Source organism: Microbacterium sp. LMI1-1-1.1, assembly GCF_040815675.1.
In the GTDB taxonomy this organism is placed as follows: Bacteria; Actinomycetota; Actinomycetes; order Actinomycetales; family Microbacteriaceae; genus Microbacterium.
This window is the reverse complement of record NZ_JBFPNN010000008.1, coordinates 1-113,013: the sequence shown is the minus strand read 5'-3', so window position 1 is coordinate 113,013 and position 113,013 is coordinate 1. Positions and strand designations below refer to the sequence as shown.

The following is a 113,013-nucleotide window of genomic DNA, read 5'->3' as shown; positions in this document are numbered from 1 at the left end:
CCCGCCAGGCTCGCCGCCCCCGATCCGCGGGCGAGACCGAGCAGGACCGTCTCGGCCTGGTCGTCGAGCGTGTGCCCGAGCAGCACCGCCTCGGCGCCGACGTCGCGCGCCGCGCGGGCGAGCCCCGAGTAGCGCGCGTCCCGGGCGGCGGCCTCCGGCCCGTCTCCGCGGCCGACGTCGACCCTCACCACGCGCGCGGTCAGCCCCAGGGCGCGCGCGGCCTCGGCGGCCCGGGCGGCGACGGCATCCGAGCCCTCCTGCAGACCGTGATCGATCACGACGGCCTCGACCGGGATGCCACGGCGAGACGCCTCGAACGCCGTCGCGGCCGCGAGGGCCAGGGAGTCGGGGCCACCCGACAGGGCCACGACGAGCGGGCCGTCCGCCTCGGCGATCGCCGCGCGCACCGCCCGTCGGACCTCGGCGACGGCAGGGTCCAGTCCAGGGCGACGCTCCACCGTTCCACGGTAGCGGGGAGGGCGGGACGCCCCGGCTAGGCTGGGCGGCGGTTATCCCTGATTGAAGGAGCAGACGTATGGGCGCCTACGACGCCGTTATCGAGATCCCGCGCGGCAGCCGCGTGAAGTACGAGGTCGACCACGGCACCGGCCGCGTCTACCTCGACCGCATCCTCTACACGGTGTTCGGCTACCCGGCGAACTACGGCTTCTTCGAGAACACCCTCGGCGAGGACGGCGACCCGCTCGACGTGCTCGTCCTCCTCAACCGCGAGATCCACCCCGGCGTGCTCGCCAAGGTGCGCCCCGTGGGCGTCCTGAAGATGAGCGACGAGGCCGGCGGCGACGACAAGGTCGTGGCCGTGCTGGCGAAGGACCCCCGCTGGGACCACATCCAGGACGTGAACGACATCGACGAGTGGACGAAGAAGGAGATCACCCACTTCTTCGAGCACTACAAGGACCTGGAGCCCAACAAGTGGGTCAAGGTCGACGACTGGGCGGATGCCGCCGAGGCCGAGCGTCTCGTCTCCGAGGCCTTCACCCGTTTCGAGGAGCACGACGAGCAGACCAAGACGCAGGGCTCCGGCGAGGCGCCGAACACGCTCTGACCTCTCCTCCCTCGACGAAAGCCCCCGGTCCGCGGACCGGGGGCTTTCGCGTGGACGAGCGTCAGACGGAGACGCCGCGGCTGCGCAGGAACGCCGCGGGGTCGGTGGTGCCGCCTCCGGCGGGGTAGACCTCGAAGTGGAGGTGGCATCCGAACGAGTTGCCGGTCTGGCCGGTCGCCGCGATCTGCTGGCCCGAGCTGACCCGCTGGCCGCTGGAGACGTAGATGCCGCCGCCGACGATGTGCGCGTAGCCGGTGGACGTGCCGTCGTCGTGCTGGATGCGGATGTAGTTGCCGTACCCGCCGTTGTAGCCGGCGTAGGTGACCCGGCCGTTGGCCGCGGCGTAGATGGGCGAGTAGCAGCCGGCGCCGAAGTCGAGGCCGAGATGCCACGAGCTGGCGCAGTAGCTGGGGGTGCACTGGCTCGACCGCGGGCCGTAGCCGGAGGTCGTGCCCGCCGACGAGGGGCGCGCCCAGCCGGAGCCGACCACGGCACCGCCGTTGCCACCGCCGCCGCCGCCGGAGCTGCTGCCCCCGCCGCCACCGCCGCCGGAGCTGCTTCCGCCGCCACCGCCGCCGCCGTTGCTGGGGGCCGGACGGCTGGCCGCCGCCTGCGCGGCCGCACGGGCCGCCGCCTCGCGCTCGGCGCGGGCGCGGGCCTCGGCCTCTTCGCGCGCGCGGCGCTCGCGCTCCTCGCGGGCCTTGCGCTCGGCCTCGACACCGGCCTGGTACTCCGCGACCGTCTTGGCCGTGGTGTCCTGCAAGGCGGCCAGCTGGGCCTCGAGGGTCACCTGGTTCGCCTGCTGCGCGGCCAGAGCGGCCTGCGCGGCGTCCGCGGCCTGCTGGGCCGCGACCATCTTCTCCTCGGCGAGGGCCTTCAGCCGGTCGCGCTCGGTGCGCGCGTCGACGGCCTGGTCGCTCAGCAGCCGCGCGGAGTCGCGCGCGGTCACGGCCTGGGCGTAGACCGACTGGTTGCGCTCGAGGAGCTTGTCCATCGTGCCGAGTCGGGCGAGCAGGTCGTCGGCGGTCGCGGCGGAGTCGGAGAAGAAGAGTTCGAGGGAGGTGTCGTCGCCGCCGGAGCGGTAGAGCTGGGCGGCGACCTTGCCGGCCTTCTGCGCCGCGTCCGTGGCCTTCGCGGCCTCCGCGTCGGCCTGGCTCTGCAGCTGCTGCGCCCGGTAGTCGGCCTCGAGGTAGGCCTGCTGCGCGGCGTAGTACTCGTCGGAGCGCGCGATGACCTCGGCCTGCGTGCGTTGGACGTCGGACTGCAGCCCGGCGATGAGGCCTTGGATGCGCGTGATCTCGCCGGCCTTCGCGGCCTCGTTCGCACGGGCGGCCTCGACGTCCGCCCACGACGGGTAGTCCGCCGCGAACGCCGCGGGGATGAGCGTCGTCGAGGTCGTCGCGAGGGCGCCGAAGGCGACGGCACCGATGGCGCCGTAGGTCAGCGCGGTGCGACGGTCGACGGACGGCCACAGGAGCTTCCGCTCCCGCGGGGTGGGGGCGCAGCCGCAATCGTCTGCATCATCGAGGCGCTCGAGCGTCACGGGAATACCTCATCTCACCGGATCGCAACTCGGAACACAGTAGCAACACGAGTCCCACGAACAACAGGGCGAGTTGGCGTATCGACGCTCATCCTGCCCCCTCGACACGCCCGTGATGCAGAGGACGCGCCCTGGATTCGCAATCCCGCAGATCTTGAAGTAGGCTCGGCTGTCGGCAAGTGAGGGAGAAACCGCAAGGTTTTGATCTCGATCCGGCCCCATCGTTTAGCGGCCTAGGACGCCGCCCTTTCACGGCGGTAGCACGGGTTCGAATCCCGTTGGGGTCACTCACCGGCCGAAAATTAAACAAGCATGGCCCTGTAGCGCAGTTGGTTAGCGTGCCGCCCTGTCACGGCGGAGGTCGCGGGTTCAAGTCCCGTCAGGGTCGCTCCATAGCGACGGGCCTTCTTTCGAGGAGGCCTTTCGTCTAGGAAGCGGCAGACATGCCGCTCGGCTCTGTAGCTCAGTTGGTAGAGCGCACGACTGAAAATCGTGAGGTCACGGGATCGACGCCCGTCGGAGCCACACGGATCATCATTACAGTGATCCCAGAAACCCTCGCCTAGCTTCTACATGGCGGGGGTTTTGCTTTTCCCGGCCCCGCGTATCCCCAGCGATGCAGCCGAATTCGGGGCGGATTTCGTGCAGCGGGGCGCACGATGACCGCCCCACTGCACGAACCGCGCCCCGAACCCGCGAAGCCCCGAGCCCGCCGACGCGGCCCGCGACTCACACCTTCTCGCGCGCCCGCAGGTCCTTCCGGAGGATCTTGCCCGACGCCGACTTCGGCACCGCGTCGATGAACTCCACCCGCCGCACCTTCTTGTGCGGGGCGACCTCCGCGGCGACGAACGCCATGACCTCGTCCTCGTCCAGCTCGGACCCGGGCTGTCGCACGACGAACGCCTTGGGGATCTCCTGCTTGTCCTCGTCCTGGACGCCGATCACGGCGGCATCCATGATCCGGGGGTGCGAGAGCAGCAGGGCCTCGAGCTCGGCCGGGGCGATCTGGTAGCCCTTGTACTTGATCAGCTCCTTCAGCCGGTCGACGATCGTGAAATACCCGTCGACGTGGTGCACGGCGATGTCGCCGGTGTGCAGGAAGCCGTCGTCGTCGAGCGTCTCCGCGGTGGCGTCCGGTCGGTTGAGGTATCCGAGCATGACGTTCGGGCCGCGCACCCAGATCTCGCCCGGCGCGGTCAGGCCGTCGTCGCCGTGCTCCTCCAGCTCGGCACCTGTCTCGGGGTCGACGAGCTTCGCCTCGCAGTTGGCGACGAGGACGCCGACCGCGCTGACGGGCATGTCGGGACGCTCCGGCGGGATCGTGTGCGACACCGGGCTGAGCTCGCTCATGCCGTAGCCCTGGAAGATCCGGGCGTTCAGGCGCCGTCCGGCGGCCTCGGCCGTCTCGCCGTCCAGCGGGGCGGCCCCCGAGAAGACCGTGTGCACGCTGGAGATGTCGAACTCGTCGACCACCGGGTGCTTCGCCAGCGCGACGGCGATCGGCGGCGCGATGAAGAGGAACGTGCACTGGAACGACTGGATGCTTCGCAGGAACTCCACCAGATCGAAGCGCGGCATCGTGACGAGGCTCGCGCGCTGCCGCAGGGCGAGGTTCAGCAGCACCGTCATGCCGTAGATGTGGAAGAACGGCAGGACCGCGAGGACGCGGTCGGTGTGGTCGAGCTTGATGCTGACGCGGCACTGCGCCACATTCGCGACGAGGTTGCGGTGCGAGAGCATCACGCCCTTGGGGGTGCCGGTGGTCCCCGACGAGTACGGCAGCACGGCGACGTGCGTCGCCGGGTCGAACGTCACCTCGGGCGGCGTGCGCCCCTCGCCGAGCAGCGAGCGGAGGTCGGGGTGGCCGTCGGCGCCGTCCAGCACGATCACGTGGTCGTCGTCGATCCCGACGGCCTGCGCCGCGGCGGCGGCCTGTGGGAGCAGCGGCGACACGGTCACGAGCCACGTCGCCTCGGCGTCGCGCAGCTGCTTCTCGATCTCGTTGGCCGTGTAGAGCGAGTTCACCGTCGTCACCGCCGCTCCGAGCCGCAGGGCGCCGTGGAACACCGTGGCGAAGGCGGGGACGTTCGGACACAGCAGCGCGATGACCGTGCCCACCTCCACGCCGCGGGCGGCGAGCGCACCGGCGAAGGCATCTACCTGCGCCTTCAGTCCGCGGTACGTCGTCTCGTTCGAGGTCGCGGGGTCGATCAGGGCGACGCGATCCAGGTCGGCGTCGTCGAGCGAGCCGAACAGGTAGTCGTAGACGCTCTCGTCCGGGATCTCGATGTCGGGATAGGGGCTCTGGAACACGGTGCTCTCCTTCGAAACCGGTGCACACATCCTGGCACGCGTCCCGGCGGGGAGGGTCGCCGGCGTCGGGAGGAGATGTCGGCACGGGAGGGCCGACCCGGGGCGTTCGCTCCTCCGCTCCCGACATCTCCTCCCGCCACGGCGTCGCGCTCACACGAGTGCCAGCACGACTCCCCCCGCGGCGCCTGCGAGCACGACCGCCCAGGCCGGCGCCCGGAACGCCGTCAGCAGCACGAACCCCAGCAGGGCCAGCACGAACGGGCCGGGGCCGGTCACCGCGGTCGTGAACACCGGCGTGTAGAGGGCGGCCCCCAGGATGCCGACCACGGCGGCGTTCGCGCCGCGCATCGCCGCGCGCACGCGGGGCCGGGTGCGCAGCGCGTCCCAGAACGGCAGCACCCCGACCAGCACGAGGAAGCCGGGCAGGAAGATCGTCGCGAGCGCCACCGCGGCGCCGAGCATCCCGCCCGGGCCGACGCCGGAGACCGCGCCGAGATACGCGGCGAAGGTGAACAGCGGCCCGGGCACGGCCTGCGCGGCGCCGTAGCCCGCGAGGAACGCCTCGGGCGAGACCCATCCCGTCTGCACGACCTCGGCCTGCAGCAGCGGCAGGACCACGTGGCCGCCGCCGAAGACGAGCGCCCCGGACCGGAAGAACGCGTCAGCGAGGGTGAGCGCGCCGGAGCCGGTCACCGCCGCGAGCACCGGGAGGGCGACCAGTCCCGCGGCCAGGAGGGCGAGGCATCCGATCCCCACTCCTCGGGGCACGCCGAACCCCGTCCGGGGCGGCGCGTCCACCGGAACCGCCTCGCGCGACAGCACCAGACCCGCGACGACACCCAGCACGATCGCGGCGATCTGCCCCACCGCGGACGGGGCGAGCAGCGCCACGGCCGCCGCGACGACGGCGATCCCCGCGCGGGCCGGGTCGGGCGTGAGGGTGCGGGCCATGCCCCACACCGCGTGCGCGACGATCGCGACGGCGACGATCTTGAGCCCGTCGATCACCCCCTGACCCAACGGACCGCCGAGGGCCACCGCGCCCGCGGCGAACGCCACCAGGAGCACCGCCGACGGCAGCGTGAAGGCGAGGAAGGCCGCGAGCGCTCCGACAGGTCCGGCCCGGCGCAGCCCGATCGCGAACCCCACCTGGCTCGAGGCCGGCCCCGGCAGGAACTGGCAGAGGGCGACGAGATCGGCGTACTCCCGGTCGTCCAGCCACCTCCGGCGCGCGACGAGGTCGTCGCGGAAATACCCGAGATGGGCGACCGGTCCGCCGAACGAGGTGAGACCGAGGCGCAGGAACGCGACGAACACCTCGACCGCCCCCGTCATGCGCACCACCGTCCCGTTGTGTCAGCCCGGGTGAAACAGCAGGTGAATTCGTCAGTTCGCGGGCTCGGCGGCCACGGCATCCACGAGTCGGAGGGTCGCGGCGGTCCGATCCTGATCCGCGGAGACGTCGGCACCCCGGACGGCGTCGCGGAACCGCTCGACCTCGCCCACCATCGTGTTCTCGGGCGCCTCCACCTCGATCACTTCGGCGGACCCGCCGTGCGGGGTGAGCACGAGACGGCGCGGCGCGTCGATCGCGTCGATGCGGAGCGAGGCCTCCTCGCCCTGGATCTCGCTGGGGAGCGCGGTGTCCGTGATCTTCGACCAGGCCACGTCGGCGACGAACCCGTCGTACCGGGCGAGGGCGCTGCCCAGTCCGTCGGCCCCGGAGGCGATCCCGACACGGGCCCCCTGGATGCCGTTGGGCTCCCCGAAGAGCAGGACGAGCGCGTGCAGCGGGTAGACGCCGAGATCGCGCAGCGCCCCGCCGCCCATCGCCGGGTCGAAGATGTTCGTCTGCTCGCCCGCCAGGACCAGGTCGTACCGGGCCGAGCGCTTCTCGTACCGCACCGAGACGCGCCGGATCCGCCCGAGCCGCGGCAGCAGCGCCTGCACCCGCGCGATCCCCGGGTCGTAGGCGGTGCGCATCGCCTCGATCAGCACGACGTCGCGGGTCCGTGCGCGCGCGACGAGGGCGTCCCAGTCGGCGGCGGTGAGGGTCGCCAGGCTTCTCCACGAGCACGGGGATCGAGGCGTCCAGCGCCCGCTCCACCTGGTCGACGTGCACGCTGTTCGGGCTGGCGAGGTAGACGGCGTCCACGTCGTCCGCCGCGAGGAGCTCGTCGAGGCCGACGGCCGTGCCGGGAGCACCGATCGTGTCGGCGAAGGCGCGGGCACGGTCGGCGTCGCGGGAGGCGACACGCGAGACGGCGACGCCGTCGACCTGCCGGACCGCGTCCGCCAGACGTTCCGAGATGCTGCTGGTTCCGACGATGCCGATGCGGATCATGTCCCCATCCTCCCGCGCCGGGAGGGGTGGATGTGCGGCGGATGTCGTCGGCGGGGGCGGGAGATCCGTTCCGGCCGCACGCGGCGGACGCCCGGTCTCACCCCGGGCGGAGGCGGGCCGCCGCGACGGACGGTCCGACGCCGGGCTGTCTACGGTGCGGGCACCCGACCCGGAGGAGCACTCGCATGAGCCGCCCTGTTCCCACGCGCCGCGACCGCCGCACCCGCCGGCGGATCCGGCGGAAGCGGGTCCTCGTCGCGCTCGGCGTGGTCGTGGCCGTCGTCGTCTCGGTCGCCGCGGCCTCCGTCCTCGCATCGACCCCCGCCCGGGAGGAGGCCGTCGCGCGCCCCGCGACGTCGTCCCCCGATCCCGTCGTCCCCGCGTCGGCGGCCGACCGGCTGCTCGCGACGACGACGGACCCGGACGCGTGCGCGGTCGAGTTCGCGGGCGACGGGGTCGCACTGGACCCGCAGCTGCAGGTCCGCGACGTCCTCTACCGCGGTCTGCCGATCCCCCGCGCCGCGGATCGCGTCTTCGCCGGCTGGTACCCGACCGCGGTCGACGCCGCGGCCGGCACGACGTCCGCGCGCATCAACGGCGCCGACCTCGTCGCCTGCACGGACCGCCGGGCGACGTTGCACGCCGCGTGGACGACGCCCGAGGAGAACCGGGCCGCGGCGACCCGGCTGCCGATCCTCATGTACCACCAGTTCACGACGCGTCCGGAGGGCGAGGACGGCTGGCTGCGACTCAACTACGCCTTCCTCGGGGACTTCGACGCGCAGATGGCCCACATCGAGCAGGCCGGATTTTACCTGCCGACGTGGGACGAGGTGGACGCCTTCATCGACGGCGCCCTGTTCCTGCCCGCGCGGTCGGTGGTCATCACCGACGACGACGCCGATCCCACCTGGCTGCAGCTCGCCGCGCCCGTCGTCGACCGCCGCCACCTGTTGACCACCTCGTTCGTGATCACGTCCGCCCGCACCGAGCCGTCGCCGAACCCCTTCGTGCTGCAGCGCTCGCACACGCACGACATGCACCGGGCAGGGCCGAACGGCAAGGGCCGGCTCGTCAACGACGACGTCGCCACCATCGTCGCCGACCTCGAGGAGTCCGCCCGGATCCTCGGCGCGAAGGACGTCGTCGCCTACCCCTTCGGCCACTACGACGACCGGACGAAGGAGGCGGTGCGGGCGGCGGGCTTCGCGCTCGGGCGCACGATCGAGCCCGGGTACGTCCGCATCGGGACGGACAAGCTCGCTCTCCCGGTCGTCCGGGTGAACTACGGGGTGACCGTCGACGAGCTCGCCGCGGCCATCGGATGAGAGGCCAACCCCCGCCGAACGGCGGGGGTCTATGGGGTGTTTCCCTGGGAACCGACCGGTGAACGACCGATATCTCTCACAGAACTCATCCACAATCCCAGAAGACGCAGGGGGTGGCCCGTCTACGCTGGGAAGTCCGGCACCACCGAGAACGCGAGCACCCATGGATCTTTCCGTCATCGTTCCCACCTTCAACGAAGGTCCGAACGTCGCCGAGCTCGTGCGTCGCACCACCGCCGCGCTCCCGGGCCGTGCCGTCGAGATCGTCTTCGTCGACGACTCGACCGACGACACCCCCGACATCATCCGCACCGTCGCCGCGACGGCGGACGTCCCCGTCCGCCTGATCCATCGCGACGACCCCGTCGGCGGACTGGGCGGCGCCGTCGTCGAGGGCTTCCGGGCAGCGGCCTCCGACCGCTGCGTCGTCATGGACGGCGACCTGCAGCACCCGCCGGAGATCATCGCCGACCTCCTCGAGCGCGCCGAGATGGGCGACGCCGATGTGGTCGTGGCATCCCGCTACATCGCCGGTGGCACGTCGGACGGTCTCGCGAACGCCGTGCGCACCACGGTCTCGCGCGCGTCGACGCTGCTGACCAAGGCGATGTTCCCGAAGAAGCTGCACAACTGCTCCGACCCCATGACCGGGTTCTTCCTCGTCGACCTCCGCTCGCTCGACCTCGAGAGCCTGCGTCCCCGCGGCTTCAAGATCCTGCTGGAGATCCTCGCCCGCAAGCAGCTCCGCGTCGCCGAGGTGCCCTTCGCCTTCGCTCCCCGGTTCGCCGGCGAGTCGAAGGCGTCCCTCAGCCAGGGGATGCGCTTCCTCACCCAGCTGACGATGCTGCGCTTCGGCCGCATGTCGGCGTTCGCCGTCGTCGGCGGCATCGGCGCGCTGGCGAACCTGGCCATCATGTGGGCTCTCACCGAGTTCGGCATGGAGTACCTCTGGGCCGCCGTCGTCGCGAGCGTCATCACGATCATCGGCAACTTCCTGCTGCTCGAGTACCTGGTGTTCGCCGACATGCGCGCGGAGTCCGGCCAGATGTGGCACCGCTTCGCCAAGTCGTTCGCCTTCAACGGCATCGAGGCGATCGTGCGCATCCCCGTCATCGGCATCCTCGTCGAGCGCGCCCATCTGCCGAGCGTCCTCGCCGCCGCCCTGACGCTGGTCGCGGCGTTCGTCGTCCGCTTCGTCTTCCACGCCCTCGTGGTCTACGCCCCGAAGAAGAGCCGCGCCGCGCGCATCGCCGCGGTGGTCGAGCCCCTCGAGGACGAGCTCGCCGCCTGACGCTCGTCGCCCGGCCCGTCGCCGCAGAGCCGACGCCCAGGCCCGGGCTCGGCTGTGCGGCGTACGCTGGAGGCATGTCCTCTGACGCATCGATCCGCATGTTCGGCGCCGACTGGTGCCGCGACTGCATCCGTACCAAGAAGCAGCTCGACGACCTCGGCGTCGCCTACGAATACGTCGACCTCGTGGCCGACCCGTCGGCCGCCGACGTGGCCAAGGAGATCTCGGGCCGCACGAACATCCCCGTCGTGGTCTACCCCGACGCCTCGCACCACGTCGAACCGTCGAACGCCGACGTCGAGTCGAAGCTGCGCGAGCTCTCCCTCATCTGATCGCGGTCCCGCGATGCTCGCCGACGCCTGGGCCGTCCGTCGTACGTCGACGTCCGAGCGCGGCACCGCGCTGCCCCCGGCGGTCGATCATCACGTGCACCTGCACCTGATCGACGCGTCGGGGCTGCCGCGGCGCGGCATCGCGGGGGTCCTCGATCTGGGCGGCGACCCCGTCGCCCTCGCCCGACGCTCCGCCGGCCTCCCGCGCACGACGTTCGCCGGCGCGTTCCTCACGGTCCCCGGCGGCTATCCCGAGGGGCGCTCCTGGGCACCGCCCGAGATCGTCCGGACGGTCACCGACGCCTCGCGGCATCCCGGGGTCCCGGGCGGAGCCCGCACCGCCGTCGACACACAGGCCGACGCCGGCGCGCGCGTCATCAAGGTCGCCCTGCACGCGGACGCCGGTCCCGTCCTCTCGGACGGCGCCCTGAAGTCGGTGGTGGCCGCGGCCGGCGAGCGCGGCCTGCCCGTCGTCGCGCACGCCCAGGGACCGGGCCAGGTCGAGCGGGCCCTCGCCGCCGGCGTCGCGGCCCTCGCCCACACCCCCTTCGACGCGCCCCTCCCGCGGAGACTGGTGCGTCGCGCCGTCGACGCGGGGCAGATCTGGATCTCGACTCTCGACATCCACCGCGGCGACGCGCGGGCGACGGCGATCGGGAATCTGCGGTCCTTCGCGGCCCACGGCGGCCGGGTCCTCTACGGCACCGATCTCGGCAACGGAGAGCTCCCGGTGGGGTTGAACCGTCGCGAACTGCTCGCCCTGCAGGAGGCCGGTCTGCGGGGCGACGATCTGCTGGCATCCCTCACCGACCCCTGGCCGTCGGCGCACCGCGCGGACGGCGTCGCGACCTTCGTCGCCGGTCCCCCACCCACCGACCCCGACGACATCGCGACGTGGCTCAGCCGCGGCACCGTCGTCACCGCCGAGGAGCTCACCCGTGTCGACTGACCTCACCCTGGACCTGGATGCCGAGGCGATCGCCCTCGACGAGTCCGACCCGCTCCGGTCCCTGCGCGACGCGTTCGTCGGCAGCAAGACGCCGTTGGTGTACTTCGACGGCAACTCGCTCGGACGGCCGCCCCGGGCGACGGCGGACCGCCTGTCGTCTTTCGTGACGGACCAGTGGGGCGGGCGCCTCATCCGGGGCTGGGACGAGGCGTGGATGGACCTCCCGTTCGTCATCGGCGACCGCATCGGCGCCCTGGCGCTCGGAGCGGCGGCCGGGCAGACCGTCATCGGCGACTCCACCACCGTGCTCCTGTACAAGCTCCTGCGCGCCGCCCTCGATGCGCAGACCGCGGCCGATCCCGCCCGCGTCGAGATCGTCGTGGGCCGCGACGACTTCCCGACCGACCGGTACCTCGTCGAGGGGATCGCCGCCGAACGGGGCGCCCGGGTCGTGTGGGTCGACGTCGATCCGACCCGCGGTGTCGACGCGGACCTCCTTCGCGCCGCGGTCGGTCCGCGGACCGCGGTCGTCCTCCTCAGCCACGTGTCCTACCGCTCCGGCTTCCTGGCGGACGGCGCGACCCTCACCGCGGTCGCGCACGACGCGGGCGCGCTGGTGCTGTGGGACCTGTGCCACTCCGCCGGCTCGGTCCCCGTGGCTCTGGACGCCTGGGGCGCGGACCTGGCCGTGGGCTGCACCTACAAGTACCTCAACGGCGGCCCCGGCTCCCCCGCTTTCGCGTACGTCGCCGCGCGGCACCAGGCGACGCTGGTCCAGCCGGTCCAGGGCTGGATGGGCACCGCCGACGTCTTCGCGATGGGTCCCGAGTATCACCCCGCGGAGGGCATGCGCCGATTCCTCTCGGGGACCCCGCCGGTGCTGGGCATGATCGCGATGCAGGACACCCTCGACCTGATCGCGCGGACCGGCATCGGGGCGATCCGGGAGAAGTCGCTGCAGCTCACGGGCTTCGCGCTCCGAGTGGCCGACGGCATCCTGGATCCGCTCGGCGTGCGCGTCGCCTCGCCGCGCGCGGAGGCGGAGCGCGGCGGGCACATCCTGCTCTCGCACCCCGCCATGCGCGCCGTGACCGCGCGGCTGTGGCGCGAGGACGTCATCCCCGACTACCGCGACCCCGCCGGGCTGCGTATCGGGCTGTCCCCGCTGTCGACGAGCTTCGCCGAGACCCTCGCCGGCATGCGGGCGATCGCCGAGGCCGTGCGGGCGGGGGCGTAACAGCCCGCCGCCCGCCCACGGCCCCGCTCAGGCGTCGGCGAAGCGGTCCGTCGCCGCCCGCAGCGCGCGGGCGATGCCGACCTCGCCGGCGGAGTGCGAGGCGTCGTCGACGACGACGAGCTCGGCCTCGGGCCAGGCGCGGTGCAGGTCCCACGCCGTCATCATCGGAGTGCAGACGTCGTACCGGCCCTGGACGATGACGCCCGGGATGTCCTTGAGCACCGGCGCGTCCTCGATCAGCTGGTTCGGCCGGAACCAGCCGTCGTTGACGAAGTAGTGGTTCTCGATGCGGGCGAAGGCCGTCGCCGCCACCGGGTCCGCCATCGACGACACGAGCGCCGGGTCCGGCAGGAGCGTGAGGGTGGAGGCCTCCCACGTCGTCCAGGCCACACCGGCGGGCACATGCACGGCCGGGTCGGGATCGGTGAGCCGGCGGTGGTACGCCTCGATGAGACGCGAGCGCTCGAGCACCGGGATCGGCTCCACGAACCCCTCCCACAGATCGGGGAACAGCGCCGCCGCCCCGCCCTCGTAGAACCACTCCAGCTCGTGACGCCGGAGGGTGAAGATCCCGCGCAGGACGAGCTCGCTCACCACGTCGCGGTGCGTCTCGGCGTAGGCGAGGGCCAGGGCGCTCCCCCAGGAGCCGCCGAAGACCATCCACCGCGAGATCCCCAGGTTGCGCCGGAGCATCTCGATGTCGCCGACGAGGTGCCATGTCGTGTTGAAGCGCAGATCGGCGTCGGGCGCGCTCGCGTGCGGCGTCGACCGGCCGCAGCCGCGCTGATCGAAGAGCACGATCCGGTACTTCTCGGGGTCGAAGAACCGGCGGTGCCAGTCGGAGCATCCGGATCCGGGCCCGCCGTGCAGGAAGACCACCGGCTTGCCGTCGGGGTTGCCGCTCTGCTCCCAGTACACGCGCTGACCGTCGCCGACGAGCAGCATCCCGGTCTCGTACGGCTCGATCGGGGGATACAGGATGCCGTCGAGGTGGGCGGGTCCGCTCATCATCGGACGGCGGCCGTCTCGGCGCGCTCGACGGGCTCGGTTCGCTGGGGGGTCATGGGTTCACGGTAGCGTCCCCGCGGCCACCGCCGCGGCGGGACTAGCCTCGGAGGGTGATCGATCCGCTCATCGTCGTCGTGGCCGGCGTCGTGGTGGTCGCCCTCGTCACCGTCATCGCCCCCCGCTTCAACGTGGCCGGCCCCCTGGTGCTGCTGGCCATCGGTCTCGGCGTCAGCCTGCTGCCCTTCGTCCCGGCGATCGCCGTCGAGCCGGACGTCATCCTGGTGGGCGTCCTGCCCCCGCTGCTCTACTCGGCGGCGGTGCAGCTGCCCGCCATCGAGTTCCGACGGGACTTCCTGCCCATCGCGGGTCTGTCGGTCCTGCTCGTCGTGCTGAGCTCGCTCGTGCTCGGCCTGTTCTTCTGGGCCGTGATCCCGGGGCTCGGCATCGCCCTCGGCATCGCGCTCGGCGCGATCCTCAGCCCCACCGACGCGGTCGCGACGTCCATCGCGAAGCGCCTCGGGATCGCGCCGCGGGTGGTCACCCTGCTCGAGGGTGAGAGCCTGCTGAACGACGCCACCGCGCTCGTGCTGCTGCGGACGGCCGTCGCCGCCGTGGCATCCGGGTTCGCCTTCGGAGCGGGCATCGGCGCCTTCGCCTGGGGCGTCGGGGTCGCCCTCGTGCTCGGCGCGGTCGTCGGCTGGGTCAACCTGCGGGTGCGGGAGCGCGTGCCGAACCCCGCCGCCAACACCGCACTCAGCTTCACCGTGCCGTTCATCGCCTACCTGCCCACGGAACACCTCGGCGGTTCGGGCCTGGTCGCGGCGGTGGTCGCGGGCATCGTCACGGGCCAGGGCGCGGCGCGACGCTTCACGCCCGAGCAGCGGATGAGCGACCAGCTGAACTGGCGCACGATCGAGCTCCTCCTCGAGGGCGGCGTGTTCCTCGTCTTCGGCCTCGAGCTGCAGGACATCGTCGACAACAACCTGCGTGAGCATGAGGGTCTCTGGCACGGCACGTGGCTCGCGCTCTCGGCGCTCGGCATCGCACTCGTCGTGCGGGCGCTGTACGTCTCGGGGCTGATCTGGCTGCAGAGCCGGCGCAGTCGCCGCTTCGCTCGCGGACGGGAACGCCTCGAGCAGGTGCGGGACCGCGTCGACCGCTTCGAGGAGGTCCTGCGCACCGACCCGGACAGCCTGTCGCGGCCCGTGACCGATCCCGAACGCACGGCACGACGCGTCGGCCGCATGCGCGGTCGCGTGACGCGGACGCTCGCCGACCTGGACTACTACCGGGACTCCCCGCTCGGCTGGCGGCACGGCACGGTGATCGTGTGGGCCGGCATGCGCGGCGTCGTCACCCTGGCCGCGGCGCAGACGCTGCCGCGCGACGACAGCGTGACCGACCGGCCGCTGCTCATCTTCGTCGCGTTCCTCGTGGCCCTCTTCAGCCTGGTGTTCCAGGGCCTGACCCTGTCGACGGTCGTGCGCGTCCTCGGCCTGCAAGGACAGGGCGGCGAGGGACCGACCCGCGACGAGCAGCGGAGCCTGGATGCCGAGCTGCGCGAGGCCGCGGTCGCCGCAGTGCGCGGCGGGGAGCTGCGCCGCCGCGACGGCGAACCGTTCGACAGCTCCGCGCTCGCCCGCGTCGGCGAGCGCTTCACACGTCCGCCGGACGAGGAGGCGACCGCGTCTCTCCACGGCGCGCTCGAGCTGCGGCTCGCCCTCATCGAGGTGATGCGGCGGCGGCTCGAGGACCTCTCCCGCGACGGCCGGTTCAGCACGGCGGCGCTGCGGCACGCCCTCGCCGAGCTGGACGCCGACCAGCTCAGCCTGGAGCTGCGCATCGACGAGGGCTGAGGGCGGACGTCGCGCTAGCCTGACGACATGCCCCTGGCCCTCGTGACCGGCGCTGCCCGCGCCGGTGGGTGAGTGGTCAGCTGCTGTCGGCGGACGGCGGCTTCTCGATCCGCATCTGACGGAATAGCCGGGCCGGCCGACCGGTTGTTCCATTCGCGCGCATGCATGTCGCCGCGAGAGCCGTGGGGACGAGGCTGCGGGAGAGAAGTAACGTCATGGCCAGGTTCGACAACAAGACAGCCCTCGTCACCGGAGGCGGCAGCGGCATCGGCGCGGCGATCGCCCGGGAGCTCGCCGCGGAGGGGGCGTCGGTCGTCGTCACGGACATCAACCTGGAGGCCGCCACGGCGGTGGTCGAGCAGATCACGAGCGCCGGCGGGACCGCCGCGCCCTTCGCCCAGAACACGGCGAAGTGGGAGGACTCCGAGGCGGCCGTCCGCTTCGCGCAGGAGACGTACGGCGCCCTGCACCTCGCCGTCAACAACGCCGGCATCGGTGCCGCCCCCCAGAACATCGGCGACTACGACATCGCCGCCTGGGACCGCGTGCGCTCCGTCGACCTCGACGGCGTCTTCTACGGGCTGCGCTTCCAGCTCCCCGCGATCGTCGAGGCCGGCGGCGGGGCTGTGGTCAACATGGCATCCGTCCTCGGATCCGTCGGCATCGCGCAGAACGCCGCCTACGTCGCCAGCAAGCACGCGCTCGTGGGGCTGACCAAGGTCGCGGCCCTCGAATACACCGCGAAGGGCGTCCGCACGAACGCGGTCGGCCCCGGCTTCATCGACACCCCGCTCGTCCGCTCGAGCCTTTCGCCCGAGGCCCTCACGCACCTCGAGAACGAGCACGCCGCCGGACGCCTCGGCACCGACGCGGAGGTCGCGGCGCTGACGCTGTTCCTGCTGAGCGACGCGGCGTCGTTCATCTCGGGCAGCTACCACCTCGTCGACGGTGGCTACTCCGCCCACTGAGGAAGGGACGGGGAGGGATGCCACCCCCTGGCATCCCTCCCCCTCGTCTGCCGCGGTGGCCGTTCCGCGGTGCCGGGGGCAGGCGACGCGTCGGGTACAGGCCTCTTCTGCGGGAATCGGCCTGTCGTCGTGCCATCTCCTGTGCGGGTCTCCCCGGACGGGTCCCCGAGGGGGGGCGCGCTCAGGAACCGTGCGGCAGAATGGGACGCGGAGGTTTCCATGAGCGAATCGATCCCGACGATGCCGTCCCGCGCGGGCGACGCCGGGACCAGTCCGGTGCCTCTCCCCCATGCGGCGGCCGAGTGCCCGGAGTGCTTCACCGAGCTGCTGAGCGACCGCGATTTCTGGCGGGCGCGCCCCTCCGGTTCCCGTCTCGTCGGCCTGGTCGTCTCGCGGCCCGGCATGCCGTCCGTCGTGCAGCAGCGCGACGACCTGACGCGGTTCGGCGTGCCGATCGAGGGGTTCCGGCATCCCGCCCCCGAGACGCTCGAGGGATGGGCTGCACGACTGGCCCGCTTCTTCGGCACGCTCACCCGCGGCGACGTGCTCGTCGTGTCGAGCGTGCACGCGCTCGGGCTCACCCGTGAGGACGAGACGCGCGCCGTGGCCGAGCTGCGTCAGCGCGGGGTGATGGTGAAGGTGCTCTCGCACGGCGACCGCCACCTGCACGACGCGACGCTCCCCCACTGAGACGGGGTCGCGCCGGTTCGCGGACCGCCGGCCCGTCCACCGGGCCCGCGGTCAGGCGCCGACGTAGCGGGCCAGGTGCTCCCCCGTCAGCGTCGAGCGCCCGGCCACGAGGTCGGCGGGCGTCCCCTCGAACACCACGGTGCCGCCGTCGTGCCCCGCACCCGGGCCGAGGTCGATGATCCAGTCCGCGTGCGCCATGACCGCCTGGTGGTGCTCGATGACGACCACCGTGTTGCCCGCGTCGACGAGGCGATCGAGCAGACCGAGCAGGTTGTCGACGTCCGCCAGGTGCAGCCCGGTGGTCGGCTCGTCCAGGACGTAGACCGCGCCGCTCTTGGCCATCGAGATCGCGAGCTTGAGCCGCTGTCGCTCGCCGCCGGACAGCGTGTTCAGCGACTGCCCGAGCGTGATGTACCCGAGGCCGACGTCCCTCAGGCGGCCGAGCACCGCGACGGCAGGACCGGTGGTCAGGAAATCCGCCGCCTCGGCCACCGACATCGCTAGCACCTCGGAGATGTTCTTCCCGTTCAGCGTGTACTCCAGCACGTCGTCGTTGAAGCCCGTCCCCCCGCACAGCTCGCACACCGTCTCGACGGTCGACTGGAAGCCGAGCTCCGTCACGATGACGCCGAGGCCCTTGCAGGCGACGCACGCGCCCTCGGAGTTCGCGCTGAAGAGTGCCGGCTTGACGCCGTTCGCCTTGGCGAAGGCGGAGCGGACCGCGTCGAGGATGCCCGTGTAGGTCGCCGGGCTGCTGCGCCGGGACCCCTTGATGACCGACTGGTCGACCACGACGACGTCGTCGAACGCGGGGAGGTTGCTGTGGATGAGCGACGACTTGCCCGAGCCGGCGACCCCCGTGACGACGGTGAGCACCCCGCGCGGGACATCGACGTCGACCCCGCGCAGGTTGTGCTGTCGCGCGTCGCGGATGGGCATGGCGCCGGAGGCCGCGCGGACCGCCGGCTTGAGCTGCGCCCGGTGGTCGAGGAAGCGTCCCGTGAGCGTGTCGGACGCGCGGAGACCCGCGACGTCGCCCTCGTACTGCACGGTGCCGCCGTCCCGGCCCGCGCGCGGGCCGAGATCCACGACGTGATCGGCGATGTCGATCACCTCGGGCTTGTGCTCGACGACGAGGACGGTGTTCCCCTTGTCGCGCAGCTGCTCCAGCGTCGCGTTCATCCGCTGGATGTCGTGCGGGTGCAGCCCCGCCGTCGGCTCGTCGAAGACGTACGTGATGTCGCTGAGGCTCGATCCGAGGTGGCGGATCATCTTGGTCCGCTGAGCCTCGCCGCCCGACAGTGTGCCGCTCGCCCGGTCGAGGGAGAGGTATCCGAGGCCGATGTGGACGAAGGCATCCAGGGTCTGGCTCAGCCCCTGCACGAGGGGGGCGACGGACGGGTCATCGACGGTGCGCACCCATGCCGCGAGGTCGGTGATCTGCATGGCGGCCGCGTCGGCGATGTTGACGCCGTCGATGCGCGACGAGCGCGCGCCCTCGTTCAGGCGGGTGCCCCCGCACGCGGGACACGCGACGAACGTCACCGCCCGGTCGACGAACGCGCGGACGTGCGGCTGCAGGGCGTCGCGGTCCTTCTGCAGCATGCTCTTGGTGATCTTGGGGACGAGACCCTCGTAGGTCATGTTGGTGCTGGCGATCCGCACCTTCGTCTGCTCCTTGTAGAGGAAGTCGTGGCGTTCCTGGTCTGTGAAGTCCTGGATGGGCTTGTCGCCGTCGAAGAATCCGGACTCGCTGAAGACGCGCACCATCCACCCGTCGGCGGTGTACCCCGGCACCGAGATCGCGCCGGCGTTCAGCGACAGCGTCTTGTCGAACAGCTGGTCGAGGTCGATGTCGCTGACCTGGCCGAGCCCCTCGCAGTCGGGGCACATTCCACCGGTGATCTCGAACGACCGCCGCTCCTTCTGCCCCTTGCGCGCGCCGGTCTTGATCACGACGGCGCCCGCGCCGGAGATGGACGGGACGTTGAACGAGAACGCCTGGGACGAGCCGACGTGCGGCTGGCCGATGCGGCTGAAGAGCACCCGCAGCATCGCGTGGACGTCGGTGGCCGTCCCGACCGTCGATCGGGCGTTGGCGGCCATCCGCTCCTGGTCGACGCGGATGGTCGCGCTGAGGTTCTCGAGCGCATCCACGTCCGGCCGGGACAGCTGGCCCATGAACTGCTGCACGAACGTCGGGTACGTCTCGTTGATGAGGCGCTGGGACTCCGCGGCGATGGTGCCGAAGACGAGCGACGACTTGCCCGAGCCCGAGACGCCCGTGAAGACCGTCAGCCGCCGTTTCGGCACGTCGAGGTCGACGTCCTTCAGGTTGTTCTCGCGGGCGCCGCGGACGCGGATGACGTCGTGCGCGTCGGCAGCGGAATTCTCATCGACCATGGGGGCTCCTCGGGTGGACCGCCCCCAGTGTGGCCCAGACCCCCGACATCCGCGATGCCCGTTCGCGCAGCGACCGGCCGCTTCGCGACGCGGCCCGGCAGTCGCGAGGGCTGTTTCGCGACGCGGCCCGGCGGTCGCGCGGGCCGGCGGAGCACCGTCCGACCAGCCGCGGCCGCGACCGTCGTGCGCAGATGGCAGGCGACACGCCGCGTCGGGACGTCGCGGAACCGGCGTGTCGCCCTGGTCTCCGCAGGACGGCCCCGCGGCCGGAGACGACGATGCCCCGCACCGGAGGGTGCGGGGCATCGAGGAGAGGAAGGGTCAGCCCTGGGCGCGACGGTTCGTGCGCGCGCTCCGCGCGGCGCCGACGACCATCCCGGTGGTGGGGGTCCCGGATGCCGTGCGGCCCGAGCCCTGCGACCGCGTCGAGCCGGCGCCGGCGCGCTGCGCGCCACCCGCGCCCTGTCCGCGACCGGCACCCGACCGCTGGCCGCTGCGACCGCCGGCCGCCGTGGCGGCGGGACGCTGACCGGCCGTCTCGCCCGCGGCACCGCCGCCGCGACCACCGCGACGGCGACGGCCGCCGCCCTCGGTCGCGGTTCCGCGCGCGGACGCGTCCGAGGCGCCCTCGCCGCGGGCGGCGCGCTTGCGCTGGGCGTTGGCGCCCTGCGAACGGCCGCCGCCCTGCTGCACGGCGACGACGGGCTCCGGCTTGACGTAGGGGGCGACCTCGCCGACGAGCGCGACGACCTCGGGCGAGGTCGGGGTCACGGGGGTCGGCGTCGCCGAGATCTTGGCCTTGCGCAGGATGTCGAGGGTGTCACGGCGCTGCTCGGGCAGCATGATCGTCACCACGTCGCCGGCCGAGCCCGCGCGGGCGGTGCGGCCGGAGCGGTGCAGGTACGCCTTGTGCTCGACGGGCGGGTCGACGTGGACGACCAGCTCGACGCCGTCGACGTGCACGCCGCGGGCGGCCACGTCGGTCGCGACGAGCACCTTGGCACGGCCGTCGCCGAAGGCGGCGAGGTTGCGGTCGCGCTGCGGCTGCGACAGGTTGCCGTGCAGATCCACGGACGGGATGCCGGCGGCGGTGAGCGACTTGGCCAGCTTCTTCGCCTGGTGCTTGGTGCGCATGAAGAGGATGCGACGGGCGGTGCCCGACGCCAGGGTCTGGACGAGCTCCTTCTTGGCATCCGCGTCGACGGGAACGAAGACGTGGTGCGTCATCGCCGCGACGTGGGAGTGCGCCTCGTCGACCGAGTGGAGCACCTCGTTGCGCAGGAAGCGCTTGACGAGCTTGTCCACACCGTTGTCGAGCGTCGCCGAGAAGAGCAGGCGCTGACCGTCGGCGGGCGTGCGGGCCAGCAGGCGGGTGACGCCGGGCAGGAAGCCCAGGTCCGCCATGTGGTCGGCCTCGTCCAGCACGGTGATCTCGACGTCGTCGAGGCTCGCGAAGCCCTGGCCGATGAGGTCCTCCAGGCGGCCGGGGCACGCGACGAGGATGTCGACGCCGGCGTTCAGCGCATCGACCTGGCGCTTCTGGTTGACGCCGCCGTAGACGGTCGTGGTCGTCAGCGAGAAGGCGTCGGCGAGCGGCTGGATGACCGCGTCGATCTGGTTCGCCAGCTCGCGGGTCGGGGCCAGCACGAGGGCGCGGGGACGACGACCGCGACGACGGTCGGTCTTCGCCGCGAGGCGCGCGACGAGGGGGAGCGAGAACGCGAGGGTCTTGCCGGAGCCGGTCTTGCCACGGCCGAGCACATCGCGCCCGGCGAGCGTGTCGGGAAGGGTGTCGGCCTGGATCGGGAACGGCGCGGGCTTGCCCTGCGCGGTGAGCACGTCGACCAGGGGCGCGGGCACGCCGAGGTCGGTGAAGGTCTGGGACGTCATGAAGTCTCCTGCCGCGCGCGAGGACGCGGCGGTTCGGGATGCCGCGATGCTGCGGCTGCAAGGGCGAAGGCGCCGGGCGGCGCATCCGTTCGCCGTGAAGGTCAAAGGCCCACGCAGAGGGGGCCGGTGCGTTCGACGACGCGAGGAGCGAAAGCTCCGTAGATCAGTCTAACGGGTGGGCGCGGGATTCATTCCCCCGGGGGAGGCGCGGGGAATCCTCCCTCTCGTAGCGTCGGGGCATGGATGCCGCGTCGATGATCATGGGGGCCTCGATCGCCTCCGTCGCCTGGATCGGGTTCTGGCCGTGGGCGAAGCTGCAGCGTCTGCGGCAGCTCGAGGCGCAGGAGGCGACCCCGCCCGAGTGAGCCGGCCCGCGCGCGGCGGCTCAGGCGGCGGCGCGCCAGCATCCGGCGACGTGGTCGTCGACCATCCCCGAGGACTGCATCAGCGCGTACATGGTGGTCGGACCGACGAAGCGGAAGCCGCGGCGCCGCAGCTCTGTGCTCATCGCCGTGGACTCGGGGGTGACGGCCGGCACCTCGGCGAAGGTCGACGGCGACCGGTGCGCCGCGGGCGCGAAGGACCACAGCAGCGCGTCGAGCTCCCCGTCGGCCATGCCCGCGACGATGGCGGCATTGGCGATCACGGCCTCGATCTTTCCGCGGTGGCGGATGATGCCGGCATCCTGGAGCATCCGCTCCACGTCGTCGGGACCGAAGGCGGCCACCGTCGCCGGCTCGAAGCCGCCGAAGACCTCGCGGAACCGTGGCCGCTTCCGCAGGATGGTGATCCAGGAGAGCCCGGCCTGGAAGCCCTCGAGGCTCATCTTCTCGAACAGCGGGCGGTCGCCGCGCAGCGTCGTGCCCCACTCCTCGTCGTGGTAGCGCTGATACTCGGCGTCGTCGCCGGCCCAGGCGCAGCGGGCGGTGCCGTCGGGACCGATGCGGACGTCGCTCATCCGCCCAGGCTACGGCCCCCCTTCTCCTCCGACGACGGAACAGGCGGTGCACCGACAACAGGCCGATGCGCGGGGCATCGGCCTGTTCCGGAGGCACCGCCTGTCCTCGCGGCGTGGGCGCGCTTACTTCGCGGGCTTCTTCTCCGGGACGGGGGCGGTTCCGGATGCCGCCAGCTCCGCGTAGTAGGAGGCGGCCTCGTTCTGCCGGTCGTCCTCGACCCCGGAGGCGATCGACGCACGGATGTGCTCGGGGCCGTAGCCGAAGGCATCCACGAGGTCCTGCGCGTGCGGACGCAGCCGCGTGCAGAGACGGTCGATGTAGCTGGAGACCGCCGCCGCGCGCTGCGTCGACAGGCGTCCGTGGATGAGGTACCAGGCGAGGTGCTTCTCGATGAGCTGCAGGCCGAAGAGGTCGCGGACCCACGTCAGCACCCGCAGGGTGTCGCGGTCGGTGACGCGGTTGACGGCGTCGGTGAAGGCCTCCCACTGCAGCAGCTCGCCGTGCGCGCGGGCCGCCTCGATGAGCTCGGCCTGGTTCTCGTTGAACAGCGCGGCGGCGTCCTCGCGGGACAGCTTGGCGGCGGGGCGGAGGCGACCGGCGATGTCGGCGATCATCTGCTGGACGCGGCCGGCGAGGAGCTCGTGCTGCTGCTCGGCGCGGAGTCCGCGCTCGACGGAACGGGCGGTCGAGCCGAAGTCGGAGACCGCCTGGCCCAGCTGGCGCATGCCGGCACCGTGGAAGAGCTTGCCCGCGGTCTGACCGACGGCGAACGCGGCGAGCGCCTTCGCATCCTTGCCCTTGAACTGACGGGCGTAGTCGGCGAGCAGGCGCTTGCCGACGAGCTGCAGCAGCACGTTGTTGTCGCCCTCGAAGGTCACGAAGATGTCGAGGTCGGCGCGCAGGCCGACCAGGCGGTTCTCGAACAGGAAGCCCTGACCGCCGCAGGCCTCGCGGGCCTCCTGCAGGGTGTCGAGCGCGTGCCAGGTCGACAGCGGCTTGAGCGCCGCCGCGAGGGTCTCGAGGTCCTCGCGGTCCTCGTCGGTGTCGGCCGCGCCGCTGAAGACGCCGTCGAACTTCTGCAGGAACTCGTCGTGCGCGAAGATCTCCGCGTACGTCGTGGCCAGGCGGGGCAGGAGCCGGCGCTGGTGCTTGCCGTAGTCGAGGAGGGTGACCTCGGGCGTGCCGCTGCCGGAGTCGAACTGGCGGCGCTGGTTGCCGTAGGTGACGGCGATCGTGAGGCCGATGGCCGAGGCCCAGGCCGCGGCTCCGTCGAGCGAGACGCGACCCTGCACGAGCGTGCCGAGCATCGTGAAGAAGCGGCGGCCCGGGCTGGCGATCTCGCTCGAGTAGGTGCCGTCCGCGGCGACGTCGCCGTAGCGGTTCAGCAGGTTGGTGCGGGGGACGCGGACGTGGTCGAAGTGGAGCCGGCCGTTGTCGATGCCGTTCAGGCCGCCCTTGAGGCCGTCGTCCTCGCCGCCGATCCCGGGGAGGAAGTTCCCCTCGTCGTCGCGCAGCGGCACGTAGAAGCAGTGCACGCCGTGGTTCACTCCGTTGGTGATGAGCTGCGCGAAGACGGTGGCCGCCTTGCCGTGCAGTGCGGCGTTGCCGAGGTAGTCCTTCCAGGCCCCGCGGAACGGGGTGTGGATGACGAACTCCTCGGTCTCGGCGTCGTAGGTGGCGGTGGTGCCGATCGCGGCGACGTCGGAGCCGTGACCGGTCTCGGTCATGGCGAAGGCGCCCGGGATCTCGAGGCTCATGATGCCCGGGAGCCACTTGTCGTGGTGCTCCGCGGTGCCGAGCTGCAGGACGGCGGAGCCGAAGAGCCCCCACTGCACGCCGGACTTGATCTGCAGGCTGGGGTCGGCCGCGACGAGCTCCTCGAACCCGGCGATGTTCGCGCCGTTGTTCTCCTCGCCGCCGAACCGCTTCGGGAACGCCCGGTGCACCGCCTTCTTCTGCACGAGCAGGTGGAGCTGGCTGAGGGTGCGCTCGCGGTGGTCGTCCATGCCGAGGCGGTCGTCACGCCAGAACGCCGGGTCCTTCAGCATGGCGCGCGCCTCGCGGCGCGTGTCGGCCCACGTGCCGAGCAGCAGATCGGTGACGCGGTCCACGTCGATGCGGGACTCGTGCGCCTCGGCCGCGGAGTGGGCGGCGGTCGGCGCTCCCCCGACGGGGGTACGCGTGCTGGTGGCGGGCGTGGTGGGACGGACGGCGGCGTCGGTCATGAGAACACCTCTCGACGATGCAAAGGGATGCCACCACGGTAGGACTCCCACAACGTGGTGGGGACATTGTGCACGTTGCCCACAAAGAGGTCGGGGGACGTCATCCGGGGCCGTTGTGGGCTGTCGACATCGCCCACCGGCCACGACGGGTCGGCGCCGACCGCTGAGTCGGCGCCGGCCGTGGTCAGTGCTGGCCGACCACCGTCAGGATGCCGTCGCCGTACGCCTCGCGCTTCTTCGCGCCGATGCCCGTGATGCCGTCGAGATCGCCCATCGCCGACGGCCGCGCCGCGGCGATGGCCCGCAGGGTCGCGTCGCCGAAGACGATGTACGCCGGAACACCCTGCTCGCGGGCCTGCTCCGCGCGCCACGCACGCAGCGCCTCGAACAGGTCGCGGTCGCCCGGGGCGACGTCGTCGGCACTGGACTTGCGCGCTCGGCCGGCGCCCCCTCCGCCGCCGGTGCGGCCGAGCGCATCGCGGCGCAACGGCACGGGCGTCTCGCCGCGCAGGACCCCGCCGGACGCCTCGCTCAGCGCGAGGGTGCCGTACTCGCCGCGCGCGACGAGGATGCCGCGGGCGAGGAGCTGACGGATGACGCTCCGCCAGTCCTGGTCCGACAGGTCGGCGCCGAGTCCGTAGGTCGTCAGACGGTCGTGGCCCTGCTGCGAGATCCGCTCGGTCTTCGCCCCGCGCAGGATGTCGATGAGGTGGCCCGCGCCGAAGGCCTGGTTGCGCTCGCGCTGCAGGCGAACGATCGTCGACAGCAGCTTCTGCGCGGCGACGAGACCGTCCCACGTGTCGGGCGGGGTGAGGCACGTGTCGCAGTTGCCGCACGGCTCGGAGGGCTGCCCGAAGTACGCGAGAAGGTTCTGCCGGCGGCATCCCACCGTCTCGCAGAGGGCCAGCATGGCGTCGAGGTGCTGGCCGAGGCGCATCTTGTAGGAACGGTCGCCGGGCGACTGGTCGATCATGCGGCGCTGCTGCACCACGTCGCCGAGCCCGTAGGCCATCCACACCGTCGACGGGTCGCCGTCGCGGCCGGCGCGGCCGGTCTCCTGGTAGTAGCCCTCGACGGACTTGGGCAGGTCGATGTGGGCGACGAAGCGGACGTCCGGCTTGTCGATGCCCATGCCGAACGCGATCGTGGCGACCATGACCACGCCGTCGTCGCGGAGGAACCGCGACTGGTTGGCCGCGCGGACGGAGGCGTCCAGCCCGGCGTGGTAGGGCAGGGCGTCGAGCCCCTGGGCGCAGAGGTAGGCGGCGGTCTGCTCGACGCTCCTGCGGCTGAGCGCGTAGACGATGCCCGCGGAGCCCTCGGGCTGCGACCTGATGAACGACACCAGCTGACGCCGCGGGTCGACCTTGGCGTCGATGCGGTACTGGATGTTGGGGCGGTCGAAGCTCGCGACGAAGCCGCGGGCGTCACGCAGACGCAGGCGCTCGACGATCTCCTGCGCGGTGGCCGGCGTCGCCGTGGCGGTGAGGGCCATGCGGGGCACGTCGGGGAAGCGGTCGGCGAGGTCGCCCAGGGCGAGGTAGTCGGGTCGGAAGTCGTGCCCCCACTGCGACACGCAGTGCGCCTCGTCGATCGCGATGACGCTCAGGCGTCCGCGCGAGAGCAGGCCGAGGGTCTGCGCGCCGTTGAGACGCTCGGGAGCGACGTAGAGCAGGTCGAGGTCGCCGGACAGGAACGCCTGCTCCACCGCCTGACGCTCGGCCGGTGCCTGCGTCGAGTTCAGGTACGCGGCGCGGACGCCGTTCGCGACGAGCGCGTCGACCTGGTCGTGCATGAGCGCGATGAGCGGGCTGACGACCAGCCCCGTGCCGGGACGGACGAGGGCGGGCACCTGATAGGTGACGCTCTTGCCGCCGCCGGTGGGCATCAGCACGACCGCGTCGCCGCCGTCGACGACGTGCTGGACGATGTCGGCCTGGTCGCCGCGGAAGGCGTCGTACCCGTAGACCTCCTGCAGGACGTCCCGCGGGTCGCGCCCGGTGAAGTCGCGCGCCGACGGCAGGGTCTTCGCCGTGCCGGTCGCGACCGCGGCGCGGGCGAAGGGGGAGGCCGTGGCATCCATCGGGGGAGGCGGCGCGTCGGGGTCCTCGGGCGGGGCGAACAGGTCGGGGTCCCAGTCGGCACCCGCGTAGGGATCGTCGTAGACGCCGTACGGCTCGGGGTGCGCGTCGGCGTACGGCTCGGGTGCGGCGCCGGGGAATGTCACCTGTCCACGGTAACCCGGGCCGCCGACACGGATGCGGCCCCGTGTCCCCCGGGCGCACAGCTCGGGCCTGGGGAGGAGAGGTCGTCGCGGGACGCCCCGTGCACGACAGCGGTGCCCGACACGGTGTAACGGCCGCGAAACACCCGAGCCAGTGTTCGTGTAATCAACATCTCGTATGTTTCGAACCAGCGCGCATCGATCTCCTGGTGCCGCCCCCCCCACCCGATGAAGCACCACCGGCTCTCTGGAGACACAGCGATGACGTTCCTCACCTCCCGACGCGCACAGCGCGTCGTCGCGGCCCTCGCCGGGGTCGCGCTCTCCGCTCTGACCCTCACCGCCTGCGGCGGCGGCGCCGCCTCGACCGGCGACTCCGCCGAATCGTCGGCGGACGGCTACGGCGAGCTCACCCTCCAGCTCAGCTGGATCCTCAACGAGGAGTTCGCGGGCGAGTACTTCGCCGACACCAAGGGCTACTTCACCGACGCCGGCTTCTCGGGCGTCAACCTGGTGCCCGGCCCGTCGACCGGTGTCGCCGAGCTGCTCTCGGGGAGCGCCGACGCGGCTCTCACCGACGCCGTCTCCACCGGAGCGGCCATCGCGTCCGAGGGTGCGCCGATCAAGATCATCGGCACGACCTTCCAGCGCAACCCGTTCACCATCCTCTCGCTCGAGGACGGCGGCAACATCGCGACGGTCGACGACCTCAAGGGCAAGCGCATCGGCATCCAGGACTCGAACACCTCGCTGTTCAACGCGTTCCTGGCCGCCAACGACATCGACCCGAGCGAGATGACGATCGTGCCGGTGCAGTACGACCCGGCGCCGCTGGTCAACGGCGAGGTCGACGGCTTCATGGCGTTCCTGACGAACGAGGCCGTCACCGTCGCCGCGCAGGGCCTGGCGACCACCAACCTGCCCTTCGCCGACAACGGTCTGCCGTTCATGGCCGAGGCCGTCGTCGTGACGGACGAGTCCATCGCCAACGACCGCGAGAAGCTCAAGGCGCTGCTGACGGCGGAGATCCGGGGCTGGACCGACGCGCTGAACGACCCCGAGGAGGGCTCGCGCCTGGCCGTCGAGGAGTACGGCGCCGACCTCGACCTGAACCCCGAGAACTCGCTCGCCGGCGCCATCGCCCAGAACGAGCTCGTCGTCTCCGACGAGACCGAGGAGAACGGCCTGTTCACCATCAGCGACGACCTGCAGCAGGCGACGCTGGAGAGCCTCGCCGACGCCGGCATCACGCTCGAGGCGTCGCAGCTGTTCGACCTCAGCCTCCTGCAGGAGGTCTACGAGGAGAACCCCGACCTGAAGAACTACGCGGGCTGACACTCCGCGGGAAGAAGCCATCGTGACCGATACGGCTCTCCAGACCGGTGCCCAGGGCAACACCCTGGGCACCGGCCTCCAGATCACCGACCTGAACAAGGTCTTCAGCGTGGGACGCAAGAGCGTCGTGGCGCTGCAAGACGCGAACCTCCACACCGAGCAGGGCACGTTCCTCGCTCTGCTCGGCCCGTCCGGATGCGGCAAGTCCACGATCCTGCGCATCCTGGCCGGACTCGAGGACCCGACGAGCGGGACGACCCGTGTCGACGGGAAGAGCCCGAAGGAGCTGCGTCGCGGCAACGAGCTGGGCATCGCGTTCCAGGACTCCGCGCTGCTGCCGTGGCGCAGCGTGCAGTCGAACATCCAGCTGCCGTTCGAGGTCGCCGGCACTCCCGTCGACAAGGCCTACGTCGCCGAGATGATCGACCTCGTGGGGCTGAGGGGCTTCGAGAAGGCGAAGCCCGCCCAGCTGTCCGGCGGCATGCGTCAGCGCGTGTCGATCGCGCGCTCGCTCATCATGAAGCCGTCCGTCCTGTTGTTCGACGAGCCGTTCGGCGCCCTCGACGACATGACGCGGCAGAAGCTCAACCTGGAGCTCCTGCGCATCTGGACGGAGAAGCCGGCGACGACCCTGCTGGTCACGCACGGCATCTCGGAGGCCATCTTCCTCTCCGACCAGGTCGCGGTCATGAGCCCCCGTCCCGGACGGATCAAGGAGGTCATGCACATCGACCTCCCCCGTCCGCGGACGCCCGAGATGATGCGGACACCCGAGTTCCACGCCTACGTCGACCAGGCCTCCGAACTGCTCTTCGGCGTCGGAGGCGCCGCGGCCGATGACCACTGACGCCGCCAAGAGCCGCACCATCCAGTGGGAGGACGTGCGCCTGCCGGCGTGGGCCACGGGCCTGATCGGCGGGCTCGCGATCCTCCTGCTGTGGTGGATCCTCGCCGCGACGGTGTTCTCCAGCGTCGGTCCCGGCGGCGTGCAGGCCATCCCGACCCCGCTGCAGGTCGTCCTCGAGTTCGGCGCGACGGGGTGGGACTTCTACGTCCGCAACTTCAGCGTGACGCTCGCCGAGGCCGGCACCGGCTATCTCTGGGGCAACGGCCTCGCCCTCCTGCTGTCCGCGCTCGTCCTCATCGTGCCGCGCCTCGAGGGCGTCGTCATGCAGATCGCGATCATCACGTACTGCATCCCGATCGTCGCGCTGGGGCTGCTCCTGATCGTCATCGCGCCGCTCCCCCAGCCCGGCCAGCCGTCGACGACGGCGATCTTCTTGGCCGCCCTCAGCTGCTTCTTCACGACCGTCGTCGGTGCCCTCCTGGGCCTGAAGGCGGCGGATCGGGCGAGCCTGGACGTCATCACCGTCTACGGCGGCTCGCGGCTGACCCAGCTGCGGAAGGTCCGTCTGATCGCCGCACTGCCCGCGATCCTCAACGCGCTGCAGGTCGCCGTGCCCGCCGCCTTCCTCGGCGCCGTGCTCGGCGAGTTCTTCGGCAAGATCTCCGTCGGCGTGGGTCCCGCGATGATCGCCGCGCAGCAGGCGCTCAACGCGCCCCGCGTGTGGGACATCGCCCTCGTGTCCGGCGCCGTCGCCCTGGCCGGTTACGGCCTGCTGGGCCTGGTCTCGCGGGCCGTCGCGCCCTGGGCGAAGGGAACGAACCGATGACCGGTGTGCTGCAGGGCAAGACGGCCGGCACGGCGCGGACGGCGGAGGCCCCGCGATCCGACCTGTCCGCCGACATCCGTCGCGAGTCTCGACGGGCGACGCTGCGGGCGCTGGGTCGCAGCCTCCTCACCTTCGTCCTGACGATCGTGGCCGTCCTGATCCTCTGGGTGGGCGCCCTCACGATCTTCGGCATCTCGCCGTACGTCGGCAAGGGACCGCTCGACGTGTGGAACTTCCTGTTCACCGTGCCTGCCGCCGCGACCAACCGGTCGCAGCTCTTCGGCCTGCTCGGGACCACGATCGGCCATTCCGTCGTCGGCTTCGGCGCGGGGCTGTTCGTCGCGCTCGTCGTCGCGCTCGTGTTCCAGCTCAGCAAGGGTGTCGAGCACGCCCTCATGCCGCTCGCGATGCTGCTGCGCTCGGTGCCGCTGGTCGCGATGGCACCCGTGATCATCCTCATCTTCGGCCGCGACTTCGCGTCGGTCGCCGTCATCGGCGGCATCGTCGTCCTCTTCCCGGCGCTGGTCAACATCGTGTTCGGCCTCAAGGCCGCCTCGCCGCAGATGAACGACCTCGTCACCGTCTACGGCGGCGGTGCCTGGACGCGTCTGCGCAAGGTCGCCCTGCCGAACTCCCTGCCGGAGTTCTTCGCGGCGGTCCGCATCTCGGTGCCCGGCGCCATCACCGGAGCCCTGCTGGCCGAGTGGCTCGCGGTCGGCGGCGGGATCGGCGGATCGGTCGGCGGCTTCATCGCCGGTGCGCAGTTCTCGGCCGTCTGGACGGCGGTCGTCCTCGTCACGGGCACGGCGCTGCTGTTCTACAACGTCGTCCAGATCCTCGAGTCCGTCGTGCTGACGCGCATGGGGATGGCCTCGCGCACCTGACGCGCCTCTCGCACTGCTCTGCCACCCCGCTCGGCGCGGTGGCACCCGCCCTCGCCCGGAAGAAGCCCCATGACCGACATCACCGCTTTCGCCTTCGGCCTGCCCAAGGCCGAGCTGCACCTGCACCTCGAAGGGACGCTCGAGCCCGAGCTCAAGTTCGCGCTCGCCGCTCGCAACGGCATCGAGCTCGCGGAGAAGACGGTGGAGGAGGTCAAGGCGACTTATGACTTCACCGACCTGACGAGCTTCCTCGCGGTGTACTACCCGGCGATGCAGGTGCTGCAGACGGCGGAGGACTTCCACGACCTCGCATGGGCGTACATGCAGAAGGCGCGGGAGCAGGGCGTGGTCCACGTCGAGATGTTCTTCGATCCGCAGGCCCACACCAGCCGGGGCGTGCCATTCGAGGCCGTCATCACCGGATACCGCCGCGCGGCGGTCCGCGCCTCGTCGGAGCTGGGCGTCTCTGCCGAGCTCATCCTCTGCTTCCTCCGCGACTTCCCAGCCGAGGACGCCATGGCCACGCTCGAGGCGGCGCTGCCCTACAAGGAGTGGATCATCGGCGTCGGGCTGGACTCGGACGAGCGGGACAACCCGCCGGCCAAGTTCGCAGACGTCTTCGCCCGGGCGAAGTCCGAGGGCTTCCTGCTGACGATGCACTGCGACATCGACCAGACCGGGTCGATCGACAACATCCGCGCCGTCATCGAGGACATCGGCGTGGACCGCATCGACCACGGGACCAACATCGTCGAGGACCCGGCGCTGATCGCCCTCGCCAAGGAGCGCGGGCTCGGCTTCACGACCTGTCCGGTGTCCAACTCCTTCGTCACCAGCCAGATGAAGTCCGACGAGATCGTCCGGCTGCTGCGCGACGGCGTCCGGGTGATGGTGAACTCCGACGACCCGGCCTACTTCGGCGCGTACGTGGCGGACAACTACGTGGCCCTCGCCGAGAAGGCGGGCCTGGATGCCGCGGACCTGGCCCGGCTCGCGATCAACTCGTTCACCGCGTCCTGGCTCCCCCACGCCCGCCGGGACGAGCACATCGCCGCCGTCCGCGCGTACGCGACGTCCCACGACGTCGCCCTCGCCGACTGAGCGGACCGCGGTGATCTCGCTCGCCGACTACCTGCAGCTCCTCCCGAAGACCGAGCTGCACTGCCACCTGACCTCCACCATGCGGGCGACGACGCTGCAGGAGCTCGCCGCCCGTGACGGCGTCGCGCTGTGGACTGGGGACGCCGAGCACCTGTTCGACTTCGCCGACCTGGTCGACTTCCTGCACGGGTGGCGGATCGCCCACGAGGTCCTGCGCACCGGCGACGACATCGCCCGCGTGGCGTGGGAAGGCGTCGAGGACGCGGTGCGCGCGGGGAACCTGCGCTACCGGGAGTACTACGTCAACCCGCAGTACTTCGCCCGGCGATCGTCGCCGCTGTCGTACGCCGAGGTCGTCGACGCCGTGATCGCCGGGCTGCGGCGCGCCGAGCGGGACTTCGGCGTCGGCTTCCGCGTGGTCGTGGCCATCAACCGCCGCGAGTCGGGAGAGGCCGCCGTCGATCTCGTCCGCGAGATGATCGCGCACCCTCGGCCGGAGGTGGTCGGCATCGGGCAGGACGACCTGACCCCCGAGAACACCGAAGACCCGCTGCGCTTCGCGGAGGCGTACGCGCTCGCCGGCGCCCACGGGCTGCGCCGGACGGCGCACGTCGGCGAGACGCCGTCAGCGGACCCGGAGAACGTCCGTGCCGCGATCGAGGTGCTCGGCTGCGACCGCATCGATCACGGCTATCGCGTCGTCGACGACCCGGCCGTCCTCGCCCTGGCCCGCCAGCGCGGCATCGGCTTCGCCACGACGCCGTGGTCGACCACGATCTGCTCGGGGTGGACGCTGGACGAGACCCATCGCATCCGGAGGATGGTGGACGCCGGACTCCCGGTCTCGGTCTCGACGGACGACGCGCTCTTCTTCCGGACGGACGTCGGACGCGAGTACCGCGAAGGGCTCACCGCGCTGGGCCTGGACGCCGCGGCCGCTCAGCGCATCGCGCTCGCCGGGATCGACATGGCGTTCTGCTCCGACGCCGAGAAGCAGCGCCTCCGGGCCGAGTTCCGCGCCGCCTTCCTCGCCCTGGACGCGCTGCTCGCCCCCTGACCCCGGCGAGGGTCATGGCATCCATGTCCCACTTCGTGCGAGAACAGGGCCTTGAACCTGCACAAAGGGGGACATGCCGGACCGGCCACCGGCCGGGCGCCGAGGGTCATGGCATCCATGTCCCACTTCGTGCGAGAACAGGACTCAGAACCTGCACAAAGGGGGACATGCCGGACCGGCCACCGAGCGGGGAGCGGCTCACCCGCCCGCGGCGCGCAGCAGGTCGGCCGCCCGTTCGGCGATCGCCACCGTGGGGGCCTGCGTGTTGCTCGCGGGGATGGCGGGCATGACCGACGCGTCGGCGACCCAGAGACCCTCGAGGCCGCGCACCCGCAGACCCGGGTCGACGACCGCGAGATCGTCGGTGCCGATGCGGGCCGTGCCCGAGCAGTGGAAGAACGTCCCGACGTTCTCGCGCACGAAACGCTCCTGCGCGGCGCGCGACAGGCCGGCGGCGGGCGTGATCGGCCCCTCCGCGAGATCGGCGTACGCGGGGGTGGCGACGAAGTCCTGCACGGCGTCGACGGCGTCGACCATCGCCGCCAGGTCGGCCGGGTCGGCGAGGTAGTTCGGCTGGATCTCCGGCGCGGCGTCCGGGTCGGCCGACCGCGCCCGCACCCACCCGACGCTGCGCGAGTGGTACAGGCCGGGCACGACGGCGAAGACGCGCCCTCCGGACAGGTCGTTCGTCGCGTGCAGCGTCTCGTCGCCGCGGGATCCGTGCGCGATCACCGCGTGCAGGTCGGGACGCCCGCGGTCCTGGGAGCTCCGCCAGTTGAGCATGGTGCCGCCGCCGTTGCCGATCACCGGGCCGAGGTCGTCGCGGGCGCGGAAGTTCATCCCCAGGATGAGCGGGTGATCCTGGAGGTTCTCACCGACCCCGGGCAGATCGTGGCGCGGCCGGATGCCGACGGCGGCCAGTCGCGCGGGATCGCCGATGCCCGACAGCTGCAGCAGCCGGGGGGTGTCGATGGCCCCGGCGGCGAGCACCGTCTGATCCGCGAGGGTCGTCACGACGGCTCCGTCCACGACGTGCCGGATGCCGCGGACCACGCTCCCCGCCGAGGTCGGGCCGTCGAGGACGACACCGTGCACGCGGCTGCCGACCAGGACGTCGAGGTTCGGGCGGGCGAGCGCCGGCTCGAGATAGGCGCGCACGACGGACCACCGCTCGAATGCGCCGTCGTCCCCCACGACCGCGTTGTAGTCGGCGTGAACGGCCCCCTCGGTGACGCCGGCGTTCGCGTCCTCCAGCGCGGGCAGGCCCCGCTCGACCGCGGCGCCGAGGAGGGCGTGCGCGATGGGGTGCACCGCGGCGAGCGGTCCCACGCGCATGGGACCGTCGGTGCCGCGGTGGACGGGATCCCCGCCCGCGCGGGCCTCCGAGCGGCGGAAGAACGGGAGCAGGTCGCCGTACGACCAGCCGGTCGCCCCGGCCGCCGCCCAGGCGTCGTAGTCGTCGGGATGACCGCGGTACCAGAGCATCGCGTTCGTCGACGACGACCCTCCCAGCACCCGGCCCCGCGGCATGGCGAGCGACCGGCCGAGGACGGCCCGCGCGGGCGTTGAGCGGTAGCCGTAGTCGTACCTTCCGCCGAGGAGGGCGTCCCAGTGCGCGGCGTCGTCGATCGCGGCATCCATTCGCCCGTCGGGACCGGCCTCGACGAGGAGGACCCGCCTGTCCGGGTCCTCCGTCAGGCGCGCCGCGAGGACGCAGCCGGCGGCCCCCGCCCCGACGACGATCACGTCGTAGCGGGGCGCGCGGCCGTCCGGCCGGCGAGAAGGCCCGCGCAGCAACCGGGACGCGGGCATCAGTTGTGCTCGCTGGGTCCCATGATGGTGATGCCCTCGGACGCCTCGACATGGCGGACGAAGATGTACTTGTCCTCCCGGCCGTCGGAGTGCTTGCGGCGGATCCCCGGCTCCAGGATGCCATCGGTCTTGGCGACGACGAGGTAGGGCTCCGTGGCGGCCAGACCGGTCGCGCAGTGCCGGTCGAACTCCTCCAGCGTCTCGGCGGTGAACGCGTTGGCGACGCCGGCGCCGCGCGCGATCGCCGCCAGGTCGACGCGCCCCGCGGCGGTGTGCGTGCGGGGTCCGCCGATGGACTGGTACTGCTCGTTGTCCCACACGACGATGAAGAGGTTGTGGGGGCGTTCGTTGCCCAGGGTGGCCAGGATGCCGAGGTTGAAGAGCAGTCCGCCGTCGGTGTCGAGCGAGACGATCCGACGGTGCGGGAGGCCGACGGCCAGGCCGAAGGCCTCGGGGGTGACGCAGCCGAGCTGCTGCTGGAAGAGCGACGCGTCGCGCATGTGCGGAGCGGCGTTGTACCACTCGTCGACGGCACCGCCGAGGGAGAGGATGACGAGCTCGTCCGTGAGACGGTCGCCCAGCAGGCGCATGGCGTGGAAGCGGGAGTAGCTCATCGGACCAGGTCTCCTCCGAGGACGATGGCGGCGTGATAGTACGACGCGTAGGCGGTGTCGTAGGCGCGGACGATGGCCGTCTCGATCTCCTCGACGGTGCGCACGATCGTGTACGGGGTGCGCAGCGCCTGCAGGAGAGGCTCCATCGTGATGCCGTGCGGGATGGCCCACCAGTTGTTCTCGCCCATCTCGCCGCGATAGCTCATGATCATCACGACGGGGATGCCGGCACCGAGGCCCATCCGCGCGAGGTGCTCGGTCGCGGCGCGCAGCCCGGAGTTCTCCATCACGAGCACGGCGCGCTTGCCGGAGAGGAACACCCCTCCGGCGATCGCGGCCCCTTCTCCTTCGTTGGTGACCGGGATCGTGCGGATGTCGGCATCCGCATCCAGGGCCGGGTAGAGCTCCTTCAGCAGCGAGTCCGGCAGGTATGTCGCCACACTCACTCCCGCGCGTTTCAGGCCGCGCAGCACCGCCTCGACGGCATCCGTTCTCATCCGTGCTCTCCTTTCGATGTGCACCCGCCGGGACCGGGCTCGCGAACCTCGGGGGTCGCGCGCCCGTCGAGACGGGATGGACCGCTGCGCCGGGGCTCAGCGGACGGGCTCTGCGGCGCGCAGGGTGTGCGCGCGGTGTGTGGGGGCCAGGCGGGCCGCCCCCGAGAGGTGCTCGCGCAGGGTCGTGCCGGACGGCGGGAAGACCCTCCCCCGCGCGGCGAGGATCGGCAGCACGAGCTCGATGAACGCGCGGTAGGCGTCGGGTCCGCCGAACGTGGGCTCGAGCATGACGCCGTCGATCCCGGACCCGTCGACGATCGCCTCGATCTCGTCGGCGACCTCCTCGGGCGATCCCGTGACCTGGAAGCCGCGGATCGCCTTCGTCCGGAACGCGTCGATGATCTCGCCGACCCTCATGTCGGGGTTCTGCCGGGCGTACCGCTGGACGAGCGTCTGGCCGAGATCGGTCCGCAGGTCGACGACGCGGGTGTCGGGATCGAGGCCCGTCAGATCCAGCCCCGTGATGCCCGCGAACATCACCGCGGCGTCGGCCCGCGTCAGCAGGGCCTCGTACTCGGCCCGCAGCGCGAGAGCCTCGGCACGGGTCGGCGCGACCGTCACGGTCATGCCCGTGACGACCTTGACGTCGTCGGGCCGTCGCCCCTGCCGGACGGCCTGCGCGCGGATGTCGGCCACGTGGGCCGCGGCGGATGCGATCGACTGCCCCTGGATGAAGACGGCCTCGGCGTTGCGCGCGGCGTACGCGCGGCCACGATCCGACGTACCCGCCTGGAACAGCATGGGGGTGCGCTGCGGCGTGGGCGGGACGGCGAACACCCCGCGTGAGCGCTGATAGGCGCCGTCGACCTCGACGCGGTGCAGTCCCGCCGGGTCCGCGTACACGCCCCTCGCGCGATCGCGCACCTCGGCCTCGTCGTCCCAGCTGTGCTCCCAGTGACGCAGGCACGTGTCCAGGAACTCGTCGGCTGCGTCGTAGCGTTCGTCGTGCGTGAGCTGGGCGGTGATCCCGAACAGCTCGTCGGTCGTGGCCTGCGAGCTCCCCGTCACGACGTTCCAGCCGATGCGGCCGCCGGTCAGACGGTCGAGCGTCGCGAACCGCCGCGCGGTGCCGTACGGCTTCTCCACGGTCGTGGGCGAGGTCACGACGAAGCCGAGCGTCTCGGTCTCGCGGGCCAGCGCGGCGATCGCCAGCATGGGGTCCAACGCGGGGAACTGGATGCCGTGAGCGGCCACCTCCTCCGGCATGGCCCCGTCGAGGGTCGCGTACCCGTAGGTGTCGGCGAAGAAGAGGAAGTCGAAGCCGGCGGCATCCAGCATCCGTGCCAGGTCGACCCAGTACTCGAGCCGGTCCCAGTCGTCGCCCCGGCCGCGAGGGTCCGTCCAGGTCGGCATCCCGTTGCTGGGGTTCATCATCTCGAAGACGCCCAGGGCGATGCGCGTGCGCTCGCTCATCAGATCACCATCACCACCGTCTTGGTCTCCAGGTAGTTTTCCAGGCCCTGCGGGCCGTTCTCGTATCCCCAGCCCGACTCCTTATGGCCGCCCTTGGGCAGCTCGGGGCCGAGGAACGAATGGCAGTTGACCCACACCGTCCCCGCCTGCAGGCGGGCGGCGGTGCGGTGCGCGTCGCTCAGGCCCCGCGTCCAGACGCTCGCCGCCAGCCCGTAGGGCGAGTCGTTCGCCCAGCCGACGACCTCGTCGACGTCGTCGTACGGCGTCACGACGGCGACCGGCCCGAAGATCTCCTCGCGCATGAGGCGCATGTCGGGACGGACGCCCGTGACCACGGTCGGGCTGTAGAACGTGCCCGCCGGGCCGCTGCGCTCGCCGCCGGTGACCACCTCGGCACCCTCGGCGCGCCCCTCGTCGATGTAGGCGGCGACGCGGGCGGCCTGCGTCTCGCTGACGAGCGGGCCGAGGTCTGCGGCGGCGTCGAGGCCGTGCCCGAGCCGGAGCCCGGACCCGAACGCCGCCATGCCGTCGACGACGTCGCGGTACACGTCGCGGTGCGCGTACACGCGCGCGCTCGCGACGCACACCTGACCCCCGTTGTCGAAGATGCCGCGGGAGATCCCTTCGACGGCGACGTCCAGGTCGGCGTCGGGCAGCACGATCGCCGGCGACTTCCCCCCGAGCTCGAGCGTCAGGCGCGCGAGTCGACCGGATGCCGCGGCCACGAGCCGCTTGCCGACGGCGGTCGACCCGGTGAAGGCGATCTTGTCGACGCCGGGGCAGTCCGCGAGCGCCTGGCCGGCCTCGGCGCCGTATCCCGTGACGACGTTGACGACGCCGTCGGGGAGACCGGCCGACGTCAGGAGCCGCGCCAGGTACAGAGCACTGAGAGGGGTGTTCTCGGCCGGCTTCAGCACGACCGTGCAGCCGGCTGCCAACGCGGGCGCGAGCTTCATCGCGGTCATGATCAGCGGCGAGTTCCACGGGACGATGGCCGCCACGACCCCGACCGGCTCCCGCCGCGTGTAGGCGAAGACCTCCTTGCCGGGAGGCGTCCGGCTCAGCGAGGTCGGGATCGTCTCGCCCAGGATCTTGGTCGGCCAGCCCGCGTAGTAGCGGAACTGGTTGATGGCCGCGGGGACCTCCCCGAATCGCGAGGTGCGCAGGTTCTTGCCCTGGTCGAGGGTCTCGAGCTCGGCGAGGTCGTCGAGGTGCTCCTGCATGAGGTCGGCGATCCGCCACAGCAACGCCCCGCGGTCGGCGGGACGCATCCGCCCCCATTCGCCCTCGAGCGCCGCGCGGGCGGCGGCGACGGCGGCGGAGACGTCGGCCTCGCGGCCGCGCGCGACGTCGGCGGTCTTCGTCCCGGTTGCCGGGTCGAGCGTCGCGAAGGTCTCGCCGCCCGCCGCGTCCGTCCACCGCCCCCCGATGAGGAGCCGCCCGGGGTGGTCGCCGAGGAACGCCGTGACCCGTGCGCCGAGCGGCGCCGGGGCGAGCTGCATGGTCATGAGGGTCCTCTCACCCGTGGAACAGTCCGGCGGGATCGTCCTGCGCGTCGAGCCAGGCCGAGCGACGGGCGAAGAGATCCGGCACGAGCGCCCGGACGCGGTCGATGATCTCGGCGAGGTCCGCGTGGACGAGTCGCCCGTCCCGCACGACGATGTCGCCGTCGACCATCGTCAGGTCGACGTCGGAGCCGCGGACGGCGTGGACGAGGTTGTGATGGATGTTGGCGTAGCCGCCCGCCGGCAGCAGGGGGGTCATGCGCGGGGTGTCGGTGCGGACTGCGACGAGGTCCGCCTTCCGCCCGACCGTGATGGCCCCGAGCTCCGCGCCCCGGCCGATCGCCGCCGCCCCGCCGCGCGTCGCCATGCGCAGCACGTCCCAGGAGTCCATCGCGGCGGCATCCATCGTCCGGAGCTTGCCGAGCAGCGACGCGACCTTCATCTCCTCGAACATGTCGAGGTTGTTGTTCTCCTTCTCGCCGTCCGTGCCGAGACCGACGTTCACCCCGGCCGCCAGCATCTCGGCGACGGGCGCCATGCCGCTGGCGAGCTTCATGTTGGAGACGGGGTTGTGCGAGACGCCGACGCCCCGCGCGGCGATGAGGTCGACCTCGGCCTGGTCGAGCCACACGGCGTGGGCGATCATGGCGCGCGGCGCCTCGAAGAACCCGAGCTGCTCGAGGGCGAACATGGGGCGCGCCCCGTGCCGTTCCGCGAAGTCCGCCACCTCGAGCTCGGACTCGCTGCAGTGGGTGTAGAGCCCGGTGTCGTACTCGCGGGCGAGGGCGATCGCGCGCCGCTGCCCGGCGGCGTCGGCGTAGAACGGGTGCTCCAGCCCCACCCAGGGCATGACGCGTCCGTTCGCCGCCCCGGTGTGCTCTCGCAGCATCCGCTCGTTGTCGTCCAGGGTGTCGAAGTAGTCGAAGTCGGGGTGGGCGCCGACGTAGTTGACGGTGACGACCCGGTTGCCGAGCGCGGTCGCGGCGCGGACGGCGCCGTCCATGTACCGCCACATGTCGACCACCGTCGTGGTGCCCGACAGCAGCCCCTCGGCGTAGCAGAGCCACGCGGCCGCCTCGGCCTCCTCGGGACGGAGGACGCGGTGCATCGGGTCGATGTGCAGGCGCAGCCACTCCCACACCGGCAGGTGCTCGGCCGTGCCGCGCAGCATGCCCGAGTGGTGGTGGGAGTTCACCAGGCCCGGCATGAGGAGGCGTCCGGGGAGCTCGACCCGCGCGGCGTCCGGGGCGGCGGCGGAGAGTTCGGCGGCGGGACCGACGGCGGCGATCGCGTCACCGGTGACGAGCACCGCCGCATCCGTGAGGACGTCGAGGGCGTCGTTCATCGTCACGACGAGGTCGGGGACGAGCAGAGTGGAGCGGGGCACGCTCCGATCGTATGGAGCTAACTTCGATAACCTGTGGCTATCGCGTGACGATCATGTTTCGGTCCGCGCGGACGCGTAGACGAGCAGCACGGTCGCCGTCCCGTCGCCGCGGATCTCCCAGCGGTTGCGCAAGGCTCCGGGATGCCACAGCGCGTCGCCCGGTCCGAGGTCCCACTCCCCGCGGCCCTCGATCGTCGCGGTGACGGCGCCGTCGACGACGTAGGACGTGATCTCGCCGTCGGACTCGAACCAGTCCCCGAGGTAGGGGCCGACGAGGTGGTACTCCTGCACGTTCGCTCCGCGCGCACTGCCGGAGGACAGGACGCGACTGGTCGCACGCTCGTCCGACTCCATGACCCGCACCCGCACCGCATCGGCACCGCGGGTGAGGTAGATCGGCTCGGGGTCCGCCACGGAGGGGAGCAGCTCGGACGGGGAGATCCCGAGGCCCTTGGCGAGGCGGAACAGCGTGACCACGGAGGGCATCGTCTGACCGCTCTCGATCTGGCTCAGGAACGGCTGGCTGATCTCGGCCGCCGCGGCGAGCGCGCGCATCGACAGCCCGCGCTCGGTGCGCGCGGCGCGCACGACCCGCCCCAGCGCGGCGCCGATCGCGGACTCGGCCGGGGACGGGGTGGACACGTCCCCCACCCTAGGCCGTCGCGCGGTCCGGCATTCTCCCCCGGGAGCCGTCACGTCGCGCGGTCCGGCACCCCCGTCACGTCGTGCGGTCCGGCACCCGTCCCCCGGGAGCCGTCACGTCGCGCGGTCCGGCACCCCACGGCCGGGCCGGGTGTCCGGCGTGTGCAGGCGCGCCAGGTACCGATCGGCGCGGAACGGGATGCCACCGCGGTCGGCGAGCGAGACGACCACGACGACCGCCGTGGTGAGCGGGATGGTCCAGGCCGCCGGCTGAGCGAACAGCACGGCGACGGGACCGGCGTCCGCGACGAGCCGGGCGCCCAGCAGCGCGGCGCCGCACGCGACCGCACCGACGGTCATCCCCGCCACCGCCCCGCGGGCCGTCAGCCGGCGCCACCACACCCCCAGGAGGAGGACGGGCGACAGGGTGGACGCGGCGAACACGAACACGAGACCGACGCTCGACACGAGACCGGCCGGCTGCGTCAGCAGAGCCATCGCCAGGGGGACCGCCGTGCACAGGACGGCGGAGAGACGGAACGAGCGGACGCTGCCGCCGAAGACGTCCTGGCTGACGACGCCGGCGAGCGAGACGACGAGCCCGGAGGAGGTCGCGAGGAACGCGGCGAAGGCGCCGGCCACGATGAGCGCCGTCAGGAGCTCGCCGACGACACCGGGCAGGACGCGCGAGGGCAGGGCCAGCACGACGGTGTCCGCGAGTCCCGGCACTGCGAGGTCGGGCGCGACGACGCGGGCGATCAGCGCCATGGTCGAGGACACCGCATAGAACGCCCCGACGAGCACGATGACGATGACGGTCGTCCGACGGGCGGACGCGCCGTCGGGGCTCGTGTAGAAGCGCACGAGGACGTGCGGCAGACCGATCGTCCCGAGCAGGAGCGCGAGAAGGAGGGAGCCGGTGAGGTAGGCGTCCGCCCCGGCGGGGCCGCGTTCGGCGGGGAACACCGCGGCCGGGTCCACGTCGGCACCTCCGCCCGAGAGCGCCACGAGCAGGAACACCGCGGGGACGAGGAGCGCCGTCAGCTTCAGCCAGTACTGGAACGCCTGCACCGCCGTGATGGCCCGCATCCCTCCCGCCGCGACGATCCCGGCCACGAGCACCGCGACGAGCACCGCACCGACCCACGGCCGCACCGGGGCGACGACGCCGAGCGCGAGGGCGGCGCCGTGCAGCTGCGGCACGATGTAGAGCCAGCCGATCACGAGCACGACGACGCTGGTCACACGGCGGGCCGCCCGGGACTCCAGGCGCGCCTCGACGAAGTCCGGGATCGTGTACGCCCCGCTGCGGCGGAGCGGCGCCGCGACGAAGAGCAGCACGAGCAGGTACCCGGCCGCGTAGCCGATGGGGAACCAGAACCCCTCGGCACCCGACAGCAGGACGAGGCCGGCCAGGCCGAGGAAGGTTCCGGCGGAGAGGTACTCCCCGCTGATCGCGGAGGCGTTCCAGACGCTGCGGACGCTGCGCGACGCGACGAAGAAGTCGCTCGTCGTCCGCGACAGGCGCACCCCGGCGAAACCCAGCACCGCGGTGACGACCACGAGCAGCCCGACGGCCGCGAGATCGAACACCGGGTTCACGCGCCCTCCTCGGGATCGGCGAGCGCCCGATAGCGACGCTCGTTGCGCGCGGCCGCACGGACGTAGACGAGCGCGAAGACGAGGATCAGCGGGTAGAAGCCGTAGGCGTGCAGCAGCCACGACGCGGGGACGCCGAAGACGACAGGATCGCCCAGGACGGGGAGCGCGAAGACGACCCCGGCGAGAGTCGCGGCCACGGCCAGGAACGCGGCCACGCACCCGAGGGCGAGCCGGAGCTGCGTGCGGACGAGACCGCGCGAGAAGACGGTCTCGGCGTCGTCGGGCGTCTGCCCGGGGAGCGCGAAGCCCCGGGTCGCCGCCCGCGGGCCGCGCCGCGCGTCGGACGCCGTCACGCGCACGCGCGGCATCGGACGGCGCTCCTCGCTCATGGCATCCCATCGTGGCATCCGGATGCCGCCCCGTCGACGCCCCGGCACCGGGCGCCCCGGCGCTCAGCCGAGCGGTCGTGTGAGAGCCTCGGGCACGACGACGGCGCGGGGCTCGAGGTCCACCCGGTGGGCGCCGCAGTCGACGCACCTCACGTAGCGGATCCGGCCCTCGCTGGTGGCGTGCGACGACGACGTCACCCAGGCGTGCTCGTGCCGGGATGCCGGGGCGACGACGGGATGCGACAGGGTCTCGGGCGCGGTCATGAGCCCATCGTGTTGTAATGCTCTTATGCATCTCAACCCTTACGGCGAGTACGCGGTGCTGCTGGCCGCGTCGCTCGCGAACGACTGGCCGGCGGACCGCGCGGGCATCGAGGCGCGGACGCTCGCCGAGGGCATGACGATGACGTTCCCCGAACTCCCCGACGACCATGCGCGGACCCGCGCGGTCATCGACGACTGGCTCCGCGTCGTCGACGAGCCCGATCCCGACGCCCGGTCCGCACTGCTGAACGCGCAGATGGCGGCCGTCACGGCCTACCCGCGGCTGACCAACCACGACGGGGAGGGCTGGCATCTGCACTACCGCGACCGCGACGAGGCGCTCCCCCAGGTGCTCGCGGCCGTCATCTCGGTGGGCACGTCCCTCCACCTGGTGACGCGCGGCATGAACCGGCTCGGGCGCTGCGCCGCGGACCCGTGCACGCAGGTGGTCGTGGACGTGACCCGCAACGGCCGCCAGCGCTACTGCTCCGTGCGTTGCGCCAACCGCGCCGCCGTGCGTCGGCACCGGGCTCGCGGCATCCCCTCCCCCGTCTCCCCGCGCTGACCTCCGCCCCCGCGCTACCGTGCGGTCCTCCCGGCGCTGACTTGGCGCAGATGTACGCGAGAAGCGCCCCGCGGCGTACATCTGCGGCAACTCAACGCACACCCAAGGCCGCGGTACCCCCGGCGCTGACTTGGCGCAGATGTACGCAGAAGCGCCCCGCGGCGTACATCTGCGGCAACTCAGCGCGGGGGTGGGGCAGGTCGACGCGGAAGGTGCGGGGTCAGCGGAGGAAGGCATCGCGGACCGCGGCGACCAGGCGACGGCTGACGGGCAGCTCGATCTCGGGCAGCACCACGGTCGGCGTCGCTCCCGACAGGCGCACCTCGGCGACGGCGTCGCGGTGCACGAGATATGACCGGTGCACCCGGACGAAACCGGCGTCCGCCCAGCGGTCGGCCAGCTCCGACAACGGCGTGCGGATCAGATGATCGGATGCCGCGGTGTAAAGGCGGGAGTAGTCCCCCTGCGCTTGCACCCACCGCACGTCGCTGCGGCGGAGCAGCCGCGTGGCCGTCCCCGTCGTCACGGGGATGGTCTCGTCCGCGGCCGTCGCCCCCGGCGCGGAGCCCGCCTCGATCGCCCGTCCGAGCGCGCGACGCAGACGTTCCACCCGCACCGGCTTCAAGACGTAGTCCACCGCCTCGAGGTCGAAGGCCCGGACCGCGCCCGCCTCGTCCGCGGTGACGAACACCACGGCCGGGCGCCGACGGAACCCCGCCAGCGCGCGGGCCAGGTCGAACCCGCCGAGCCCGGGCATGTGCACGTCGAGGAAGGCGACGGCCACCTCGCCGCGCTCGAGGATCCGCAGCGCCTCCGCGCCGCTGCCCGCCGCATGGACGACGCCCACCCGGGGATCGGCGGAGAGGAGTGACACGAGCTCCGCCAGCGCCGGCGCCTCGTCGTCGGCGACGAGCACGTCCACGCCCCCGCGCTCCGGCGTCGACCCTCCGCCGTGTCCGCGCGCCCCGGCCGCCGCGCCCGCGGTCATCCGCGCGCCCCGGCCGCCGCGCCCGCGGTCATCCGAGCGCCGTCTCGTGCCGCGGCTGCGACTTCGGGACGCGCAGCCGCACGGACGTCCCCGCGCCGACGTTCGTCTCGACGACGAGACCGCCGCCCGGCCCGTACAGCTGCCGCAGACGCGTGTCGACGTTGCGCAGACCCACGTGCGTCGACGGGGCGTCCAGGTCGAGCAGCGCCGCCAGCTCGACGGGGTCCATGCCGACGCCGTCGTCGTCCACCACGACCTCGGTGTGCGTGCCGTCGTCGATCGAGGTGACGGTCAGGACGCCCCCGCGCTCGCCCGGTTCCAGTCCGTGCCGCACCGCGTTCTCCACCAGCGGCTGCACCGAGAGGAAGGGGATCACCGTCGCCAGCGTCTCCGGTGCGATGCGCAGCCGCACGGACAGCCGGTCGCCGAAGCGCGCGCGCTCGAGCTCGAGGTAGGAGTGCACGCTCCGGAGCTCCTCGGCCAGGGTCGTGAACTCGCCCTGGCGGCGGAAGGAGTAGCGCGTGAAGTCGGCGAACTCGAGCACGAGGTCGCGGGCGCGGGGCGGGTCCGTCGAGATGAACGACGCGATGGCCGTGAGCGCGTTGTAGATGAAGTGCGGGCTGATCTGGGCGCGGAGCGCGCGCAGCTCCGCCTCCGCCAGCGCGGCCCGCGACGCGTCGAGGTCCGCCAGCTCGAGCTGCGCGGCGCACCACTGCGCGACGTCGCCCGTCGCCCGCACGAGCGGTCCGCGGGCGGCGCCGGCGAAGGCGACGACCGCGCCCCACACCTGGCCGTCCACGACGATCGGCGCTCCCACGGCATCCCCCTCCGGCATCGAGAACACCTGCCGTCGGCCCGACTCGCGCACCCGCGCGGCGATGCGGCGTGCCGACGACGCCAGCTCCTCCGGCCCGTCGAGCGACACCCGGTCGGCGCCGGCGTCGACGATGGCCACCGCGTCGGCCGACAGCAGCGCGCGCAGGTGCCGGGCCGCGCGCGCCGGGTCCGGCTCGTCCCGCCCCCCGCGGAGCGCCGCAGCCGCCGCCGCTGCGAGGTGCAGCGTCCGGTGCGTCGCGCGCTCGGCGTCGCTGCCGAGGTCGCGCGAGGCGAGCGCGAAGCGGCGGGCGACGACGAGCGCGACGGTCAGGAGCGCGCCGACGACGACACCGAGGGCCGCCGCGAGGAGCGGTGCGTCGGGCATGGTCGCAGCCTAGTCAGCAGCAGCGCGCGCCGGGATTGCGCTCCTGCTCGTCCGTCCTCTGCCGCCAGAACTGCCGCTCGGTGAGCGGGGGCTCGTCCGGGTGGTGCGCGCGGTGGTGGGCGACGTAGACGTCGTAGGCGCGGTCGCCCATGAGCGTCGTCACGTACCACCGGAGACCCCGGCCCGCGGCCGCCGCACCCGCCGCGAGGCGGGCGAGAGGGCCGGGGGCCGTGGCATCCAGGTCGGTCATCCGTCCCGCCTCAGTGGTGCGCCGCCGTCGAGGGACGGTCGGGGTGATCGGCGGGGAGGGCCTGCCACTGCTTCTCGATCTCGCGCTCCGGGGCGCTGGCGAGCATGCCTGCGGGAGCGAAGCGACGGGATGCCACGGCAGGATCCTCCAGGTTGTCGCCGCCCCCGTTGCGCACGGCGCGCACCGTGACGACGAGCGCCATGGCAATCACGACGATCGCGAGGGTCACGAAGATGACCGACAGCACGCCCTGGACGAACGTGTTCCGGACGACCGCCTCCATCGCCGTCACCGACCGCGCCGTGCCGAACTCGGTCAGCCCCTCGGCGAGCGCGTTGCGGAAAGCGAAGTGGTTGGCCCAATATCCGACCGCCGGGACCGGCGAGAAGATCTTGTACATGGATGCCGTGATCGTCACGACCGCCGCGAAGGCCAGCGGCAGCGCGACGATCCACAGCCAGCGGAAGTACGCGCGGCCGCGCTTGGCGACGATCGCCAGGACCACCGCGAGCGCGATCGCCGCGAGCAGCTGGTTGGCGATGCCGAACAGCGGGAAGAAGGTGTTGATCCCACCGAGGGGGTCGGTCACGCCGAGGATGAGGATGGAGCCCCAGCCTGCGACCATGATCGCCGTGCAGATCCACACCCCGGGCCGCCACGACAGGTCGCGGAACTTGGGGATCACCGTGCCGAGGGAGTCCTGCAGCATGAACCGGGCGACGCGCGTGCCGGCGTCGACGGCGGTGAGGATGAACAGCGCCTCGAACATGATCGCGAAGTGGTACCAGAAGGCCATGAGCGCCTGACCGCCGAGCGCCGCCTGCATGATGTTGGCGAGCCCCAGGGCGAGGGTCGGTGCGCCGCCGGTACGGGAGACGATCGAGCTCTCGCCGACGGCCGCGGCGGTCGAGGTCAGCATCTCGGGCGTGAGGTTCACCCCCGCCAGACCCAACCCGTTCACGAACGCGACCGCCCCCTCGACGGTGCCGAGCGTGGCCGCCGGCGACGAGTTCATGGCGAAGTAGATGCCGCGGTCGATGGACAGGGCCGCCACGAGCGCCATGATGGCGACGAACGACTCCATGAGCATGCCGCCGTAGCCGATGAAGCGCGTCTGGCGCTCCTTCTCGACGAGCTTCGGCGTCGTCCCCGACGCGATGAGCGCGTGGAACCCGCTCAGGGCTCCGCAGGCGATCGTGACGAAGAGGAACGGGAAGATCGGTCCGGTGAAGACGGGACCGAGCTGGCCGCCGGCGAACTCGCTGAAGGCGGGGACGCTGATCTCGGGCCGGACGAGGACGATCGCCCCGGCGAGCATGACGATGACGCCGATCTTCATGAACGTCGAGAGGTAGTCGCGCGGCGCGAGCAGCAGCCACACCGGCAGGACCGCGGCGACGAAGCCGTAGACGATGATGCCCCAGGCGATGACGGTGCGGTCGAGGTGGAACAGGTCGTAGCCCCAGGCCGTCGACGACACCCAGCCGCCCGCGATGATCGCGCCGATGAGCAGCACGAAGCCGATGATCGAGATCTCGGTGATGCGACCCGGGCGGATGTACCGCAGGTAGAGGCCCATGAAGATCGCGATGGGGATCGTCATGGAGACGCTGAAGACGCCCCACGGGCTCTCGCCGAGGGCGTTGACCACGACGAGCGCGAGGATCGCGACGATGATGAGCATGATGAGCAGGCTCGCGAGGATCGCCGCGGTGCCGCCGACCTTGCCGAGCTCGTCCCGGGCCATCTGGCCGATGGTGCGGCCGCCGCGCCGCATGGAGAAGAAGAGGACGAGGTAGTCCTGCACGGCGCCGGCGAGGATGACGCCGACGATGATCCAGATCGTGCCCGGCAGGTATCCCATCTGCGCGGCCAGGACGGGGCCGACCAACGGACCGGCGCCCGCGATGGCGGCGAAGTGGTGCCCGTACAGCACGCGGCGGTCGGTGGGGACGAAGTCCTTGCCGTCCTGCTTGCGCTCGGCGGGCGTGGCCCGGCGGTCGTCGGGCCGGGCGATGTAGCGCTCGATGACCTTCGAGTAGAAGCGGTACCCGATCAGGTACGTGCACACCGCCGCGAAGACGAACCAGATCGCGTTGACGGTCTCGCCGCGGACGATGGCCAGCATCGTCCACCCCAGCCCGCCGAGCAGGGCGATCGCGACCCAGAGCGCGATCTTCGCCGGGGTCCAGCGGGTCTCGGTCCTCTCGGGCGGGACCGCCACCGGCGGGAGGTTCGGGTCGGTGACGATGTCGTCGTCGACGGAAGCGCTCATGTCTCTCCTCGTTCGCGGCTCTGCGGACTTTCGGAAGGCTAGAGGGATGCCGCGGCCTCCCACGGCCGTCGACGGAGACGGTGCGATGAGCGGCACGATCCGTGCGACGAACGGTGGGCACCGGCCGGCCGGGTCGCGGAGGGAGGGGATGCCGAGAAGGGAGGACTTCCACGAGGCAGGGGATCCTCCCGCCGCCACATCCCCTCCCCCGCTTGCAACCCGCACCCGGCAGGGAAGGGAGGGGATGCCGGGTAGGGAGGACCTCCACGAGGCAGGGGATCCTCCCGCCGCCACATCCCCTCCCCCTGCTTGCAAAAAGACGTCGCCGACGCCAGGGAGGGCGGAACAGGACCGGCGCCTCGTACGTTGTGGTGAGACGAGCTGGAGGCGACATGAGCGACGACGTGACCGTGACCCGGAACGAGGAGACGCGGCGGTACGAGGTGCACCTGGGCGACGAGCTCGGCGGGTTCCTGAAGTTCCGCCCGGCGGGCGACGGCCGGGTCGAGCTGCCGCACACCGAGGTGGATCCCGCGTTCGAGGGGCACGGACTCGGTTCCGCGCTCGCCCGGGAGGCTCTCGCCGACCTGGCCCGCCGCGGCGACACGATCGTCCCCAGCTGCCCGTTCGTCGCGAGCTGGCTGAAGGGGCACGACGTCCCCGGTCTGAAGGTCGACTGGCCCGACGGCGCGTCGTCATGACCCGCCTCGACGTCGCTCCGCCCGCGTCCGAAGGACCGGTGGACTGCGACGGCCCCCGCGCGCTCGTGGTGGAGGCGCGCGAAGTCCCCCTCGGCGGCGTGCGCGGCATGAAGGTGCACCGTACCCTGCCGCACCGCGCGTTGCCCATGGTGGGCGCGTGGTGCTTCCTCGACCGCTTCGGCCCGCAGGAGACGCGGATGCGGGTGGAACCCCACCCGCACATCGGCCTGCAGACCGTCACCTGGCCCATCGTGGGCGAGGTGCGGCACCGCGACGCCGTCGGCAGCGACGTGATCGTGCGCCCCGGTGCGCTCAACCTCATGACGAGCGGTGCCGGCATCGCGCACTCGGAGTACTCGCTCGGCGACGGGCCCGTCGCCCTCGACGCCCTGCAGCTGTGGGTCGCCCTGCCCGAGCACCGCCGTCACGGCGCGCCCGCGTTCGAGCGGCACGAGGACCTGCCCGTTCTTCCGCTGGGGCACGGCGCGGACGCCGTCGTCGTCATGGGCGAGCTCGGCGACGTCGTCTCCCCGGCGACCGTGCACACGCCGATCGTCGGGGCGGAGCTGCGGCTGGCCGCCGGCACCCGCACGCGCGTGCCGCTGCGACCGGACTGGGAGTACGCGCTCGTCGGGATGGTCGGCGAGGTCGAGCTGGACACCGGCGTCCCCGTGGTCGACGCCGACGCCGCGCGGCGCGACGCCCCGCCGTCGTCCGACGGGGCGGCATCCGTGTCCGTCGACGCCACGCGCCTGGTCTACCTGGGCACGCGACGCGACCACGTGGAGATCTCGGCCGCGGCGGACGCCCGGGTGTTCCTGCTCGGGGGCGAGCCCTTCGAGGCCGACATCGTCATGTGGTGGAACTTCGTCGGGCGCTCGCACGACGAGATCGTCGACGCCCGCGAGGCGTGGGAGGCGCAGGCCCCGCGCTTCGGCGCCGTGGTCGATCACGGTCCGGAGCGGATCCCCGCTCCCCCGCTGCCGGGCGTCCGGCTCACCCCGCGCCGCCGCCGCGTCTGATCCCGGGACCCGGGAGCGGTACTCCGCGTCGGGACCCTCGGGCACCCCGGCGGAACGCGGACGCCGGCGCCACGGCACCCGCGGGCCTCGGCGGAACGCGGACGCGGCGCCATGCCACCCGCGGGCCCCGGCGGAATGCGGACGCGGCGCCATGCCACCCGCGGGCCTCGGTGGAACGCGGACGCGGCGCCCGAGCCGGAGCCCGGACGCCGCGTCGGCGGGTGGATCAGCGGCGCACGGTGAAGCTCGTGCGACCCTCCGAGTCCTCGATGGTCTCGGAGCCCGGGTAGGTCGCCGTCACGCGCTTGGTCCCGCGGGTCTGCGGGTCCGTCGTGATGGTCGCCGTGCCGTTCTCCAGAGTGGCCGTGTACTGCTTGCCGTCGACCGTGACCGTCACGTCGCCGGTGGCCGCAGGACCGCCCGTCGGGCGCACCTGCACGGTCACGGCGAACGTGTCGCCGGCCGAGCCCGAGCGGGGCGTGACCGAGACGGTCGTCCGCGAGGCGACGACGACGGGCGTGCCCGCGCTGTCGGCCGTGCCGGTGAGCGCGTTGCCCTCGGCGGTGGCGGTGACGCGGACCGAGAGCACCGTCCCGAGGTCCGCGCGCTGGACGCGGTACGTCTTCGACGTCGCTCCGGCGATCGGCTCCCCGTTCCGCAGCCACTGGTAGGCGACGGTCACGTCGGCCGGGTCCCAGGTGCCGGGGGTGGCGGTGAGCGTCCGACCGAGCTTGGCCGTGCCCGAGACCGTCGGCGCCTCCACGATGGTCGGCGGGGCCTGGCCCGAGTCGACCGTCAGCACCGTCTGCACGCTCGAGGCGCCGTACTGCACCACGCCGAGGTAGCGCGTCTCTGGCGTGAGGCCCTGCCACGACAGCTCGTACGACACCGGAGTGCCCTGCGTGGCCGGCAGCGGGTTCGGCGTCGCGGTCAGCTGGCCCTCCCCACCGGGGGTGACGCTCGCGTAGGTCATGTCCCACGTGAACGGGTTCGTGAACGAGTAGATGTTCGCCTCGATCAGATACGTCCCGGGCGTCGGGTTCGCCAGCGAGACCCGCTCGTCCGCCGAGCCGGACGCCGAGGTCCACTGCTCGTAGTACCGCAGGTCGTCGGCGCTCACGACGCGCGACACGAACAGGTCGAGGTCGCTGCCGGTGTCGTCGGACGAGTCGAGGTCGAAGCGCGAGAGCGTGGCGCCCTCGGGGACCTCGACGATCCAGCGGACGTAGCCGTCCGCGTCGCCCGACTGCTCGTCGCCCGAGTGCCCCTCGACGGGGTTGTCGGCGTCGGTGAGCAGCTCGACGGCGGCCAGGCCGGAAACGGTCAGGGGCAGGTCGCCGCTCACCCCGGGCAGGACCTCGACGCTCGTCGTGCCGGAGAGACCCTCGCCGGACACCTCGGCCGGGGCCTCGGCGGTCACGGGCTGGATGGCGATCGGCGAACGCACCTGCGTGTCTCCGCCGGTCCAGGTGAGGAAGCCGGTGGTCCACTGCTCGGCCGGGGCCGTCGTGCGCGTGAAGGTGACCTCGAAGGTCTTCGTCTCACCCGCGGCGCCGAACGTCAGCGATGCCGGCTCCACGGTGGCATCCACGCCGGGGACGTCGATGGATGCCGTGAAGGTCCCGGCCTGCGTCGAGGTCACCGACCGCGTGACGGTCTGGGGCTTCGCGAGCGATCCGATGGAGATGGACGCGAGGTTGAGGTCGCTGCCGTCGATCGGCTCGACGCCGAAGTCGTACAGGCCCTTGCCCTGCAGGAAGGCGGCCCAGTCGCTCGGGCCGTTCAGGTACAGCAGTCCCGGCTCGAAGAAGCGCGTGGGGTCGACGTGGCCGGCTCCCTGCGCGAACGGGTCGGTGACGTCGTTGCCGTCCGCGTCGACGGTGTCGTACGCGGTGGTCATCATCGCGGACTTCACCTCGGCGGGCGTCGCGGTCGGCCGCTCGCCCAGGTAGAGCGCGGCGAGACCCGCGATGTGCGGCGACGACATGGACGTGCCGGAGAGGAACTCCCAGGTGGGAGCCGCACCCTCGGCGTTCGCGGCGGCGGCGAGGATCGCCACGCCCGGTGCCGAGATGTCCGGCTTGAGCACGTCGCTGCCGTCGGCGAGCATCGGTCCGCGGCTGGAGAAGCCGGCGACCTGCGGGGTCGGGGTCTCCGCGCCCGTGGTGTTCTCGCCGACGAGGGTCGCCGTCGGGTCGGATGCCTCGCGCACGAAGGTCAGCAGGGCGTCGCGGTAGCGCGCGTCGATGTGGACGGTCGGCACGCTGTGGAAGTCGTTGTCGACCGAGGCGGGGGTGACGTTGACGAGGACCATGCCCACGCCTCCGGCCTCGTCCACGGCCTGCGACTTCTCGACGCGGGCGTTCTGGCCGCGGTCGCAGACGACGATCTTGCCCGCGGCGGCCGCGGCGTCGATCGTGTCGAGCAGGCACAGCGCGGCGTTCGCCGGCGTCGCCCCCGCGGCGGGGATGTCACCCGCGTAGACGAGCTCACCGGTGAGGGGCTCGCGGACGGTGACGGACGCACCCGCGAAGCTCTGGCCGTCGCCGAGCTGGACGGTGCCCTCGTACGTGGGGATCGTCGACGCGGCGACGGTGGTGTACCAGGGCGACGCGTGGTCGGCGGTCGAGGCTCCGGGACCGGAGTTGCCGGCCGAGACGGAGACGAAGATGCCGGCCGCGGCGGCGTTGAAGAACGCCTCGTCCTCGAGGGCGAGGGTGGTCGTGGCCGCGCCGCCGCCGATGGAGTAGTTGATGACGTCGACGTTGTCCTCGACCGCGGCGTTGATCGCGCCGAGCAGGTCGCTCAGGGCGCAGATGTCGTCGGTGGTCACGAGCGGGTCGGGGCCGGAGTAGCACGCCTTGTACGCGGCGACCTTGGCCGCGGGCGCGACGCCCGAGATCTGCCCGAAGTCGATGCCCTCCACGGACGCGTCGACGCCGTTGTTTCCGGCGGCCGTGCTCGCGGTGTGCGAGCCGTGCGCGTCGCCGTCGCGGGGCGAACGGTAGTCGCCCTCGAAGGTGAAGCCGGTGCCGGCCGCGCCCTGGTCGAAGTAGCGGGCGCCGACGAGCTTCGTGGAGTAGTCGTCGAGCGACCAGCCGTCGCCGGCCGCCACGCGGGGCGACCGGAACTCGGTCCCGTCCGCCTTGTTGAACACGACGTCGTTGCCGTCGAGGTAGGGCTCGTCGCCCGGGGTCGTGCCGAGCGGCTCGCCCGCGAACGACGGGTTCTCGGGGGCGATGCCGGTGTCGATGACGCCGACGACGACGCCTTCGCCCGCGGCGCCGATCCCGCCGACCTGCTCCCACACGCCGCCGGGTCCCTCGAGACCGAGGAACTCGGTGGAGGGCACCGCCACCGGGTGCCGGATCTCGTCGGGGACGACGCGGCTCACGCCCTTCGTCGAGGCGAGCTTGGCGGCCTGGTTCGGGTCCATCGCGGCGCTGAAGCCGTTGACGGCCAGCGTGTACGAGTAGTCCGACTCGACGCCCGCCTCGGCGGCGACGTCCTCTTGGCGCTCTTCGAGGAAGGCGGAGTACTCGCGCACCTCCTCGCTCGTCGGATCGAGGCGGTCGCCCTCCTCCGGCTGCGTGGCTCGGAGACCGGCCTCACCGCCGTCGTACGTCGCGGCGGGGGCCTCGTCGAGGACGACGATGTAGCGACCCGTGGTCGACTCGATGGGAGTGGGGGATGACACCTCCCCGACGGACTCGACGGCGTGCGCGGATGTCAATCCGGCACCGGTGAACAGCCCGGCCAATGCGATGACCGCGGCCGAACGCAGGGTACGACCCATAGTGCGCTCCAAACGGGGGGATGAGTTGAGCGATGTGCGCGGCGTCTCCGGCGCGCGTTGCACAAACATAACTCACAGCCAATTCCTCACCAACGTTTTTCTTGGACGGGATGCGAAAGCCCGGTCGGACGTCGCCACGGGCAATCCCTGAGGGTCGGCTCCGGTTGCGCATCATGGACGTCGAGCCGATCGACGATACGGACTCCGAACAGCTGAAGATGTTGAGCCGGGTCGGCGGCATCGTCCTCGGCCGACGCACCTACGAGATGTTCTCCAGCTACTGGCCGACCGTCGACCCCGCCGACGAGCCGGTCGCCGAATGGATCAACTCGCTCCCCAAACACGTCATCAGCAACACCCTCGACTCTGCTCCGTGGGGGGACGTCACTCCGGCCATCATCGAGAAGGGCGACCCCGCGGAGACGGTCGCGCGACTTCGCTCGGAGGTGGAAGGCGACCTCATCGTGTGGGGAAGCCTGCAGCTCACCGATGCCCTGTTCCGCGAAGGGCTGGTGGACGTGTTGCGCCTCCGCGTTGTTCCCAGCCTGATCGGTGAAGGTCGCGGACCGACGCCCGCCGACATCGGCCACACGGTGATCAGACAGGTCGCGAGCCACGCAGGCCCCGGCTGGGTGACGATCGAATACCAGGTCACGAACCGCGATGACGGCGTGACCTCGGGCGCATAAGCGCGTCGCCCGCGAGCGAGCCATGCCCGACACCCGCGCGTGCGGCTGAGCGGCCACGCCCCTTCTCCTCGACTCGACCCGAGACCCCCGCGCACACCGCCTGTCGGACCCCGCCGATACGCTGGGCGGGTGTCCTCGGCATCCGGTCTCTCCACGCGCGTCCTGCTGGTCTGCGCCGCGATCGGGGTGGGCACCGGACTCCTGGGCGGCGCGGCCGGCTGGCTGACGCTCGTCGTCCTCGCCGGCGCCCCGTGGGCGTACGGCCTGGTGCTCGGCTCGCACGTGCTGCCCGGCATCGTCGCTCAGCAGGTCGTCCGTCGTCCGTGGGTCGCCCTGATCACCCACGTCCTCGCCGCGCTCGTCGCGAGCGCCACGGCCCCGCAGTGGACCTTCCGCTTCCTCGGGACGGCGCTGCTCTTCGGCGGCATCCAGGAGGCCGTCGCCGCCCTCACGCGGTACCGGTCCTGGGCTCCGGCCCGCTTCTTCGTCTCCGCCGTGATCATCGGTCTGGTCGTGGCCGTCGCGGTGTGGTTCGCCGCCGACATCGCGAGTCTCACCCCCGTGGCCCGCATCGCGTACCTCGTGATCGGGGTCGTCGGACCGGTCGCCTGGACAGCGGTCGGCCTGTCCGTCGGGGCGGGTCTGCGGCGGGCGGGCGTCGCCCGCGGGCTGTCGTCCTCGCGCTGAGCGGCACCGCTCGGACATCGCGGGACCGGACCGCTCCTTCGACGTCGAGGGTCCCGGCATCCATGTGAGGGCAGCCTAAGTAGCCTGGGAGCTCACCGATCGACAGGATCCCCGTGCCCGCGCTCCCGCATCCCTCCGAGACGCCCGCCGCCGCGGACGCCGGAGCGCTGCTGCACCTCCGCGACGTCGCGATCACCCATTTCGAGTCCGAGCGGCCGACGCCCGCCGGCGTCTCGTTCGACGTCCACCCGGGCGAGACCGTCCTGCTCCTCGGCCCCAGCGGCTCGGGCAAGTCCACGCTGGCCCTCGCGCTCAACGGCCTGCTCCCCCACGCCGTCCCCGGGACCGTCGCGGGCATCGTCCGGACGGGCGGAAGGGATGCCACCACCACCCCCGTCGCCCAGCTCGCCGCCACGGTGGCCATGGTGTTCCAGGACCCCGACGCCCAGCTCGTCACCGGCTCGCTGCTCGACGAGGTCGCCTTCGGCCCGGAGAACCTTCGCCTCCCGGTCGAGGTCGTCCTCTCCCGCGCCGAGGTCGCGCTGCGCCGCGTCGGCCTGTGGGAGCGCCGTCACGACACCCCGGACGTGCTCTCCGGCGGCGGCCGTCAGCGCCTCGCCGTCGCGTGCGCCCTCGCGATGGGGTCGCCGCTCCTCGTCCTCGACGAGCCGACGTCCAATCTCGACCCGCAGGGCGTCGACGACGTCTACGCCGCCCTGCGCGACATCGCGGACGACGGGGATCGCGCCATCCTCCTCATCGAACACAACCTGGATGCCGCCCTCCCCCTGATCCGCCGAGTGGTCGCCCTCGACGCGCGCGGTCGCGTCGTCGCGGACGGGACCGTCGACGAGGTGCTGCGCGACCGCGCCGAGGAGCTGCACACCTCGGGGGTGTGGCTGCCGACGGCGGCCCTCGCCGCGCTGCGGCTCCGGCGCGCGGGGTACGACTTCGCGCGGATGCCGCTCACACCGGCTGAGCTGCGGGAGGAGCTCGAGCGCAGTGCACCCGTCGCGGGGCGGTCGATCGAGGTGTCCTCGCGGCCGGAGGGGGTGGCATCCCTCCCTCCGATCCTGACCGTGCGCGGCCTCACCCTCTCGCGCGGGCGGACACCGGTGCTGCACGGGGTCGACCTGGACGTGCGGCGCGGCGAGTTCGTCGCGATCGCGGGGGCGAACGGCGCCGGAAAGACGACGCTCGTGCAGGCCGTCGCGGGGGTGCTGCGCCCGCCGCGGGGCGCGGTGCGCATCGCTGGCGACGACATCCGGCGCCTGTCGGCACGGGCGCGGGCGGAACGGGTCGGCTTCGTCTTCCAGAACCCCGAGCACCAATTCGTCACGACCACGGTCTTCGACGAGATCGCCTACGGTCTGCGGCGGCGGCACCTGCCCGACACCGAGGTCCGCGCGCGCACGTCCGCCCTGCTCGACCGCTTCGGGCTCGCCGATCGCGCGGACGCGCACCCCTTCCTGCTGTCGGGCGGGCAGAAGCGCCGGCTGTCCGTCGGGACCGCGCTCGTCGGCGGGGCCCAGGTGCTGATCCTCGACGAGCCAACCTTCGGGCAGGACCGCGCCCGCGCGGACGAGCTGCTCGGTCTGCTCGACGATCTGCGCGCCGAGGGGACGACCATCGTCGTCGTCACCCATGACATGCAGCTGGTGGCCGAGCACGCGGACCGCATGATCGTCGTCGCGGACGGGCGGATCGCGGCCGACGGTCCGACCGCCGCGGTATTCGCGGACGACGCCGTGCTCGCGCGGGCAGGACTGCGCCCCCCGCCGCTGCGGGACGTCTTCACCGGGATGTCTCGGCATCCGGAGCTGCGCGGCACCGTGCGCCTGCGGGACCTCCCCGGAGGCGACGCATGACCGCCGACCTCGCCGCCCCGCCACGCCCGCGGCCCCTCGAGACGCTGAACCCGCTGGCGAAGCTCGCCGCGCCGCTTCCCGCGATGCTCGCGCTCGTCTTCGTCCGCGACCTCGTCGCGCCGTCGCTCTTCCTCGGCGCAGCCCTCGTCGTCCTGCTCTGCGGTGCACGGCTCACCCGCCGCACCCTGACCATGCTCTTCGTCGTCGTGCCCGCCGCGGTCGTCGTCGTCTCCCTCGGCTTCGCGATCTGGGTCGACACGGACGGCCTGGATGCCACCACCCCCCTCGTCCGGATCGGGGACTGGACCCTCACCGACGGAGCTCTCCTCATCGGCCTCGCGACCGGCCTCCGCCTCGCCGCCATCATGACGCTGGCCTTCATCGGCGGACTCACCACGACCGGCGCCGACCTCGTCCGCGCACTCGTGCAGCAGCTGCGCGTGCCGTACCGCATCGGCTACGCCGCTCTCGCCGCCATCCGATTCGTCCCGCGGTTCGCCGTCGAGCTGCGGGTCATCCGCCAAGCCCATCGCGTCCGCGGCACACGCGGCCCGCTGCGCGCCGCCGGCTACGTCGTGCCGCTCCTGGCGGGCGCCATCCGGCACGCCGAGCGCGTGGCGCTCGCGATGGACGCGCGCGCCTTCGGCGCGCACCGGGACCGCACCGAGCGGCACCTCGTCCCCGTCCGCCGGCGGGACGTCGTGTTCGTCCTCGCCTTCTGGGTGATCTCGGTGGAGATCCTGGCGCTGGCCGGCCTGGCCGGTTGACGCACGGCCCGTCGTTCTCGGCACACGCCCGCGCCGCCCTAGACTGCGACGAAACCCGAGGAGGCGCCATGGCACGGCGACGTCGCACCGTGGCTCAGCATGCGCGCCTGCGCTCGCCGCACCCGTTCTCACAGCTGATGAAGCTCGTCGCGGTCGGGGTGGTGGTCGTCGTGGTGGCGACCCTGTCGACCGTCGCGTACGCGGCATACGACCTCACCGCGAGCTTCACCCGGGAGGCGGTCGCGGTCGAGAACCCGATCGCGGTGCCGCCCGACATCGGCGAGATCGAGGGCGGCGTCAATCTCCTCGTCGTCGGCATCGACGAGTGCGAGGACGATCTGAAGGAGCTGCTGGGCGACCGCTGCGACGGCGCCGACTCGGACACGCAGCTGAACGACGTGACGATCCTCCTCCACATCTCCGAGGAACCGCGCCGGGTGACCGTCGTCTCCTTCCCGCGCGACCTCATGTTCACCGCCCCCGGGTGCGCGCGCACCGACGGCGGCCGCTGGGACGGCGGGTTCACGCAGATCAACGAGCTGTACTCGATCGGCGGTCTGTCGTGCGTCATGACCGCCGTGTCGGACATGAGCGGACAGCAGATCCCCTTCGGCGCCATGGTGACCTTCGGCGGCGTCATCGACGTCACCTCCGCCATCGGCGGCGTCGAGGTCTGCCTCGCCAACCCGATGGTCGACCGGAACACCGGCATCGACTGGCCCGCGGGTCCGCGCACCATCCAGGGCGTCGAGGCGCTGCAGTTCCTGCGCACCCGGTACGGGGTGGGCGGCAGCGACCTCGCCCGCGTCAGCAACCAGCAGCAGTACATGTCGCGCCTGGCCCGCACCCTCGTGAGCGAGGAGGTGCTCACGGACGCGGGCAAGCTCTACCGTCTGGCCTCGACGGGCCTGCGGAGCGTCACGCCCACCGAGACGCTGACCAACCCGATGACGCTCGTGCAGATCGCGCTCGCCGTCCGGGACGTGCCGTTCGAGGACATCGTCTTCGTGCAGTACCCGAGCGTCCCCGCCAGCTTCAACGCGAACCGGGTCGAGCCCGACGAGGACGCCGCGCAGGTGCTGTGGGACGCCCTCGCCGCGAACCAGCCGATCGAGGTCACCGGCGAGGTCGGCGCCGATGCGGGCGTGGTCGAGGTCGTACCCGACCCGGTGCCGGGCACCGACCCGAGCGAAGCGCCGGTGCCGACCGACGACCCGTCCGCGGAGGAGCCCGTCGTCGAGGCCGGCGAGGTCGATCCCCGCACCGGCAAGGTCGCCCTGCCGACGTCCATCACCGGGTCGAGCGCGGCGCAGCAGACCTGCAGCGCCGGCACCGGCTGACGCCTCCTGCCGGTTCGACGGCCTGGGGTGAGCCGGCGTTGCTCCGACGGCATGTCCCACTATGTGCAGCCGGGCCTGGGGGATGTCCCACTATGTGCAGCCGGCAGCCCTCCGAACCGCACAAAGTGGGACACGCTCACCAGGGGACCGGCCGGTGAGCGGCGACGCTCGCGGAGGCATGTCCCACTATGTGCAGCCGGCAGCCCTCCAAGCTGCACAAAGTGGGACACGGTCACCAGGGACCGGCCGGTGGAAGCGCGTCAGGAGGCCTCGGCGGCGGGGGTCCAGGCGACGTACGCGTCGCCGGGGCCGGCGGCGACCGCCCACCGGCCGCAGACGAACACCTCGTCGACGTCGTAGACGTCCGGCGCATCGTCGATGGACATGGTCGGCGCGCTCACGCGTTCCGTCTCGGTGCAGCCCGTCGGAGCGGTGGCGCTGGTGAACAGGATCGACTCCACGCCGTCCTCCCGCGTGGATGCCACCCGGGAGATGCTGCGTGCGTCGGACGGCATCCAGTCGAGGGTCGTGCCCCTCTCCTGCGCGAGCTCGACCGGGTTGGCGTGGGTGGTCTGCTTCATGCCGTAGGCGACATCGTTGACGAGGGCGCACCCCGCGGTGGTGAGGAAGATGGCGGCGAGCCCGGCGACGGCGGCACCGGGGCGGGAGCGGTTGAGGAAAGCGGAGAGCGTCATGATTCGAGGCTCTCAATCAGGCGCGTGCGCGCGCGTCGGCTGAGAGGGTGAAGCCGGTCCGCCGAGCGGATGATCCCGCTTCGCCCGACGGGTGTGGTCGAGTGTCAGTAGCTCGGCGCCGCTGGCAGCCCGAAGAACTCCTCGAGCGTCGTGTAGCCGCCGTCGTGGTACGCGGCGGCGAGCTCCGGGCCGATGTACCGCAGATGCCACGCCTCGGGCTCGTAGCCGGTGACGTCGGTGCGCCCCTCGACGTAGCGCGTGATGTACCCGTACTCCCAGGCGTGCTCGCGCACCCACGCGCCCTGCGGCGACCCGGCCACGTCGTCGAGGGTGCCGCACGAGCCGCTGCACGGCACGATGTCGACCGCGAGACCCGACTGGTGCTCGCTGAACCCGGGGCGTGCGCTCTCCAGGTCGGCCTGCGCCACACCGCCCACCGACACGCGGGCGGCGTACGTGGACTGCTGGGTCGTGTACGACCGGAACGCGCTCAGGTAGGCGATCTCCCCCGCGCCGGCGTCCCGCGCGGCGCTCGCCAGGGCCGTCAGCGCCTCGGCCGCAGCGGTGCGCATGGCGGTGTCTTCGAGGGCGCGCATCCCGGCGGGCGCCACGAGGTCGCCCGGCCGCCAGTCGATGGGGTCGTACGGGCGCTGCTTGTTCACGACGGCCCACTCGCGGGTCGGGTCGCTCAGCGACACGCACGGGGCCAGCCCGGTGGCGACGGCACGGCGGAAGGACTCCCCGCCCCCGGCCGCGGCGATGGCGCCCCCGTCGTCGCCCGCGGCGAGCGCGTCGGTGAACGCCGGGTCGTCGCACGGCGAGGCGGTCGCCGGGACGGCCTGGACCGACGGCACGGGGAGCCCCTCGCTCGGCACCGTGTTCATCACGGCGGCAGGGGCCTGGTCGAGGGCGAGGTCGACGGCATCCCCTCCCCCGTTCGCGGAGGCGGCGCCGATCGCGATCCCCCCGGCGGCGGCGACGGCGACGACGGCGGCCACGACGGACAGCCGGCGACGGCGGGGGACGACGGACGGGGATGCCGCCCGCAACTGGCGTCGTGTGACGGCGGTCGCGTCCCGCGGTGACGCGGTCGGCGGCCCGGCGACGGGGCTCGGCGATGCCGCGGTCGACGCCGATCGGGAGGACGGGAGGGATGCCGCCGCCGCCGGCGGGAGGGAGATCGCCGCGGTGGCGCGACGCTCGGCCTCCGCGCGCGCGGCGCGGCGAGGGGAGGTCTGCGGATCGGGCGACGTCATCCCCTCCATTGTCCCCGGTGACGCTGGGCGGCGGCGACTCCAGCCACCCTTCGAAAAAGCGGCCCGCACGGTTGCGTCACACTCGAATCTATGTTCCCCTGGAGCGATGAGATGGCAAGGGCAGCAGCTGGGCGTGGACGACACATCTGCGCTTCCCGGCATGGAGCGCATGGACGGCCTCGTCCGCTCGGTCACGACCCCCGAGTTCGCGGGCATGACGTTCCACGAGGTCCTCGCCAAGAGCGCGCTCAACCGGGTGCCCGGCGTCTCGGCGATGCCGTTCGACTGGACGGTGAACCCCTACCGGGGCTGCACGCATGCATGTTCCTACTGCTTCGCTCGGAAGACGCACGAGTACCTCGACCTCGACTACGGGGCGGACTTCGACTCGCAGATCGTCGTGAAGGTGAACGTGGCCGAGGTGCTGCGGGGAGAGCTCCGCCGGGGTTCGTGGGCGCGCGAGCCCGTCATGCTCGGCACGAACACCGACCCGTACCAGCGCGCCGAAGGCCGCTACAAGCTCATGCCGCAGATCATCGGCGCGCTCACCGACAACGGCACCCCGTTCTCGATCCTGACCAAGGGCACGCTGCTGCGTCGCGATCTGCCGCTCCTGACGGACGCGGCGCAGCAGGTGCGCGTCTCGCTCGCGATGTCGATCGCGGTCTTCGACGACGCCCTGCAGCACTCGATCGAGCCCGGCACCCCCAGCGCCGACGCCCGGCTCGAGACCGTGCGCGCCGCCGCCGCGGCCGGGTTCCGGGTGACGGTGTTCCTCATGCCGATCCTGCCGCACCTGACCGACTCGATCCCGGCGCTCGACGACGCCCTCGCCCGCATCCGCGCAGCCGGCGCGGCGCGCGTGGTCTACGGCGCCCTGCATCTGCGTCCCGGCGCCAAGCAGTGGTTCCTGCAATGGCTCGAACGAGAGCACCCGCACCTCGTGTCGTCGTACCGCGGCCTGTACCCCGGCGTCTCGACGCAGGCGCCGAAGGCGTATCGCACGTGGCTCGGCAGGCGGATGCGCCCGCTGCTGCGGATGCACCGCCTCGACGGCTGGGACGAGGACGACCACCCCCGCGGCCGCCCGCAGCCCGGACTCGCGTCGCGCGAACAGCCCACGCCCGACCGTCGCGGCCTGGGTCCGGTGCGGACGACCGGGGTGGCGGCATCCATCCGCCCCCGCGTCGTACCGGCGAGCGAGCCCACCCTCTTCTGAACGCACGAGACCCCCGCCGCAGCAGCGACGGGGGTCTCGACAGGGGTGCTTACGCGGTGACGTCGCTCAGCTGACGGCCCGAGAGCTCCTCGAGCACGTCGTCGCCGAGGTTGGTCTCCTCGAACGGCGCCTCGATCTCGGCACGATCGAGCAGCTCGGTCATGCGGCGACGACGCTGGCGGGTGATCAAGGTGACCACGGTGCCGCTGCGCCCCGCACGACCGGTACGGCCGGAACGGTGCAGGTACGTCTTGTACTCGTCGGGAGCGTCGGCCTGGATCACGAGGTCGATGTCGTCGACGTGGATGCCACGGGCGGCGACATCCGTGGCCACGAGCACGTTCACGCGGCCCGAGGTGAGCTTCTCGAGGTTGCGCGTGCGCTTCTGCTGGTTGAGGTCACCGTGCAGGGCGACCGCGGCGATGCCGGCGTCGTCGAACTGCTCGGCGAGCATCTCGGCGTAGGCACGCGTGCGGGCGAAGACGAGCGTCTTGCCTTCGCGGTCGACGAGCGAGTCGAGGATCTGCGCCTTGTCGCGGTGCTCGATGACGAGGACGCGGTGCTCGATGGTGCTCGAGTCCTGGTCCTCCCCGGCGACCTCGTAGACGGCGGGCTCGACGAGGAACTCGTCGACGAGGGCCGCGACCTCACGGTCGAGCGTGGCCGAGAACAGCAGCTTCTGGCTGCCCTTGGCGGTCGCGCGGAGGATGCGCTGCACGGGCTCGAGGAAGCCGAGCTCGCACATGTGGTCCGCCTCGTCGAGAACGGCCACCTGCACCTCCGAGAGGTCGAGCTTGCCCTGGTTGAGCAGGTCCTCGATGCGGCCGGGGGTGCCGATGATGATGTCGACGCCCTTCTTCAGCGCACCCACCTGGCGGGCCTGCGGCACGCCGCCGTAGATCTGCGTGGTGAACAGGCCGACGCTGCGCGCGATGACCTGGACGGTGCGGTCGATCTGCAGGGCGAGCTCGCGCGTGGGGGCGAGGATCAGCGCCTTGGGAGAACGACCGAACTCGCGACGCTGGCCGGCCTGGGCGCGGAGGATGCTCTCGACGAGCGGGGCACCGAAGGCGATCGTCTTGCCCGAGCCGGTGCGGCCGCGGGCGAGGACGTCGCGGCCCTCGAGGATCGGCGCGACGGTCGCCGCCTGGATCGGGAAGGGGCTCGCGGCACCGAGGCCCGCGAGCGCGCGGACGATGTTGTCGCCCAGACCCAGCTCGGCGAAGCCGGCACCGGTCACGGTCGCGGCGTCGACGGCCTCGGCCTGCAGGCGCTCGTGAACGACGTCGACGCGCTGCTCGTGCTCGGCGGAACGCTTCGGGGAGGCGTTCCAATCGCTGCGGCTCGGGCCGTCGTTCCGGCGCGGGCGGTCGTCGAACGAACGCGCGGGACGGTCACCCGCGTCGCGGCGGGGACGCTCGTCGCGGTCGAACGAGCGGGCCGGACGGTCGTTCCGGTCGAACGAACGCGCCGGACGGTCGTTGCGGTCGAACGAGCGCGCCGGACGGTCGGTCCGGTCGAAGGAGCGAGCCGGGCGGTCGGCGGCGTCCCGACGGGGACGCTCATCGCGGTCGAACGAACGCGCGGGACGGTCGTTCCGGTCGAACGAGCGCGCGGGACGGTCGTTGCGGTCGAACGAACGCGCCGGACGGTCGTTCCGGTCGAAGGAACGGGCCGGGCGGTCAGCGGCGTCGCGACGGGGACGCTCATCGCGGTCGAACGAGCGGGCCGGACGGTCGTTCCGGTCGAACGAACGAGCCGGACGGTCGTTGCGATCGAACGAACGAGCCGGACGGTCGCCGAACGACCGAGCGGGACGCTCGTCGAACGAACGCGCCGGGCGGTCGTTGCGATCGAACGACCGAGCCGGACGCTCACCGGCGTCGCGACGGGGACGCTCATCGCGATCGAAGGACCGCGCGGGACGGTCGAACGAACGCGCGGGGCGCTCGCTGCGGTCGAAGGACCGAGCCGGACGGTCGTCGTAGGAACGGGCGGGGCGGTCGTCGCGGCGTCCGGCCGTGGCATCCCGATCCGGACGGCCGAAGCGGTCGTCGCGAGCCGACGTGCGGATGCTGCGGGCCTCGTCGCGACCGGCACGGTCCGACGCGCTCCAACGGCGCTTCTCGGGCGTGGCCTCGGCGGCGGGGCGGTAGCCGCGGTGGTTGGGGCTCTTGCTGCCGGGCTTGTCGGAGGCCTCGGCGTCGGGGCGACGCTTGCGGTCCTGGAACGAGGTCTTCGCGCCGTAGCGCGGCTCGAAGTTCTTGGCGGCGCGGCCGCCGGCCGGCTTCTTGTTCTTGGGCATGACGATGTCCTTCTGGGTTCTGTTTCGCGCGAGACAGCGGCACCGCGCGCAGCGGTGCGAAACCCGGACATCCGTCGGCCGGGGGCCATTCACTAGAGATGGTCGAGGCCGCGATCGCGTCCTGTCCATCGGCCCCTTGGACTCACAAACCCATCCGCGCCTCACGCGCGGTGTCCAGAGCCGACCGAACAACGCTACAGCCCTCGCCTGGGAATGGCATCCATGTCCCCCTATGTGCAGCTTCCCCGCCCCGAAGCTGCACAAAGTGGGACACGCCCCACCCCCACCCCGGCACCCCCACCGCCAGGCGCGGGGCCTGACGGAAGATAGACGCATGGCAGACACCGACGCCCACCCCATCACGGTGGCGATCGAGCGGCGCATCGACCCGACGCGCACCGCCGAAGCGACCTCCTGGATGCAGGCCGGCACCGACCTCGCGACCGCTTTCCCGGGCTTCCTCGGCTCGGGATGGGTGCGCGCGGGCGAGGACAGCGACCTCTGGTACATGCTGTACCGCTTCTCCGACCTCACCACCCTGGAGGGGTGGGAGACGTCGTCTCAGCGCAGCTGGTGGCTCGAATCGGGCCGGCCGTTCGCGCGCGAGGAACGCGTGGAACGCCGCACCGGCATCGAGGGCTGGTTCGACGCGGCCTTCGGCTCGGTCCTCGAACGGACGGATGCCGCCACCTCTCCGATCCAGCAGCCCGTTCCGGTCGCGCCGCCGCGGTGGAAGCAGGCCGTGACGATCTGGGTCGGCTTCTTCCCGACGAACCTGCTGGCCTCGTTCCTGCTCGGATTCGTGCCCGGCTTCGCCGAGGTCCCGCTGGTGCTGCGCGTCCTGGCGACGACCCTGCTGCTCACCCCGATCATGACCTACGCCGTCCTGCCGTGGGTCACCCGCCTGCTGCGCCCCTGGCTGCAGCGTCCGCCCCGTACCCGGAAGGCCACCTCATGACCGCCGATCCCACCGGCCAGCGCTTCCGACTGCGCGGACCCCGCTCCTCCGTCGAGGTCACCCAGGTCGGCGCCGCGCTGCGCTCCCTCGTCGTCGACGGCGTCGAGCTCGTTCCGCCATACCCGGACGACGCGCCCACCCCCGCCGCCTGCGGCGTGGTGCTCGTGCCGTGGCCGAACCGCATCCGCGACGGCCGGTACACCTTCGACGGCACCGACCAGCAGCTGGCGATCAGCGAGCCGAAGTTCGGCAACGCCAGTCACGGCCTGCTGCGCTTCGGCGCCTACACGCCCGTCGAGGCGACCGAGGAGTACATCACCCTCGGCGCCGACGTCGTCCCGCAGACCGGGTACCCCTTCCACCTGCGCACCCGCGTCACGTACGAGCTGCAGCCGGAAGGACTCCGCGTCGCGCATCGCGTCGAGAACGTCGGTGCCCGGACGGCGCCGTTCGCCCTCGGCATCCATCCGTACCTTCAGATCGGGGGCGTCCCGACCGCCGATCTCACCGTCCGTTCGACGGGCACCACCACTCTCGTGATGGACGACCGCAACATCCCCGTCGACGAGGTGCCGGTCGACGGCGACGCCGATCTCCGCGGTGGTCGCCGGCTCGGCGACGTCTCGCTCGACAACGCGTACCGAGGTCTGGATCGGGATGCCACCGGCTTCGCCCGCCACACCCTGACGGCGCCGGACGGGCGCGCTGTCGAGCTGTGGCAGGACCGCTCCTTCGGCTGGGCGCAGGTGTTCACGACGGACCGCTTCCCGGAGCACCCGCTCGCGGTCGCGATCGAGCCGATGACGGCGCCGGCCAACGCCTTCGCCTCCGGCGTCGACCTGCGCACCCTCGCGCCCGGCGACGTGTTCGAGGCCCAGTGGGGCGTGACGTTCCGCGGCTGAAGACGTCTCTCGTCGAGGTCGCACGTTCGGCGCGAGAGCACACGTTCGCGCCGGCCCGGACCGTGTGATCTCGCGCCCCAAGCCCTCGATCAGCGGGCGAGCCACCCCCCATCGACCACCAGCACGTGGCCGTTGACGTAGGCCGCATCCGGGCCGCAGAGGAACGCGGTCGGACCGGCGATGTCGGCGGCATCGGCCCACCGACCGGCGGGGATGCGACCGCGGATCTCGCGCTCGCGGGAGGCGTCCTCGCGCAGGGCGGTGGTGTTGTCCGTGCGCACGTACCCGGGGGCGATCGCGTTGACGGTGACCCCCGCGGCGCCCCACTCGTTCGCGAGCGCCTTCGTCATGCCGACGACGGCATGCTTGCTCGCGGCGTACGACACCACGTTGATCCCCCCTTGGAACGACAGAAGGGACGCGATCGTCACGATCCGGCCGTAGCGCCTGTCGACCATCCCGCGCCCGACGGCCTGGGTGAGCAGCCAGACGGCGTTGAGGTCGACGTCGAGAACGCGGCCCCACGCGTCCGGCGCGTGATCGACCGCGGGCTCCCGGTGGATGATCCCCGCGTTGTTGATCAAGATGTCGATCGGTTCCCCCGCCGCGAGCTCCGCCCCGACGGTCGACGTCGCCGCGAGATCCGAGAGGTCGCAGGCGACCGTCGAGACCCGATGCCCTTCCGCCCGCAGCTCGTCCGCCCCGCGATGCACCGATTCGCGCCCCACCAGCAGCAGGTCGGCACCGCGCTCGGCGAGCGCCCGCGCGCAGGCGAGCCCGATCCCGCCTCCGGCGCCGGTGACGACGGCCCGCCTTCCCGCGAGCGGCAGCGCGGCGGATGACGGACGGAGGGATGCCGCCGCCCCGCTCACCGCAGTCCTCCCACGTCGACCGCCTCGACGTCGCTGTAGTCGACGTTCTCCCCCGCCATGGCCCAGATGAAGCTGTACGCCGCTGTCGCCGAGCCCGAGTGGATCGACCACGGCGGTGACACGACGGCATCCCGGTTCCGCAGGATGAGGTGACGGGTGTCGTCCGGGCGACCCATGAGGTGGACCAGCGGAGCATCGCCGAGGCCGTCGTAGAGGTAGATCTCGGTGCGCCGGGAATGCGTGTGCGCCGGCATGGTGTTCCACACCGATCCCGGTTCCAGAGTGGTGATGCCCAGCACGAGCTGGTCGGACCGGATGCCGTCGGCGTGGACGTACTTGCGGATCGTCCGATCGTTCGCGCCCTCCGCCGAGCCCAGGCGCACCGCCTCGACCTCGTCCCGCCGAGCGAGCGCCGCCGTCGTCGACCCGTGCGCCGGCGCGGAGACCAGGTACACCTCGCCGCGCCCGCCGAGTCGGATGCCGGTCGTCCCCCGGGGCAGATAGAGGACGTCGTGCGGACCGACGACGAACTCCCCGGCGGAGGAGAGCACGGCGACCTCGCCCGACAGCCCGACCAGTGCGGCTTCGCGCCGCTCGAGCAGGTGCGACGCCCGCAGCGCATCCGGAGCGGTGACGGCCAGCTCCTCACCCGCCGGGCTGATCCCCGCGATGAGCAGCCGATCGTCGTGGGTGTACGCGAACCTGACCTCGCCGGTCCGGAAGAGGTCGGAGACGACGAAGCGCTCCCGCAGCCTTCGCGAATCGAGCGTGCTCACGTCGTCCGGGTGTGTGCTCCACAGTTCCGAGATCGTCATCCCTGCTCCTTTGCATTCCGCTGAGCGGAAAAGGTTTCCTATCCAGCAGAACTCTATCCATAATGGGGTTCGTTGTCAGCAGGCGCCGGGAATGAGCCCGGCAGCGTGAATCAAGGAGGATCTCGTGGCACACATGCGAAGGCGCATCGGCGCGGCTCTGGCGGTCGGTCTCGCCGTCTCCCTCGTCGCGGGCTGCGCGCCGGGCCCGATCGAGGACGACTCGCCGCAGGAGGTGCAGTCGATGGACCCGGCGGACTTCGCCGGGAAGACCCTGACGTACATGTACTTCACGGACGGCCCCGACGAGCAGGCGACGCGGGACCTCGTCGCCCAGTTCGAGCAGCAGTACGACGTGACCGTCGACCTCGAGATCCTGCCGTACGCCGACATGGTGACCTCGACGCTGAACCGCCTCTCCGGCGGCAACGCCCCCGACGTGGCCCGGCTCACCAGCCTCACCGACTTCCGCGACGACCTGCTCGAGCTCGACCCCTACCTCGGCGACGACTACGCGGACCAGTTCCTTCCCGGGCCGCTCGAGGCCGTGCGCAGCGACGACGGCGCCCTGCTCGCGGTTCCGAGCGATCTGACGATGAATGGTCCCTTCGTGAATCTCGATCTGTTCGAGCGCGCAGGAGTGCCCGTTCCCGAGAAATGGACCTGGGACGAGATGATCGCCGCCGCCACGCAGGTCAAGGAGGCGACCGGCACGCCCTACGCCTTCGCGATGGACAAGTCGGGGCACCGTCTGTCGACGGTGCTCAGCGAGTACGGCACCTATCTGCTCGGCCCCGACGGCAACGCCCTGGACGTCGACACGGCCGTCGAGGCCCTGCAGCCGCTCGTCGACATGATGGCCGACGACGACATGCCCGCCGACTTCTGGCTCGGCTCGGGATCGCGTTACGCCGGCGCGAACGAGATCTTCCTGTCGGGAGACGCCCCCGTCTACCTCTCCGGCAACTGGCAGGTCGCCCAGTTCGCCAAGAACGCCGGGTTCTCCTGGGCGGTCGCGCCCAACCCCTGCGCCGAGCAGTGCGGGGGCTTCCCGGGAGGGAAGTTCATGGCCGCCTTCCGCGAATCCGAGAACCCCGCCCTCGCCGCCGAGTTCCTGCGCTTCATGAACGACACGGAGCACCAGGAGACCTTCGTCGCCACGGCGGGCGCCCTCTCCACCCGCAAGGACCTGTCGGAGACCGGCGTGACCTACGCGGACCCCGTCACCCAGACGGCGATGGACACGTTCCGGGCCGATCTGCTCATCACCCCCGAGGCGGGCTTCGCCTCCAATGCCAACCCGGCCTTCGCCGCGGCGGCGACCGACCTCGTCGAAGCCGTCTCCCTGGTCGTCAGCGGACAGACCGATCTGCGTTCCGCTCTGACGACCCTCGACGGGCAGATCGACGACCTCGTGGCGGAACTCGACCGATGACCACCGTCACCATGACGACCTCCCGGCCGCCGCGCACGCGGTGGTCGGGGGGTCGGTGGGGCATGCGCCTCGCCCCCTACCTCTTCCTGCTGCCGAACATGGCGATCTTCGCCGTCTTCACGATCTACCCGGCGGCCAACGGCTTCAACATGTCGCTGTACGAGTCCAACAACGGCCGGACGTTCCGGCCCGTCGGCCTCGACAACTACTCGCGCATCCTCTCCGATGACGAGTTCTGGGGCGTGGCGCGCAACACGGTCGTCTACGCCCTGGCCTTCGTCGTGCTGGGCACGCTCATCGCGCTCACGATGTCGGTGCTGGTGAATGCGCAGCAGCGCGGAAAGACCTTCTTCCGCGCGGTGTTCTTCATCCCCGTCCTGGTCTCGCCGGTCGTCGTCGGCCTGATCTGGAACTGGATGCTGGAACGGCAGAACGGCCTGGTCAACACCGCGCTCGGCTGGATCGGCATCCCCGCGGTCCCCTGGCTCGTCGAAGGCCCGGCCGCGATGGTCGCCATCGTCCTCGTCGGGATCTGGATGCAGATGGGGTTCTACCTCCTGATCCTTCTCGCCGGCCTCCAGTCGATCGACCCGAGCCTGTACGAGGCGGCTCGCATGGACGGCGCGAACTGGTGGCAGCAGTTCCGCTCGATCACCGTTCCGATGCTGCAGCCGAGCCTCGTCGTGGTCGTGGTCCTCGCCACGATCCACGGGTTCCAGTCCTTCGACTTCATCTACACGCTCACTGGCGGCGGCCCGGTGGGTGCCACCACCCTGATGGTCCAGTACATCTACGAGAACGGCTTCCAGTCGCCCATCCGCTACGGCATCGCCACCGCCGGGGGCGTGCTGCTGTTCCTCGTGGTCTTCACGCTCACCATCGTCAACTGGCTGATCAGCCGTAAGAGGGAAGCCGTATGAGCGCCACCCGCACACTCACCACGGCCGAGCGTCCCGCCCGGACGTGGACGTCGCTGAGCCCGAAGAGCCCGAAGGTGTCCGACGTGCTGCGCGTCGTCATCCTCGTGGGCGGCGCGCTGGCGTGCCTCATCCCCCTGCTGTGGATGTTCCTCGGGTCCTTCAAGTCGCAGAGCGAGCTCGCCGCCCGACCGCCGTCGTTCCTCCCCGACTCCTGGGGCCTCGACAACTACACGGAGGCACTGAGCAGGTTCAACTTCGTCCAGTACCTGACGAACAGCGTGATCGTGACGGTCGCCGCGACCGTCCTGACGGTCGTCATCAACGCGATGGCGGCCTACGCCCTGGCCAAGTACAACTTCCGCGGGAAGAACGTGCTGTTCCTGCTGACCCTGGCCACCATCATGATCCCGCTGCAGGTCATCCTGATCCCGGTGTATCAGGTCGTGGCATCCCTCGGTCTGGTCAACACCCTGTGGGGCATGATCATCCCGGCCGCGGCAACGCCCACCGGGGTGTTCCTGCTCCGCCAGTACATGCTGTCGATCCCCGACGAGCTCATCGAAGCGGCCCGCGTGGACGGTTCGGGCGAGTTCCGCACGTTCGTGCGCATCGTGCTGCCGCTGTGCACCCCGGCCTTGGCGGTGGTCGCCATCTTCTCGGTGATGTGGCGGTGGAGCGACTTCCTCTGGCCGCTCGTCGTCGCCCAGAGCGAGTCGGTCTACACCCTGCCCGTGGCCCTCGCCCGCTTCAACGCCGAGCTCACCGTGCCGTTCAACCTCATCCTCGCGATGGGCGTGGTCTCGACGATCCCGGTCCTGGTGATCTTCCTGATCTTCCAGCGCCAGATCGCCACCGGCATCGCGAACACCGGCATCAAGTAACGCCTCCGGAGAACACATGACTGACCCGACCGCGCCCACGGGGCGCACCGTCCACCTGACCGATGCGGACGGGACCGTCCGCGACTGGCTCGTCTCCCCGGCCTGGGCCCTCCCGTGCACGGACCCCGACCGGTTCCTGAACGCCTCGGGCGAGCCCTGGGGCGGCGGGCGCCGATACACCGACGGACTCCCGGATGCCGCCGACGGACGCTGGGTGCTGACCCAGGGCCCCGACGTGGCGATGCTGAAGGAGCGGATGCTCGACGCGCACGCGATCGACACGGACCAGCGCCTGCCGGAGGTGACGGAGGGCGGACCCCTCTCTTGGACGGCCTTCGACCGCACGTTCGACGGCACGTGGCGCCGCGTCCGCACCGGCTGGGACGGTCTCGTCGACTGGTCCGCGTTCTGCTTCACCCCGGAGTACCGGGCGTCCCTCGCGGCGACGGTGCTCGAGGTCGACCAGGCCGAGTGGCGCACCCTCGAGCTGCACACGACGGGGCCGTTCGTTCTGTGGGTCGACGGAGGGGTCGTCCTGTCGGGCGGGACGGTGTCGTACATGGAGCCCGAGGTGCACCGCGTCCGCGTGCGGCTGCACTCACGCACCACCGCGATCCACCTCGCGACGTGGCAGGTGGCGTTCCGCGAGGTGCGCCACATCGCGCGCCTGCGTGTGGTGGGACTCCCCGTCCGCGTCGTCATCCCCTCGCCCGGCGCCGATGAACACGCGGCGGCGCTCGCCGAGGGCGTGCTCGCGCGCGTCGGCTCGACGAGCTGGGCGCGCACGGGCGACGTCGCGGACCTCGTCGCGCCGCGCGACGTCCGCCTGCGTGTGCGGGTGGGCGACGGCTCCTGGCAGCACGTGCAGGCCGACCCGCGGGGACGCGTGACGTACTCGCTCGCGGGCGCCGCCGAGGAGGAGGACGAGGGCGCCGACGTGGAACGCTCGGCCGGGGCCTCGATGCTCTCCAGCGGCGAGACGATCGTCGAGGTCGGACTCGACGACGACCGATGCCCGCAGACAGTGCGCCTCCGCGTCGCGCCGCTGCCCTCCGACAGCGTCGAGCGCAGCGCCGGCGACCCTGCCCGGTGGCGTGCGGACGTGCTCACCCACGTCGCGGCCGACGGCGACGACGTGCGCGAGGCGGGGGTGGCCGGGGTCCTCGCGCGGTTCGCGCTGGATCCGTCGACCCGGGTCACGGCCGACGACCTGTCGTCCGCCCGCCACCGCATCGTGACCCGCGGCGACTGCGCCGACTTCGAGGTCATCGCGTTGCTGTTCGCCTGGCATTGGATCCCCGAGGCCCAGTGGGCCGAGGGTCTGCGGGAACAGGTGCGGCGCGAGCTGACGGCGATGAAGTACTGGATCACGCAGCCCGGGCTGGATGCCATGTGCTACTTCACCGAGAACCACCAGTTCGTCTGGCACGTCGCCGAGACGCTGGCCGGTGAGGCGTTCCCCGACGACGTGTTCACGGTCGACAGCCGCAGGGGGCGGGACCACGCGGACGAGGCCCGTCGCCGCGCCGCGGGCTGGCTGCAGCGCAAGCTCCGCGGCGGGTACAGCGAGTTCGACTCCAACGCCTACCTCGCCATCGACGCCTACGCGATGACCGCGCTGATCGAGCTCGCCGCCGACCGCCGGCTGACCCCGGCGGCGACGACCCTGCTGGACAAGACGCTCGTCACCCTCGCGAGCAACTCGTGGCGCGGCGTGCACGGCGCCGCGCACGGGCGGTCGTACGTGCACACGTTGCGCAGCAGCCGGTACGAGGAGACATCGCCGATCCTGCGCCTGATCGCGGGGGTCGGGACGCTGAACGACGCGGTTCTGCCCGTCACCGCCCTCGCCCTCGCCCGGGAGTACCGCATCCCCGAGGTGGTCCGGGAGCTCGCGCGCACCGAGCCGGAGCTGTGGGAGGGGCGGCAGGTCTACCGCGGCGAGCTCGCCTTCGAGCGCGACCTGCTCTCCCGCCCGTACCGCTCCGACCTCCGTGTGCATCGCACCCCCGACGTCATGCTGGCGAGCGTCCAGGACTACCGCGCGGGCCTGCCGGGGCTCCAGGAGCACCTGTGGGGCGCGACCCTCGGACGCGAGACCCAGGTCTTCGTCACGCACCCCGCCAACGCCGACACCGGGTCGGCCGCCCGCCCGAACGGCTGGGCGGGTCACCGCGTGCTCGGCCGCGTGCATCAGCACGCCGACGTCGTGGTCCACCTGCAACGCTTCACCACGACGGATCCCCGGGCCGCGACCCACCTGTGGTTCCCGACGGCGCAGTTCGACGAGATCCACCGGGACGGCGACTGGCTGTTCGGGCGCCGGGGCGACGGGTACGTCGCCATCGCGACCGACGGCGGTGTGCGCGCGGTCCGCGCCGGCGACACGGCGGACCAGGAATGGATGCCTCGACGTGGCGGATCCGCCTGGATCGCCGTCGTGGGACGCCGTGCCACGGGCGGCGAGTTCGCCGCGTGGACGCGAACGCTGGCCGAGAGCGCCGTGGAGTGGCATCCGGATCCCGAGAACCCGGGAGTGCGCTGGCAACCGGCCGGCCGCGCGGAGGTCGAGGTCGGCTGGGACGGCCCCTTCCTCGTCGACGGGACGCCCGCCGGGTTCGAGGACGGACGCATCGCGCCCGAGCCGCACCTGTCCAACCCCGCCGTCACGCTCCGTTTCGGCGACGACGCCGCCGACGTGGTCTGGGGCGGCGCGACCCTGCGTCTCGACATCGCCGCGGCGGTCGCCGCGACCGAGGAGGTGATCGTCGATGGCCGGTGAGGACCTGTCGTCGGCCGAGTCCGCCTCGGCGCCGCTCCCTCCGCTGACGGCCGACCGGTTCTCGGCGGAGCAGCGGCGCCTCGAAGACGACGTGCAGCGCGCGACGGCCGAGAGCGGACTGACCCGGTGGTTCTGGGGCGAGGGCGTGTGCCTGCTCGCCGCCGTCCGCCTGGCCGAGGCTCGGGGCGAACGCACCCCCGCCTGGGTGGAGCGGTTCTTCGCGGCCTACGCCGACGCGCCCCCGACGCTCGAACACGTGAACAACCTCGCCCCGGGCGCCGCGCTCGCCCATCTGCACCGGGCAGCACCGACGGCGGCGAGCGCGTCCCTGATCGCGGCGAGCCTGGAATGGTACGCGGCCGCGCCGGAGGCGACGCGGACCGCCGAGGGCGCCCTGGAGCACTGGCCGGGCGGGGTGTGGGCCGACACGGTGTACATGGCGGGGCAGTTCCTGCTGCGCGCCGGCATCGCGCTGGACCGACCCGACCTGATCGCCGAAGCCGTGACGCAGTGGCTGTTGCACGCCGACCTGCTGCAGCATCCGGATTCGGCGCTGCTCGTCCACGGCACCAACGCCGGAGTGCGCATCGACTGCCACTGGGGCCGCGCCAACGCGTGGTTCGCGCTCGCGGGCGCGGACCTGCTGCGCACGACGGGCGACGAGCGGGTGCGCGCCCGTCTGGTGCCGCTGCTGCGGGCCGCCGTGGCATGCCAGCCCGATCACGGGGTCTGGGACGTGCTGCTCGACTCGCCGCCGGAGGTCCGCGGCATCCTGGAGACCTCCGCCGCCGCGGGCCTCGGGGCGGCGCTGCTGCGGACGGCGACCGCGTTGGGTCCGGGCGACCCGGTGTCGGCCGGACTCTTCCGTGCCGGAGAACGCGCGGTGCTGGGGGCGCTCGCCTACGTGCGCGACGGTCTGCTCACCCGCGTCAGCGCCGGCACCATCCTCCAGCTCATCCCGTTCGGTTACTCGGTCATCCGCGACGACCGTCCCCAGCCCTGGGGACAGGGTCTGGCAATGGAGGCCCTGGCCGCCTGGCGCGAGACGCACCCCGCCCCCACCGACCACGAGGAGAAGGCCCGATGACCGTCGAGACCCGTTACGCCCACAGCCCGTCCGCCGTCGCGGCGATGTCGACGTCGCAGCTGCGCGACGCGTTCGTCGCCGACCTCTTCGCGCCCGGCGAGGTGCGCGGCGTCTATCTGCACCACGACCGCATCCTGGCGCTGGGCGTCAGCCCGCTCGCCGAGCCGCTGGACCTCCCCGTTCCCGATCAGGTGCGGGCGCGCACGCTGCTGCAGCGCCGCGAGGCCGGTGTGATCAACGTCGGCGGCCCCGGCCGTGTCGTCGCGGACGGCTCGGACCACCCCCTCGCCCACACCGAGGCGCTCTACCTCGGGCGCGGCACGGAACAGGTGCGCTTCGTCTCGGACGACGCGGCCGACCCGGCGGCGTTCTACGTGTTCACGGCCACGGCGCACGTCGACCTTCCGACCACACGGATCGCCCGCGAGCAGATGAACGTGGTGGAGATCGGGACTCCGGATGCCTCCAACCACCGCACCCTCCACCAGTGCATCATCGAGGGTCGTACGCGCAGCGCCAACATCGCGTTCGGCTTCACCACGGTGCATTCCGGGAGCGCGTGGAACACGATGCCCCCGCACACGCACGACCGCCGGACGGAGTGCTACCTCTACTTCGATCTCGCCGAGGCCGACCGCGTGTTCCACATCATGGGCGAGCCCGACGAGACGCGGCACGTCGTCCTGGCCGACCGGCAGCTCGTGGCATCCCCGAGCTGGTCCGTCCACTTCGGCGCGGGAACCGGCCCCTACAGCTTCGTGTGGGCGACGGCGGGAGAGAATGCGGCGTACGACGATATGGACGCCGTGGTGACGGCGGACATCCGATGACGTGTGAGGACGCCCCATGACCGATCCCGCTGCGCCGCGCTCCGCCCTCGCGAAGGGCCTGGACATGCTCGAGGCCGTGCTCACCACCGACCGCCTCTCCGAGCTCGCCCGCGCCACGGGGATGTCGCCGAGCACCGCTCACCGGGTGCTGAACGAGCTCGTCAGCGCGGGGTGGGTCTCGCAGGACGAGGACAAGCGCTACCTGCCCGGTCGCCACCTGCACTCGATCGCCGGCCTCCTCCGGGAGGACGGGGAGATCGGCCGCGCCGCCCGCCCGTACCTCGAGGAGCTGCGCCGCGCGAGCGGGATGACCGTGCACTTCGGGATCGTGAAGGGCGACAGCGTCATGTACGCCGACAAGCTCGACGGCCTGGGCTCGTACCGGATGAAGTCCCGCGTGGGCGGCATCGTCCCGTTGCACTCGACCTCGATCGGCAAGGCGTACCTTGCGACCCTGCCGGACGTGCGCGTGGCCGAGATCGTCGACCGCACCGGGATGGAGAAGGTGACGGAGAACTCGCTGACGACCCGCGGCGCACTGCTCGAGGATCTTCTCACCACCCGTCAGCGCGGCTGGGCGCTCGACAACGGCGAGAACGAGCCCAGCCTGCGCTGCGTCGGGGCGGCGGTGTACGACGCGTCGGGCCGGGCCATCGGCGGAGCGAGCGTCTCGGCGCTGGAGTTCGAGCTGCCGCCGGGTCGCCTCGACAGCGTCGCCGTCGACGTCCAGCACGCCGCGTCGATGATCAGTCACGCGCTCGGACATCCGGGCCCGCGCACATGAGCGCGACCGAGGTGCTGTGCCTGGGCGAGGCGCTCGCGGTGATCACGGTCGCCGGCGACCTCTCGTCCGCGACTCCCCCACCCGTGCACGTCGGCGGCGCGGAGGCGAACGTGGCGCAGCACCTCGCCGCCCAGGGGATCGCTGCCGCGTGGACGTCGCGCGTGGGGGACGATCCGTTCGGCCGACTCGTCCTGGCCACGCTCTCCCGGGCCGGTGTCGACGTCTCCGGCGTGACCGTCGACCCGACGCATCCCACCGGGATGTACGTCAAGGAGGCCCGACCGGACGGCACGAGCGTCATGCACTACTACCGGAGCGGCTCCGCCGCATCGGCGATGGACGCCTCCGACCTCGAGCGGCTCCCCCTCGACGGCATCCGGTGGGTCCACGTCTCGGGAATCACCCCGGCGATCTCGTCCGGAGCGGCGGATCTGGTCGACGCGCTGATCGACGCGGCCCACGCCCGCGGCGTCCGCGTGTCGTTCGACGTCAACCACCGGCCGAGACTCTGGGCCGACCGGGACACCGCCGCCGACCACCTCCTCGCGACGGCGCAGCGCGCCGACCTCGTCCTCGTCGGCCGCGACGAGGCCGAGTCGCTCTGGGGCACCACCACCGCCGACGACGTGTTCGCCGTGCTGGACCGTCCCCCTCTGGTCGTCGTCAAGGACGGCGAGATCGAGGCTGTCGAGCTCGACCGCGCGACAGGACGGCGGACCGCCGTGCCGACGCCGATCGCCGCGATGGTCGAGCCCGTGGGCGCGGGCGACGCCTTCGCCAGCGGCTACCTCGCCGGACTCCTCCGCGGCGAAGACGCATCCGCCCGCCTGGCCCGGGGGCACGCCTGCGCCGGCTGGACGATCGGCGGTCCGGAGGACGTCCGGCCCGGCCATCACCCACTCGCCTTCATCCCGTCCTGAGGAGCCAGCCATGACGACCGCCTACTTCGACATCGCCTTCGACCGTCAGCCGCTGATGGGCGTCTTCCGCAACCTCTCCGCCGCCGCCGCTGTGGCGCGCGCCGAGAGGGCCTGGGATGCGGGCGTCCGCAACGTCGAGATCCCCGTGCAGTCGGCGGACGCCCTGCCGACCCTGCGAGCCGTCGTCGCCGCCGGGCGCGAGCGGGGCCTCGATGTGGGGGCCGGGACGGTCGTGGACGTCGACCAGTTCGCGGAGGTCTCCGCCGCCGGTGCGGCCTACACCGTGTCTCCGGGACTGGATGCCGACATCGTGCGCGCCGCTCTCGAGCGCGGCATCCCGCACCTCCCCGGCGTGGCGACTCCGAGCGAGATCCTCACCGCGCGGCGACTGGGGCTGAGGTGGCTGAAGGCCTTTCCGGCATCCGTTCTGGGCGCCGACTGGATCCGGGCGATGCGCGGTCCGTTTCCCGACGTGCGTTTCGTCGCGACCGGCGGCATGGTCCTGGATGCGGCTCCCGCCTTCCTCGCCGCGGGTGTCGGGACCGTCGCCCTCGGCGACGCCTTCGACGACGACGAGGCCTGCGAACGCATCGCGACGATGATGCGCGACGCCTGACCGGCCGGCCCGCGGCCGCCGCCGCCCGCCGCCCGCCGCCCGCCACGCCGAGATCACGTGATCTCGCGCCTCGATTCGCCCCCGTCCACCCGCCGACACGCGCGCAGAACGCGCTTTTGTCCCCCAAATGGGGGACACGGGATTTCCCCTATGACCTGGGAGGATTTCGCTTCAAGCCCTTTATCCTTAGGGGAGGCGGAAGGCTACCATCACGGGACGGCTTGCGCCGCACACCGAGGAGATCGAGGTCCACATCCTCGGATCTCTACCCGATAGTGCCGACGGAGGCCGGGGTCTCGCGGTGCCGGGGGACGCCTGCACCGTCCTGATGGAAAGTGCCCGACATGAGCATCGCCGTCTCCTCCGCCCGCCCCCTCGGAGGCCTCACGGCGTCCCGCTTCTCGCAGCGCCTCGCCGCGGTGCCGACGATGCATGTGGCGGGGCTGGTGCTCGTGGTGCTCGTCGGCGGCATCCTCGCCTCCATCCTCACCACGAGCGACCCCCAGTGGTGGCAGCTGCACTTCAGCCAGCTCGGCACGTTCCACGACCTCTCCGGGGGGCTGTTCAACAACACCCTCAAAGTGGGCGGCATGATCGTCGTCGTCTTCGCGGTGCGCGTGCGTCGGGACCTCGTGCGTCTCGGACGGACCGCCGCCCGCCGCGGCGCCGCCACCATGGCGCAGATCTGCCTGACGACCGTCGGGGTGAACCTCGCGCTGGTCGGCTGCATCCCGCTCAACACCATCAAGAGCCTGCATGACAACGTCGCCGCCATGATGGTGCTCGGGTTCAGCGCGCTGCTGCTCACGTCACCGATCCTTCTGCACCGCATGCCGATGCGCCTCCTGCTGACCACGGTGTCCGCCTTCGTGCTGCTCTTCGCCGGCGCGTGGCTGTTCGTGGACGAGACCATCAACCTCGCCCTGTTCGAGGTCATCGCTTTCGCGATCATGTTCGCGTGGTCAGGCGTCTTCACCCACTGCCTCGCCCTCCGCACCGCCCAGCTCGCCCCGGTCGGGACCATGGATGCCACGGCCCCGGCGTCCGCGCCGACCTCCGACGCGCGCCGGGTCGACGGCATCCCGTCCTCGCTGTCCGGTGGGACGCACGTCGTCCTGCGCCGGCGTGTCCGCACCTCGTCTGCGCTGCGGACCGCGGTGCTCGCGTCCCGGGGATCGGCGGACCGGACCGACACCCGCGGATGGGCGACGGGTCGTGACGGAAGCGACGGGCCCGGGTCGCGGCGCGGCGGCACCCGCGGCGCGACGTCGCCGAGCCGCGACGGCCGGCTCTCCGCGGGACCCCCTTCGGCTCAGCGCGCGATCGCGCCTCGGGCCACCGCTCCCGACGGGCGGGGGCGGGCGACGGTCAGCACGGTCGCAACCGACATCCGAAAGCGGGCGACGGTCAGCGGCGTCGCAGTGCCCGCCGGCTCGGCGCCGCGCCGGCGTCCGGCGCCGGAGCACCCCCGTCGCCGTCCCCCGCAGGAGCAGACGCGTCCGCAGCGCCGGAGCGCCGCGCCTCGCGCCGTTCCCGTGCTCCCTCGACGAGGTTGTACAGCGTCGGCAGCACGAGCAGCGTCAGCACGGTGGACGACACCAGACCGCCGATGACCACCACGGCCAGCGGCTGAGAGATGAAGCCGCCGTGCCCGGTGATGCCCAAGGCCATCGGCACGAGCGCGAAGATCGCCGCCAGCGCCGTCATGAGGATCGGGCGCAGTCGCCGCGCCCCGCCGACGATGACCGCGTCGTGCACGCTCAGTCCGCGGGTCCGGTACTGGTTCACCAGGTCGATGAGGACGATCGCGTTGGTCACGACGATGCCGACGAGCATCAGCGCGCCGATGAGACCCGCGACGCCGAGCGGCACACCGGTCGCCAGCAGCAGGAGGATCGCGCCGGTCGCCGCGAACGGCACCGAGATGAGCAGCAGAAGCGGCTGTCGGAGCGACTTGAAGGTCGCGACCATCACGACGTAGACGATCAGGATGGCCGCCAGCAGCGCCAGTCCGAGCTGACCGAACGCGTCCTGCTGGTCGGCGACGACGCCGCCCACCTCGGCGGTCGCCCCGGCCGGCAGCTCCGCCTCCGCCAGAGCGTCCCGAACCGAGGCCGACGAGCTGGCGAGGTCGTCGGACGTCGGGGTGACGGTGACGCTCGCGGTGCGGAGTCCCCGCGCCGTCGTGATCGACGGCGGCGTCTCGCTCGTCTCGACCGTCGCGATCTGGTCGAGGCGGACGGGGCCGGTGGCCGTGGGGATCTCGAGCGCGCGGAGCTCGTCGATGGTGGCGGGCCGGTCGGCGGCGGCGATGTAGACGGTGACGCCGCGGCCGTCGATCTCGACGGTGCCGGCCTGGCGCGGCTGCCCCGTGTTGGCGACGAGGGCGCCGACGGCGGTCTCGCTCAGTCCGGCCGCCGCGGCGGCGTCGCGGTCGACCCGCACGGACACGAACGGCAGCGACGCGGACAGGCTGCTCGTGACCTGCCCGATGCCCTCGCGCCCGTCGAGGGCGGCGACGACGGCGTCGTTCGCCTGCTGCAGCGCCTGCCCGTCGGGAGCGGTCACGTCCACGGAGATGTCGCTCGAGCCGAAGCCGCCGCCCGCCGCGGCGACCTCGATCTCCCCCGCGCCGTCGAGGGCGGACAGCTCCGTCCGCACCCGCTCGCGCAGGTCGACCTGGTCGGCGCCGGACTCGGTGGTGATCGAGTACGTGATCCCGGACCCGCCGCCCGAGAAGGCGTCGCGGAGGGCCGAACCGCTCGACCCGATGGAGGTCTGCACGGTCTCGACACCCGGGATGTCGAGCAGCACGTCCTCCACGCGCTGCGCCGCGGCGTTCTCGGCATCCAGGCTGGGGGCGGCCCCGATCTCCTGGGTGACGGTGAACGTGTTCTGGCCGGAGTCGCCGAGGAAGTCGGTCTTGAGCAGCGGATACGTCGCCACGGTGCCGCCGAGCACGAGAAGGGCGACGCCCAGCGTGGCCCACGAGTGCTTCAGCGTCCAGCTGAGGACCGGCACATACGCCTTCTGCAGCCGGGAGGGCGGCGCGGAGGGGGACTCGGGGTCGACGGGTTCGCCGGCGGCATCCCGGACGACCTTCCCCGGCTTGAGGAACCAGGATGCCAGGACGGGCACGATCGTCAGCGACACGAGGAGCGAGGCGGTCATCGCCAGCGTCACCGTGAGCGAGAAGGGGCGGAACAGCTCCCCGGTCACGTCGCCGACGAACGCGATCGGAAGGAACACCGCGACGGAGGTGATCGTGGATGCCGTGATGGCGGCGGCCACCTCGCGGACGGCGCGGATGATGGTCGGGATCTTCTCCGCGTCGCCGACGTAGTGCCGCTTGATGTTCTCGATGACGACGATGGAGTCGTCCACGACGCGGCCGATGGCGATGGTGAGCGCGCCCAGCGTGAGGATGTTCAGCGAGTACCCGAACGCCTGCAGGCCGATGAAGGTCGCGAGCACGCTGGTCGGGATGGAGATCGCCGTGACGAGCGTCGACCGCACCGACATCAGGAAGACGAGGATGACGACGACGGCGAAGGCGAGGCCGAGCAGGCCCTCCTGCGCGAGCGCTTCGATCGACTGCTGGACGAAGGGCGCCTGGTCGAACACGACGGTGAACTGCGCCCCGCCGAGAGCGTCCTCGAGGTCGGGCAGCACGGCCAGGACGCCGCGCGAGACGTCGACGGTGTTGGCGGCCGGCAGCTTGGTCACGGCGATGGTGAGGGCGTCCTGACCGTCGACGCGCGACAGGGTCGTGACCGGGTCCTGCTCCTGGACGACCGCAGCGACGTCGCCGATCGTCGTGGCTCCGGCGGCGAACTGCTCCGCGTCGGTGGGGACGAGCGGCAGAGCGCTGACGTCCTCGACGCTCGTGAGCTTGGCTCCGGTCTGGACGGTGAGCGTCTCGTCGCCGTCGGTCAGCTCACCGCCCGGGAAGAGCACGCCGTTCGCGTCGAGGGCGTCGGTGATGGCCTGCTGCGAGAAGCCGCGCTCGGCGAGCGCCGCAGTGTCGGGGGTGATGGTGACGCGCTGTCCGACTCCGCCGACGACCTGGGCGGCGTTGACGCCGTCGACGTCCTGGAGCTCGGGGATGACGGTGGACTCGAGCGTGGACTGGATCGTCTCGGCATCCGCGAACCCCGTCACCGCCAGCTGGATCACGGGGAAGTCGTCGATGCTGGCGGAGGCGACGGTCGTGTCGGCCGAGTCGGGCAGGTCGTCGTCGATGCGCCCGATCGCCGCGAGGATCTTCTGCTCCGCCGTGGCGAGGTCGGTGCCGTACGTGAAGGACGCGGACACGATCGACGCGTTCGTCGTGCTGGTGGCCGTCGTCGACTCGAGCCCCTCCACGCCCTGGATCGCGCTCTCGATCGGGGTCGACACATCCGCCTCGACGACGTCCGGCGACGCGCCGGGGTACGTGGTCACGACGGCGAGCTGCGGGAACTCGATCGACGGGATCAGCTCCTGCTTGAGGCTCGTCAGCGCCAGACCGCCGAACAGGGCGGCGACGATGGTCACGAGCGCGATGAGCGCGCGGTTCCTCAGGCTCAGGACAGCCAGGTAGGACACGGCGGAGGCCTCCGGGGGGCGGATCGGATGCCGCAACGCGGCTTTTCGATACAGAGGTGTATCGAATGCGAGTATCGCATGCCGGCCCGCCAGGACGGCGGGGTTGCGCCCTGAGTCGAGACAGTCGGGCCGCGTCGCCGGCGCGTTCCTCGCAGAAGGCGGCCGTTCTCGCAGGATTCCCGGCCGGAACGGCGAAATGCGCGTCGATGCGCGAGGAGGGAGCCGTGTCAGCCGGCGGTCAGCGCGTGGCCGAGGGCGAGTCCGAGCGCGGCGAACGCGACCGAGCCGACGAACGACACCGCGGCGTAGACGACTGACGCGCGGGTGCGGCCCTCCTCGGCGAGGAGGACCGTCGTCACCGCGACGGCCGAGAACGTCGTGTAGCCGCCGAGCAGGCCGGTGCCGAGGACGCTGCGCCATGTCGCGTCGGCGACGAGGGACGTCAGGATGCCGAGCGCCAGAGCCCCGGAGAGGTTGACCGCGAGCACGCCCCACGGGAAGCGGTCGCCCGCGACCCGCCGCACGGACGCGTCGACGAGGAAGCGCAGCGCCGCGCCGACGCCCCCGGCGACCGCGACCGCGACGAAGACGAGCGGCGTCATGCCGCTCTCCGGCCGCGACGACCGAGGAGGAGGCCCGCCCACGCCGCTCCGGTACCGAGGACGACCGTCGCGATCCCCCACCCCAGCAGGGCGGGATCTGCCGCCTCGACGGCGAGGGCGCTGTAAGTCGTGAAGCCGCCCAGCACACCGGTGCCGACGAACAGCTGGGTGCGGCGCGAGCGTGGGGTCGGCGGCATCCGGGATCCGATCCCGAACAGGATGCCGATGAGGAACGCTCCCGCGACATTGATCAGCGGGACGAGGGCCGGACCGAGGTCGCCGGCGACGAGGCCCAGACCGGCGCGGGCGGCGGTGCCGAGCGTCCCGCCGAGGGCGACGAGTCCGACGTCGCGCCAGGTGGTCATCGCGCCAGCCTAGGCCCCGCCCTGGGCGCTGACTTGCCGCAGATGTACGCGCGAGGCCCCGCCGCGCGTACATCTGCGCCCAGTCACGGCACGCGAGGCAGGCAGCGGGAACGGGGGCGGCGGCGCAACCCCCGCGACGAGGGCGGGCCGCCCGGTCCAGGATCCGAGAACGACAGCGAGGAGGTCCCATGTCCTGGCGCAGATGGATCGCGACCGGAGCCGCCCTGATGCTCGCGGTGGGTCTCACGGGATGCGGCCTGCAGATCCCCCGCGACCCCGACGGCACCCTCGATCGCGTGACCGGCGGACACCTGCACGCGGGCGTCACCCCCAACGGCATGTTCGTCCAGGTCGACGGCGGCGAGCCGACGGGCAGGGACGTCGAGGCGATCCGGGCGTTCGCCGACTCCCTCGACGCCGAGGTCGAGTGGACGGTCGGCGCGGAGGAGGCGCTGGTGCGCGGGCTCGAGAACGGCGATCTCGATGTCGTCGCCGGCGGTCTCACCGACAAGACGCCCTGGACGGACGAGGCCGGCATGACGCGGCCCTACGCCGAGGCGACGCTCGACGACGGCCGCACGGCGAAGCTCGTCATGCTCGTGCCCATCGGCGAGAACGCGTTCCTCTCGCGGCTCGAGACGTTCCTCGATCAGGAGATGGCCCGATGAGCCCCGAGACCACGAGCCCGGTGACCTTCGGCAGCACGACCCTCCCCGACCGGCAGGCCGAGGCCCTCCGCCGCGCGATCCGGCTCGAGTGGGTGACGATCGGCTGCCTCGTCGTGACCGCGACGCTCGTGCTCCTCGTCCTCGGCAACTCGCAGGCGATGAAGGCGGCGTGGGCGGAGGACGTGCTGTCGTTCATTCCCCCGCTGGCATTCCTCGCGGCCGTCCGGGTCAGCCGACGGCGCCCGACTCCGCGGCATCCCTACGGCTTCCATCGTTCCGTCGCCGTGGGCCATGTCGTCGCGGCGGTCGCGCTGACCGGTATGGGCGGCTTCCTCGTGGTCGACTCGGGGATCGGACTCCTGACCGCAGAACACCCGACCATCGGCACCGTCAATCTCTTCGGCGCGTCGATCTGGCTCGGCTGGCTCATGATCGCGGTGATGGCCGTGACGGCGGTGCCGCCCGTCATCCTCGGCCGGATGAAGATCGGGCTCGCCCGCGAGCTGCACGACAAGGTGCTGTATGCCGATGCAGACATGAACAAGGCCGACTGGATGACGGCGATCGGATCCATCGTCGGCGTGGCCGGGATCGGCATCGGATTGTGGTGGATGGATGCCGCCGCCGCCCTGTTCATCGCCGGCAGCATCGTCCACGATGGTCTGCGGAACCTGCGCTCCGCCGTCGTCGACCTGATGGACCGGCGCGCGACCACCTTCGACGGGCGCCACCCGCACCCGCTGGCCGAGCGCATCGACCAGTTCCTCGGAGAGCTGGACTGGGTCGACGCCGTCGGCAGCCGCGTCCGCGACGAGGGCCACGTCTTCCACATCGAGTCGTTCGTCGTGCCCCGGGATGCCGCCGTGCCGCTCGAGGCGCTCGAGTCCGCGCGCGAGGCGTGCGTCGCCCTGGACTGGAAGGTGCAGGACATCGTCCTCGTCCCGGTGCGGGAGCTGCCGGAGGTCGTCCGCCCCTGAGACGCGGACGCGCGCGTCCGGCTGGCCCTGAGGTGTCGCAGATGTACTCGATGAGCCCCCGCGCGCGTGCATCTGCGACAGGTCACGGCAACGGCGCGGGACGGACCCGCGGGTCACTCCCCCAGGATGAGGCGACGGATCGCGGCATCCTTCGAGCCGCCGAGGTCCATCGTGCGACCGCGGCGGTAGAGCGAGAACACGCGCGGGTCGATGTAGCTGGAGCGCGCGACGGCCGGGGTGTTGCCGAGGGCCTCCGCGGTCGCTCGCACGGCGGCCACCTCCGCCTTCTTCCGCTCGTTCTTCCCGCCGGTGGTGCCCGACCTGGCGAGGGCCTCCGCCGCGAGGATGGTCCCGCGGAGCGTACGGAAGTCCTTGGCGCTGAACGGCCCCCCGGTGAGCGTCCGCACGTAGGCGTTGACGTCGCCCGGCGTGAGCGGGACGCGCCGTCGGCCGCGCTTGTAGCTCAGCAGCGCCGCGCGGGAACGGCCCACCGCCAGCTCGGAGATGAGTGCCGCGAGCTCCGCGTCGTGGAGCGACAGCTCGGCGCGCTTGCCGCTCTTGGCGGGGAACGAGAGCCGGATCAGGTCACCCTCCACGATCGCGTCGCGCCGCTGCAGCGTCGTCAGGCCCCGGCTGCCGTTCGTCGCGAAGTAGCGGGCCGTGCCGACGCGCGGCGCCACCTGGTCCAGCAGACGGAAAGCGGCCGCGAGCACCCGTTCCCGGTCGGCCTCCGAGCGGCGCAACGACTGCGTGACCCGGGCCCGCGCACGCGGCATGGCCTCCGCCAGCTGCAGCGCGCGCGCGAACTTGCCCTTGTCCCGGCGCTTCGACCAGTCCGCGTGGTACGTGTACTGCCGGCGTCCGGCCTCGTCCGTCCCGACCGCCTGGATGTGGGCCCGCTCGTCCTGGGCGATCCACACCTCCCGCCACGCCGGCGGGATGACGAGCCCGCGGGCGCGTTCCGCGTCCCGCTCGGGCACGGCGGCGCCGGTGTGGTCGACGAATCGGAATCCCGTTCCAGACCGCACCCGGCGATAGCCCGGATCCTCGTACGGCCGGACGCGGATGAGTCGCGGCACCGTCAGTGGTTGCGGAGCATGTCGATCAGCTCCGCCTTCTTCTTGTCCGAGTACCCCGTGATGCCGAGCTCCTTGGCGCGCTTCTTCAGCTCGTCGACGGTGCGGTCCTCGTAGTCCTCGGCGTGCCCGCCGCGTTCGCCGACCTTGTCCCGCCCCTGTGCGGCGGCGGCGTTCGAGATGCGCGCGGCCTTCTCCTTCGAGTCGCCCTGCTCGCGCAGCTTCTCGTACAGGTCGGGGTCCTTCAGGCTGTTCGAGCCTCTCCGGTCGGGCATCGTCGTCTCCTCTCGATGGATGCCTCGACCGTAGGACCGTCGCCCGGGCCGCTCATCCGGGTTGACACGGCGCGACGACCCAGACTCGCCGAGATATCCCCGACACGGGCGAAATCAGGGTCGTCGACGGGTGAAAGGCCACCCGCCAAGCTGAGTGCTTCCTTAGCGTGAGGTCGGTGCGACCTGTAAAAGACTCGCCTCCCTCGCCGAAAGGACTCTCATGCTCGCCACGCGCTCTCCTCGCGTCCGTCGCCTCGCCGCTCTGCGCGGCGCGGCTGTCACTCTTCTGACCTGCGGTCTCGTCGCGGCCCCGATCGCCGCGCACGCGGAGACGACGCCCCCTCAACTGACGGAGGAGTATTTCGACGACGGCACCGTCGACGTGTCCCTCAGCGGCGGCGACGGAGGCGGACTGGCCGGACTGGCAAGCGCGCTCGACGAGGCGCTCTTCAACGAGGGCGCGCTTCCCGAGGGCGCCCGATACACCTTCATCTGCACCGACGCCGGCTGGTCGTACCCCGTCGAGGGCGGCGGAACGCAGCCTCTCAGCGGCGGCGTCGTGGACTGGTACTACACGACCGACGACAACTCCGGGCAGTTCGGTCGGATCACCCTGGACAAGTCCCGCTGTTCCGCCACCGCCGCGCCCGCTGAGGAGCCGGCGCCGGCGCCCGTCGACACCACGCCGACGATGGAGCCCGCTCCGGACTCGACCGCGGCGCCGGCATCGACGCCCGCGGCCGCGACCCCCGCCGCGGCCGCGCCCCCCGTCCCGACGTCGACCCCCGTCCCGACGTCGACCCCCGCGGTCGCCGTCGCCCCGGCGTCCACCGCCTCCCCCGCCGCTCGTCCGGCTCTGGCCGCGACCGGCGTGGACGTGAACCCGTGGGTCGCGACGGGAGGCGCCGCCGCCCTCCTCGCGGGGGTCGCGACGACCGTGGTCGTCCGACGCCGCCGCGTCGACTGACACATCCTCGGAAGGCGCGGCGCTCCAGCGGGGGCGCTGCGCCTTCCGCGTTCCCTCTTCCTCGCCACCTCTTGACGGAGACACGATATATCGCGATACTCGACGACAACGCGATATATCGCGAAAGGAGATGAAGGCATGAGTCTGGAGAAGTGGATCGTCCGACCGGGCGAGACGCGGGTCATCGACCTCGAGACGGTGCGCGAGATGAAGATCGGCCTCGTCGGAGGACAGGTCGACATCGTCGCGCACGACGACCCGGGCGCGCGCATCGAGGTGCACAACGTGACGGTCAAGGATCTGCGCATCGAGATGACCGGCGACAAGCTCGAGATCGACCACCCGCAGCTGCGGTGGGACAACTTCCTCGAGGTGTTCCGAAACTTCGGCTCCGGCGGACCCAAGGCCGAGATCAGCATCGCCGTGCCCCGCAGCGTGGTCCTCACGCTCGGCGTGGTCAGCGCGAGCGCCCTCGTCGCGGGACTGCGGTCCGACGCGAAGCTCAACACCGTCTCCGGCGACATCATCGTCGACGGGCTGGTCGGGGATGTCGGCCTGAACGCGGTCTCCGGCGACGTGCACGTGCGCGAGCTCGAGGGCGCCCTCAGTGCAAACAGCGTCTCGGGAGACGTGACCGCCACGGGCGCTGTCACCAAGGCCTCCATCGACACCGTCTCGGGCGCGATGCTCGTCGACTCGACCGGGCCCGTCCAGTCCATCAGCCTCAACTCGGTCAGCGGCACCGCGACGATCCGTCTCGACCGGGAGCTCCCCGCCACCTACGTCGCCCGCTCCGTGAGCGGACGCGTGCAGATCGACGGGAACGTCCGGTCCGGCTCCGGGCCGACCAACTTCACCGGCTCGACCGGGACCCTGGCCGGCAGCTTCGTCGACGTCCGCGCCAACACCGTCTCGGCGGACATCACGGTGCTGCGCCGCGGGGTGTCGGGCCTGCGTCCCGACGAGCTCGCCGGAGAGGAGGAGTGGTGATGAGCCCCGTCTTCTCGCACGGCGATCTCCGCCTGTACATCCTCAACCTGCTCGACGAGGCGCCCCGCCACGGGTACGACCTCATGCAGGCGCTCACCGACCGCACCGGCGGCACGTACTCCCCGTCCGCGGGCACGATCTATCCCCGGCTCGCCAAGCTCGAGGAAGAGGGTCTCGTCACCAAGACCGTCGATGGCCGCAAGACCGTCTACGCGATCACCGACGCCGGACGCGAGGAGGTGCGCTCCCGCGAGGGCGATCTCGAAGGCATCCAGGCCGGGCTCGCCGACAGTGTGCGGCTGATCGCCCAGGAGGTGCGCGGCAGCGTCAAGGACGCCATGCGCAGCCTGCGGGCGGACCTCGCCGCCGCCTCCCGGGAGGAACGCGAGCAGGCCTCGACCCCTGTGGACGATGCCCGCGGCCGCAGCCGCGAGCAGCTGCACCGGGCGGATGCGGCGATCAACGAGTTCCGGGGGCGGACCCGCTCCGAGCTGCGATCGCACGTCGCCCGCGGCGGCGAGCTCACCGAGGCCGCCGTCGACGCCATCGAGACGGCGCTCGCGCGGGCGTCCGACGCGGTCGCCGAGGCGACCCGGCGCTGAGCGTCCGGTCGCGGAGGCGACCCGACGCTGAGCGTCACTCCCAGACGAGCTCCTCGTCCGGCGGCACCGTCTCGCCCAGCGGCACCACGAGCACGGGACGGTGCTGCCGATGGGTGAGGCGGGCCGCGACGGAGCCGGTCAGGAACTCGCGGATCGACTCGCCGAGCCCCCGCTTGCGGGTGCCGACGACGAGGAGCGACGCGTCGACCTTCTCGGCGAGGTCGATGATGGCCAAAGCCGGGTCGCCGATGAGCTGCCGCACGCTCCACGTGGCGTCGGAGTCGGACAGCGCCCGCGCCGATGCCGCTTCGACGTCGGCGAGGGCGGCGCGTGCGGCCGCCCCGGCGACGTCGACCGTCGCCGAGTGCACATAGCCGTCCGGGTCCTCGAACGACACGAAGCGAGTGGTGTCGACGTGCACCACCAGCAAGGGCACCCGCGACAGGACGGCGTAGCGCGCCGCCTCCTGGACCAGTCGGGGGGACTGTCCCGGCACGACGGCCGCGATCACCGCCCGGCTTCCCGCCTCTTCGCTCATCAGGACTCCTTCGACCTCGGCCGGCAGTCTTCGCCCGGGGGCACCGTGATATCCTGGATGCTACTCTTACCGGCTCGTTCCGGAACCGCAATACGCAGGGCCCGCAGTCGGCCCTCGACGTCGATCGTGAGGGGGTCTCGCATGGGGCGTGGCCGTCAGAAGGCGAAGAACACCAAGATCGCCCGTGAGCTGAAGTACGACACCTATTCGGTGAACTACTCGGCTCTCGAGCGCGAACTGGGTGCACCCGCGTCGGGTGAAGACGCATACGTCGACAAGTGGGCCGACGACTACTCAGACGAGTACGAGGACGAGAAGGCCTGACCTCCTCCTCCCCCGCCGTGCAACGCCGCCCGGATGCTTCCTCGAAGCACCCCGGCGGCGTTTTCCTGTGCACGCTCGCCTCCGCGCGCGCTGATACACGGGGTCTCGCTCACCACTGTCGGCCGTTCCGTCGCTCCCACGCGGCCTCGATGGTCTCGGAGCGGGACGCGACGACCCCGGCCGGGACGGCCACGGCGATCACTCCGCCGAGCACGATCAGACCGACCGTCCAGCCGCCCGTCAGCTCGTGCGTGACGCCGAGGGCGAGCGGCAGCAGGGCGGCGAGGCCGTAGCCCACGCTCTGCACGATCCCGCTGAGGGCCACCGCCGTCTCATGCGACCGGGTGCGCAACCCGAACAGCACGAGCAGCAGCGGGAAGAGCAGGGGCGGGATGCCGAGGAGCACCACCCACAGGGCGGTCGCCGTCCCGGGTGCCACGAGCAGACCGGCGACCCCGGCCAGTCCGCCGACGACGGCCACCGCGTAGAACGGCCAGATCCGACGCGCGCGCGCCACCAGGACCGGCACGACGAGCGACACCGGCAACCCCATGAACGAGAAGAGCGCGAGCAGACCGCCCGCGGCCGTGGCATCCATTCCGGCGATGTCGACGAGGATCGAGGGCAGCCAGGCGAACGCCGTGTACGCCACCGACGCGTTCACACCGAAGCTCAGCACCAGCGCCCACGTCTGCGGGACGCGGACCACACGGGACAGCACCGACGTCCGCGCCTCCTCGATGCGGTCGGCGCGCGACGCGCGAGCACGGGCAGCCAAGGCGATCCACGGCAGCACTGAGGCGATCGCGACTCCCGCCCAGACGCCGAAGGACCCGCGCCAGCCGATCGCGGACGCGAGCGGCACCGCGACCAGTGGGGGCAGGAAGGTGGCGACCGCCATCGTCGTCGAGTAGACGGTCGTCATCAGTCCGATGCGGTCGGGGAAGTACTTCTTCACGACCGCCGGGATGAGCACGTTCGCGACCCCGACCGCGGCGAAGACGCCCGCCGTCGCGGCGAGCAGCGAGACCGCGTCGCCGGCGGACGCGCGCACCGTCAGCATGACCGCCGCCACGACGGCCGCAATGGTCACGAGCCGTTCGAGGCCGAGCCGGCGTTCGATCGCCGGGGTGAAGACCCCCGCGACCGCGAACGCGACGGGCGGCGCCATCCCGATCAGTCCGATCATCGCCGCGGGCAGGTCGAAGTCCTGACGGATGACGTCGACCAGCGGCGACAGCGAGGCGACGGCGATCCGGAGCGTCAGCCCCAGCAGGACGATGGATGCCGCGGCGAGCGCGACCAGACCCGCGCTGCGGCGGGTCAAGACTCCTGGCTGCCCTCGACCCAGGCCAGGTACTCCTCCGACACGGTGCCCGTCACGTAACGCCCGTCGAAGCAGCTCATGTCGAGGTCGACGAGGTCGGACCCCTCCATGATCGCCGCCTTCAGGTCGTCGACCTCCTGGTAGACGAGGTAGTCGCACCCGAGCTCCGCGGCGATCTCGGGGATCGTGCGGTCGTGGGCGACGAGCTCGTGACGCGACGGCATGTTGATGCCGTAGACGTGCGGGAAACGCACCGGCGGCGCGGCCGAGGCGAAGGTGACGCTCTTCGCACCGGCATCCCGAGCCATCTGGATGATCTCGCGGCTGGTGGTCCCGCGGACGATCGAGTCGTCGACGAGGAGGACGTTCTTGCCCTGGAACTCCGTCGACATGGCGTTGAGCTTCTGACGCACGCTCTTCTTGCGTACGGCCTGCCCGGGCATGATGAACGTCCGGCCGACGTAGCGGTTCTTGTAGAAGCCCTCGCGGTACTCGATCCCGAGCTTGCGCGCCACCTGCATCGCCGCCGGGCGAGCGGAGTCCGGGATGGGCATGACGACGTCGATCGCGCCGACCGGGGTGTACTTGGCGACCGTGTCGGCCAGGCGCTCCCCCATCCGCAGGCGGGTCTCGTACACCGAGACGCCGTTCATCACCGAGTCGGGACGGGCGAGGTAGACGTACTCGAACGAGCACGGCGCGAGGGTGGTGCTCGGCGCGCACTGCTCCGCGTGGAGGGTGCCGTCGAGGGAGATGAAGACCGCCTCGCCGGGCTCGACGTCGCGGACGACCTCGAAGCCGGCGTTCTCGAGGACGAGGGACTCGGATGCCACGATCCACTCGTCCCGCGGCTCGCCGCCCGGCACCTCGGTCGCGGGTCGCTTGCCGAGGATGAGCGGACGGATGCCGAAGGGGTCTCGGAACGCGAGGAGGCCGTACCCGGCGATCAGGGCGATCGACGCGTAGGACCCCTCGACGCGCTCGTGCACGCGACCGACGGCGCGGAAGACCTGCGCCGGGTCGAGGTCGGGACCGGTGATCTCGGACTGAAGCTCGGAGCCGAGGATGTTCACGAGCAGCTCGGTGTCGCTGCTGGTGTTCAGGTGACGGCGGTCCTTGTGGAAGAGCTCCGTCGTCAGCTCGCGCGTGTTCGTCAGGTTGCCGTTGTGCACGAGGACGATGCCGTAGGGCGCGTTGACGTAGAAGGGCTGCGCCTCCTCCTCGTTCGACGCGGTGCCCTTCGTGGCGTACCGCACGTGACCGAGGCCGATGCTGCCCAGCAGTGCGCGCATGTCGCGGGTGCGGAACGCCTCGCGCACCTGGCCGCGCGCCTTGTGGATGTGGAAGACGCCGCTGGACTCGGCGGTCGCGATTCCGGTGGAGTCCTGCCCCCGGTGCTGGAGGAGGAGGAGCGCGTCGTAGATCTCCTGGTTGACCGGGCCCTGCCCGGCCATGCCGACGATGCCGCACATGGGGTGTTATTCCGCTCCGTTCGCCGGTGCACCGGCATCCGCGTAGGTCCCGATCAAGCGCACAGCGCCGCCGTCGACGCCCTTCGCGCCCTGCTCGTACTCGCCCTCGGGGCGTGCGTCGTCGCGGACGACCCCGACCTGCCAGGTGCTGATGCCGTCGGCCTCGAGCGCCGCGATGGCGGCATCCGCGCTCTCCGGGGAGACGACGGCCAGGAATCCGATGCCCAGGTTCCAGGTGCCCTCGGTCGCGGTGAGGTCGAGACCGCCGATGTCGGCCAGCACCCGAAAGACCGGGGACGGGCTCCACGTCGACCGGTCGACGTCGACCCACGTGCCCTGCGGGAGCACGCGCGCGAGGTTCGCGGCGATGCCTCCGCCGGTGACGTGGCTGAGGGCATGGATGCCGCCGCCCACGGATCCGTCGTCGATGAGGCGCAGAAGGGGCGAGGTGTAGAGCCGCGTGGGCTCGAGGAGCGCCTCCCCCCACGTGCCGCCGAGCTCGGCCGACGCCGAGCCGTAGGCGATGCCCGCACGCGTGATGATGTGGCGCACGAGCGAGTATCCGTTGGAGTGGAGGCCGCTCGACGCGAGCGCGAGGACGACGTCGCCGCTCTTCACCCGCTCGGCGCCGAGGATGCGGTCCGCCTCGACGACACCGGTCGCGGCGCCCGCCACGTCGTAGTCGTCGATGCCGAGAAGGCCGGGGTGCTCGGCGGTCTCGCCGCCGACGAGCGCGGTGCCCGTTGCGGCGCAGCCCCGGGCGATGCCCGCGACGATGTCGGCGATGCGCTGCGGGACGACCTTGCCGCAGGCGATGTAGTCCGTCATGAAGAGCGGTCGCGCGCCCACCACGACGATGTCGTCGACGACCATGCCGACGAGGTCCTCGCCGATCGTGTCGTGCTTGTCGATCGCCTGCGCGATCGCGACCTTGGTGCCGACGCCGTCGGTGCTCGTCGCCAGCAGCGGTCGCGCGTAGTCGCGCAGCGCCGACGCGTCGAACAGGCCGGCGAAGCCGCCGACGCCTCCGAGCACCTCGGGGCCGTGCGTCCGGCGCACCGCGGACTTCATCAGTTCGACGGCGAGATCTCCAGCGGCAGTGTCGACGCCGGCAGCGGAATAGGGGTTTTCGTGGGGAGCAGAGGCCACGCGAACAGACTACCCGCGGCGGCGGATGAGTTCCGCCGGGGTGGGGGTGGGGGTGGGGGTGGGGAGGGGGTGGGGCTGGGGAGGAGATGCAGCGACGGGAGGACGACATCGGCCCACGGCATCCTCCCCTCCCGACAACTCCTCCGGAGTCGGACGCACGACCGCTGCGGCCAGGGGAGGAGATGCAGCGACCGGAGGAAGACATCGGCCCGCGGCATCCTCCCCTCCCGGCAACCCCTCCGCCGGCGACGGCCGGGGCGGACGCGCGCCGTCGCGGTCCGACGCGCGCCGGCGGAGGAAGGGAGGGGATGCACCGACGGGAGGACGGCTTCGGCCGGTGGCATCCTCCCCTCCCGACAACCCCTCCCGCCGGCGACGCGGGGGAGGACGCGCGCCGGCGGGGAGAGGAGGGGATGCAGCGACGGGAGGAGGGCTTGGGCCGGTGACATCCTCCCCACCCGACATCCCCTCCCTCCGCGACGCCCAAGAAGGAGAGGGACGAAAGGGACGCGAGGGAGACGCGGGGATTCAGCGCTGGCGGTGGAGTCCCTGGGCGATGGCGCGGGTGATGTCGTGCTGGACCGAGGGCCAGTCGTGGACGACCTGGTGGTAGCCGACCCGGATCACATGGAAGCCGTTCAGAACGAGCTGGGCGTCGTGGCGGATGTCGGCTTCGCGCTGGGCGTCGACGTGATGCCCTCCGTCGATCTGCAGGACCAACCGCTGGCCGATCAGGAAGTCGACGCGACGCCCGAGGATGACGGCCTGCGGCACGATCCGCTCGCCGAGCCAGCGCAGGCGCACGGGCACGAAGGTCTCCAGCCCGGAATCGGAGAGAGGGTCCGCCACGGCGATGAGTTCGCGCGCCGGACCGCGGAACGGCAACCGGTCGAGTGCGTACACGGTGACCAACCGCTTGTTGAGAGCGGACTCCCACACCGCGAGCGCCTGCTCGAAGGGCAGGCACGCGGCGGTCAGCGCCAGAACGTTCTCGATGGGGTCGACGAGCTCTCCCGGCGGTCGCGGAACGATGGGTGCGGCGCGGTGCACGCGCGCCGTCGCGGGCGGGTCGATGCGACCGGCATGCGCAGGAGCGGCGACATGGATGCCGCCCGGCTCGAGCACCCAGAGTCCGAGACGTTCCGCCGCGGTGACACAGGTCAGGACGACTCCCGCCCGTGCCGCGCCCACCAGCGCAGGGTCGACGTTCGGATGCGCGAGCCATCGCCGGCGAACCCGCGTCACGACGCTCGTCGCGACCGACGCGGCGACGGTCCGCTCGGAGAAGCCCGCTCGACGAGCGTCTTTCGCGAGCACGATCCCGCCGGCAGAGCGGACGAACTCGGAGAGCGACGCGACACGGCTTTCGAGTGGCGAGGGCATTGCTCCACGCTGGTGCAGATCGGGGTCTCGCCGCGGCCTCAATGTGTCAATCAGGGGACGAGAGGGGCCAAACGGCGCGTGGGGAGGAGAGGTGCGGGGCGGCGGGGGGAGGACATGCAGCGACCGGAGGACGGGATCGGCCCGTGGCATCCTCCCCGCCCGACATCCCCTCCCGCCGCAGTCGGGGCAGTACGCCGAGGCGGCGGGAGCGGCTTAGGGAGGAGGTGCAGCGATGGGAGGACGGGTTGGTCCCGCGCATCCTCCCCTCCCGACAACCCCTCCCGCTCGGCGACGGACGCACGGCGGCGGAGAGGGGAGGAGATGCAGCGATGGGAGGACGGCATGGGGCCGTGGCATCCTCCCCTCTCGACATCTCCTCCCGCCGCAGTCGGGGCAGTACGCCGAGGCGGCGGCGGCTTGAGGAGGAGATGCAGCGACCGGAGGACGGGATCGGCCCGTGGCATCCTCCCCTCCCGACATCCCCTCCCGCCGCAGCCGGGGCAGTACGCCGAGGCGGCGGGAGCGGCTTAGGGAGGAGATGCAGCGATGGGAGGACGGGTTGGTCCCGCGGCATCCTCCCCTCCCGACATCCCCTCCGGAGTCGGGCTGCGGTGGCGGACCGACTCGGGAAGGGATGCCGCAAGGGTCGAGCCCGCACCCGGTGGCGCTCCTATGATGGGCCGCATGCAGGGCGGGCAGCCGGAGTGGGTGATCCGCGAGGATGCGGCACAACCGGTGCTGCTCGCGCTCTACCTCCGTCAGGTCATCGGCATCCGGTCACCCGACGAGCTCCCGATGTTGCGCCGTGTGCCGATCAACGCGCACCCCTCGCGCTCCGAGGACGCGCAGGCGCGGCTCGAGCGGGAGTGGCGCGAGTACTGGGCGATGACGGTCGAGCCGCAGGCCCACCCGTCGCCGGTGCCGCTGGAGCTGATCGACGGCTTCGAGACGCTCGTCGCTCTTCCCTCCGCCGGTTCCGCGACCCTGCGGGAGGCGATCGCGCCGCACGCCGCCGACGCCGTCGACTTCGCCCGTCTCGCGAACTCGCGGTACACGCGGGAGGCGTCCGCCCGTCCGGGCGTGTCGTATCGCGCGTACGCCAGCGCGATCGCCGAGCACGAACGCCGGGTCGGGCGACGCGCCCACTCGTTCGAGCTGAACGTGCAGGTGCTGCCGCTGGCTCAGCGCGGCGTGTGGTGGATCGGATCGCTGACCGTCGCGGTCACGGACGGCCTCCGCGCGGACGTCGCCGCCTTCGACTCGGCGATCCATCCGATCATCGCCGAGCTGGCCTGAGCCGCCTCAGTAGCGGTAGCGCTCGTGGTCGACCGGGACGTCCCGGGTCCGCCGGCTCGACGCCCGGTCGAAGATCAGGGCGGCGATCGCACCGAGCACCATGAAGACGACCACGGAGATGAGCGCCGTGAAGCCGAACACCTGCAGCTCCGTGTAGACGACGTCCGTGTACGGGCTGATGTTCGCTCCGTCGATGGCGAAGGTCAGGATGAGCGCGACGAGGATGCCGACGAAGGCGCCCGCCGCGAGGAACACGCCGTACTTCGGTGCACGGCGCATGCGCAGCGTCACGATCTCCTCGTGGACGTACGGCTTGCGTTCGGGGGTGGGCTGCTCAGCCATGGACCCATTGTCCCACCGCCGCCGCTCCCGCGGGTCGCGGTTCTCTCGCCCGTGAGGTTGTCTCACGCGCGGCGGAGGGGGCGCGCGAGATCACGCGTTCTCGCCGAGAGCACACGCTCCGGGCGTACGGAACGTGTGATCTCGGCGCGGCCGACCGAGCGGAGCGACCGAGCAGCCGAGCGGCCCGACGGCGCGGGCGGGTCAGGGACGCAGCGGCAGGAGATGGCTCAGGTCGGCGCGGACGCCGGAGGCGGTGATGCGGCCGGAGGCGGCGGCATCCATCCAGTTCTCCTGCCCCGTGGCGACGGCGATCCAGGTCGCGGCGTCGGTCTCGACGACGTTCGGCGGGGTCCCGCGGGTGTGCCGCGGCCCCTCGATCACCTGGACCGCTCCGAACGGCGGCACCCGCATCTCGACGGAGTTGCCGGGGGCCTTCTCGACGAGGAGCTGCAGGAGGTAGCGCACGGCGGTCGCGGTGGCGGCGCGGGGGGCGTCTCCGGCGGCGACGGCGGCGAGCGCTGCGCGGCCGTCACCCGTCTCGATGCGGCGAGGAGGCATGGCATCCACGGTACCCGCGTGGCGGCAGCGGCATCCCGCTGAGCCGGGAAGGACTGCGCCGGTCGATAGGCTGGCCGCGTGAGAATCCTGGTCCTCGGTTCGGGCGCGCGCGAGCACGCCATCATCCTCGCCCTGCGCTCCGAGGAGGCCTCGCACGCGATCTACGCGGCCCCCGGCAATGCCGGCATCGCCCGCGACGCACACCTCGTCGACCTCGACGCGAACGACCCCGCCGCGGTCACCGCGTTCGCGAAGGACCAGGCGATCGACCTCGTCGTCATCGGCCCAGAGGCGCCGCTCGTCGCCGGTGTCGCCGACGCCGTCCGCGAGCGCGGCATCCCGGTGTTCGGGCCCGGTAAGGCCGCCGCCCAGCTCGAGGGCTCCAAGACGTACGCGAAGCGGATCATGGATGCCGCCGGCGTCCCCACCGGCCGGGCGATGCGCGCCCACGATCTCGTGGGAGTCGAGGCGGCCCTCGACGAGCTCGGCGCGCCGCACGTGGTGAAGGCCGACGGACTGGCCGCCGGCAAGGGCGTCATCGTCACCTCCGACCGCGCCTCGGCCCTCGCCCACGCGGAGACGTACCTGCCCAGCGGCGGGGTCCTCATCGAGGAGTTCCTCTCCGGACCGGAGGTCTCGCTCTTCTTCCTCAGCGACGGCGACCGCGTCCTCCCTCTCAGCCCGGCCCAGGACTTCAAGCGCCTGCGCGACGGCGACGAGGGCCCGAACACGGGCGGCATGGGCGCGTACTCCCCACTGCCGTGGCTGACGGAGCGCTTCGGCGGCGAGCAGGAGTTCGTCGACCAGGTCACCCGCGAGGTGGCCGAGCCGGTCATCAGGCAGATGGATGCCGAGGGCACCCCCTTCATCGGCCTCCTGTACGCCGGGCTCATCCTCACCGAGCAGGGGGTGAAGGTCATCGAGTTCAACGCCCGCTTCGGCGACCCGGAGACCCAGGTCGTCCTGCCGCGTCTGATCGACCCGCTGTCGGAGCTGCTCCTCGCGGCGGCATCCGGGACCCTCGACACCCACCCGCGACCGGCGTTCGCCGAGGCGACCGCCGTGACGGTGGTCCTGGCGAGCGAGGGCTATCCGGAGGCGCCGCTGACCGGCCGCGTTCTCACCGGCGTCGACGAGGCCGAAGAGGTCGACGGCGTGCACGTCGCCCACGCCGCGACGGCCCGTCGCGAGAACGACCTGCTCGCCACCGGCGGTCGCGTGCTGAACGTCGTCGCCCTCGGCACCACGTTCCGCGAGGCGCGCACGGCGGCCTACGAGGGGATCGAGCGCATCGGCCTCGAGGGCGGCCAGTACCGCACCGATATCGCCGCACGCGTCGTCGAGGACTGACCCCGGACCGCCGCGGCGGGCGGCGCCGTCGGCGGGCACCGCGTCGGCGGGCGCCGCGTCGGCGGGCGCCGCGACGGCGGGCGGAGGAGATGTCGGCGGCGGAGGACCGAACCCGGACCGAGCGTCCTCCCTCCGCGGCATCCCCTCCCCTCCCCACACGCGCCGGTGACGGCGGGCGGAGGAGATGTCGGCGGCGGAGGACCGAACCCGGACCGAGCGTCCTCCCTCCGCGACATCCCCTCCCCCACGCGCCGCGACGGCGGACGGAGGAGATGTCGACAGCGGAGGATTGAACCCGCACCGGGCGTCCTTCCCCCGCGGCATCCCTTCCCCTCCCCACACGCACCGGTGACCGCGGGCGGAGGAGATGTCGGCAGCGGAGGACCCAACCCCGACCGGGCGTCCTCCCCCCACGGCATCCCCTCCCCCACGCCCCGCGACGGCGGGCGGAGGAGATGTCGACAGCGGAGGACAGAACCTGGACCGGGCGTCCTCCCTCCGCGGCATCCCCTCCCCCACGCCCCGCGTCGGCGGGCGGAGGAGATGCCGGCAGCGGAGGACCGAACCCGGACCGAGCGTCCTCCCCCCGCGGCATCCCCTCCCCCGGACGACGAAGGGAGGGGATGCCACACCCCCTCCCTTCGCTCTGGTCGCTACTCCCCCGCGGTGACGGGAGCGGCCGGGACGGCCTCCCGGGGCGCGCCGTGGGGGCGGATCATCGACGGACGTCGCATGAACAGCACCGCAAGCAGGCCGACGGCGATCACCACGGCCGGCAGGACCAGCGCCTGGCCCATCGCGGTCGAGAAGCCCTCGACGATCTGCGGGGGCAGCGAGCCCGAGCCGAAGCTCTCCGTGGCGTCGCCGGCACCGGGCAGGTTCGCCTCGAGGCGGGACTGCATGAAGGCGGCGATGGATGCCGAGCCGATGACGGAGCCGACGGTCCGGGTGGTGTTGTAGATGCCCGCGCCGGCACCGGCCTGCCGCGGGGGCAGATTGCGCGTCGCGGTGGTCGCGAGCGGTCCCCACATGCCCGCGTTGCCGACGCCCATGAGCGCGGACGGGATGAGGAAGGCCCAGATGGGCGCGTCGTTCAGGATCAGCGCGATGTAGAGCCCGAGGGACCCGCCGACCAGGAGAAGGCCGGGGATGAGGAGGAACCGCGGGTCCGTCCGGTCGAGGAGCTTGCCCGCGAACGGGGCGAGCGCGCCCGAGAGGATCGCGAGCGGGATCAGCAGCAGCGCGGACTGCGTGGGGGTGAGCCCGCGGGCCAGCTGCAGGTAGAACATCTGCGGCAGGGCCATGCTCGTGACCGTGAAGCCGACCGTGGCGATCGCGAGGTTCGCGACCGAGAAGTTGCGGTCGCGGAACAGCGCGAGCGGGACGAGCGGCTCACCCTTGCTGCGGGCCTGCGTCCAGATGAACACCGCCATGACCGCGATGCCGGCGACGACCATGACCCAGATCCACGCCGCCCAGGAGTAGTGCTCGCCCTCCTGCAGCCCGAACACGATGAGGAACAGGCCCAGGGCGCTGAGGACGACGCCGAGGATGTCGAACTGGTGCGACGTGCGCGGCAGCTGGGGCACGAGGACGAGCGCGGCGATGAAGCCGATGATGCCGACGGGGATGTTGATGAAGAAGATCCACTCCCACCCGAGGCCGTCGACGAGCAGGCCGCCCGCGAGCGGACCCACGAGCACCGCGACGCCGGCGGTCGCGCCCCACAGGCCCATCGCGGCGCCTCGGCGCTGCGGCGGGAACGTGCGGGTGATGACGGCCATCGTCTGGGGCGTCACGAGCGCGGCGCCGAGGCCCTGGACGGCGCGGGCGACGATGAGCATCTCCAGCGACGTCGACAGGCCGCAGGCGAGGGAGGCGAGGGTGAACAGCGCCAGGCCGATGAGGTAGATGTTCTTCGGCCCGAAGCGGTCGCCGAGACGACCGGTGATGAGCAGCGGCACCGCGTAGGTGAGCAGGTAGGCGCTCGTGACCCACACGACGTTGTCGAGGTTGCCGGTGTCCGGGTCGAGGGCCGCCTTGATGGCCGGGTTGGCCACGGACACGATCGTGGTGTCGACCAGGATCATGAAGAACCCGATGACGAGGGCCCAGAGGGCCGGCCACGGGCTGCGCGCGGGGGTCCGGAAGGACCCGGTGGAGGGGGATGCCGCCGAGGCGGCGCGAGAGTCGGTCATGGGGTGGTCTCCTTCGAGACGCGATGCTTCTGACGGATGTGGTCGGGGATCTCGGCAAGGCCCCACGGGAGGGACCGATCGGCGAGACGGGCGCGCAGGGAGTCCTGCCACGCCACCTCCGCGTCGAGGAGGGCGGACTGCCGCTGCAGCTCGACGAGGAACTGTTCGGGGACGCCGCGTCCGGCGGCTCCCTCGAGACCGGAACGGTGCTCGTCGACGGAGGCGACGAGCAGCGCGCGGCGCTGGTCGAGCAGGGCGACGACCTCGTCGCGCTCGAGATTGTGCGCCTCCGACAGGGCGACGCGGAACTCGCTGGGCCGCTCGATCTGCGGCAGCTCGACGCGCACCCACTCCTCGACCGCCCGGTGGCCGGCGGGGAGGACACGGTAGGTGGTGCGCTCCGGGCGGTTGCCCTCGCGGTCCACACCGGCCTCCTCGAGCAGGCCGTCCCGTTCGAGGCGCGCGACGGTGTGGTAGATCGTCCCCTTCTGCAGCGGGACGAGCCGGTCGTCCCGGCGTTCACGCAGGAGGCGCATGAGCTCGTAGGTGTGCATGTCGCCCTCGCGCAGGGTCGCGAGGATCATGACCGCGAGCGGGGTGAGACGAGAGGCGTCCGGCATCCATCCCCCTCATGGTCCATGTCGACTAGTCCACATGGACTATACACCCACGCGCACGAGTCCACGGGCCCGGCCGCACACGCCTGATCCGGGGAGAGGGGTCAGTCGGAGGGCGTGGATGCCACCGGGGTGGCATCCGTCCGCTCCCCTGCCGCGTCCGGAGTCGCCGCCGCCTCCCGCCGGCGCCGCCAGCGCGCGGGGATGCCGAAGATTCCGCGCTCGTTGGGCTCCTCGACCTCGAGGCCGTAGTGCGCGCCGATCGCGTCGCGCAGCTGGGCGCGCTCGGCGCGGTCGTACGCGCGCAGCTCCCGGCGGAAGGCCGTCACGGTCGCCCAGCAGATCGCGAGCAGCACGAGGCTGAACGGCAGGGCGATGCTGATCGCCGCGGTCTGCAGGGCGGTCAGTCCGCCCGCCAGCAGGAGCGCGAAGGCGATGAGCGACGTGGCGAGCGTGAAGAAGACGCGCACCCAGCGCTTCGGCTCCTCCTCGCCGCCGGTGGCGATCATCCCCATCACGAGGGCGCCCGAGTCGGCGGAGGTGACGAAGAAGATGCCGATGAGGATGACGAAGCCGATCGACAGGGGCACGGTGCCGGGAACGCCCTCGAGCATCTGGAAGAGCGCCGTCGAGACGATGACGGAGCCGTCCGCGCCGACGAGCGAGACCGTGCCGGTCAGCTCGCCGTAGATCGCGGTGCCGCCGAGGACGGTGAACCACAGGATGCCGACGAGGGTGGGCACCAGGATGACGCCGGTCACGAACTCGCGCACGGTGCGACCGCGCGAGATGCGCGCGATGAAGATGCCGACGAAGGGCGCCCACGAGATCCACCAGCCCCAGTAGAACGCCGTCCACGCCCCCTGCCACGCGACGCCGTCCTCGCCGGAGTAGGCGCTCGTGGTGAAGGAGAGCCCGATGAAGTTCTGGATGTAGTTGCCGATGGACTGCACGACGTCGCGCAGCAGGAACTCGGTCGGCCCGGTGAAGAGCAGGTACAGCATCAGCACGCCCGCGAGGACGAGGTTGATGTTGGAGAGCCACTTCATCCCGCGGCCGACGCCGGAGAGGACCGAGAACAGGACGAAGCCGGTGATGATGCCGACGATGACGGCCTGGCTGATCACCGACGGCGAGACGACGTTCAGGAACTCGAGGCCGGCGCTGATCTGGATGACGCCGAGACCGAGCGACGTCGCGACGCCGAAGAGCGTGCCGACGAGGGCGGCCACGTCGACGGCATTTCCCCATGCGCCCTGCACGAGGCGGGCGCCGAGGATCGGCTCGAGCGCCCAACGGATGGTGCGCGGGCGGCGACGGCGGTGGAACGCGTAGGCCAGGGCGAGGCCGATGACGACGTAGATGGACCAGGCGTGCACTCCCCAGTGCAGGAACGTCTGCGACATCGCCTGCTGCGCCACCTGCGCCGGCGTCCCCTCGACGCCCGGCCGTGGTTCGAGGAAGTGGCTCAGCGGTTCACTCACCCCGTAGAACACGAGACCGATGCCCATCCCCGCGGCGAACAGCAGCGAGAACCACGACATCGTGGAGAACTCCGGCTCGTCGTCGTCCTGCCCGAGCTTGATCGAGCCGAACCGGCTGAAGCCCATGACGAGGGCGAACACGACGAAGAACGCGGCGATCAGGACGTAGTACCAGGTGAAGGTCGACACGATCGTCGTCTGCACGGCGCTGAACGTCGCCTCGGCGGCGGCGGGGAAGATCATGGCGAAGGCGATGAAGGCCAGCGCGATCCCCGCGGCGGGCCAGAACACCCATCCCCGGATGGTCTTGTGCCGACTGCCCGCGTGCGGGTCGATGGCCGTGGCAGCGGGCGACGAGTTCTCGCTCATGCCTCCACGCTAACGAGGGGGCGGGCGGGCTCCCAGGGACAGGCGCGCGGAACCGCGATGTGACACAATCCGGCCGCCCGGGCGGCATCCGGGATCCGTGCACACCCCCGGCGGGACGCCATAATGTCTGGGTGACCCCCGCTCCCCCGCTCGAGCTCCCCGGATGGCGCCACGTCTACTCCGGCAAGGTGCGCGACCTGTTCGTCCCGGCCGACACGGCGGAGGGCGCGGACCCGGCGCACCTCCTCGTCGTCGCCAGCGACCGCGTCAGCGCGTTCGATCACGTCCTCGCCCCGGGCATCCCCGGGAAGGGCGAGCTCCTCACCCGGCTGAGCATGTGGTGGTTCGACCGCCTCGCCGGAGCCGACGGCGGACGCCCCGTCCCGAACCATCTCGTCGACGGCGTCGAGGTCCCCGCGGAGGTGCGGGGGCGCGCGATGCTCGTCCGCTCGCTCGATATGCAGCCGATCGAGTGCGTCGTCCGCGGCTACCTGACCGGCTCCGGCTGGGCGGAGTACCAGACGCACGGCACGGTCTGCGGCATCCCGCTGCCCGACGGCCTGAACGACGGCGACCGCCTGCCCGAGCCGCTGTACACCCCGGCGTTCAAGGCCCCGATGGGCGAGCACGACGAGAACATCACGTTCGAGCGCTCCGTCGAGCTCGTCGGCGCGGAGACCGCGACCGCGCTGCGCGACCTGTCGCTCGAGATCTACCGCCGGGCCGCGGCCACGGCGGAAGAGCGCGGCCTCATCCTCGCCGACACCAAGTTCGAGTTCGGCTTCGACGCCGACGGCGTCCTCACCCTGGCCGACGAGGTGCTGACCTCCGACTCGTCCCGATACTGGGATGCCGCGGCCTGGCGGTCCGGGACCACCCCGGCCGAGCGCATGGCGAGCTTCGACAAGCAGATCGTCCGCGACTGGCTCGCCGCCCACTGGGACAAGCAGGGGACGCCGCCCGCGCTGCCGGACGACGTCGTGGAGCGGACCCGCGAGCGGTACGCCCGCCTGCTCGACCTCCTGACCTGACCCGCCCCGCCCGCCCCGCGGCCGCCCCGCCCCTCCCTCGCCGTCGAGATCACGCGATCTCGCCGAGAGCACACGGTCGGGAGCGACGGAGCGTGTGCTCTCGCCGGGATCACGTGATCTCGGCGGCATCCATCCCTCGAAAAGGAGCCCCATGTTCTCGTGGAAGCTGCACGGCGACGGCCGGACCGTCGAGCCCGGGGCCGTCGTCGGCCCGTCCGAACGGCTGAACTGGGGCGCCACCGTCGCCATCGGTCTGCAGCACGTCATCGCCATGTTCGGCGCGACGTTCCTCGTGCCGGTCCTCACCGGCTTCCCGGTCTCGACGACGCTGCTGTTCTCGGGCGTGGGCACCCTGCTCTTCCTGCTGGTGACGCGGAACCGCCTCCCCAGCTACCTCGGATCGTCGTTCGCGTTCATCGCCCCGGTCACCGCGGCCACCGCGACCGCCGGCATGGGCTCGGCGCTCGCCGGCATCGTCGCCGTGGGCGTGCTGCTCGCGGCCATCGGCGTGCTCGTGCAGTTCGTCGGCCTGCAGTGGGTCGACCGCGTGATGCCGCCCGTCGTCGCGGGGGCGATCGTCGCGCTCATCGGCTTCAACCTCGCACCGGTGGCGTGGCAGAGCTTCCAGCAGCAGCCGCTGCCCGGCACGATCACCCTCGTCGCCGTCATCCTGTTCAGCGTGCTGTTCCGCGGCTTCCTCGGGCGCATCTCGATCTTCCTCGGCGTCATCATCGGCTACGCCGCGACCGTGCTGCTGCAGCTCACCACCGGCGAGCAGCTCATCGACTTCGCCGCCGTCGGCGCGGCCCCGTGGCTCGGGCTGCCGACCTTCGAGGTGCCGGACTTCGCCTCTCCCCGCACCTGGTCGGTCATCGCCATGTTCCTCCCGGTGGTGCTCGTGCTCGTCGCCGAGAACGTCGGTCACGTCCGCGGCGTCGCGGCGATGACGGATGCCACGGTGAACCGCTCCACCGGACGCGCGCTCATCGCGGACGGCGCGGCCACCACCCTCGCGGGCGCGTTCGGCGGATCGGGCACCACGACGTACGGCGAGAACATCGGCGTGATGGCCGCGACCCGCGTGTACTCGACGGCGGTCTACTGGATCGCCGGCCTGACCGCGATCCTGCTGAGCCTGTCGCCGAAGGTCGGCGCCGTGTTCAACACCATCCCGCCGGGGGTGCTCGGCGGCGTGACCACCGCGCTGTACGGCCTCATCGGGATCATCGGCATCAAGATCTGGGTGGACAACCGCGTCGACTTCTCGCGCCCGGTCAACCAGTACACCGGCGCCGTCGCCCTCGTGCTCGCGATCGCCGGGTTCTCGATGCAGTGGGGCGACTTCCAGCTGGGCGCGATCGTGCTCGGCTCCGTCGCGGCCCTCGTCATCTACCACCTCGGCAACGCGATCGCCCGCGCCCGCCGGACCGGTGCCGACGACGGCGGGCCCATCCCCGCGGTCGGCCCCCTGGGCGGCGACCCGCGCTAGCGGCATCCCCCTCCCGCCGGCCCGCCCGCTCGGTCCGCGCCGCCCCGCCGCGCGCCCGGGCCGGGCGGTGTCGGGCCGCGGGCCGTCGACGGCGCGAGGCGCTTCGGCGGCGCCGAGGGATGCCACGGGGCACCGTTGCGCGACCGTTACTTGACAGCGGGGGACGGCAGACCTCACACTGATTTCGGTCGCTGATAAATCGGTTTATCAGCAAGGTAAATCGATTATCCAATGAGGGGTGAGACGGATGGCCCGAGTACGCATCGCGGACGTCGCGCGAGCAGCGGGAGTGTCCCCCGCAACCGTCTCCCTCGTTCTGAACGACGCCGAGTCCCGCATCTCGAGCGAGACCAAGGACCGTGTCCGCCGCGTCGCCGACGAGGTCGGCTACTCCCCCAACCCGATCGCCCGCAGCCTCCGCACCCGCGTGACCGGCACGATCGGCCTCGTCTCGGACCGGATCGCCACGACCCCGTTCGCCGGCCGCATGCTCGCCGGAGCCCAGGAGGTCGCGCGCGAGAACAGCCGCCTCGTCATCCTGGTCGACACCGACGGGCACCCCGAGATCGAGTCGGACGCCATCTCCACGCTCGTCAACCACCGCGTCGACGGCATGGTCTACGCCTCCATGTACCACCGGGTCATCCCCGCGCCCGCGGGCCTGCCCGCCGGAACGGTGTTCCTGGACTGCCGCCCCGAGAACGGCGGCTACCCGGCCGTCGTCCCCGACGACTACGCCGGCGGTCGCGCGGCCGCGCAGGAGCTCGTCGACGCCGGCCACCGGCGCATCGCGTACATCGACGACGGCGACGACGACCGTCCGATCGCCGCGCAGCTGCGCCTCGAGGGCTACCGCGACGTCCTCGTCGAGGCCGGCATCACCCCCGACCCCGCGCTGCGCGTGTTCGCCCAGACCTCCGCGGCCGGAGGCCAGGCGGCGATCGTCGCGCTCATGAGCCTCCCCGAGGACCAGCGCCCCACCGGCGTCTTCGCCTTCAACGACCGCATCGCGGCCGGTGTCGTCATGTGGGCGCACCGTCACGGCATCCGGATCCCCGAGGACCTGTCGGTGGTCGGTTACGACGACCAGCAGCTCATCGCGGCGGAGCTGGACCCGCCGCTCACCACCGTCTCGCTCCCTCACGCGGCCATGGGCCGCTGGGCCATGGAGGTCGCCCTCGGCCTCCGCGAGGCCTCCGACTCCCCCCACCTCATGGACTGCCCGATCGTTCGTCGGGCTTCCGTCGGCCCTCCCGCGCTCCTCGGCAGCGCGCGGGACTCCAGGACCACGGACTGACGCCGCCCACGCGGCCCCTCACGATGGCGACAGCGATGTCGCCGCACACCGAAAGGAACACGATGAAGAAGTCCTTCATCCCGCTCGCCGCCACGGGCGTCGCTGCCGCGCTGGTGCTGACCGGCTGCGGTCAGGCCGGTCAGGGCGGTGCCACCACCGAGGACGGCAAGACCGTGCTGACGATGTGGACGCACTCCGCGGGCAACCCCGCCGAGCTCGCCGTCTACGAGAAGATCATCAGCGAGTTCAATGCCTCGCAGGACACCTACATGGTCAAGACCGAGTCGTTCCCGCAGGGCGCGTACAACGACGCGATCGTGGCGGCCGCCGCCTCCGGCGACCTCCCCTGCCTGCTCGACCTGGACGGCCCGATCATGCCGAACTGGGCGTGGGCCGACTACCTGCAGCCGCTGAACATCTCCACCGACATCACCGACAAGCTGCTCCCCACCGCGGTCGGCACCTACGACGGCGAGATCTACTCGGCCGGGTACTGGGACGCCGCCCTCGGCATCTTCGCCCGCAAGTCGGTCCTGGATGCCAACGGCATCCGCATCCCGTCCATCGAGGAGCCCTGGGACGAGGCGGAGTTCGACGCCGCCCTCGCCACGCTGAAGGCCGCCGGCTACGAGACCCCGATCGACATCGGCGCCGAGGACAAGGGCGAGTGGTGGCCCTACGCCTACTCCCCCTTCCTGCAGAGCTTCGGCGGCGACCTCATCGACCGCGACACCATGCTGTCCGCGGACGGCGCCCTGAACGGACCGGATGCCGTGAAGTTCGGCGAGTGGTTCCAGAAGCTGTTCACCGACGGGTACGCGAACAGCGGCGGCACGGTGGGCAACCAGGAGTTCGTCGACGGCACGGTCGCCCTCAGCTACACGGGCGTCTGGAACGGTCTCGCCGCGGTGGACGCCGCCGGCGACGACCTGCTGATCCTCCCGCCGCCGGACCTCGGCAACGGGCCCAAGATCGGCGGCGGCTCGTGGCAGTGGGGCATCTCGTCCTCGTGCAACGACGCGGACGGCGCCCGCGAGTACCTCGAGTTCAGCTTCAACGACGAGTACATCACCCAGTTCGCCGACGAGCAGCTCGTCATCCCGGCCACCGAGGCCGCGACCGAGGCGTCGAAGTACTTCAACTCCACCGACGGCGCGCTGCGTCCGTTCGCGGAGTTCTCGAAGGAGTACGCGGTGCTGCGTCCCGAGACCCCCGCGTACGCGGTGATCTCGACCACGTTCGAGACCGCGGCCAAGGACATCATGAACGGCGCCGACGTGCAGTCGGCCCTGGATGCCGCGGTCACCGAGATCGACACCAACATCGAGTCCAACGACGGCTACGGCGCGAACTGACGCCGCGTCAGCGGTGGGGACCCGCCCGGGTCCCCACCGCACCCCGCGAAAGAAGAACCTGATGACCGTGTCACCTCCGGTCGCCGCGGCGGAGCAGCCGCGTCGATCCCTGAGCCGCTTCCGCTCCGCGCGCGGCCGCGAGACGTGGGCGGGCCTGGCGATGATGGCGCCCGCCGCCGTCCTCCTCCTGCTCTTCCTCATCGTCCCGGTGCTGCTGGCGTTCACGCTGTCGTTCACGAACGCCCGCCTCATCTCCCCGAACCCACCGCGGTTCGTCGGCCTCGACAACTTCCTCCGGGCCTTCACCGCCGACCCGGTCTTCCTGCAGTCGGCGCTCAACACCTTCCTGTTCGCCCTGGTGGTCGTCCCGGTGCAGGCCGGCCTCGGCCTCTTCCTGGCGATCCTCGTCAACCAGCGCCTGCGCGGCACGACCTTCTTCCGCGTGGTGTTCTTCGTCCCCGTCGTGACCTCGATCGTCGTCGTGTCGATCCTCTGGCGCTTCATGTACCAGAGCGACGGCCTGATCAACTCGATGATCGACACGCTCACGCTCGGCGCCCTGCAGGGCGCGGACTGGCTGAACGATCCGAGCACCGCCCTCGGCGCGATCATCGTGCTGTCGATCTGGCAGGCCGTGGGCTTCCACATGATCATCTGGCTCGCCGGGCTGCAGACCATCCCCGAGGAGCTCTACGAGGCCGCCCGGATGGACGGGGCGAGCCGCTGGCGCCAGTTCACCAACGTCACCTGGCCGGGCCTGCGCCCCACCATGGTCTTCGTCCTGGTGACGATCACCATCGCCGCCCTCGGGCTGTTCGTCCAGGTCGACGTCATGACGCAGGGCGGCCCGCTCAACTCGACCTCCACGGTCGTGTTCCACGCGGTGCGCAAGGGCTACGAGCAGCAGGAGATCGGCTATGCCGCCGCCATCTCGCTCCTGTTCTTCGTCGCCGTGCTGATCATCGCCCTCATCCAGCGCTGGCTCACCCGAGAGAAGAACTGACATGACCGGCATCCTCGAGCGCCCGTCGCGCGCCACGCGCCCGCACCGCTCCCCGCGCTCGGCCGCGCCCGCCCGTCCGCGCACCCGCACGGCCGAGGGCCGGACGGGCCGCATCCTCACCTACGTGTCGATGTCGGTCCTGGCCGTGTTCTTCCTGTTCCCGCTCGTCTTCATGTTCGTCTCGAGCCTGAAGCCCGACGCGCAGATCCTGCAGGACATCGACTCCCCCGCCGCGTTCCTGCCGACGGGTGACATCAGCCTGGACAACTACTTCGGCGTCTTCGAGCGTGTGCCGGTGGGGCAGTTCCTGTTCAACTCGATCCTCGTCACCGTCCTGACGGTGGGTCTCGGCCTGATCGTGAACTCGCTCGCCGGCTTCGCCCTCTCCCGCCTGCGGTGGAAGGGACGCGTCGTCGTCCTCGCCCTCGTCATCGCGACGCTCATCGTCCCCTTCGAGACGATCGCGGTCCCGATGGTCTACTGGGTCAACCAGCTGCCCACCCTCGTCATGGAGGGCGGCCTGTTGAAGTACGACTTCGGCTGGCTGAACACCTACCAGGTGCAGATCGTGCCGTTCATCGCGAACGCCTTCTCGATCTTCCTGTTCGCGCAGTACTTCTCGACGATCCCCACCTCCCTCGACGAGGCGGCGCGCATCGACGGGGCGAGCTGGTTCACCATCTACCGCCGCATCATCGTCCCCCTGTCTGGTCCGGCGTTCGCGACGGTGGCGATCCTCACCTTCCTGCCGGCGTGGAACCAGTACCTCTGGCCGCTGATGGTCGTCCAAAAGGAGGAGCTGCGTCCCGTCATGGTCGGCATGCAGTACTTCTTCCAGCTCAACACCGCCTGGGGCGAGGTCATGGCCTACACGTCCCTCATCACCCTCCCCGTTCTGATCGTGTTCCTGGTCTTCCAGCGCGCATTCGTCAGCAGCATCGCCGCGAGCGGGGTCAAGGGATGAGCAGCGAGCTCGATGTCGTGGTCCTCGGCGAGGCGCTGATCGACATCGTCACCACTTCCGCCGGGGCGGCCGAGCGCCCCGGCGGGAGCCCTGCCAACGTCACGGTCGCCCTCGGCCGGCTCGGGCGTCGCGCCGCTCTCGTGGCCCGCGTCGCCCCCGACGAGCGCGGGCGCGTCCTGGAGGAGTGGCTGGCGGCATCCGGGGTCTCCCTGCACTCCGCGGGGGCACCGGCCCGCACGGCGACCGCCCGCGCCGTGATCGACGGGAACGGGGATGCCGCCTACGACTTCGACATCGACTGGGTGCTGCCGACGCCCGTCGAGGTCCCGGCCGCCCGGATCTTCCACACCGGCTCCGTCGCGGCCACGCTCGCTCCCGGGGCGGACGAAGTGCGCGCCGCCGCCCAGCGCGCCCGTTCCACCGCTCTCGTGAGCTACGACCCGAACATCCGCCCGGCGCTGACCGCCGGCGTGGAGGACGCCCGCGCGCGCGTCGAGGCGATCGTCGCGCTGAGCGACGTCGTGAAGGCCAGCGCGGAGGACGCGGAGTGGCTCTACCCCGGCGTCCCCGCCGTCGAGGTCGCGCGCGCCTGGGTCGCCCGCGGCGCCGGACTCGCCGTCATCACCGACGGCGGAGAAGGTTCCCTCGGCGTGACCGCGCACGGGCACGTCGAGATCCCCGCCGTCGCGACCCGCGTCGTCGACACCGTCGGCGCCGGCGACACCTTCATGGGAGCGCTGCTCGACGGCATCCTGGACCTTTCCGGCGACGTCGAGGACATGCGCGCCGCCGTCCGCGCCCTCGACGACGCCTCCCTGCCACCCCTCCTCCACCGCGCCGCGATCGCCGCAGCGATCACGGTCGGACGCGAGGGCATGGACCCCCCGACCCGACAAGACCTGCAGCGCAGCGCTGCACCGAAAGAGAGTGCCTGACGTGTTCGACCTCGCCGACTCCTACGTGTGGGATTTCTGGTTCGCCGACGACGGCGACGAGTTCCACCTGTTCTTCCTCTACGCCTCGCGCGCCCTGCACGACCCGGAGGACCGCCACTACCGCGCGTCGATCGGGCACGCCGTCTCGACCGATCTCGTGTCATGGGAGCGCGTCGCCGACGCCCTCGTCCGCGGCGGGGTCGACGACTTCGACGCGCTGGCCACCTGGACCGGCTCGACGGTCCGCCGCCAGGACGGCACCTGGTTCCTCTTCTACACCGGCTCGCGCCTGGGCGACGACGGCCGCAACGTGCAGCGCGTCGGCTACGCCACCAGTGACGACCTCTACACGTGGCACAAGAACCCGGCCAACCCGGTACTGGAGGCCGACGGCATCCACTACGAGCGCCTCGACTCCACCCAGTGGCACGACGAGGCGTTCCGCGACCCGTGGGTCTTCGCCGACCCGAACGGCGACGGCTGGCACATGTACGTGACCGCCCGCGCCACGCACGGCTCGCTCAACGGCCGCGGTGTCGTCGCGCACGCGGTGTCGCCGGACCTCGAGCGGTGGGAGCTCCGCCCGCCCGTCAGCGAACCCTCGGACGAGGGCTTCGGTCAGCTCGAGGTCACCCAGGTCGAGGAGGTCGACGGCCGCGCGGTGCTGCTGTTCTCGTGCATGCCCGCGCAGGCGACCGAGGCGGTCCGCGTCCGCCACCCGCGCGGCGCCGTGTGGGCCGTACCGGCCGACAGCGTGCTCGGTCCGTTCGACATCTCCGCCGCGCAGCCGATCACCGACGACGACCTGTACGTCGGTCGCCTGATCCGCGACCGCTCCGGAGCGTGGCAGCTGCTCGCGTTCCGCAACGTCGGTCCGACCGGCGGCTTCGTCGGGGGGATCACCGACCCGTTGCCGGTGGGTTGGGACGGCGATCGCCTCGTCGTCGCACAGTCTGCGGGGGTGCTGACCGCCTGAGGCGCCCCTCCCGGCGCGCCGCCCCGGGGGGGGGGGGGGGGGGGGGGGGGGGGGGGGGGGGGGCCGGGGGGGGGACGCCGCGGCCGGCCCGCCCCCCCGGTCCGGGGGGGCGGGGGGGTGTGGGCCGGGGGGCCGCCGGCGGGGGGGGGGGCCGGGG

98 protein-coding genes, 3 tRNA genes and 2 pseudogenes (1 of these 103 only partly in view) are annotated in these 113,013 nt (G+C 71.9%); 56 read left to right on the top strand and 47 right to left on the bottom strand.

Annotated features, from left to right (window positions below):
- Positions 1-458 carry the start of a tRNA lysidine(34) synthetase TilS gene (tilS, locus tag MRBLMI1_RS10215; RefSeq protein WP_367732044.1) on the bottom strand. It extends 565 nt beyond the left edge of the window, so 458 of the gene's 1,023 nt are visible here — the first part of the coding sequence; its start codon is at positions 456-458; its stop codon lies off the left edge, out of view.
- A 77-nt stretch (positions 459-535) separates the two neighbouring features.
- On the opposite strand from tilS, the gene MRBLMI1_RS10210 reads away from it, so the two are divergent.
- On the top strand, positions 536-1,069 hold the full coding sequence (locus tag MRBLMI1_RS10210) for an inorganic diphosphatase (protein WP_367732041.1): 534 nt from the start codon (positions 536-538) through the stop codon (positions 1,067-1,069).
- 61 nt (positions 1,070-1,130) lie between these two features.
- On the opposite strand, the gene MRBLMI1_RS10205 is transcribed toward MRBLMI1_RS10210, so the two are convergent.
- On the bottom strand, positions 1,131-2,612 hold the full coding sequence (locus tag MRBLMI1_RS10205) for a M23 family metallopeptidase (RefSeq protein ID WP_367732039.1): 1,482 nt from the start codon (positions 2,610-2,612) through the stop codon (positions 1,131-1,133).
- A 214-nt stretch (positions 2,613-2,826) separates the two neighbouring features.
- Between MRBLMI1_RS10205 and MRBLMI1_RS10200 the strand changes: the two genes are divergently transcribed.
- The 3 genes from MRBLMI1_RS10200 (at position 2,827) to MRBLMI1_RS10190 (ending at position 3,137) form a co-directional block, all read left to right on the top strand.
- Positions 2,827-2,899 (top strand) — tRNA-Glu (locus tag MRBLMI1_RS10200).
- Positions 2,900-2,926: 27 nt separating this feature from the next.
- Positions 2,927-3,000: transfer RNA gene (locus tag MRBLMI1_RS10195), tRNA-Asp, on the top strand.
- Between the two features lie 64 nt (positions 3,001-3,064).
- A tRNA-Phe gene (locus MRBLMI1_RS10190) sits at positions 3,065-3,137 on the top strand.
- A gap of 204 nt (positions 3,138-3,341) precedes the next feature.
- On the opposite strand, the gene MRBLMI1_RS10185 is transcribed toward MRBLMI1_RS10190, so the two are convergent.
- From MRBLMI1_RS10185 to MRBLMI1_RS10170, 4 genes and pseudogenes are all read right to left on the bottom strand, one after another.
- Entirely contained in the window at positions 3,342-4,928 is a 1,587-nt protein-coding gene (locus tag MRBLMI1_RS10185; protein ID WP_367731966.1) for an AMP-binding protein, read from the bottom strand.
- Positions 4,929-5,078: 150 nt separating this feature from the next.
- Complete coding sequence (gene chrA / locus MRBLMI1_RS10180; protein WP_367731964.1) at positions 5,079-6,263, bottom strand: chromate efflux transporter; 1,185 nt, start codon at positions 6,261-6,263, stop codon at positions 5,079-5,081.
- 51 nt (positions 6,264-6,314) lie between these two features.
- On the bottom strand, positions 6,315-6,926 hold the full coding sequence (locus MRBLMI1_RS10175; RefSeq protein WP_367731962.1) for a Gfo/Idh/MocA family protein: 612 nt from the start codon (positions 6,924-6,926) through the stop codon (positions 6,315-6,317).
- Between the two features lie 121 nt (positions 6,927-7,047).
- Positions 7,048-7,272 (bottom strand): annotated as a pseudogene (locus MRBLMI1_RS10170) (Gfo/Idh/MocA family oxidoreductase); the annotation flags it as partial.
- Positions 7,273-7,457: 185 nt separating this feature from the next.
- Between MRBLMI1_RS10170 and MRBLMI1_RS10165 the strand changes: the two are divergent.
- The 5 genes from MRBLMI1_RS10165 to MRBLMI1_RS10145 all read left to right on the top strand — a co-directional run bounded on the left by MRBLMI1_RS10165 (position 7,458) and on the right by MRBLMI1_RS10145 (position 12,409).
- On the top strand, positions 7,458-8,600 hold the full coding sequence (locus MRBLMI1_RS10165) for a xylanase (protein ID WP_367731960.1): 1,143 nt from the start codon (positions 7,458-7,460) through the stop codon (positions 8,598-8,600).
- A 163-nt stretch (positions 8,601-8,763) separates the two neighbouring features.
- On the top strand, positions 8,764-9,891 hold the full coding sequence (locus MRBLMI1_RS10160) for a glycosyltransferase (protein ID WP_367731958.1): 1,128 nt from the start codon (positions 8,764-8,766) through the stop codon (positions 9,889-9,891).
- A 74-nt stretch (positions 9,892-9,965) separates the two neighbouring features.
- Positions 9,966-10,223: a glutaredoxin family protein gene (locus MRBLMI1_RS10155; protein ID WP_367731956.1), complete on the top strand. Its 258-nt coding sequence runs from the start codon at positions 9,966-9,968 to the stop codon at positions 10,221-10,223.
- Between the two features lie 13 nt (positions 10,224-10,236).
- Positions 10,237-11,172 carry a hypothetical protein gene (locus MRBLMI1_RS10150; RefSeq protein ID WP_367731954.1) on the top strand — a complete coding sequence of 312 codons (936 nt, stop codon included), beginning with the start codon at positions 10,237-10,239 and terminating at the stop codon, positions 11,170-11,172.
- Positions 11,162-12,409 (top strand): kynureninase, encoded by a 1,248-nt coding sequence (locus tag MRBLMI1_RS10145; RefSeq protein ID WP_367731952.1) that lies wholly within the window; start codon positions 11,162-11,164, stop codon positions 12,407-12,409. The genes MRBLMI1_RS10150 and MRBLMI1_RS10145 overlap by 11 nt, the downstream gene beginning before the upstream one ends.
- 27 nt (positions 12,410-12,436) lie before the next feature.
- On the opposite strand, the gene pip is transcribed toward MRBLMI1_RS10145, so the two are convergent.
- Positions 12,437-13,417 (bottom strand): prolyl aminopeptidase, encoded by a 981-nt coding sequence (pip, locus tag MRBLMI1_RS10140; protein WP_367731950.1) that lies wholly within the window; start codon positions 13,415-13,417, stop codon positions 12,437-12,439.
- 110 nt (positions 13,418-13,527) lie between these two features.
- Between pip and MRBLMI1_RS10135 the strand changes: the two genes are divergently transcribed.
- From MRBLMI1_RS10135 to MRBLMI1_RS10125, 3 genes are all read left to right on the top strand, one after another.
- A complete protein-coding gene (locus tag MRBLMI1_RS10135) occupies positions 13,528-15,273 on the top strand; it encodes a cation:proton antiporter (protein ID WP_367731947.1) in 1,746 nt (581 codons plus the stop codon).
- Positions 15,274-15,488: 215 nt separating this feature from the next.
- Entirely contained in the window at positions 15,489-16,241 is a 753-nt protein-coding gene (locus MRBLMI1_RS10130; RefSeq protein ID WP_367731944.1) for an SDR family NAD(P)-dependent oxidoreductase, read from the top strand.
- A gap of 219 nt (positions 16,242-16,460) precedes the next feature.
- Positions 16,461-16,931 (top strand): dehydrogenase, encoded by a 471-nt coding sequence (locus MRBLMI1_RS10125; protein WP_367731916.1) that lies wholly within the window; start codon positions 16,461-16,463, stop codon positions 16,929-16,931.
- Positions 16,932-16,982: 51 nt separating this feature from the next.
- Here MRBLMI1_RS10125 and MRBLMI1_RS10120 read toward each other — a convergent pair whose 3' ends face one another.
- Positions 16,983-19,334 (bottom strand): ATP-binding cassette domain-containing protein, encoded by a 2,352-nt coding sequence (locus tag MRBLMI1_RS10120; protein ID WP_367731914.1) that lies wholly within the window; start codon positions 19,332-19,334, stop codon positions 16,983-16,985.
- A 321-nt stretch (positions 19,335-19,655) separates the two neighbouring features.
- Positions 19,656-21,224, bottom strand: a complete 1,569-nt coding sequence (locus MRBLMI1_RS10115; RefSeq protein WP_367731834.1) for a DEAD/DEAH box helicase — start codon at positions 21,222-21,224, stop codon at positions 19,656-19,658.
- Between the two features lie 239 nt (positions 21,225-21,463).
- Between MRBLMI1_RS10115 and MRBLMI1_RS10110 the strand changes: the two genes are divergently transcribed.
- Positions 21,464-21,589 (top strand): hypothetical protein, encoded by a 126-nt coding sequence (locus tag MRBLMI1_RS10110; RefSeq protein ID WP_367731832.1) that lies wholly within the window; start codon positions 21,464-21,466, stop codon positions 21,587-21,589.
- Positions 21,590-21,609: 20 nt separating this feature from the next.
- Here MRBLMI1_RS10110 and MRBLMI1_RS10105 read toward each other — a convergent pair whose 3' ends face one another.
- The 3 genes from MRBLMI1_RS10105 to recQ form a co-directional block, all read right to left on the bottom strand.
- On the bottom strand, positions 21,610-22,182 hold the full coding sequence (locus tag MRBLMI1_RS10105) for a DNA-3-methyladenine glycosylase I (protein WP_367731830.1): 573 nt from the start codon (positions 22,180-22,182) through the stop codon (positions 21,610-21,612).
- Between the two features lie 123 nt (positions 22,183-22,305).
- On the bottom strand, positions 22,306-24,408 hold the full coding sequence (locus MRBLMI1_RS10100) for an acyl-CoA dehydrogenase (RefSeq protein WP_367731828.1): 2,103 nt from the start codon (positions 24,406-24,408) through the stop codon (positions 22,306-22,308).
- 184 nt (positions 24,409-24,592) lie between these two features.
- Complete coding sequence (gene recQ / locus MRBLMI1_RS10095; protein ID WP_367731826.1) at positions 24,593-26,635, bottom strand: DNA helicase RecQ; 2,043 nt, start codon at positions 26,633-26,635, stop codon at positions 24,593-24,595.
- A 258-nt stretch (positions 26,636-26,893) separates the two neighbouring features.
- Here recQ and MRBLMI1_RS10090 point away from each other — a divergent pair, with 258 nt between their 5' ends.
- The 6 genes from MRBLMI1_RS10090 (at position 26,894) to add (MRBLMI1_RS10065) (ending at position 32,682) form a co-directional block, all read left to right on the top strand.
- Positions 26,894-27,967, top strand: a complete 1,074-nt coding sequence (locus MRBLMI1_RS10090) for an ABC transporter substrate-binding protein (protein WP_367731824.1) — start codon at positions 26,894-26,896, stop codon at positions 27,965-27,967.
- Between the two features lie 22 nt (positions 27,968-27,989).
- Positions 27,990-28,814 (top strand): ABC transporter ATP-binding protein, encoded by an 825-nt coding sequence (locus MRBLMI1_RS10085; protein ID WP_367731821.1) that lies wholly within the window; start codon positions 27,990-27,992, stop codon positions 28,812-28,814.
- On the top strand, positions 28,804-29,640 hold the full coding sequence (locus MRBLMI1_RS10080) for an ABC transporter permease (protein ID WP_367731819.1): 837 nt from the start codon (positions 28,804-28,806) through the stop codon (positions 29,638-29,640). Before MRBLMI1_RS10085 ends, MRBLMI1_RS10080 begins: the two co-directional genes overlap by 11 nt.
- Positions 29,637-30,524 (top strand): ABC transporter permease, encoded by an 888-nt coding sequence (locus tag MRBLMI1_RS10075; protein WP_367731817.1) that lies wholly within the window; start codon positions 29,637-29,639, stop codon positions 30,522-30,524. The genes MRBLMI1_RS10080 and MRBLMI1_RS10075 overlap by 4 nt, the downstream gene beginning before the upstream one ends.
- 69 nt (positions 30,525-30,593) lie before the next feature.
- Positions 30,594-31,625, top strand: a complete 1,032-nt coding sequence (add, locus tag MRBLMI1_RS10070; RefSeq protein ID WP_367731815.1) for an adenosine deaminase — start codon at positions 30,594-30,596, stop codon at positions 31,623-31,625.
- Positions 31,626-31,635: 10 nt separating this feature from the next.
- The gene (add, locus tag MRBLMI1_RS10065) at positions 31,636-32,682 is read left to right on the top strand and encodes an adenosine deaminase (RefSeq protein WP_367731813.1); all 1,047 of its coding nucleotides are present in this window, start codon (positions 31,636-31,638) and stop codon (positions 32,680-32,682) included.
- Between the two features lie 198 nt (positions 32,683-32,880).
- Here add (MRBLMI1_RS10065) and MRBLMI1_RS10060 read toward each other — a convergent pair whose 3' ends face one another.
- The 10 genes from MRBLMI1_RS10060 to MRBLMI1_RS10015 form a co-directional block, all read right to left on the bottom strand.
- On the bottom strand, positions 32,881-34,494 hold the full coding sequence (locus MRBLMI1_RS10060; protein ID WP_367731811.1) for a GMC family oxidoreductase: 1,614 nt from the start codon (positions 34,492-34,494) through the stop codon (positions 32,881-32,883).
- Entirely contained in the window at positions 34,494-35,108 is a 615-nt protein-coding gene (locus MRBLMI1_RS10055) for a thiamine pyrophosphate-dependent enzyme (RefSeq protein WP_367731809.1), read from the bottom strand. The genes MRBLMI1_RS10060 and MRBLMI1_RS10055 overlap by 1 nt, the downstream gene beginning before the upstream one ends.
- On the bottom strand, positions 35,105-35,605 hold the full coding sequence (locus tag MRBLMI1_RS10050; RefSeq protein WP_367731807.1) for a thiamine pyrophosphate-binding protein: 501 nt from the start codon (positions 35,603-35,605) through the stop codon (positions 35,105-35,107). The genes MRBLMI1_RS10055 and MRBLMI1_RS10050 overlap by 4 nt, the downstream gene beginning before the upstream one ends.
- Before the next feature lie 96 nt (positions 35,606-35,701).
- Entirely contained in the window at positions 35,702-37,078 is a 1,377-nt protein-coding gene (locus tag MRBLMI1_RS10045) for an NtaA/DmoA family FMN-dependent monooxygenase (RefSeq protein ID WP_367731800.1), read from the bottom strand.
- Positions 37,078-38,586 (bottom strand): aldehyde dehydrogenase family protein, encoded by a 1,509-nt coding sequence (locus tag MRBLMI1_RS10040; protein WP_367731798.1) that lies wholly within the window; start codon positions 38,584-38,586, stop codon positions 37,078-37,080. Before MRBLMI1_RS10040 ends, MRBLMI1_RS10045 begins: the two co-directional genes overlap by 1 nt.
- A gap of 10 nt (positions 38,587-38,596) precedes the next feature.
- Positions 38,597-39,970, bottom strand: a complete 1,374-nt coding sequence (locus MRBLMI1_RS10035) for an amidohydrolase (protein ID WP_367731796.1) — start codon at positions 39,968-39,970, stop codon at positions 38,597-38,599.
- A 51-nt stretch (positions 39,971-40,021) separates the two neighbouring features.
- Positions 40,022-40,612, bottom strand: coding sequence for a helix-turn-helix domain-containing protein (locus MRBLMI1_RS10030; protein WP_367731794.1), 591 nt, complete (start codon positions 40,610-40,612; stop codon positions 40,022-40,024).
- A gap of 114 nt (positions 40,613-40,726) precedes the next feature.
- Positions 40,727-42,214, bottom strand: coding sequence for a cation acetate symporter (locus tag MRBLMI1_RS10025; protein ID WP_367731786.1), 1,488 nt, complete (start codon positions 42,212-42,214; stop codon positions 40,727-40,729).
- A complete protein-coding gene (locus tag MRBLMI1_RS10020) occupies positions 42,211-42,603 on the bottom strand; it encodes a heavy metal transporter (protein ID WP_367731784.1) in 393 nt (130 codons plus the stop codon). The genes MRBLMI1_RS10025 and MRBLMI1_RS10020 overlap by 4 nt, the downstream gene beginning before the upstream one ends.
- A 63-nt stretch (positions 42,604-42,666) precedes the next feature.
- Positions 42,667-42,867 (bottom strand): hypothetical protein, encoded by a 201-nt coding sequence (locus MRBLMI1_RS10015; RefSeq protein WP_367731782.1) that lies wholly within the window; start codon positions 42,865-42,867, stop codon positions 42,667-42,669.
- Positions 42,868-42,892: 25 nt separating this feature from the next.
- Between MRBLMI1_RS10015 and MRBLMI1_RS10010 the strand changes: the two genes are divergently transcribed.
- Complete coding sequence (locus MRBLMI1_RS10010) at positions 42,893-43,432, top strand: CGNR zinc finger domain-containing protein (RefSeq protein WP_367731780.1); 540 nt, start codon at positions 42,893-42,895, stop codon at positions 43,430-43,432.
- 220 nt (positions 43,433-43,652) lie between these two features.
- Here the strand turns inward: MRBLMI1_RS10010 and MRBLMI1_RS10005 are convergent, their stop codons facing one another.
- The 4 genes from MRBLMI1_RS10005 to MRBLMI1_RS09990 are packed head-to-tail and all read right to left on the bottom strand — an operon-like array spanning position 43,653 to position 48,146.
- Positions 43,653-44,420 (bottom strand): LytR/AlgR family response regulator transcription factor, encoded by a 768-nt coding sequence (locus tag MRBLMI1_RS10005; protein ID WP_367731766.1) that lies wholly within the window; start codon positions 44,418-44,420, stop codon positions 43,653-43,655.
- 28 nt (positions 44,421-44,448) lie between these two features.
- Positions 44,449-45,621 (bottom strand): sensor histidine kinase, encoded by a 1,173-nt coding sequence (locus tag MRBLMI1_RS10000; protein WP_367731764.1) that lies wholly within the window; start codon positions 45,619-45,621, stop codon positions 44,449-44,451.
- A 13-nt stretch (positions 45,622-45,634) separates the two neighbouring features.
- Entirely contained in the window at positions 45,635-45,871 is a 237-nt protein-coding gene (locus tag MRBLMI1_RS09995) for a YbdD/YjiX family protein (RefSeq protein ID WP_367731762.1), read from the bottom strand.
- Positions 45,872-45,881: 10 nt separating this feature from the next.
- Positions 45,882-48,146, bottom strand: coding sequence for a carbon starvation CstA family protein (locus MRBLMI1_RS09990; RefSeq protein ID WP_367731760.1), 2,265 nt, complete (start codon positions 48,144-48,146; stop codon positions 45,882-45,884).
- Positions 48,147-48,538: 392 nt separating this feature from the next.
- Here MRBLMI1_RS09990 and MRBLMI1_RS09985 point away from each other — a divergent pair, with 392 nt between their 5' ends.
- Together MRBLMI1_RS09985 and MRBLMI1_RS09980 are read left to right on the top strand one after the other, a co-directional pair.
- Positions 48,539-48,847, top strand: coding sequence for a GNAT family N-acetyltransferase (locus MRBLMI1_RS09985; protein WP_367731750.1), 309 nt, complete (start codon positions 48,539-48,541; stop codon positions 48,845-48,847).
- Positions 48,844-49,869: a pirin family protein gene (locus MRBLMI1_RS09980; RefSeq protein ID WP_367731748.1), complete on the top strand. Its 1,026-nt coding sequence runs from the start codon at positions 48,844-48,846 to the stop codon at positions 49,867-49,869. Before MRBLMI1_RS09985 ends, MRBLMI1_RS09980 begins: the two co-directional genes overlap by 4 nt.
- 226 nt (positions 49,870-50,095) lie before the next feature.
- Here the strand turns inward: MRBLMI1_RS09980 and MRBLMI1_RS09975 are convergent, their stop codons facing one another.
- Positions 50,096-53,665, bottom strand: a complete 3,570-nt coding sequence (locus tag MRBLMI1_RS09975) for a S8 family serine peptidase (RefSeq protein WP_367731746.1) — start codon at positions 53,663-53,665, stop codon at positions 50,096-50,098.
- A 173-nt stretch (positions 53,666-53,838) separates the two neighbouring features.
- Here MRBLMI1_RS09975 and MRBLMI1_RS09970 point away from each other — a divergent pair, with 173 nt between their 5' ends.
- The 5 genes from MRBLMI1_RS09970 (at position 53,839) to MRBLMI1_RS09950 (ending at position 59,016) form a co-directional block, all read left to right on the top strand.
- A complete protein-coding gene (locus tag MRBLMI1_RS09970) occupies positions 53,839-54,354 on the top strand; it encodes a dihydrofolate reductase family protein (protein WP_367731744.1) in 516 nt (171 codons plus the stop codon).
- A 129-nt stretch (positions 54,355-54,483) separates the two neighbouring features.
- The gene (locus tag MRBLMI1_RS09965) at positions 54,484-55,041 is read left to right on the top strand and encodes an ECF transporter S component (RefSeq protein ID WP_367731742.1); all 558 of its coding nucleotides are present in this window, start codon (positions 54,484-54,486) and stop codon (positions 55,039-55,041) included.
- A 113-nt stretch (positions 55,042-55,154) separates the two neighbouring features.
- Positions 55,155-56,909 carry an ABC transporter ATP-binding protein gene (locus tag MRBLMI1_RS09960; RefSeq protein WP_367731740.1) on the top strand — a complete coding sequence of 585 codons (1,755 nt, stop codon included), beginning with the start codon at positions 55,155-55,157 and terminating at the stop codon, positions 56,907-56,909.
- Positions 56,906-57,676, top strand: coding sequence for an energy-coupling factor transporter transmembrane component T (locus tag MRBLMI1_RS09955; RefSeq protein ID WP_367731738.1), 771 nt, complete (start codon positions 56,906-56,908; stop codon positions 57,674-57,676). Before MRBLMI1_RS09960 ends, MRBLMI1_RS09955 begins: the two co-directional genes overlap by 4 nt.
- A gap of 68 nt (positions 57,677-57,744) precedes the next feature.
- Positions 57,745-59,016 carry an LCP family protein gene (locus tag MRBLMI1_RS09950; protein WP_367731736.1) on the top strand — a complete coding sequence of 424 codons (1,272 nt, stop codon included), beginning with the start codon at positions 57,745-57,747 and terminating at the stop codon, positions 59,014-59,016.
- A 260-nt stretch (positions 59,017-59,276) separates the two neighbouring features.
- On the opposite strand, the gene MRBLMI1_RS09945 is transcribed toward MRBLMI1_RS09950, so the two are convergent.
- Together MRBLMI1_RS09945 and MRBLMI1_RS09940 are read right to left on the bottom strand one after the other, a co-directional pair.
- A complete protein-coding gene (locus MRBLMI1_RS09945; RefSeq protein WP_367731734.1) occupies positions 59,277-59,711 on the bottom strand; it encodes a hypothetical protein in 435 nt (144 codons plus the stop codon).
- A 104-nt stretch (positions 59,712-59,815) separates the two neighbouring features.
- Complete coding sequence (locus MRBLMI1_RS09940; protein ID WP_367731732.1) at positions 59,816-60,967, bottom strand: M15 family metallopeptidase; 1,152 nt, start codon at positions 60,965-60,967, stop codon at positions 59,816-59,818.
- A 106-nt stretch (positions 60,968-61,073) separates the two neighbouring features.
- Here MRBLMI1_RS09940 and MRBLMI1_RS09935 point away from each other — a divergent pair, with 106 nt between their 5' ends.
- A complete protein-coding gene (locus MRBLMI1_RS09935; RefSeq protein WP_367731730.1) occupies positions 61,074-62,186 on the top strand; it encodes an Rv2578c family radical SAM protein in 1,113 nt (370 codons plus the stop codon).
- A gap of 49 nt (positions 62,187-62,235) precedes the next feature.
- Here MRBLMI1_RS09935 and MRBLMI1_RS09930 read toward each other — a convergent pair whose 3' ends face one another.
- Positions 62,236-64,491 (bottom strand): DEAD/DEAH box helicase, encoded by a 2,256-nt coding sequence (locus tag MRBLMI1_RS09930; RefSeq protein ID WP_367731728.1) that lies wholly within the window; start codon positions 64,489-64,491, stop codon positions 62,236-62,238.
- A 334-nt stretch (positions 64,492-64,825) separates the two neighbouring features.
- Between MRBLMI1_RS09930 and MRBLMI1_RS09925 the strand changes: the two genes are divergently transcribed.
- Positions 64,826-65,449: an antibiotic biosynthesis monooxygenase gene (locus tag MRBLMI1_RS09925; RefSeq protein ID WP_367731696.1), complete on the top strand. Its 624-nt coding sequence runs from the start codon at positions 64,826-64,828 to the stop codon at positions 65,447-65,449.
- Positions 65,446-66,351 carry an aldose 1-epimerase family protein gene (locus tag MRBLMI1_RS09920; protein WP_367731695.1) on the top strand — a complete coding sequence of 302 codons (906 nt, stop codon included), beginning with the start codon at positions 65,446-65,448 and terminating at the stop codon, positions 66,349-66,351. Before MRBLMI1_RS09925 ends, MRBLMI1_RS09920 begins: the two co-directional genes overlap by 4 nt.
- An 89-nt stretch (positions 66,352-66,440) precedes the next feature.
- Here the strand turns inward: MRBLMI1_RS09920 and MRBLMI1_RS09915 are convergent, their stop codons facing one another.
- Both MRBLMI1_RS09915 and kduI (MRBLMI1_RS09910) read right to left on the bottom strand, forming a co-directional pair.
- Positions 66,441-67,223, bottom strand: a complete 783-nt coding sequence (locus MRBLMI1_RS09915; protein ID WP_367731693.1) for an SDR family oxidoreductase — start codon at positions 67,221-67,223, stop codon at positions 66,441-66,443.
- Positions 67,220-68,038, bottom strand: a complete 819-nt coding sequence (gene kduI / locus MRBLMI1_RS09910; RefSeq protein ID WP_367731691.1) for a 5-dehydro-4-deoxy-D-glucuronate isomerase — start codon at positions 68,036-68,038, stop codon at positions 67,220-67,222. The genes MRBLMI1_RS09915 and kduI (MRBLMI1_RS09910) overlap by 4 nt, the downstream gene beginning before the upstream one ends.
- Positions 68,039-68,171: 133 nt before the next feature.
- On the opposite strand from kduI (MRBLMI1_RS09910), the gene MRBLMI1_RS09905 reads away from it, so the two are divergent.
- The 10 genes and pseudogenes from MRBLMI1_RS09905 to MRBLMI1_RS09860 form a co-directional block, all read left to right on the top strand.
- Positions 68,172-69,470 (top strand): ABC transporter substrate-binding protein, encoded by a 1,299-nt coding sequence (locus MRBLMI1_RS09905; RefSeq protein WP_367733673.1) that lies wholly within the window; start codon positions 68,172-68,174, stop codon positions 69,468-69,470.
- On the top strand, positions 69,467-70,390 hold the full coding sequence (locus MRBLMI1_RS09900) for a carbohydrate ABC transporter permease (RefSeq protein ID WP_367731689.1): 924 nt from the start codon (positions 69,467-69,469) through the stop codon (positions 70,388-70,390). The genes MRBLMI1_RS09905 and MRBLMI1_RS09900 overlap by 4 nt, the downstream gene beginning before the upstream one ends.
- Positions 70,387-71,271, top strand: coding sequence for a carbohydrate ABC transporter permease (locus MRBLMI1_RS09895; RefSeq protein WP_367731637.1), 885 nt, complete (start codon positions 70,387-70,389; stop codon positions 71,269-71,271). The genes MRBLMI1_RS09900 and MRBLMI1_RS09895 overlap by 4 nt, the downstream gene beginning before the upstream one ends.
- 16 nt (positions 71,272-71,287) lie before the next feature.
- Positions 71,288-74,053 carry a hypothetical protein gene (locus tag MRBLMI1_RS09890; protein ID WP_367731635.1) on the top strand — a complete coding sequence of 922 codons (2,766 nt, stop codon included), beginning with the start codon at positions 71,288-71,290 and terminating at the stop codon, positions 74,051-74,053.
- Complete coding sequence (locus MRBLMI1_RS09885; protein WP_367731633.1) at positions 74,043-75,140, top strand: glycoside hydrolase family 88 protein; 1,098 nt, start codon at positions 74,043-74,045, stop codon at positions 75,138-75,140. Before MRBLMI1_RS09890 ends, MRBLMI1_RS09885 begins: the two co-directional genes overlap by 11 nt.
- On the top strand, positions 75,137-75,970 hold the full coding sequence (gene kduI / locus MRBLMI1_RS09880; protein WP_367731631.1) for a 5-dehydro-4-deoxy-D-glucuronate isomerase: 834 nt from the start codon (positions 75,137-75,139) through the stop codon (positions 75,968-75,970). The genes MRBLMI1_RS09885 and kduI (MRBLMI1_RS09880) overlap by 4 nt, the downstream gene beginning before the upstream one ends.
- 16 nt (positions 75,971-75,986) lie before the next feature.
- Positions 75,987-76,754, top strand: a complete 768-nt coding sequence (locus tag MRBLMI1_RS09875; RefSeq protein WP_367731629.1) for an IclR family transcriptional regulator — start codon at positions 75,987-75,989, stop codon at positions 76,752-76,754.
- Positions 76,751-77,674: a sugar kinase gene (locus tag MRBLMI1_RS09870; protein WP_367731627.1), complete on the top strand. Its 924-nt coding sequence runs from the start codon at positions 76,751-76,753 to the stop codon at positions 77,672-77,674. Before MRBLMI1_RS09875 ends, MRBLMI1_RS09870 begins: the two co-directional genes overlap by 4 nt.
- Positions 77,675-77,684: 10 nt before the next feature.
- Positions 77,685-78,290 (top strand): bifunctional 4-hydroxy-2-oxoglutarate aldolase/2-dehydro-3-deoxy-phosphogluconate aldolase, encoded by a 606-nt coding sequence (locus tag MRBLMI1_RS09865; RefSeq protein ID WP_367731625.1) that lies wholly within the window; start codon positions 77,685-77,687, stop codon positions 78,288-78,290.
- Between the two features lie 344 nt (positions 78,291-78,634).
- Positions 78,635-79,252: pseudogene (locus MRBLMI1_RS09860) on the top strand (DUF998 domain-containing protein); the annotation flags it as partial.
- A 445-nt stretch (positions 79,253-79,697) separates the two neighbouring features.
- On the opposite strand, the gene MRBLMI1_RS09855 reads toward MRBLMI1_RS09860, so the two are convergent.
- The 3 genes from MRBLMI1_RS09855 to MRBLMI1_RS09845 form a co-directional block, all read right to left on the bottom strand.
- On the bottom strand, positions 79,698-82,877 hold the full coding sequence (locus tag MRBLMI1_RS09855; RefSeq protein WP_367731623.1) for an efflux RND transporter permease subunit: 3,180 nt from the start codon (positions 82,875-82,877) through the stop codon (positions 79,698-79,700).
- Positions 82,878-83,104: 227 nt separating this feature from the next.
- Positions 83,105-83,479 (bottom strand): fluoride efflux transporter FluC, encoded by a 375-nt coding sequence (locus tag MRBLMI1_RS09850; RefSeq protein ID WP_367731621.1) that lies wholly within the window; start codon positions 83,477-83,479, stop codon positions 83,105-83,107.
- Positions 83,476-83,844 carry a fluoride efflux transporter FluC gene (locus MRBLMI1_RS09845; protein WP_367731619.1) on the bottom strand — a complete coding sequence of 123 codons (369 nt, stop codon included), beginning with the start codon at positions 83,842-83,844 and terminating at the stop codon, positions 83,476-83,478. The genes MRBLMI1_RS09850 and MRBLMI1_RS09845 overlap by 4 nt, the downstream gene beginning before the upstream one ends.
- Before the next feature lie 188 nt (positions 83,845-84,032).
- Here MRBLMI1_RS09845 and MRBLMI1_RS09840 point away from each other — a divergent pair, with 188 nt between their 5' ends.
- Both MRBLMI1_RS09840 and MRBLMI1_RS09835 read left to right on the top strand, forming a co-directional pair.
- Positions 84,033-84,512: a transporter substrate-binding domain-containing protein gene (locus MRBLMI1_RS09840; RefSeq protein ID WP_367731614.1), complete on the top strand. Its 480-nt coding sequence runs from the start codon at positions 84,033-84,035 to the stop codon at positions 84,510-84,512.
- Positions 84,509-85,489 carry a cation diffusion facilitator family transporter gene (locus MRBLMI1_RS09835; RefSeq protein WP_367731612.1) on the top strand — a complete coding sequence of 327 codons (981 nt, stop codon included), beginning with the start codon at positions 84,509-84,511 and terminating at the stop codon, positions 85,487-85,489. The genes MRBLMI1_RS09840 and MRBLMI1_RS09835 overlap by 4 nt, the downstream gene beginning before the upstream one ends.
- Before the next feature lie 113 nt (positions 85,490-85,602).
- On the opposite strand, the gene MRBLMI1_RS09830 is transcribed toward MRBLMI1_RS09835, so the two are convergent.
- Positions 85,603-86,568, bottom strand: a complete 966-nt coding sequence (locus tag MRBLMI1_RS09830; RefSeq protein ID WP_367731610.1) for a DNA topoisomerase IB — start codon at positions 86,566-86,568, stop codon at positions 85,603-85,605.
- 2 nt (positions 86,569-86,570) lie between these two features.
- Complete coding sequence (locus tag MRBLMI1_RS09825; protein WP_367731604.1) at positions 86,571-86,840, bottom strand: DUF7218 family protein; 270 nt, start codon at positions 86,838-86,840, stop codon at positions 86,571-86,573.
- A 220-nt stretch (positions 86,841-87,060) separates the two neighbouring features.
- On the opposite strand from MRBLMI1_RS09825, the gene MRBLMI1_RS09820 reads away from it, so the two are divergent.
- The 3 genes from MRBLMI1_RS09820 to MRBLMI1_RS09810 all read left to right on the top strand — a co-directional run bounded on the left by MRBLMI1_RS09820 (position 87,061) and on the right by MRBLMI1_RS09810 (position 89,399).
- Entirely contained in the window at positions 87,061-87,807 is a 747-nt protein-coding gene (locus MRBLMI1_RS09820) for an LPXTG cell wall anchor domain-containing protein (protein WP_367731602.1), read from the top strand.
- Between the two features lie 138 nt (positions 87,808-87,945).
- Positions 87,946-88,797 (top strand): DUF4097 family beta strand repeat-containing protein, encoded by an 852-nt coding sequence (locus tag MRBLMI1_RS09815; protein WP_367731570.1) that lies wholly within the window; start codon positions 87,946-87,948, stop codon positions 88,795-88,797.
- Positions 88,797-89,399: a PadR family transcriptional regulator gene (locus tag MRBLMI1_RS09810; protein WP_367731568.1), complete on the top strand. Its 603-nt coding sequence runs from the start codon at positions 88,797-88,799 to the stop codon at positions 89,397-89,399. The genes MRBLMI1_RS09815 and MRBLMI1_RS09810 overlap by 1 nt, the downstream gene beginning before the upstream one ends.
- A 34-nt stretch (positions 89,400-89,433) precedes the next feature.
- Here the strand turns inward: MRBLMI1_RS09810 and MRBLMI1_RS09805 are convergent, their stop codons facing one another.
- Positions 89,434-89,937, bottom strand: a complete 504-nt coding sequence (locus MRBLMI1_RS09805) for a universal stress protein (RefSeq protein WP_367731566.1) — start codon at positions 89,935-89,937, stop codon at positions 89,434-89,436.
- Positions 89,938-90,078: 141 nt separating this feature from the next.
- On the opposite strand from MRBLMI1_RS09805, the gene MRBLMI1_RS09800 reads away from it, so the two are divergent.
- The gene (locus MRBLMI1_RS09800) at positions 90,079-90,261 is read left to right on the top strand and encodes a DUF3073 domain-containing protein (RefSeq protein ID WP_367731564.1); all 183 of its coding nucleotides are present in this window, start codon (positions 90,079-90,081) and stop codon (positions 90,259-90,261) included.
- A 109-nt stretch (positions 90,262-90,370) separates the two neighbouring features.
- Here the strand turns inward: MRBLMI1_RS09800 and MRBLMI1_RS09795 are convergent, their stop codons facing one another.
- The 4 genes from MRBLMI1_RS09795 to MRBLMI1_RS09780 form a co-directional block, all read right to left on the bottom strand.
- A complete protein-coding gene (locus MRBLMI1_RS09795) occupies positions 90,371-91,588 on the bottom strand; it encodes a CynX/NimT family MFS transporter (protein WP_367731562.1) in 1,218 nt (405 codons plus the stop codon).
- The gene (gene purF / locus MRBLMI1_RS09790; protein ID WP_367731486.1) at positions 91,585-93,060 is read right to left on the bottom strand and encodes an amidophosphoribosyltransferase; all 1,476 of its coding nucleotides are present in this window, start codon (positions 93,058-93,060) and stop codon (positions 91,585-91,587) included. The genes MRBLMI1_RS09795 and purF overlap by 4 nt, the downstream gene beginning before the upstream one ends.
- Positions 93,061-93,066: 6 nt before the next feature.
- Complete coding sequence (purM, locus tag MRBLMI1_RS09785) at positions 93,067-94,209, bottom strand: phosphoribosylformylglycinamidine cyclo-ligase (RefSeq protein ID WP_367731484.1); 1,143 nt, start codon at positions 94,207-94,209, stop codon at positions 93,067-93,069.
- A gap of 528 nt (positions 94,210-94,737) precedes the next feature.
- Positions 94,738-95,592 (bottom strand): endonuclease domain-containing protein, encoded by an 855-nt coding sequence (locus MRBLMI1_RS09780; RefSeq protein ID WP_367731482.1) that lies wholly within the window; start codon positions 95,590-95,592, stop codon positions 94,738-94,740.
- A gap of 684 nt (positions 95,593-96,276) precedes the next feature.
- Here MRBLMI1_RS09780 and MRBLMI1_RS09775 point away from each other — a divergent pair.
- Positions 96,277-96,888 (top strand): zinc-binding alcohol dehydrogenase, encoded by a 612-nt coding sequence (locus MRBLMI1_RS09775; protein WP_367731480.1) that lies wholly within the window; start codon positions 96,277-96,279, stop codon positions 96,886-96,888.
- Between the two features lie 6 nt (positions 96,889-96,894).
- On the opposite strand, the gene MRBLMI1_RS09770 is transcribed toward MRBLMI1_RS09775, so the two are convergent.
- Both MRBLMI1_RS09770 and MRBLMI1_RS09765 read right to left on the bottom strand, forming a co-directional pair.
- Positions 96,895-97,230: a potassium transporter Trk gene (locus tag MRBLMI1_RS09770; protein ID WP_367731478.1), complete on the bottom strand. Its 336-nt coding sequence runs from the start codon at positions 97,228-97,230 to the stop codon at positions 96,895-96,897.
- Positions 97,231-97,431: 201 nt separating this feature from the next.
- Positions 97,432-97,788 (bottom strand): sterol carrier family protein, encoded by a 357-nt coding sequence (locus MRBLMI1_RS09765; RefSeq protein WP_367731475.1) that lies wholly within the window; start codon positions 97,786-97,788, stop codon positions 97,432-97,434.
- 78 nt (positions 97,789-97,866) lie between these two features.
- On the opposite strand from MRBLMI1_RS09765, the gene purD reads away from it, so the two are divergent.
- Positions 97,867-99,138: a phosphoribosylamine--glycine ligase gene (gene purD / locus MRBLMI1_RS09760; protein WP_367731471.1), complete on the top strand. Its 1,272-nt coding sequence runs from the start codon at positions 97,867-97,869 to the stop codon at positions 99,136-99,138.
- A gap of 653 nt (positions 99,139-99,791) precedes the next feature.
- Here purD and MRBLMI1_RS09755 read toward each other — a convergent pair.
- From MRBLMI1_RS09755 to MRBLMI1_RS09745, 3 genes are all read right to left on the bottom strand, one after another.
- Positions 99,792-101,336: a DHA2 family efflux MFS transporter permease subunit gene (locus MRBLMI1_RS09755; RefSeq protein WP_367731459.1), complete on the bottom strand. Its 1,545-nt coding sequence runs from the start codon at positions 101,334-101,336 to the stop codon at positions 99,792-99,794.
- Entirely contained in the window at positions 101,333-101,956 is a 624-nt protein-coding gene (locus tag MRBLMI1_RS09750; protein WP_367731416.1) for a PadR family transcriptional regulator, read from the bottom strand. Before MRBLMI1_RS09750 ends, MRBLMI1_RS09755 begins: the two co-directional genes overlap by 4 nt.
- Before the next feature lie 101 nt (positions 101,957-102,057).
- Entirely contained in the window at positions 102,058-103,806 is a 1,749-nt protein-coding gene (locus MRBLMI1_RS09745) for a BCCT family transporter (RefSeq protein ID WP_367731414.1), read from the bottom strand.
- Positions 103,807-103,937: 131 nt separating this feature from the next.
- Between MRBLMI1_RS09745 and MRBLMI1_RS09740 the strand changes: the two genes are divergently transcribed.
- The 8 genes from MRBLMI1_RS09740 to MRBLMI1_RS09705 all read left to right on the top strand — a co-directional run bounded on the left by MRBLMI1_RS09740 (position 103,938) and on the right by MRBLMI1_RS09705 (position 112,856).
- Positions 103,938-104,837 (top strand): phosphoribosylaminoimidazolesuccinocarboxamide synthase, encoded by a 900-nt coding sequence (locus MRBLMI1_RS09740; RefSeq protein WP_367731411.1) that lies wholly within the window; start codon positions 103,938-103,940, stop codon positions 104,835-104,837.
- A gap of 151 nt (positions 104,838-104,988) precedes the next feature.
- Entirely contained in the window at positions 104,989-106,326 is a 1,338-nt protein-coding gene (locus tag MRBLMI1_RS09735) for a uracil-xanthine permease family protein (protein ID WP_367731409.1), read from the top strand.
- Between the two features lie 247 nt (positions 106,327-106,573).
- Complete coding sequence (locus MRBLMI1_RS09730; protein ID WP_367731407.1) at positions 106,574-107,623, top strand: LacI family DNA-binding transcriptional regulator; 1,050 nt, start codon at positions 106,574-106,576, stop codon at positions 107,621-107,623.
- Between the two features lie 62 nt (positions 107,624-107,685).
- Positions 107,686-108,978 (top strand): sugar ABC transporter substrate-binding protein, encoded by a 1,293-nt coding sequence (locus tag MRBLMI1_RS09725; protein ID WP_367731405.1) that lies wholly within the window; start codon positions 107,686-107,688, stop codon positions 108,976-108,978.
- A 61-nt stretch (positions 108,979-109,039) separates the two neighbouring features.
- On the top strand, positions 109,040-109,981 hold the full coding sequence (locus MRBLMI1_RS09720) for a carbohydrate ABC transporter permease (RefSeq protein WP_367731402.1): 942 nt from the start codon (positions 109,040-109,042) through the stop codon (positions 109,979-109,981).
- A gap of 1 nt (position 109,982) precedes the next feature.
- On the top strand, positions 109,983-110,945 hold the full coding sequence (locus MRBLMI1_RS09715; protein ID WP_367731398.1) for a carbohydrate ABC transporter permease: 963 nt from the start codon (positions 109,983-109,985) through the stop codon (positions 110,943-110,945).
- Positions 110,942-111,880, top strand: a complete 939-nt coding sequence (locus MRBLMI1_RS09710; RefSeq protein ID WP_367731396.1) for a carbohydrate kinase family protein — start codon at positions 110,942-110,944, stop codon at positions 111,878-111,880. The genes MRBLMI1_RS09715 and MRBLMI1_RS09710 overlap by 4 nt, the downstream gene beginning before the upstream one ends.
- 1 nt (position 111,881) lies before the next feature.
- Positions 111,882-112,856: a glycoside hydrolase family 68 protein gene (locus MRBLMI1_RS09705; RefSeq protein ID WP_367731394.1), complete on the top strand. Its 975-nt coding sequence runs from the start codon at positions 111,882-111,884 to the stop codon at positions 112,854-112,856.
- Positions 112,857-113,013: the final 157 nt, after the last annotated feature.

Excerpts from the sequence above, each read along its gene's own strand:
- MRBLMI1_RS10210 (WP_367732041.1), top strand. The coding sequence starts at position 536 with ATGGGCGCCTACGACGCCGTTATCGAGATCCCGCGCGGCAGCCGCGTG.
- chrA (WP_367731964.1), bottom strand. The coding sequence starts at position 6,263 with ATGACGGGGGCGGTCGAGGTGTTCGTCGCGTTCCTGCGCCTCGGTCTC.
- MRBLMI1_RS10165 (WP_367731960.1), top strand. The coding sequence starts at position 7,458 with ATGAGCCGCCCTGTTCCCACGCGCCGCGACCGCCGCACCCGCCGGCGG.
- MRBLMI1_RS10160 (WP_367731958.1), top strand. The coding sequence starts at position 8,764 with ATGGATCTTTCCGTCATCGTTCCCACCTTCAACGAAGGTCCGAACGTC.
- MRBLMI1_RS10155 (WP_367731956.1), top strand. The coding sequence starts at position 9,966 with ATGTCCTCTGACGCATCGATCCGCATGTTCGGCGCCGACTGGTGCCGC.
- MRBLMI1_RS10150 (WP_367731954.1), top strand. The coding sequence starts at position 10,237 with ATGCTCGCCGACGCCTGGGCCGTCCGTCGTACGTCGACGTCCGAGCGC.
- pip (WP_367731950.1), bottom strand. The coding sequence starts at position 13,417 with ATGAGCGGACCCGCCCACCTCGACGGCATCCTGTATCCCCCGATCGAG.
- MRBLMI1_RS10130 (WP_367731944.1), top strand. The coding sequence starts at position 15,489 with ATGGCCAGGTTCGACAACAAGACAGCCCTCGTCACCGGAGGCGGCAGC.
- MRBLMI1_RS10125 (WP_367731916.1), top strand. The coding sequence starts at position 16,461 with ATGAGCGAATCGATCCCGACGATGCCGTCCCGCGCGGGCGACGCCGGG.
- MRBLMI1_RS10120 (WP_367731914.1), bottom strand. The coding sequence starts at position 19,334 with ATGGTCGATGAGAATTCCGCTGCCGACGCGCACGACGTCATCCGCGTC.
- MRBLMI1_RS10115 (WP_367731834.1), bottom strand. The coding sequence starts at position 21,224 with ATGACGTCCCAGACCTTCACCGACCTCGGCGTGCCCGCGCCCCTGGTC.
- MRBLMI1_RS10110 (WP_367731832.1), top strand. The coding sequence starts at position 21,464 with ATGGATGCCGCGTCGATGATCATGGGGGCCTCGATCGCCTCCGTCGCC.
- MRBLMI1_RS10105 (WP_367731830.1), bottom strand. The coding sequence starts at position 22,182 with ATGAGCGACGTCCGCATCGGTCCCGACGGCACCGCCCGCTGCGCCTGG.
- MRBLMI1_RS10100 (WP_367731828.1), bottom strand. The coding sequence starts at position 24,408 with ATGACCGACGCCGCCGTCCGTCCCACCACGCCCGCCACCAGCACGCGT.
- MRBLMI1_RS10090 (WP_367731824.1), top strand. The coding sequence starts at position 26,894 with ATGACGTTCCTCACCTCCCGACGCGCACAGCGCGTCGTCGCGGCCCTC.
- MRBLMI1_RS10080 (WP_367731819.1), top strand. The coding sequence starts at position 28,804 with ATGACCACTGACGCCGCCAAGAGCCGCACCATCCAGTGGGAGGACGTG.
- MRBLMI1_RS10075 (WP_367731817.1), top strand. The coding sequence starts at position 29,637 with ATGACCGGTGTGCTGCAGGGCAAGACGGCCGGCACGGCGCGGACGGCG.
- add (WP_367731815.1), top strand. The coding sequence starts at position 30,594 with ATGACCGACATCACCGCTTTCGCCTTCGGCCTGCCCAAGGCCGAGCTG.
- MRBLMI1_RS10060 (WP_367731811.1), bottom strand. The coding sequence starts at position 34,494 with ATGCCCGCGTCCCGGTTGCTGCGCGGGCCTTCTCGCCGGCCGGACGGC.
- MRBLMI1_RS10055 (WP_367731809.1), bottom strand. The coding sequence starts at position 35,108 with ATGAGCTACTCCCGCTTCCACGCCATGCGCCTGCTGGGCGACCGTCTC.
- MRBLMI1_RS10050 (WP_367731807.1), bottom strand. The coding sequence starts at position 35,605 with ATGAGAACGGATGCCGTCGAGGCGGTGCTGCGCGGCCTGAAACGCGCG.
- MRBLMI1_RS10045 (WP_367731800.1), bottom strand. The coding sequence starts at position 37,078 with ATGAGCGAGCGCACGCGCATCGCCCTGGGCGTCTTCGAGATGATGAAC.
- MRBLMI1_RS10040 (WP_367731798.1), bottom strand. The coding sequence starts at position 38,586 with ATGACCATGCAGCTCGCCCCGGCGCCGCTCGGCGCACGGGTCACGGCG.
- MRBLMI1_RS10020 (WP_367731784.1), bottom strand. The coding sequence starts at position 42,603 with ATGAGCGAGGAGCGCCGTCCGATGCCGCGCGTGCGCGTGACGGCGTCC.
- MRBLMI1_RS10015 (WP_367731782.1), bottom strand. The coding sequence starts at position 42,867 with ATGACCGCGCCCGAGACCCTGTCGCATCCCGTCGTCGCCCCGGCATCC.
- MRBLMI1_RS10010 (WP_367731780.1), top strand. The coding sequence starts at position 42,893 with ATGCATCTCAACCCTTACGGCGAGTACGCGGTGCTGCTGGCCGCGTCG.
- MRBLMI1_RS10005 (WP_367731766.1), bottom strand. The coding sequence starts at position 44,420 with ATGACCGCGGGCGCGGCGGCCGGGGCGCGCGGACACGGCGGAGGGTCG.
- MRBLMI1_RS10000 (WP_367731764.1), bottom strand. The coding sequence starts at position 45,621 with ATGCCCGACGCACCGCTCCTCGCGGCGGCCCTCGGTGTCGTCGTCGGC.
- MRBLMI1_RS09995 (WP_367731762.1), bottom strand. The coding sequence starts at position 45,871 with ATGACCGACCTGGATGCCACGGCCCCCGGCCCTCTCGCCCGCCTCGCG.
- MRBLMI1_RS09990 (WP_367731760.1), bottom strand. The coding sequence starts at position 48,146 with ATGAGCGCTTCCGTCGACGACGACATCGTCACCGACCCGAACCTCCCG.
- MRBLMI1_RS09985 (WP_367731750.1), top strand. The coding sequence starts at position 48,539 with ATGAGCGACGACGTGACCGTGACCCGGAACGAGGAGACGCGGCGGTAC.
- MRBLMI1_RS09980 (WP_367731748.1), top strand. The coding sequence starts at position 48,844 with ATGACCCGCCTCGACGTCGCTCCGCCCGCGTCCGAAGGACCGGTGGAC.
- MRBLMI1_RS09975 (WP_367731746.1), bottom strand. The coding sequence starts at position 53,665 with ATGGGTCGTACCCTGCGTTCGGCCGCGGTCATCGCATTGGCCGGGCTG.
- MRBLMI1_RS09970 (WP_367731744.1), top strand. The coding sequence starts at position 53,839 with ATGGACGTCGAGCCGATCGACGATACGGACTCCGAACAGCTGAAGATG.
- MRBLMI1_RS09955 (WP_367731738.1), top strand. The coding sequence starts at position 56,906 with ATGACCGCCGACCTCGCCGCCCCGCCACGCCCGCGGCCCCTCGAGACG.
- MRBLMI1_RS09950 (WP_367731736.1), top strand. The coding sequence starts at position 57,745 with ATGGCACGGCGACGTCGCACCGTGGCTCAGCATGCGCGCCTGCGCTCG.
- MRBLMI1_RS09945 (WP_367731734.1), bottom strand. The coding sequence starts at position 59,711 with ATGACGCTCTCCGCTTTCCTCAACCGCTCCCGCCCCGGTGCCGCCGTC.
- MRBLMI1_RS09940 (WP_367731732.1), bottom strand. The coding sequence starts at position 60,967 with ATGACGTCGCCCGATCCGCAGACCTCCCCTCGCCGCGCCGCGCGCGCG.
- MRBLMI1_RS09935 (WP_367731730.1), top strand. The coding sequence starts at position 61,074 with ATGAGATGGCAAGGGCAGCAGCTGGGCGTGGACGACACATCTGCGCTT.
- MRBLMI1_RS09930 (WP_367731728.1), bottom strand. The coding sequence starts at position 64,491 with ATGCCCAAGAACAAGAAGCCGGCCGGCGGCCGCGCCGCCAAGAACTTC.
- MRBLMI1_RS09925 (WP_367731696.1), top strand. The coding sequence starts at position 64,826 with ATGGCAGACACCGACGCCCACCCCATCACGGTGGCGATCGAGCGGCGC.
- MRBLMI1_RS09920 (WP_367731695.1), top strand. The coding sequence starts at position 65,446 with ATGACCGCCGATCCCACCGGCCAGCGCTTCCGACTGCGCGGACCCCGC.
- kduI (WP_367731691.1), bottom strand. The coding sequence starts at position 68,038 with ATGACGATCTCGGAACTGTGGAGCACACACCCGGACGACGTGAGCACG.
- MRBLMI1_RS09905 (WP_367733673.1), top strand. The coding sequence starts at position 68,172 with ATGCGAAGGCGCATCGGCGCGGCTCTGGCGGTCGGTCTCGCCGTCTCC.
- MRBLMI1_RS09900 (WP_367731689.1), top strand. The coding sequence starts at position 69,467 with ATGACCACCGTCACCATGACGACCTCCCGGCCGCCGCGCACGCGGTGG.
- MRBLMI1_RS09895 (WP_367731637.1), top strand. The coding sequence starts at position 70,387 with ATGAGCGCCACCCGCACACTCACCACGGCCGAGCGTCCCGCCCGGACG.
- MRBLMI1_RS09890 (WP_367731635.1), top strand. The coding sequence starts at position 71,288 with ATGACTGACCCGACCGCGCCCACGGGGCGCACCGTCCACCTGACCGAT.
- MRBLMI1_RS09885 (WP_367731633.1), top strand. The coding sequence starts at position 74,043 with ATGGCCGGTGAGGACCTGTCGTCGGCCGAGTCCGCCTCGGCGCCGCTC.
- kduI (WP_367731631.1), top strand. The coding sequence starts at position 75,137 with ATGACCGTCGAGACCCGTTACGCCCACAGCCCGTCCGCCGTCGCGGCG.
- MRBLMI1_RS09875 (WP_367731629.1), top strand. The coding sequence starts at position 75,987 with ATGACCGATCCCGCTGCGCCGCGCTCCGCCCTCGCGAAGGGCCTGGAC.
- MRBLMI1_RS09870 (WP_367731627.1), top strand. The coding sequence starts at position 76,751 with ATGAGCGCGACCGAGGTGCTGTGCCTGGGCGAGGCGCTCGCGGTGATC.
- MRBLMI1_RS09865 (WP_367731625.1), top strand. The coding sequence starts at position 77,685 with ATGACGACCGCCTACTTCGACATCGCCTTCGACCGTCAGCCGCTGATG.
- MRBLMI1_RS09850 (WP_367731621.1), bottom strand. The coding sequence starts at position 83,479 with ATGACGCCGCTCGTCTTCGTCGCGGTCGCGGTCGCCGGGGGCGTCGGC.
- MRBLMI1_RS09845 (WP_367731619.1), bottom strand. The coding sequence starts at position 83,844 with ATGACCACCTGGCGCGACGTCGGACTCGTCGCCCTCGGCGGGACGCTC.
- MRBLMI1_RS09840 (WP_367731614.1), top strand. The coding sequence starts at position 84,033 with ATGTCCTGGCGCAGATGGATCGCGACCGGAGCCGCCCTGATGCTCGCG.
- MRBLMI1_RS09835 (WP_367731612.1), top strand. The coding sequence starts at position 84,509 with ATGAGCCCCGAGACCACGAGCCCGGTGACCTTCGGCAGCACGACCCTC.
- MRBLMI1_RS09825 (WP_367731604.1), bottom strand. The coding sequence starts at position 86,840 with ATGCCCGACCGGAGAGGCTCGAACAGCCTGAAGGACCCCGACCTGTAC.
- MRBLMI1_RS09820 (WP_367731602.1), top strand. The coding sequence starts at position 87,061 with ATGCTCGCCACGCGCTCTCCTCGCGTCCGTCGCCTCGCCGCTCTGCGC.
- MRBLMI1_RS09815 (WP_367731570.1), top strand. The coding sequence starts at position 87,946 with ATGAGTCTGGAGAAGTGGATCGTCCGACCGGGCGAGACGCGGGTCATC.
- MRBLMI1_RS09810 (WP_367731568.1), top strand. The coding sequence starts at position 88,797 with ATGAGCCCCGTCTTCTCGCACGGCGATCTCCGCCTGTACATCCTCAAC.
- MRBLMI1_RS09805 (WP_367731566.1), bottom strand. The coding sequence starts at position 89,937 with ATGAGCGAAGAGGCGGGAAGCCGGGCGGTGATCGCGGCCGTCGTGCCG.
- MRBLMI1_RS09800 (WP_367731564.1), top strand. The coding sequence starts at position 90,079 with ATGGGGCGTGGCCGTCAGAAGGCGAAGAACACCAAGATCGCCCGTGAG.
- purF (WP_367731486.1), bottom strand. The coding sequence starts at position 93,060 with ATGTGCGGCATCGTCGGCATGGCCGGGCAGGGCCCGGTCAACCAGGAG.
- MRBLMI1_RS09780 (WP_367731482.1), bottom strand. The coding sequence starts at position 95,592 with ATGCCCTCGCCACTCGAAAGCCGTGTCGCGTCGCTCTCCGAGTTCGTC.
- MRBLMI1_RS09775 (WP_367731480.1), top strand. The coding sequence starts at position 96,277 with ATGCAGGGCGGGCAGCCGGAGTGGGTGATCCGCGAGGATGCGGCACAA.
- MRBLMI1_RS09770 (WP_367731478.1), bottom strand. The coding sequence starts at position 97,230 with ATGGCTGAGCAGCCCACCCCCGAACGCAAGCCGTACGTCCACGAGGAG.
- MRBLMI1_RS09765 (WP_367731475.1), bottom strand. The coding sequence starts at position 97,788 with ATGCCTCCTCGCCGCATCGAGACGGGTGACGGCCGCGCAGCGCTCGCC.
- MRBLMI1_RS09755 (WP_367731459.1), bottom strand. The coding sequence starts at position 101,336 with ATGACCGACTCTCGCGCCGCCTCGGCGGCATCCCCCTCCACCGGGTCC.
- MRBLMI1_RS09750 (WP_367731416.1), bottom strand. The coding sequence starts at position 101,956 with ATGCCGGACGCCTCTCGTCTCACCCCGCTCGCGGTCATGATCCTCGCG.
- MRBLMI1_RS09745 (WP_367731414.1), bottom strand. The coding sequence starts at position 103,806 with ATGAGCGAGAACTCGTCGCCCGCTGCCACGGCCATCGACCCGCACGCG.
- MRBLMI1_RS09735 (WP_367731409.1), top strand. The coding sequence starts at position 104,989 with ATGTTCTCGTGGAAGCTGCACGGCGACGGCCGGACCGTCGAGCCCGGG.
- MRBLMI1_RS09730 (WP_367731407.1), top strand. The coding sequence starts at position 106,574 with ATGGCCCGAGTACGCATCGCGGACGTCGCGCGAGCAGCGGGAGTGTCC.
- MRBLMI1_RS09725 (WP_367731405.1), top strand. The coding sequence starts at position 107,686 with ATGAAGAAGTCCTTCATCCCGCTCGCCGCCACGGGCGTCGCTGCCGCG.
- MRBLMI1_RS09720 (WP_367731402.1), top strand. The coding sequence starts at position 109,040 with ATGACCGTGTCACCTCCGGTCGCCGCGGCGGAGCAGCCGCGTCGATCC.
- MRBLMI1_RS09715 (WP_367731398.1), top strand. The coding sequence starts at position 109,983 with ATGACCGGCATCCTCGAGCGCCCGTCGCGCGCCACGCGCCCGCACCGC.
- MRBLMI1_RS09710 (WP_367731396.1), top strand. The coding sequence starts at position 110,942 with ATGAGCAGCGAGCTCGATGTCGTGGTCCTCGGCGAGGCGCTGATCGAC.